The organism is Runella sp. SP2, from assembly GCF_003711225.1.
Lineage (GTDB): Bacteria > Bacteroidota > Bacteroidia > Cytophagales > Spirosomataceae > Runella.
In genome coordinates, this window is record NZ_CP031030.1 from 4,551,669 (window position 1) to 4,667,011 (window position 115,343).

At 44.3% G+C, this 115,343-nt stretch carries 106 protein-coding genes, 1 tRNA gene and 1 pseudogene (2 of these 108 cut by a window edge); 72 read left to right on the forward strand and 36 right to left on the reverse strand.

Annotated elements, in window-relative coordinates:
* Together DTQ70_RS18135 and DTQ70_RS18140 are read right to left on the reverse strand one after the other, a co-directional pair.
* Positions 1-50 carry the beginning of a sugar phosphate isomerase/epimerase gene (locus DTQ70_RS18135; protein WP_122932119.1) on the reverse strand. 880 nt of this gene lie to the left of the window's left edge, so only the first 50 of its 930 coding nucleotides appear in the window; its start codon is at positions 48-50; its stop codon lies off the left edge, out of view.
* 63 nt (positions 51-113) lie between these two features.
* Complete coding sequence (locus DTQ70_RS18140) at positions 114-974, reverse strand: sugar phosphate isomerase/epimerase (protein ID WP_122932120.1); 861 nt, start codon at positions 972-974, stop codon at positions 114-116.
* 100 nt (positions 975-1,074) lie between these two features.
* Here DTQ70_RS18140 and recG point away from each other — a divergent pair, with 100 nt between their 5' ends.
* Entirely contained in the window at positions 1,075-3,183 is a 2,109-nt protein-coding gene (gene recG, locus DTQ70_RS18145; protein WP_122932121.1) for an ATP-dependent DNA helicase RecG, read from the forward strand.
* Positions 3,184-3,397: 214 nt separating this feature from the next.
* The gene (locus DTQ70_RS18150; RefSeq protein WP_122932122.1) at positions 3,398-5,731 is read left to right on the forward strand and encodes an ATP-dependent helicase; all 2,334 of its coding nucleotides are present in this window, start codon (positions 3,398-3,400) and stop codon (positions 5,729-5,731) included.
* A gap of 63 nt (positions 5,732-5,794) precedes the next feature.
* Here the strand turns inward: DTQ70_RS18150 and hisIE are convergent, their stop codons facing one another.
* The 3 genes from hisIE to DTQ70_RS18165 form a co-directional block, all read right to left on the reverse strand.
* Complete coding sequence (gene hisIE, locus DTQ70_RS18155) at positions 5,795-6,400, reverse strand: bifunctional phosphoribosyl-AMP cyclohydrolase/phosphoribosyl-ATP diphosphatase HisIE (protein WP_122932123.1); 606 nt, start codon at positions 6,398-6,400, stop codon at positions 5,795-5,797.
* A 44-nt stretch (positions 6,401-6,444) separates the two neighbouring features.
* Entirely contained in the window at positions 6,445-7,608 is a 1,164-nt protein-coding gene (locus tag DTQ70_RS18160; protein WP_122932124.1) for a sigma-54 dependent transcriptional regulator, read from the reverse strand.
* Positions 7,609-7,946: 338 nt separating this feature from the next.
* The gene (locus DTQ70_RS18165; RefSeq protein ID WP_122932125.1) at positions 7,947-8,651 is read right to left on the reverse strand and encodes a peptidylprolyl isomerase; all 705 of its coding nucleotides are present in this window, start codon (positions 8,649-8,651) and stop codon (positions 7,947-7,949) included.
* Between the two features lie 66 nt (positions 8,652-8,717).
* Between DTQ70_RS18165 and DTQ70_RS18170 the strand changes: the two genes are divergently transcribed.
* The 5 genes from DTQ70_RS18170 to DTQ70_RS18190 all read left to right on the forward strand — a co-directional run bounded on the left by DTQ70_RS18170 (position 8,718) and on the right by DTQ70_RS18190 (position 14,155).
* Positions 8,718-9,950 carry an HD domain-containing protein gene (locus DTQ70_RS18170; RefSeq protein WP_229599965.1) on the forward strand — a complete coding sequence of 411 codons (1,233 nt, stop codon included), beginning with the start codon at positions 8,718-8,720 and terminating at the stop codon, positions 9,948-9,950.
* A gap of 10 nt (positions 9,951-9,960) precedes the next feature.
* Entirely contained in the window at positions 9,961-10,998 is a 1,038-nt protein-coding gene (lpxD, locus tag DTQ70_RS18175) for a UDP-3-O-(3-hydroxymyristoyl)glucosamine N-acyltransferase (RefSeq protein WP_122932127.1), read from the forward strand.
* Positions 10,999-11,003: 5 nt separating this feature from the next.
* Positions 11,004-12,395 carry a bifunctional UDP-3-O-[3-hydroxymyristoyl] N-acetylglucosamine deacetylase/3-hydroxyacyl-ACP dehydratase gene (locus DTQ70_RS18180; RefSeq protein WP_122934466.1) on the forward strand — a complete coding sequence of 464 codons (1,392 nt, stop codon included), beginning with the start codon at positions 11,004-11,006 and terminating at the stop codon, positions 12,393-12,395.
* A gap of 71 nt (positions 12,396-12,466) precedes the next feature.
* Positions 12,467-13,267, forward strand: a complete 801-nt coding sequence (lpxA, locus tag DTQ70_RS18185) for an acyl-ACP--UDP-N-acetylglucosamine O-acyltransferase (RefSeq protein ID WP_122932128.1) — start codon at positions 12,467-12,469, stop codon at positions 13,265-13,267.
* A 132-nt stretch (positions 13,268-13,399) separates the two neighbouring features.
* Positions 13,400-14,155, forward strand: a complete 756-nt coding sequence (locus tag DTQ70_RS18190) for a Fic family protein (protein ID WP_164490096.1) — start codon at positions 13,400-13,402, stop codon at positions 14,153-14,155.
* A gap of 124 nt (positions 14,156-14,279) precedes the next feature.
* Here the strand turns inward: DTQ70_RS18190 and DTQ70_RS18195 are convergent.
* Both DTQ70_RS18195 and DTQ70_RS18200 read right to left on the reverse strand, forming a co-directional pair.
* Positions 14,280-14,363, reverse strand: a tRNA-Leu gene (locus DTQ70_RS18195).
* A gap of 86 nt (positions 14,364-14,449) precedes the next feature.
* Positions 14,450-15,694, reverse strand: coding sequence for an ABC transporter permease (locus DTQ70_RS18200; protein ID WP_122932130.1), 1,245 nt, complete (start codon positions 15,692-15,694; stop codon positions 14,450-14,452).
* A gap of 80 nt (positions 15,695-15,774) precedes the next feature.
* Here DTQ70_RS18200 and DTQ70_RS18205 point away from each other — a divergent pair, with 80 nt between their 5' ends.
* Entirely contained in the window at positions 15,775-17,037 is a 1,263-nt protein-coding gene (locus DTQ70_RS18205; protein WP_028524307.1) for a hypothetical protein, read from the forward strand.
* Positions 17,038-17,139: 102 nt separating this feature from the next.
* On the opposite strand, the gene DTQ70_RS18210 is transcribed toward DTQ70_RS18205, so the two are convergent.
* Positions 17,140-17,955, reverse strand: coding sequence for a 3'-5' exonuclease (locus tag DTQ70_RS18210; protein ID WP_122932131.1), 816 nt, complete (start codon positions 17,953-17,955; stop codon positions 17,140-17,142).
* A gap of 122 nt (positions 17,956-18,077) precedes the next feature.
* Here DTQ70_RS18210 and DTQ70_RS18215 point away from each other — a divergent pair, with 122 nt between their 5' ends.
* A complete protein-coding gene (locus DTQ70_RS18215) occupies positions 18,078-19,409 on the forward strand; it encodes an MATE family efflux transporter (protein ID WP_122934467.1) in 1,332 nt (443 codons plus the stop codon).
* Between the two features lie 163 nt (positions 19,410-19,572).
* On the opposite strand, the gene DTQ70_RS18220 is transcribed toward DTQ70_RS18215, so the two are convergent.
* Positions 19,573-20,310 (reverse strand): response regulator, encoded by a 738-nt coding sequence (locus tag DTQ70_RS18220; protein ID WP_122932132.1) that lies wholly within the window; start codon positions 20,308-20,310, stop codon positions 19,573-19,575.
* Between the two features lie 50 nt (positions 20,311-20,360).
* The gene (locus DTQ70_RS18225; RefSeq protein ID WP_122932133.1) at positions 20,361-22,088 is read right to left on the reverse strand and encodes a sensor histidine kinase; all 1,728 of its coding nucleotides are present in this window, start codon (positions 22,086-22,088) and stop codon (positions 20,361-20,363) included.
* A gap of 435 nt (positions 22,089-22,523) precedes the next feature.
* Here DTQ70_RS18225 and DTQ70_RS18230 point away from each other — a divergent pair, with 435 nt between their 5' ends.
* The 4 genes from DTQ70_RS18230 (at position 22,524) to DTQ70_RS18245 (ending at position 26,602) form a co-directional block, all read left to right on the forward strand.
* Positions 22,524-22,934, forward strand: coding sequence for a hypothetical protein (locus DTQ70_RS18230; RefSeq protein WP_122932134.1), 411 nt, complete (start codon positions 22,524-22,526; stop codon positions 22,932-22,934).
* Between the two features lie 146 nt (positions 22,935-23,080).
* Positions 23,081-24,010 (forward strand): hypothetical protein, encoded by a 930-nt coding sequence (locus DTQ70_RS18235; RefSeq protein ID WP_122932135.1) that lies wholly within the window; start codon positions 23,081-23,083, stop codon positions 24,008-24,010.
* Between the two features lie 54 nt (positions 24,011-24,064).
* Positions 24,065-25,564, forward strand: a complete 1,500-nt coding sequence (locus tag DTQ70_RS18240) for a M48 family metallopeptidase (RefSeq protein WP_122932136.1) — start codon at positions 24,065-24,067, stop codon at positions 25,562-25,564.
* Positions 25,565-25,576: 12 nt separating this feature from the next.
* On the forward strand, positions 25,577-26,602 hold the full coding sequence (locus DTQ70_RS18245; RefSeq protein ID WP_164490097.1) for a hypothetical protein: 1,026 nt from the start codon (positions 25,577-25,579) through the stop codon (positions 26,600-26,602).
* 362 nt (positions 26,603-26,964) lie between these two features.
* Here DTQ70_RS18245 and DTQ70_RS18250 read toward each other — a convergent pair.
* Positions 26,965-27,311 (reverse strand): annotated as a pseudogene (locus tag DTQ70_RS18250) (TonB-dependent receptor); the annotation flags it as partial.
* A 418-nt stretch (positions 27,312-27,729) separates the two neighbouring features.
* Here DTQ70_RS18250 and DTQ70_RS18255 point away from each other — a divergent pair.
* The 6 genes from DTQ70_RS18255 (at position 27,730) to DTQ70_RS18280 (ending at position 39,913) form a co-directional block, all read left to right on the forward strand.
* Positions 27,730-29,259 carry a serine hydrolase gene (locus tag DTQ70_RS18255; RefSeq protein WP_164490098.1) on the forward strand — a complete coding sequence of 510 codons (1,530 nt, stop codon included), beginning with the start codon at positions 27,730-27,732 and terminating at the stop codon, positions 29,257-29,259.
* 118 nt (positions 29,260-29,377) lie between these two features.
* Positions 29,378-30,829 (forward strand): TolC family protein, encoded by a 1,452-nt coding sequence (locus DTQ70_RS18260; protein WP_122932139.1) that lies wholly within the window; start codon positions 29,378-29,380, stop codon positions 30,827-30,829.
* 69 nt (positions 30,830-30,898) lie between these two features.
* Entirely contained in the window at positions 30,899-32,296 is a 1,398-nt protein-coding gene (locus DTQ70_RS18265) for an efflux RND transporter periplasmic adaptor subunit (protein WP_122932140.1), read from the forward strand.
* Between the two features lie 180 nt (positions 32,297-32,476).
* The gene (locus DTQ70_RS18270; RefSeq protein ID WP_122932141.1) at positions 32,477-34,603 is read left to right on the forward strand and encodes an OmpA family protein; all 2,127 of its coding nucleotides are present in this window, start codon (positions 32,477-32,479) and stop codon (positions 34,601-34,603) included.
* A 280-nt stretch (positions 34,604-34,883) separates the two neighbouring features.
* Positions 34,884-38,117, forward strand: a complete 3,234-nt coding sequence (locus DTQ70_RS18275; protein ID WP_122932142.1) for a TonB-dependent receptor — start codon at positions 34,884-34,886, stop codon at positions 38,115-38,117.
* Between the two features lie 38 nt (positions 38,118-38,155).
* The gene (locus tag DTQ70_RS18280; RefSeq protein WP_122932143.1) at positions 38,156-39,913 is read left to right on the forward strand and encodes a RagB/SusD family nutrient uptake outer membrane protein; all 1,758 of its coding nucleotides are present in this window, start codon (positions 38,156-38,158) and stop codon (positions 39,911-39,913) included.
* 92 nt (positions 39,914-40,005) lie between these two features.
* Here DTQ70_RS18280 and cysM read toward each other — a convergent pair whose 3' ends face one another.
* The gene (gene cysM / locus DTQ70_RS18285; protein WP_122934468.1) at positions 40,006-40,878 is read right to left on the reverse strand and encodes a cysteine synthase CysM; all 873 of its coding nucleotides are present in this window, start codon (positions 40,876-40,878) and stop codon (positions 40,006-40,008) included.
* A gap of 62 nt (positions 40,879-40,940) precedes the next feature.
* Here cysM and DTQ70_RS18290 point away from each other — a divergent pair, with 62 nt between their 5' ends.
* From DTQ70_RS18290 to DTQ70_RS30785, 11 genes are all read left to right on the forward strand, one after another.
* Positions 40,941-41,153 carry a hypothetical protein gene (locus DTQ70_RS18290; protein ID WP_122932144.1) on the forward strand — a complete coding sequence of 71 codons (213 nt, stop codon included), beginning with the start codon at positions 40,941-40,943 and terminating at the stop codon, positions 41,151-41,153.
* A gap of 3 nt (positions 41,154-41,156) precedes the next feature.
* Positions 41,157-41,570: a PIN domain-containing protein gene (locus DTQ70_RS18295; protein WP_122932145.1), complete on the forward strand. Its 414-nt coding sequence runs from the start codon at positions 41,157-41,159 to the stop codon at positions 41,568-41,570.
* Between the two features lie 20 nt (positions 41,571-41,590).
* Positions 41,591-43,114, forward strand: a complete 1,524-nt coding sequence (locus DTQ70_RS18300; RefSeq protein ID WP_122932146.1) for a lipopolysaccharide biosynthesis protein — start codon at positions 41,591-41,593, stop codon at positions 43,112-43,114.
* Between the two features lie 12 nt (positions 43,115-43,126).
* Positions 43,127-43,627 carry a gliding motility lipoprotein GldH gene (locus DTQ70_RS18305; RefSeq protein WP_122932147.1) on the forward strand — a complete coding sequence of 167 codons (501 nt, stop codon included), beginning with the start codon at positions 43,127-43,129 and terminating at the stop codon, positions 43,625-43,627.
* Positions 43,628-43,697: 70 nt separating this feature from the next.
* Positions 43,698-46,352 carry a DNA mismatch repair protein MutS gene (gene mutS / locus DTQ70_RS18310; RefSeq protein ID WP_122932148.1) on the forward strand — a complete coding sequence of 885 codons (2,655 nt, stop codon included), beginning with the start codon at positions 43,698-43,700 and terminating at the stop codon, positions 46,350-46,352.
* 48 nt (positions 46,353-46,400) lie between these two features.
* Positions 46,401-46,703, forward strand: coding sequence for a hypothetical protein (locus tag DTQ70_RS18315; protein ID WP_122932149.1), 303 nt, complete (start codon positions 46,401-46,403; stop codon positions 46,701-46,703).
* Positions 46,685-46,849 (forward strand): type II toxin-antitoxin system VapC family toxin, encoded by a 165-nt coding sequence (locus DTQ70_RS30775; RefSeq protein WP_164490099.1) that lies wholly within the window; start codon positions 46,685-46,687, stop codon positions 46,847-46,849. Before DTQ70_RS18315 ends, DTQ70_RS30775 begins: the two co-directional genes overlap by 19 nt.
* Positions 46,850-46,891: 42 nt before the next feature.
* Positions 46,892-47,077 carry a type II toxin-antitoxin system VapC family toxin gene (locus DTQ70_RS30780; RefSeq protein WP_164490100.1) on the forward strand — a complete coding sequence of 62 codons (186 nt, stop codon included), beginning with the start codon at positions 46,892-46,894 and terminating at the stop codon, positions 47,075-47,077.
* A 109-nt stretch (positions 47,078-47,186) separates the two neighbouring features.
* The gene (locus DTQ70_RS18320) at positions 47,187-48,161 is read left to right on the forward strand and encodes an ATP/GTP-binding protein (RefSeq protein ID WP_122932150.1); all 975 of its coding nucleotides are present in this window, start codon (positions 47,187-47,189) and stop codon (positions 48,159-48,161) included.
* Positions 48,161-48,340, forward strand: a complete 180-nt coding sequence (locus tag DTQ70_RS18325) for a hypothetical protein (RefSeq protein WP_122932151.1) — start codon at positions 48,161-48,163, stop codon at positions 48,338-48,340. Before DTQ70_RS18320 ends, DTQ70_RS18325 begins: the two co-directional genes overlap by 1 nt.
* Positions 48,321-48,671: a hypothetical protein gene (locus DTQ70_RS30785; protein WP_164490101.1), complete on the forward strand. Its 351-nt coding sequence runs from the start codon at positions 48,321-48,323 to the stop codon at positions 48,669-48,671. The genes DTQ70_RS18325 and DTQ70_RS30785 overlap by 20 nt, the downstream gene beginning before the upstream one ends.
* 115 nt (positions 48,672-48,786) lie before the next feature.
* On the opposite strand, the gene DTQ70_RS18335 is transcribed toward DTQ70_RS30785, so the two are convergent.
* From DTQ70_RS18335 to DTQ70_RS18375, 9 genes are all read right to left on the reverse strand, one after another.
* Positions 48,787-48,972 (reverse strand): DUF5522 domain-containing protein, encoded by a 186-nt coding sequence (locus DTQ70_RS18335; RefSeq protein ID WP_122932153.1) that lies wholly within the window; start codon positions 48,970-48,972, stop codon positions 48,787-48,789.
* A 56-nt stretch (positions 48,973-49,028) separates the two neighbouring features.
* On the reverse strand, positions 49,029-50,279 hold the full coding sequence (locus tag DTQ70_RS18340) for an MFS transporter (protein ID WP_122932154.1): 1,251 nt from the start codon (positions 50,277-50,279) through the stop codon (positions 49,029-49,031).
* A gap of 129 nt (positions 50,280-50,408) precedes the next feature.
* Positions 50,409-51,152, reverse strand: a complete 744-nt coding sequence (gene cobA, locus DTQ70_RS18345; RefSeq protein ID WP_122932155.1) for a uroporphyrinogen-III C-methyltransferase — start codon at positions 51,150-51,152, stop codon at positions 50,409-50,411.
* A 4-nt stretch (positions 51,153-51,156) separates the two neighbouring features.
* Positions 51,157-53,328 (reverse strand): nitrite/sulfite reductase, encoded by a 2,172-nt coding sequence (locus DTQ70_RS18350; RefSeq protein WP_122932156.1) that lies wholly within the window; start codon positions 53,326-53,328, stop codon positions 51,157-51,159.
* Positions 53,329-53,505: 177 nt separating this feature from the next.
* On the reverse strand, positions 53,506-55,878 hold the full coding sequence (locus tag DTQ70_RS18355; protein ID WP_122932157.1) for a M43 family zinc metalloprotease: 2,373 nt from the start codon (positions 55,876-55,878) through the stop codon (positions 53,506-53,508).
* Positions 55,879-55,911: 33 nt separating this feature from the next.
* Entirely contained in the window at positions 55,912-56,400 is a 489-nt protein-coding gene (locus tag DTQ70_RS18360; RefSeq protein ID WP_122932158.1) for a hypothetical protein, read from the reverse strand.
* A 13-nt stretch (positions 56,401-56,413) separates the two neighbouring features.
* Positions 56,414-57,289, reverse strand: coding sequence for a hypothetical protein (locus DTQ70_RS18365; RefSeq protein WP_164490102.1), 876 nt, complete (start codon positions 57,287-57,289; stop codon positions 56,414-56,416).
* 146 nt (positions 57,290-57,435) lie between these two features.
* Complete coding sequence (locus DTQ70_RS18370; RefSeq protein ID WP_122932160.1) at positions 57,436-58,815, reverse strand: RagB/SusD family nutrient uptake outer membrane protein; 1,380 nt, start codon at positions 58,813-58,815, stop codon at positions 57,436-57,438.
* A gap of 23 nt (positions 58,816-58,838) precedes the next feature.
* Positions 58,839-61,901: a TonB-dependent receptor gene (locus DTQ70_RS18375; RefSeq protein WP_122932161.1), complete on the reverse strand. Its 3,063-nt coding sequence runs from the start codon at positions 61,899-61,901 to the stop codon at positions 58,839-58,841.
* 349 nt (positions 61,902-62,250) lie between these two features.
* Here DTQ70_RS18375 and DTQ70_RS18380 point away from each other — a divergent pair, with 349 nt between their 5' ends.
* From DTQ70_RS18380 to ruvA, 18 genes are all read left to right on the forward strand, one after another.
* The gene (locus tag DTQ70_RS18380; RefSeq protein WP_164490103.1) at positions 62,251-62,730 is read left to right on the forward strand and encodes a redoxin domain-containing protein; all 480 of its coding nucleotides are present in this window, start codon (positions 62,251-62,253) and stop codon (positions 62,728-62,730) included.
* A 79-nt stretch (positions 62,731-62,809) separates the two neighbouring features.
* Complete coding sequence (gene nadE / locus DTQ70_RS18385) at positions 62,810-64,834, forward strand: NAD(+) synthase (RefSeq protein ID WP_122932163.1); 2,025 nt, start codon at positions 62,810-62,812, stop codon at positions 64,832-64,834.
* A gap of 238 nt (positions 64,835-65,072) precedes the next feature.
* Positions 65,073-65,522 carry a methylglyoxal synthase gene (locus DTQ70_RS18390; RefSeq protein ID WP_122932164.1) on the forward strand — a complete coding sequence of 150 codons (450 nt, stop codon included), beginning with the start codon at positions 65,073-65,075 and terminating at the stop codon, positions 65,520-65,522.
* A gap of 44 nt (positions 65,523-65,566) precedes the next feature.
* On the forward strand, positions 65,567-66,133 hold the full coding sequence (locus tag DTQ70_RS18395) for an aminodeoxychorismate/anthranilate synthase component II (RefSeq protein ID WP_122932165.1): 567 nt from the start codon (positions 65,567-65,569) through the stop codon (positions 66,131-66,133).
* Positions 66,134-66,137: 4 nt separating this feature from the next.
* Positions 66,138-67,118 carry a bifunctional heptose 7-phosphate kinase/heptose 1-phosphate adenyltransferase gene (locus DTQ70_RS18400; RefSeq protein WP_122932166.1) on the forward strand — a complete coding sequence of 327 codons (981 nt, stop codon included), beginning with the start codon at positions 66,138-66,140 and terminating at the stop codon, positions 67,116-67,118.
* Between the two features lie 16 nt (positions 67,119-67,134).
* Complete coding sequence (locus DTQ70_RS18405; protein ID WP_122932167.1) at positions 67,135-67,554, forward strand: element excision factor XisH family protein; 420 nt, start codon at positions 67,135-67,137, stop codon at positions 67,552-67,554.
* Positions 67,542-67,880: a XisI protein gene (locus DTQ70_RS18410; protein WP_122932168.1), complete on the forward strand. Its 339-nt coding sequence runs from the start codon at positions 67,542-67,544 to the stop codon at positions 67,878-67,880. Before DTQ70_RS18405 ends, DTQ70_RS18410 begins: the two co-directional genes overlap by 13 nt.
* 49 nt (positions 67,881-67,929) lie before the next feature.
* Positions 67,930-68,853 carry a hydroxymethylbilane synthase gene (hemC, locus tag DTQ70_RS18415; RefSeq protein ID WP_122932169.1) on the forward strand — a complete coding sequence of 308 codons (924 nt, stop codon included), beginning with the start codon at positions 67,930-67,932 and terminating at the stop codon, positions 68,851-68,853.
* Between the two features lie 25 nt (positions 68,854-68,878).
* Positions 68,879-69,868, forward strand: a complete 990-nt coding sequence (gene trpD / locus DTQ70_RS18420; RefSeq protein ID WP_122932170.1) for an anthranilate phosphoribosyltransferase — start codon at positions 68,879-68,881, stop codon at positions 69,866-69,868.
* A 48-nt stretch (positions 69,869-69,916) separates the two neighbouring features.
* On the forward strand, positions 69,917-70,516 hold the full coding sequence (locus DTQ70_RS18425) for a Uma2 family endonuclease (RefSeq protein ID WP_122932171.1): 600 nt from the start codon (positions 69,917-69,919) through the stop codon (positions 70,514-70,516).
* A complete protein-coding gene (gene trpC, locus DTQ70_RS18430) occupies positions 70,516-71,322 on the forward strand; it encodes an indole-3-glycerol phosphate synthase TrpC (RefSeq protein ID WP_122932172.1) in 807 nt (268 codons plus the stop codon). Before DTQ70_RS18425 ends, trpC begins: the two co-directional genes overlap by 1 nt.
* A 54-nt stretch (positions 71,323-71,376) precedes the next feature.
* Positions 71,377-72,018 (forward strand): phosphoribosylanthranilate isomerase, encoded by a 642-nt coding sequence (locus tag DTQ70_RS18435; RefSeq protein ID WP_122932173.1) that lies wholly within the window; start codon positions 71,377-71,379, stop codon positions 72,016-72,018.
* A gap of 11 nt (positions 72,019-72,029) precedes the next feature.
* On the forward strand, positions 72,030-73,226 hold the full coding sequence (gene trpB, locus DTQ70_RS18440; RefSeq protein WP_122932174.1) for a tryptophan synthase subunit beta: 1,197 nt from the start codon (positions 72,030-72,032) through the stop codon (positions 73,224-73,226).
* A 21-nt stretch (positions 73,227-73,247) separates the two neighbouring features.
* The gene (locus DTQ70_RS18445; RefSeq protein WP_122932175.1) at positions 73,248-73,898 is read left to right on the forward strand and encodes a DUF2306 domain-containing protein; all 651 of its coding nucleotides are present in this window, start codon (positions 73,248-73,250) and stop codon (positions 73,896-73,898) included.
* Entirely contained in the window at positions 73,898-74,776 is an 879-nt protein-coding gene (locus tag DTQ70_RS18450) for a hypothetical protein (RefSeq protein ID WP_122932176.1), read from the forward strand. The genes DTQ70_RS18445 and DTQ70_RS18450 overlap by 1 nt, the downstream gene beginning before the upstream one ends.
* A 73-nt stretch (positions 74,777-74,849) precedes the next feature.
* Positions 74,850-75,050, forward strand: coding sequence for a hypothetical protein (locus DTQ70_RS18455; RefSeq protein ID WP_028524266.1), 201 nt, complete (start codon positions 74,850-74,852; stop codon positions 75,048-75,050).
* A 101-nt stretch (positions 75,051-75,151) separates the two neighbouring features.
* Complete coding sequence (locus DTQ70_RS18460; protein ID WP_409050431.1) at positions 75,152-75,478, forward strand: Dabb family protein; 327 nt, start codon at positions 75,152-75,154, stop codon at positions 75,476-75,478.
* 3 nt (positions 75,479-75,481) lie between these two features.
* Positions 75,482-76,072, forward strand: coding sequence for a Holliday junction branch migration protein RuvA (ruvA, locus tag DTQ70_RS18465; RefSeq protein WP_028524264.1), 591 nt, complete (start codon positions 75,482-75,484; stop codon positions 76,070-76,072).
* Positions 76,073-76,110: 38 nt separating this feature from the next.
* On the opposite strand, the gene DTQ70_RS18470 is transcribed toward ruvA, so the two are convergent.
* The 3 genes from DTQ70_RS18470 to DTQ70_RS18480 all read right to left on the reverse strand — a co-directional run bounded on the left by DTQ70_RS18470 (position 76,111) and on the right by DTQ70_RS18480 (position 78,647).
* On the reverse strand, positions 76,111-77,073 hold the full coding sequence (locus DTQ70_RS18470; protein WP_122932178.1) for an MlaD family protein: 963 nt from the start codon (positions 77,071-77,073) through the stop codon (positions 76,111-76,113).
* A gap of 28 nt (positions 77,074-77,101) precedes the next feature.
* Complete coding sequence (locus DTQ70_RS18475; protein ID WP_122932179.1) at positions 77,102-77,887, reverse strand: N-acetylmuramoyl-L-alanine amidase; 786 nt, start codon at positions 77,885-77,887, stop codon at positions 77,102-77,104.
* A 172-nt stretch (positions 77,888-78,059) separates the two neighbouring features.
* Positions 78,060-78,647 carry a NifU family protein gene (locus tag DTQ70_RS18480; protein WP_122934469.1) on the reverse strand — a complete coding sequence of 196 codons (588 nt, stop codon included), beginning with the start codon at positions 78,645-78,647 and terminating at the stop codon, positions 78,060-78,062.
* A 157-nt stretch (positions 78,648-78,804) separates the two neighbouring features.
* Between DTQ70_RS18480 and DTQ70_RS18485 the strand changes: the two genes are divergently transcribed.
* The 6 genes from DTQ70_RS18485 to DTQ70_RS18510 all read left to right on the forward strand — a co-directional run bounded on the left by DTQ70_RS18485 (position 78,805) and on the right by DTQ70_RS18510 (position 83,140).
* Positions 78,805-79,029 (forward strand): DUF2683 family protein, encoded by a 225-nt coding sequence (locus DTQ70_RS18485; protein WP_122932180.1) that lies wholly within the window; start codon positions 78,805-78,807, stop codon positions 79,027-79,029.
* The gene (locus DTQ70_RS18490; RefSeq protein ID WP_122932181.1) at positions 79,026-79,304 is read left to right on the forward strand and encodes a Txe/YoeB family addiction module toxin; all 279 of its coding nucleotides are present in this window, start codon (positions 79,026-79,028) and stop codon (positions 79,302-79,304) included. The genes DTQ70_RS18485 and DTQ70_RS18490 overlap by 4 nt, the downstream gene beginning before the upstream one ends.
* Before the next feature lie 73 nt (positions 79,305-79,377).
* On the forward strand, positions 79,378-80,526 hold the full coding sequence (locus DTQ70_RS18495) for an AraC family transcriptional regulator (protein ID WP_122932182.1): 1,149 nt from the start codon (positions 79,378-79,380) through the stop codon (positions 80,524-80,526).
* Positions 80,527-80,694: 168 nt separating this feature from the next.
* On the forward strand, positions 80,695-81,324 hold the full coding sequence (locus DTQ70_RS18500; protein ID WP_164490104.1) for a DUF2306 domain-containing protein: 630 nt from the start codon (positions 80,695-80,697) through the stop codon (positions 81,322-81,324).
* Between the two features lie 37 nt (positions 81,325-81,361).
* Entirely contained in the window at positions 81,362-81,961 is a 600-nt protein-coding gene (locus DTQ70_RS18505) for an outer membrane beta-barrel protein (protein WP_122932184.1), read from the forward strand.
* 15 nt (positions 81,962-81,976) lie between these two features.
* Positions 81,977-83,140: a serine hydrolase gene (locus tag DTQ70_RS18510; RefSeq protein ID WP_122932185.1), complete on the forward strand. Its 1,164-nt coding sequence runs from the start codon at positions 81,977-81,979 to the stop codon at positions 83,138-83,140.
* A 60-nt stretch (positions 83,141-83,200) separates the two neighbouring features.
* Here DTQ70_RS18510 and DTQ70_RS18515 read toward each other — a convergent pair whose 3' ends face one another.
* The 6 genes from DTQ70_RS18515 to DTQ70_RS18540 all read right to left on the reverse strand — a co-directional run bounded on the left by DTQ70_RS18515 (position 83,201) and on the right by DTQ70_RS18540 (position 92,163).
* Positions 83,201-84,310 carry a TlpA disulfide reductase family protein gene (locus tag DTQ70_RS18515; RefSeq protein ID WP_122932186.1) on the reverse strand — a complete coding sequence of 370 codons (1,110 nt, stop codon included), beginning with the start codon at positions 84,308-84,310 and terminating at the stop codon, positions 83,201-83,203.
* A 110-nt stretch (positions 84,311-84,420) separates the two neighbouring features.
* Positions 84,421-85,971: a TlpA disulfide reductase family protein gene (locus DTQ70_RS18520; protein ID WP_122932187.1), complete on the reverse strand. Its 1,551-nt coding sequence runs from the start codon at positions 85,969-85,971 to the stop codon at positions 84,421-84,423.
* A 209-nt stretch (positions 85,972-86,180) separates the two neighbouring features.
* Positions 86,181-87,671, reverse strand: coding sequence for a regulatory iron-sulfur-containing complex subunit RicT (locus DTQ70_RS18525; protein ID WP_229599966.1), 1,491 nt, complete (start codon positions 87,669-87,671; stop codon positions 86,181-86,183).
* Positions 87,672-87,748: 77 nt separating this feature from the next.
* Entirely contained in the window at positions 87,749-89,038 is a 1,290-nt protein-coding gene (gene purD, locus DTQ70_RS18530) for a phosphoribosylamine--glycine ligase (RefSeq protein WP_122932188.1), read from the reverse strand.
* 80 nt (positions 89,039-89,118) lie between these two features.
* On the reverse strand, positions 89,119-91,359 hold the full coding sequence (gene recQ / locus DTQ70_RS18535) for a DNA helicase RecQ (protein ID WP_122932189.1): 2,241 nt from the start codon (positions 91,357-91,359) through the stop codon (positions 89,119-89,121).
* Positions 91,360-91,689: 330 nt separating this feature from the next.
* Complete coding sequence (locus tag DTQ70_RS18540; protein ID WP_028524248.1) at positions 91,690-92,163, reverse strand: DUF4293 domain-containing protein; 474 nt, start codon at positions 92,161-92,163, stop codon at positions 91,690-91,692.
* Between the two features lie 289 nt (positions 92,164-92,452).
* On the opposite strand from DTQ70_RS18540, the gene DTQ70_RS18545 reads away from it, so the two are divergent.
* Together DTQ70_RS18545 and DTQ70_RS18550 are read left to right on the forward strand one after the other, a co-directional pair.
* Entirely contained in the window at positions 92,453-93,994 is a 1,542-nt protein-coding gene (locus DTQ70_RS18545) for a YifB family Mg chelatase-like AAA ATPase (RefSeq protein WP_122932190.1), read from the forward strand.
* A gap of 592 nt (positions 93,995-94,586) precedes the next feature.
* The gene (locus DTQ70_RS18550; RefSeq protein WP_122929371.1) at positions 94,587-95,315 is read left to right on the forward strand and encodes a hypothetical protein; all 729 of its coding nucleotides are present in this window, start codon (positions 94,587-94,589) and stop codon (positions 95,313-95,315) included.
* A 200-nt stretch (positions 95,316-95,515) separates the two neighbouring features.
* Here the strand turns inward: DTQ70_RS18550 and DTQ70_RS18555 are convergent, their stop codons facing one another.
* Positions 95,516-96,886 (reverse strand): NAD(P)/FAD-dependent oxidoreductase, encoded by a 1,371-nt coding sequence (locus DTQ70_RS18555; RefSeq protein WP_122932191.1) that lies wholly within the window; start codon positions 96,884-96,886, stop codon positions 95,516-95,518.
* 9 nt (positions 96,887-96,895) lie between these two features.
* Complete coding sequence (gene folK, locus DTQ70_RS18560; protein WP_310588001.1) at positions 96,896-97,501, reverse strand: 2-amino-4-hydroxy-6-hydroxymethyldihydropteridine diphosphokinase; 606 nt, start codon at positions 97,499-97,501, stop codon at positions 96,896-96,898.
* A 27-nt stretch (positions 97,502-97,528) separates the two neighbouring features.
* Here folK and DTQ70_RS18565 point away from each other — a divergent pair, with 27 nt between their 5' ends.
* From DTQ70_RS18565 to DTQ70_RS18630, 13 genes are all read left to right on the forward strand, one after another.
* A complete protein-coding gene (locus DTQ70_RS18565; protein WP_122932192.1) occupies positions 97,529-98,422 on the forward strand; it encodes an alpha/beta hydrolase in 894 nt (297 codons plus the stop codon).
* Between the two features lie 100 nt (positions 98,423-98,522).
* Entirely contained in the window at positions 98,523-99,032 is a 510-nt protein-coding gene (locus DTQ70_RS18570; protein WP_122932193.1) for an RNA polymerase sigma factor, read from the forward strand.
* Between the two features lie 13 nt (positions 99,033-99,045).
* Positions 99,046-99,609, forward strand: a complete 564-nt coding sequence (locus tag DTQ70_RS18575; RefSeq protein WP_122932194.1) for a hypothetical protein — start codon at positions 99,046-99,048, stop codon at positions 99,607-99,609.
* 337 nt (positions 99,610-99,946) lie between these two features.
* Complete coding sequence (locus DTQ70_RS18580) at positions 99,947-100,591, forward strand: DUF4097 family beta strand repeat-containing protein (RefSeq protein ID WP_206019536.1); 645 nt, start codon at positions 99,947-99,949, stop codon at positions 100,589-100,591.
* A gap of 4 nt (positions 100,592-100,595) precedes the next feature.
* Entirely contained in the window at positions 100,596-102,092 is a 1,497-nt protein-coding gene (locus DTQ70_RS18585) for a hypothetical protein (RefSeq protein ID WP_122932196.1), read from the forward strand.
* Between the two features lie 12 nt (positions 102,093-102,104).
* Positions 102,105-103,589: a hypothetical protein gene (locus DTQ70_RS18590; RefSeq protein ID WP_122932197.1), complete on the forward strand. Its 1,485-nt coding sequence runs from the start codon at positions 102,105-102,107 to the stop codon at positions 103,587-103,589.
* A 12-nt stretch (positions 103,590-103,601) separates the two neighbouring features.
* Complete coding sequence (locus DTQ70_RS18595) at positions 103,602-105,002, forward strand: hypothetical protein (RefSeq protein WP_122932198.1); 1,401 nt, start codon at positions 103,602-103,604, stop codon at positions 105,000-105,002.
* A gap of 12 nt (positions 105,003-105,014) precedes the next feature.
* Positions 105,015-106,499 (forward strand): hypothetical protein, encoded by a 1,485-nt coding sequence (locus DTQ70_RS18600; RefSeq protein ID WP_122932199.1) that lies wholly within the window; start codon positions 105,015-105,017, stop codon positions 106,497-106,499.
* Positions 106,500-106,614: 115 nt separating this feature from the next.
* Entirely contained in the window at positions 106,615-107,550 is a 936-nt protein-coding gene (locus tag DTQ70_RS18605; protein WP_122932200.1) for a homoserine kinase, read from the forward strand.
* Positions 107,551-107,584: 34 nt separating this feature from the next.
* On the forward strand, positions 107,585-109,069 hold the full coding sequence (locus DTQ70_RS18610) for a M28 family peptidase (protein ID WP_122932201.1): 1,485 nt from the start codon (positions 107,585-107,587) through the stop codon (positions 109,067-109,069).
* Between the two features lie 42 nt (positions 109,070-109,111).
* Entirely contained in the window at positions 109,112-109,339 is a 228-nt protein-coding gene (locus tag DTQ70_RS18615) for a hypothetical protein (protein WP_122932202.1), read from the forward strand.
* 439 nt (positions 109,340-109,778) lie between these two features.
* Positions 109,779-110,654: a UTP--glucose-1-phosphate uridylyltransferase GalU gene (gene galU / locus DTQ70_RS18625; RefSeq protein WP_122932203.1), complete on the forward strand. Its 876-nt coding sequence runs from the start codon at positions 109,779-109,781 to the stop codon at positions 110,652-110,654.
* A 47-nt stretch (positions 110,655-110,701) separates the two neighbouring features.
* Positions 110,702-112,036 carry a sigma-54 dependent transcriptional regulator gene (locus DTQ70_RS18630; RefSeq protein ID WP_122932204.1) on the forward strand — a complete coding sequence of 445 codons (1,335 nt, stop codon included), beginning with the start codon at positions 110,702-110,704 and terminating at the stop codon, positions 112,034-112,036.
* 34 nt (positions 112,037-112,070) lie between these two features.
* On the opposite strand, the gene DTQ70_RS18635 is transcribed toward DTQ70_RS18630, so the two are convergent.
* Together DTQ70_RS18635 and DTQ70_RS18640 are read right to left on the reverse strand one after the other, a co-directional pair.
* On the reverse strand, positions 112,071-112,445 hold the full coding sequence (locus DTQ70_RS18635) for a PIN domain-containing protein (protein ID WP_122932205.1): 375 nt from the start codon (positions 112,443-112,445) through the stop codon (positions 112,071-112,073).
* Between the two features lie 4 nt (positions 112,446-112,449).
* Entirely contained in the window at positions 112,450-112,683 is a 234-nt protein-coding gene (locus DTQ70_RS18640) for a hypothetical protein (RefSeq protein ID WP_122932206.1), read from the reverse strand.
* 152 nt (positions 112,684-112,835) lie between these two features.
* Here DTQ70_RS18640 and kdpF point away from each other — a divergent pair, with 152 nt between their 5' ends.
* Both kdpF and kdpA read left to right on the forward strand, forming a co-directional pair.
* Positions 112,836-112,916 carry a K(+)-transporting ATPase subunit F gene (gene kdpF, locus DTQ70_RS18645; protein ID WP_122932207.1) on the forward strand — a complete coding sequence of 27 codons (81 nt, stop codon included), beginning with the start codon at positions 112,836-112,838 and terminating at the stop codon, positions 112,914-112,916.
* Positions 112,917-112,926: 10 nt separating this feature from the next.
* Positions 112,927-114,660 carry a potassium-transporting ATPase subunit KdpA gene (kdpA, locus tag DTQ70_RS18650; RefSeq protein WP_122932208.1) on the forward strand — a complete coding sequence of 578 codons (1,734 nt, stop codon included), beginning with the start codon at positions 112,927-112,929 and terminating at the stop codon, positions 114,658-114,660.
* Here the strand turns inward: kdpA and DTQ70_RS18655 are convergent.
* Together DTQ70_RS18655 and DTQ70_RS18660 are read right to left on the reverse strand one after the other, a co-directional pair.
* A complete protein-coding gene (locus DTQ70_RS18655) occupies positions 114,647-115,003 on the reverse strand; it encodes a DUF6516 family protein (RefSeq protein ID WP_122932209.1) in 357 nt (118 codons plus the stop codon). The genes kdpA and DTQ70_RS18655 overlap by 14 nt on opposite strands.
* A 2-nt stretch (positions 115,004-115,005) precedes the next feature.
* Positions 115,006-115,302: a hypothetical protein gene (locus DTQ70_RS18660; RefSeq protein ID WP_122932210.1), complete on the reverse strand. Its 297-nt coding sequence runs from the start codon at positions 115,300-115,302 to the stop codon at positions 115,006-115,008.
* 35 nt (positions 115,303-115,337) lie between these two features.
* Here DTQ70_RS18660 and kdpB point away from each other — a divergent pair, with 35 nt between their 5' ends.
* Positions 115,338-115,343: the 5' portion of a potassium-transporting ATPase subunit KdpB gene (gene kdpB, locus DTQ70_RS18665; protein WP_122932211.1), read on the forward strand. The gene runs 2,037 nt beyond the window's last position; the window shows 6 of its 2,043 coding nt (coding positions 1-6); its start codon is at positions 115,338-115,340; its stop codon lies off the right edge, out of view.

Sequence of the window (115,343 nt, forward strand, 5' to 3'; positions counted from 1 at the left end):
GCAAGGGTACTTCCAACGAGCGTGGTTCCGATAAATTGACGACGATTCATGTTGATATTAGTAATGTTTTATGAACGATTATGGTCTATTTCATGGGTACAAAGAAAGAGGCTTTACCCAACAATCTTGCGCGCATACTGCACATTTTGGGGATAGGCTTCGTCCAACGTTTTACCTTGTGGCATCGCGCCCTCAATGTGCGCCCATCCTTTGAACCGAATCTGTCGGAGCAATTGACGAATCCTCGGCCAGTCAATCGAGCCTTGGCCGAGCAAATTGCCGTTTTCTTTGAGGTGGACTTCGCAAATGAGCTTTTGTTGACCCAGCAAAGGAATTTCAGTGTAAGGGTCGTGCCCTGCGTCGGCGGCGTTGCGCGGGTCGTAATACACTTTGAGATTAGGCGAACCCACGGCCTCAATGATATCGAGGTGCTCTTGCGCACTTAGGTAGGATTCAATCGCGAGCGTAATTCCCTGTTTTTCGGCTTTAGGAACAAGATTTTTTAGACGTTCGATGACGACCTTTTTTCCAGTCTCATCGTTTCGCAAATCACCCTGCGAAAAAAAAGCCAATAGTACCACCTTAACCTCTAGCGCTTTGGCAGCGTCGATACTTCCACTAATCCAGTCAACGGTACGTGCTTCGGACTTGAGTGGGACTCGATTTAGTTCGCCAATGGCTAAACTTGCCATCTTAACCCCTGCATTTTGGGAAGCCTCCCGCATGGCCTGTTGGTTCTCGGGGCGTAGAAGATAACTTTCGTCGGAGCGAGAATTATAGCTGAGTTGCACACCATCAAGTCCTATCTTTTTGGCATACGCAAAAACGGCTGGATTACAGGCCCGTTGCAAAGACCAATCGCAAGCACCTAACGGATAACCACGTCGAAGCGAGTCGGATAACGGGTCAAAAGGAGCCGTGAAACAAGTGGCACTTAGGAGCGCCGTTTGGCGGAGGGCATCGCGACGATTCATAGAAAACGGAGGAGCTTGGACGTTAGTACCAAAAGCGAAGAATTGTTGGAAAAATACTCTTTAAAGGTTATTTTTACTAAAAAAACGTGCGTTTGCACTTATGAGCCAACGAACCACAACCCAGTTTTTCGATACTAAAATTGAGTTTTTGAAGGGAGTCGGCCCCACTCGGGCGGCTACTCTCAACAAAGAACTGAAGCTATTTACCTTTGGTGATTTAGTCCAATATTACCCGTTTCGTCACGAAGACAGAACGTCGTTTCAGCGCATTAGCGAGCTGAATGACACGATGTCGGCAGCGCAGTTGAAAGGCCGCATCAGAAGCATGACCGTCATAGGCGAAGGCCACAAACGTCGGCTTACGGTGGAGTTTACCGATGGTACGGGCATCGTTGAGTTTGTCTTTTTCCAAAGCATTGATTGGCACCTCAAACACCTCAAAGAAGGCGGTGAATACATTGCGTACGGCAAACCCCAACGGTTTGGACAGCGCTTCAACTTTAGCCATCCCGACCTCGAAACCATCAACCCCGAAAATGAAGGAGGTGGCTATTTTCAACCCGTTTATAATCTAACGGAAACACTCCGTAAGAAATACCTCGACAGTCGGTTTTTGAGTAAAATCATGCGGAGTTTGTTGGAGCAAGCGACGCCGCATTTTCGAGAAACGCTGCCGCAAGAGTTGGTGCAAAAATACCGCCTTTTGCCCAAAGCCGAGGCCATGTGGGGCATTCACTTGCCTGACAGTCAATACGCCCTTACGCAAGCCCTGCGTCGATTGAAGTTTGAGGAGTTGTTTTATAACCAATTGCGGTTGCTCAAAAACAAGCTCCTGCAAAAACGCGAGTATCCTGGGCAAGTTTTTAGCAACCTTGATATGCTAAAAACGTTCTACCAACAACACTTGCCGTTTGGGCTTACCAATGCTCAAAAACGCGTTTTGCGCGAAATCCACGACGATTTTAAATCGGGCAAGCAGATGAACCGCCTCTTGCAGGGCGACGTAGGAAGTGGTAAAACGATTGTGGCATTTATCTCGATGTTGATGGCCATCGACAACGGCGCGCAAGCCTGTCTTATGGCGCCCACCGAAATTTTGGCCGACCAACACTACCGTGGTCTAAAGCCTTTTTGTGACGCCTTGGGAATAAATATCTCACTTCTGACGGGTTCTACCACCAAAAAAGGCCGTAAAATCGTGTTGCCAGGCCTGCAAGATGGCAGCATCCACATTGCTGTAGGCACGCACGCGCTATTGGAAGATACGGTGCAGTTCAAAAACTTAGGGCTCTGTATCATTGACGAGCAACACCGTTTTGGGGTGGCACAGCGGGCCAAAATGTGGGCCAAAAACGAAACTATTCACTCGCATATTTTGGTGATGACCGCCACGCCGATTCCGCGCACGTTGGCCATGACCCTCTACGGGGATTTGGATTTGAGTATCATCGACGAACTTCCCGCAGGCCGTAAGCCGATTGAGACGGTTCATTACTTCGAGACAAAACGCCTAGCGATGTTTGGGCGGGTAAAGGAGGAAATCCGCAAGGGTCGTCAAGTATATATTGTGTACCCGCTCATCGAAGAATCCGAAAAGCTGGATTACAACAACCTCATGGAAGGCTACGAAAGTATTCAGCGGACGTTTCCTGAGTACCACATTAGCATGGTACACGGCAAGCTGTTTCCCTACGAAAAAGACTTTGAAATGCAGCGATTTGTGAAAGGTGAAACGCAAATTATGGTGGCCACCACGGTGATTGAAGTAGGAGTAAACGTCCCGAATGCGTCGGTGATGGTCATCGAAAGTGCCGAGCGTTTTGGGTTGTCGCAGTTGCATCAGTTGCGTGGACGCGTGGGTCGTGGGGCTGAGCAGAGTTATTGTTATTTGATGACGGGCGTGAAACTCAGCAAAGATACCCGCATTCGGATTGATACACTCTGCGCGACCAACAACGGTTTTGACATTGCCGACGTGGACTTAAAATTACGCGGTCCAGGCGACCTGACGGGCACGCAACAAAGCGGTTTGATGGATTTGTTGTTGGCCGATTTGGCCAAAGACGGTGCTGTATTAAAAGCCGCCCGCGAAGCTGCCGACGAAATTTTACAAGAAGACCCCGATTTGGTACTCCCCAAAAACGAACCCATCCGCAGCCACATTGACTCACTTCGGAAGGAGGAAACTAACTGGAGTCGCATTAGTTGATGGCGCGAGCATCCTGCTCGTGGCTTTTATTTTCAGGCTTCAAGTCGTTTTTTGAATGATTAGGCTTGAAGCCTAAAAATGATTAGCACGAGTGTGACACTCGCGCTATCGAAACAACATCGTTTTTACACCCTTTACCCTGAGCTACTGCTGATTTGTAAGGGACTCCCAAACTTTTCCTCTAACTTTGTGGTAGTGTAAAAAAATGACGTAAATGATTGATTATTTAAGTGGCCTCAACGAACCCCAAGCCCAAGCCGTAACGCACGGCCCAGGGCCGTTGATGATTATTGCGGGTGCGGGTTCGGGCAAGACACGAGTGCTGACCTTCAGAATTGCCCATTTGATAGAAAATGGCGTGGATCCGTTTCGGATTTTGTCGCTGACGTTTACCAACAAAGCCGCAGGAGAGATGCGCGCGCGTATCGAGAAAGTGGTCGGGTACGAAGCGCGAAACATCTGGATGGGAACGTTTCACGCGGTGTTTGCCAAAATCCTTCGCATCGAAGCGCGTTTTTTGGGCTATACTTCCGATTTCTCCATTTATGATACCGACGATTCTAAATCGCTGATTAAGAGCATTGTCAAAGAGCTTAACCTCGACGACAAAACCTACAAAGCCAACGTGGTTTTTAACCGTATTTCGGGGGCAAAAAACAACCTTATTTCGGCCGATGACTACTTGGCAAATCCGTTGTTCAGAGCCGACGACGAAGCGGCAAAATTGCCCGAAATCGGCCGCTTGTACAAAGCTTATACGACGCGCTGTTTTCAGGCCAATGCGATGGATTTTGACGATTTGTTGTTCAATACCAACGTGCTTTTTCGCGATTTTCCTGAAATTTTGAACAAGTACCAGCACAAATTCCAATACGTGATGGTCGATGAGTTTCAGGATACCAACGTGGCACAGTACCTGATTACCAAAAAGTTATCGGCGGTACATCGGAACATTGCCGTGGTAGGCGACGATGCCCAAAGTATCTATGCCTTCCGTGGGGCTAACATTCAGAATATTCTCAATTTTGAGCGCGATTTCCCCGAAGTACGGGTGGTGAAGTTGGAGCAAAATTACCGCTCGACCCAAACCATCGTGAATGCAGCCAACTCGGTGATTGCTAGAAATAAAGCGCAGTTCAAAAAGAACGTGTTTACCACTAACGAGGAGGGAGGATTGATTGACGTGGTGAAGGCAAGTTCGGACAACGAAGAAGGGCGGCTGATTGCCACCGCGATTTTTGAAGAAAAAGTAAACAAAGGCTTACGCAACACCGATTTCGCGATTTTGTACCGTACCAATGCCCAATCGCGGGCGTTTGAAGAGGCCCTCCGCCGACTCAACATCAAGTACCGCATCATTGGGGGATTGTCGTTTTACCAACGCAAAGAAATCAAAGACTTGTTGGCGTACTTGCGTTTTATCGTGAACCAAAACGACGAGGAAGCTTTTAAGCGAATTATTAACTTGCCCAAACGTGGCATTGGTGACACCACTGTAGCCAAAATATCCGTATCGGCGGCCGAGCACCGCGTGCCAATTTGGGAAGTTGTTTCCAATATCTCTCGGTACGTGGCGGGGCGTGCGACCTTGCCCATTGAGGGTTTTGCCACTTTGATTAAAAGTTTCAAAATTTTGCTGGAAGAAGGCAAAGATGCCTACGCTGTAGCTTCTCACGTGGCCAAAGCCTCGGGAATTTTGCGGGAGTTGTACGAAGACAAAACCGTGGAGGGCTTGAGCCGCTACGAAAACGTGCAAGAATTGCTGAACGCCATCAAAGAGTTTGTGGATAACCCCGATAATGAGGACAAAACGTTGAGTTCGTTTTTGCAAACTGTTTCACTGTTAACTACCGCTGACGAAAGCGACGATGATGGCGACACCGACCGCGTAACTTTGATGACGATTCACGGCGCGAAGGGGCTTGAATTTAAAAATGTGTATGTTGTGGGGCTAGAAGAAGGATTATTCCCTAGCCAAATGATGCTCGAAAAGCGCGAGGATTTGGAAGAAGAGCGACGGCTGTTTTACGTGGCCATTACCCGTGCCGAAACCAAACTCACATTTTCGTACGCCGAAAGTCGCTACAACTGGGGTCGCCTCAATATGTGCGAACCTAGCCGATTTTTGTTTGAAGTTGACCAGCGTTTTTTGATGATGACCAAAGGGCGCCGTTCGGGAGGCATGGACGACTACCGAAACAATGCGGAGCCGTCGTCGATGAATTTTATTCGTCAGATAGCCAACCGCACTTCTCAACCTCAAAAAGGAACGAGCGAAACGGTTAAAAGTTCAACTGGGGTATCCAGTCCCAAGGTGCCGACTCCTCCCCCACCAACCAACAGCGCCAGTACGTCGAGCGAGCCTTTTGTGGCAAGTGATACCTCAAATCTGGAAGAAGGTAATCGCGTAGAACACCCAAAATTTGGGAAAGGTACGGTCAAGAAAATGGACGTCAACGGCACTGACCGCAAAGCCATTATTCATTTTGACACAACGGGCGAAAAAACCCTCTTATTGAGTTTTGCGAAGCTGAGAATTTTACGGTAGCAATACGTGATTTTTGTACATTTTGTACATCAGGGTATGAGTACCCTGATGCACAAAATGTTTTTATTTGTGTCTCGTTTTTAATACGTCCACAATATCGTCCAAATCCAACCCACGTTGTTCGAGAAGAATCAGGTAATGGAACAACAAATCGGCAGCTTCACCTTTAAACAAGTCATCGTTAGCGTCTTTGGCTTCAATCACCAACTCCACGGCTTCTTCACCGACTTTTTGGGCAATTTTATTAACACCACGGGCAAAAAGCTTACTTGTATATGACGCATCCGAGGGATTATTTTTGCGGTCGCGAATGATTTGCTTTTGTAAGTAATTCAAAAACGAAGCTTTGCCCTCATTTTTCTCAAAAAAACAGGTATCCGCCCCCGTGTGGCAAGTAGGGCCAATTGGATGCGCTTTTATCAAAATCGTGTCTTGGTCACAGTCCACCAAAACTGTTTTTACTTGTAAAAAATGACCCGAAGTTTCCCCTTTAGTCCAAAGTCTTTGCTTAGAACGGCTAAAAAATGTGACCACTTTTTCGGCTTCGGTTTTAGCCAATGCTTCCGCATTCATATACCCAACCATGAGTACTTTCCCCGTTTCTTCATCTTGAACAACGGCAGGAACCAAACCGTCGGGAGATTTTGAAAAATTGATTTCCATTATCATGTGTGCCAAAGCACCAGTTACTAAAAAACGTTTAATAAGTTAGACTAACTTCCAAAACTTGCATACAAACGGACGTCTTCGAGCAAGATTTCGTCGCCGCACATAATCACCAAACGCTCAATGACGTTGCGCAATTCACGGACGTTACCCGTCCATGGCAACGATTTTAGGTGCGTCATAGCATCCTCCGTAATTTCTTTGGGTACACCACTGTATTCTTGCGAAATATCGTACAAGAATTTTTCGGCTAACAACGGAATATCTTCGCGGCGTTCGGCCAACGGCGGTACGTGAATCGGTATAACGTTCAGGCGGTGGTACAAGTCTTCACGGAAACCTCCTTCTGCAATCTCACGTTTGAGGTCTTTGTTGGTCGCCGCAATCACCCGAACATTGATTTTGATTTCTTTATCTCCACCTACGCGGGTAATTTTACTCTCCTGCAACGCTCTCAACACTTTGGCTTGCGCCGACAAACTCATATCACCAATCTCGTCCAAAAAGAGTGTTCCACCATCGGCTTGCTCAAACTTCCCAATACGTTGTTTTACAGCCCCCGTAAACGCCCCTTTTTCGTAACCAAAAAGCTCACTTTCAATCAATTCGCTTGGAATTGCAGCACAGTTTACTTCAATCAAAGGCTTATTAGCGCGGTTACTGCGCTCGTGAATTTGCTTGGCGACCATTTCTTTACCCGAACCATTGGCTCCAGTAATGAGCACACGGGCTTCGGTAGGTGCCACGCGACTAATGGTTTCTTTGACCTTACGAATCGGGGCCGACTCACCCACGATTTCGTTGATTTTGAAAATACGTTTTCTGAGATCAACGGTTTCCGCGACCAATTTGGCTTTCTCAATGGCATTTCGAACCGAGACCAGCAAGCGGTTCAAATCAGGTGGTTTGGTGATAAAATCGTATGCACCACGCTTGGTAGCCTCCACGGCATTTTCGACACTACCAAAAGCCGAAATCATAATAAATTGCGTCGCTCGGCCTGCTTCACCAGCTTTTAGAAGTACCTCGAGGCCCTCCAATTTTGGCATTTTAATATCGCAGAGCGCCACATCATAATGATTATTGAGAATCATATAGAGACCTTCTTCTCCATCTTTGGCCTCTTCAACCTCATAATCTTCGTATTCTAAAATATCACGCAGGGCAGCACGGATACTTTTCTCGTCATCCACAATCAGGATTTTTGCCATCAGTCGTAGAAATAAGTTAATAGGCAAAGTTAGTAAACCCATCGGGAAAATAACGCGAAAGAAAGTTACTTTTCCAACAATTTAGAAAACTTCAAACGAATAAGTAATGGTTTGTTAATTGTTATCTGTTATCTGTTAATTGTAAGCCACAGATTATCAACCAGCTAAACCTAAGTAATCATGCAAAATCAAACTAGATGTTGTCAATAATCTGTGACTCCTTAAACCCCACGCCTTTAGGCTGGGGTCTAAGAAAAAGTACAACTTAGGGCTTTAGCCCTGATCAGAACGAGTAACGGATAACCGCTAACAGATAGCTGCACCCAAGTATGAAGTCCTTATTCAAACCGATAACCGTAGCGTTTGGCAATTTTTTTCTTTTTCATTTTCTCCACGCTCATACTCATCCGTACATCTTTTAATGGTCGGTCGGAGCCATCGCGGCGTTGATGAGCGATGCTATCGAGCACCGACAAGCCACTTATCACTTGCCCAAAAACGGTATAATTCCCGTCCAAATGCGGCGTACCACCTATTGTTTTATAGACTTCTCGTTGCGCAGGGGTTGCTTGTCGAGTCCCTACCGCCCGACGTAACTGTGCATCGAGTTCGGTGTCGTTATATACTTTTCCTTGTACGATGTAAAACTGGCAAGCCGACGATTTTTTTTCGGGGTTATTATCCCTTGCGGCTGCCAACGCCCCCTTTTTGTGAAACAAATCGGGGCGAAACTCCGCAGGAATTCGCTCCATATTGCCTCCGCCCCCACCCAAACGGTCGCCTGGTTTGGCGTTTTTGGAATTAGGATCTCCCCCCTGAATCATAAAATTTTCGATAATGCGGTGAAAAAGCAAGCTATCGTAAAAGTGTTCTTTGGCTAATTTTAAAAAATTGGCCTTGTGAAGCGGCGTCTGCTCGTGCAAAATGGCTGCCATGTCACCAAAGGAGGTGTGAATTGTGACCACTTCGGCTTTCTTGGTTTTTTTTTGAGCAAAAGCCACCGTACTCAAGACGACGAAAAAGGAAAGAGCAACGTGTTTCATTAGGTAATGGAGGTATTTTTTCACGAAATTGCACTCAAAAATTCCGTTTCCCAAATTTACTCAGGCGTGAACAAACGAAAGATTTTCAACGACCCCGTTTATGGATTCATCAGCATTCCGTCTGATTTGGTCTTTGACCTTATCCAACACCCTTTTTTCCAGCGGCTTCGACGCATTCGGCAACTAGGGATGGCCGAACTGGTCTATCCTGGTGCGCTGCATACCCGTTTTCACCATGCCCTTGGCGCCATGCACCTCATGGGGCAAGCCCTCTCCACCTTACGCACCAAAGGCCACCTGATTTGGGAAGCAGAATGGGAGGCCGCCCAAATCGCGATTTTGCTGCACGACGTCGGGCACGGGCCGTTTTCTCACGTATTAGAAAAAACGATTTTGAACGACGTCCACCACGAATATCTTTCGCTGGAAATTATGAAAGAGCTCAACCGCCAGCTGGACGGGCGGCTCGAAATGGCCATTCAGATGTTTGAGGGTAGCTATCCACGGCAGTTTTTTCACCAACTGATTTCCAGCCAACTAGACATGGATCGTATGGATTACCTCAACCGCGACTGTTTTTTTACGGGTGTAGCCGAGGGTGCCATCGGTACCGAGCGCATCATCAAGATGTTGGATGTAGTGGATGACCAACTTGTTGTAGAGTCCAAAGGAATATTAAGCATTGAAAATTTTCTAAATGCACGGCGTCTCATGTATTGGCAGGTGTATCTTCACAAGACATCCATTTGTGCCGAAACCATGTTGATTCAGGCCATCCGAAGAGCGCGCGAACTGGCCAGAAGCGGCGAAGACATCTTTGCTCCCAAGGATTTTGGGCTATTTCTTCGTCAGAACATCACCCTACAGCAATTTCAAGAAAACCCTCAGTGCTTGCAATCTTTTACCAACATCGACGATTACGACGTCTGGGGTTGTTTGAAAGTATGGGCTGCTCACGAAGACCACGTACTTTCCATGATTTGTCAACATTTGCTTGACCGAAAATTGTACAAAATACAGTTTTCAAGCACCCCATTTGACCAAAATCAGCTACAAGAAATCCACGAACAACTGCGCCAACAAGGCATTTCGGACAGTTGGCATGACTATTTTTTGGTGCTGGGCGAATCGAGCAATGCGGCTTATGTTTCGAGCAAAGAACGCATTCTTATCAAAATGAAAGATGGTAGCGTATGCGATATTGCTGATGCCTCTGATTTACCGACAATTAAGGCCCTGAGTAATATTGTCCGAAAGTATTATGTTTGTTGGATGAAACCCCTAACTTTGCAGTCTTAATTGTGACCGTATGGAATTTACCGTCAAGCAGATTGCTGGACTGCTCGGAGGAGAAATAGAAGGCGAAGAGAACCTAAAAATCAGTCAGTTATCAAAAATTGAGGAGGGCATCTCTGGTAGTATTTCTTTTTTATCCAATCCAAAATACGAGCCTTATTTATACACAACCGAGGCTTCGGCAGTAATTGTAGATAAAAGCTTTGAACCTAAAAAAGCGTTTAAAACTACCCTTATTCGGGTAGAAAGCTCCTATACAGCGTTTACTCAACTTCTACAACAATACGAACGAATCATCAAGGGCGACAAACGAGGAATTGAGCAACCTTCTTACCTTGGAGAAGGCACCGAACTGGGGGAGAACCCCTACTTAGGTGCTTTTGCTTACGTTGGAACAAATTGTAAGATTGGGAAAAATGTCAAAATTTATCCCCATGTTTACGTGGGCGATAACGTCAAAATTGGCGATGGTACGGTGATTCATTCGGGCGTCCGAATTTATAACAATACCATTATTGGTCAAAATTGTACCTTTTTTGCCAATGCGGTTATTGGAAGTGATGGATTTGGGTTTGCCCCACTTCCCGACGGAACCTACAAAACAATTCCTCAATTAGGCAACGTCGTCATCGAAGACAACGTAAGTATAGGTGCAGGAGCTACAATCGACTGCGCCACAATGGGCTCGACTGTTATTCGCCAAGGAGTAAAACTGGACAACTTAGTGCAAGTAGGGCACAATGTCGAAATTGGTAAAAATACCGTTATTGCTGCGCAAGCAGGCATAGCAGGCTCCACCAAAATCGGAGAAAATTGCGTCATAGGCGGACAAGCTGGTTTTAACGGGCATATCACGGTTCCAAAAGGGACTAAAGTGGGTGGCCAAGCGGGCGTTACTCGAACATGGGAAGAAGAAGGTCTTTCACTTAACGGAACTCCCGCCCTCGAACTCAAAGACAGTTTACGTTCGGCGGCGATTTTCCGTAAATTACCGCTCTTGGAAAAAAGAGTACACGAATTAGAGAAACAAAACAAAGAAGATAAACACTAGGAATGTTGAACATTAAACAACAAACCATCGAAAAATCGGTGTCGGTATCGGGTGTAGGGTTGCATACTGGTGTCTCGGCTACCATGACTTTTGTACCCGCCCCTATCAATCACGGTTATAAATTTCAACGTATTGATTTGGAAGGTCAGCCTATCGTTAATGCTGACGTGGACAATGTGGTAGATGTTTCACGAGGGACTACCCTCGAACAAAACGGAGCCCGTGTTTACACGGTTGAGCACACCCTCGCCGCACTTGTTGGGTTACAAATTGATAACGTACTGATTCAGCTTGATGGCCCTGAGCCTCCTATCATGGATGGCAGCTCTATCAAGTTTGTAGAAGCACTAAAAGAAGCTGGAATTATTGAACAAAATGCCTCGCGCAACTACTTCGAAATTTCAGAACCTGTACGCTACATAAACGCGGAAAAAGACATTGAGATGGTAGCTTTACCCCTCAACGACTACCGCCTCACGGTGATGGTAGATTACAACTCACAAGTAATCAGCAGCCAGCACGCTTCGCTCAACGACCTTACTACCTTCTCACGCGAGATCGCTTCTTGCCGAACTTTCTGTTTCTTGCACGAGCTTGAGGCGCTTTACAAAGCCAACCTCATCAAAGGCGGCGACCTAACCAATGCCATTGTGATTGTCGATCGCGATGTAGAGGAAGGCGAACTTGATTATCTTTCTCAGTTGCTCAACAAACCTACCATTGGAGTCAACAAAAAAGTAGGCATTCTGAACAACTTAGAGCTGCACTATCCCAATGAGATGGCTCGCCATAAATTGCTAGATGTCGTAGGAGACTTAGCACTCGTGGGACGCCCTATCAAAGGTCAAATTTTGGCAGCACGCCCAGGCCACGCCGCCAACGTTGCTTTGGCGAAAAAAATCAAAAAGCTGATGGAGTCGTCAAAGAGCCCTGTGCCTCACTTCGACCCAAAAATGCCCCCTGTGATGGACTTGAAGCGCATTTGTGAGCTTCTCCCCCACCGCTACCCCTTCTTGATGATTGACAAAATCGTTTATATGGATGAAAACAGCGTGGCAGGTCTCAAAAATGTAACGATGAACGAGCCCTTCTTTACAGGCCATTTTCCAAACAATCCTGTTATGCCAGGAGTTTTACAAATGGAAGCCATGGCGCAGACAGGAGCTATTCTTGCTTTAAGTTCTCAGTCAGACCCTGAAAACTATTGGCCTTTCTTAGCTGCCATCGAAAATTGCCGTTTTCGTCGCAACGTCGTTCCTGGAGATACCGTTATCTTCAAATGTGAGTTTACAGCGCCTATCAAACGAGGCATTGTCAAAATGCACGGTGCAGGATACGTGGCAGGACAACTTGTATGTGAAGCTGACATGACCGCAAGCCTAGTTAGAAAAAAGTAATGGTAAACAAAGCAAGCTTAGATGGAAGTACTTCTTTCTGAAAACGACGCTTTGGAAACTATCAACCCAACATGATTCAACCGTTAGCATATATACACCCTGAGGCCAAAATTGCCCCAAATGTTGTGATTGAGCCATTTGCAATGATCCATAAAGACGTCGAAATTGGCGAAGGAACTTGGATTGGCTCACATGCCATTATCAATGAAGGTGCGCGAATTGGAAAAAATTGCAAAATTTACTCTGGGGCAGTCATTTCCTCTACTCCCCAAGACCTCAAATTTAAAGGAGAGTACACACAGACATTCATCGGTGATGAAACCATCATTCGTGAATACGCTACAATCAGCCGCGGCACTGATGAGTACCTCAAAACCGAAATTGGCAGTCACTGCCTCATCATGGCTTACGCCCACGTAGCCCACGATTGTCGCATTGGCAACTATTGTATCATTGTTAACAACGTACAACTCGGGGGGCACGTCCACTTAGGTGACTGGGGAATCATTGGAGGTTCCAGTTCGGTACACCAATGGGTAAAAATTGGTGCCCATGCAATGATTTCGGGCGGGTCACTTGTGCGCAAAGATGTGCCACCTTTTACCAAAGCTGCCCGCGAACCGCTCTCGTACGCAGGGGTCAATTCCATCGGCCTTCGTCGTAGAGGTTTTACTAACGAACAAATAACCGAGATTCAGGAAGTGTATCGGTATGTTTATTTAAAAGGCTTCAATAACTCAGAAGCATTGGTACAGATTGAACTAGACTTACCAGCCTCGCCAGAGCGCGACCTTATTGTTAACTTTATTCGCAGTGCCGAGCGCGGGATTATCAAAGCGCCGAGTGCTTCCCACGTCGATAGCGAAGACTAAGGGTAGGCCTTGTTTTAGCTGGCTCATTTTTACGAAGGTATAAAATCAAAAAGAGGCTGTCCGAAAAGGGCCGCCTCTTTTTATTGAAAAGGCAAAAAAGATTCCGAACTTTGAAAAAAGTGAATTATGTCCATGAATACTATTGACAGCTTGATTAAAAAACACAAAGCATTATCAAAAGGCCAAATAGATTATCGAAAGTACGCCTATTATGCTTTAACTCACCATTCAACAAGTATTGAAGGAAGTACCCTTACCGAATCGCAGGTAATAAATTTGTTGGAGTATGGCAAACCCGCCGCCAATAAACCTTTTGAACATCACCAAATGGTATTTGACCATTTTAGGGCGTTGGTAGCGGTAGTTGAATGGGCCGAAGCGAAAGTGTCATTATCACCGCTTTTGATACAACAAATGGGCGCTAGAGTGATGAAAAACACGGGGAGTGTAGTTAATTCGATGGGAGGCAACTTTGATGTATCAGCAGGTGAGTTTCGTTTGTGCTCCGTTAGGGCAGGAACGAGAACATTTCCCAATTATCTGAAAGTACCGCAATTGATAAAACGATTTTGTGAAGAAATCAATGAAGGCATCAAAACATCAAAAACGCCTCAACAACAACTAGAACTTTCATTTAAAGCCCATTTTGACTTTGTAAGTATTCACCCATTTGGGGATGGCAACGGGCGAACTTCCCGACTGTTAATGAATTACATTCAGGCGTATTTTGGGTTGCCAATGGGGCTAGTGTTTAAACAAAACCGTATCGGCTATATCAACGCCTTAGAAGCCGCACGAAACGCTGAAGACATAGCTCCTTTCTACGACTTTATGTTTAAGCAATACGAGAAGTTCCTAAAACACGAAATTGAAGAAATGTCACGTTAATTTTTTCGTTGTTTTGTAGCTGCCTAATAAGACAACTTTTGGCTTTGACCCCCTCCCCAAGCACTCTTTTTGCAAAGGTATAAAAGCAAAAAACTCGAAGCTTTCGCTTCGAGTTTTACCCGAGTACCCAGAGCCGGAGTCGAACCGGCACGAGTGTAACCTCATTGGTGTTTGAGACCAACGCGTCTACCGATTCCGCCATCTGGGCAAGTCATTGTGTAAACGGGACTGCAAAGGTAGCAGTTGAGATTTTAATTCCAAATTTTCGCGCCAAAAAAAGTGTAAAAATTTTCCTTATTCATAGCGTAAAGCTTCGATAGGATCTAAGCGTGAGGCTTTTATCGCTGGATAAATTCCTGAAAGAATTCCGACCACAACGCACACTAATATCCCCATCATCATCCAAAACCAAGGCACAATAAAGCTGGCATTCTCGCTGATGACCTTGGCGATGATATTTCCAACGATAATTCCTAAGATAAGTCCACCGATTCCCCCCAAGATGCAAACCACAATGGCTTCCATCAAAAACTGCAAGCGAATCAGCCGTGGAGTTGCCCCTAGCGACTTTCGGATACCTATTTCGCGCGTTCTTTCTGTTACTGATACTAGCATGATATTCATTAATGCAATGGCCGCTCCCAATAACGTAATGATGCCAATTCCGAAGCCCCCCATACGCAAGTACCCCGATATTTCTTCAAAGTTTTTGGCCAGTGCATCGGCGCTTTCTATTTCAAACGAATCAGGTTTCCCAATGAGGTCTTTCCGAACGCGTCGCATGATTCCCCTGGCCTCTCCCATGATGAGTTCTTGGTCTTCCATGCTGTTGACAGATGTTGTAATATCAAAGGTTAATTCGCGGTTTGCAGCCAATGCTCGGCCATTTTCAAGAGGCACCAACAGCACACGGTCATCCCCTCCTCCCGTCAATGAGCCTTTTTTATCCAAAACACCTACTACTTTGTACTGATTTCCTCGAACGATAATTTCTTCATTGATTGGGTTTATTTTTCCCTCAAACAGTTTTTGAGCTATTTCTGAACCAATAATGATCACATTCAGACCATTGTCTAAGTCTGTTGGGGAGAAATTACGGCCATTGACAAGCTTATAGCCCTTAATGGCCATATAGTTATCATCAATACCAACTACGCGCGTATTGGGGTTGGTTTTGACAGATTTGTATTTGACTTGTACAGCGCCGCTAATATTTGACGAAATCGACACTTGGGCATTGTACGTGTCTTTGATTTCTCGTTTGTACTGATTGGCTTGACGGTACGTAATCGAAGGATAATCTTTAGAGCGCATTCCTCCACTTCTTCGACGAAAAGGCTGTGGCCCTCGGATGTCAAACGTATTAGCACCTAAATCGGCAAAACTATTATTCACCGAACTTTGCATTCCATCAATGGCCGTCAGAATCCCCACCAGCGATGTAATACCAATGGCAATAATCAGCGCCGTCAGGACGGTCCGAAGCATGTTTGATTGAATGGAACGCAGTCCTTCACGAAAGTTCTCAATAAGGTTCATGGCAATGGTTGATTCTGCACGATTTTTGCAATATATTCGTTATTACAAAAGTCATTCTGAAAATTTAAATCCACAAACCGATGAAGCGGTTCATCCTACCACTTATCATTTTTTTGGGCGTAGTACACGGGGCTTGGGCCTCTAAGATTCTGATTCCGATGGATGAATCCCAAAAAAACCACCTTAAATCGTACGGACTGGCGTACTGGGTCTTGCGCACCTACGATACTGAAATTGACTGGCTTCTCAACTACCGCGGAGGCAGTTTTATGATGGATTGGAACCAGCGAATCATCAATGAAATGGTTGTTCGTGGGATTTCATACGAAGTGATTTCTGACGCGCAAGGAAGCGGTATTTTAAGCGAAATTGCCCAACCTGACGCCAACATGGACAACGTAAAGCTCCACAAAGCCCCCAAAGTGGCCGTTTATTCGCCTAAAACCAAACAACCTTGGGACGACGCCGTAACTCTGGTGATGACCTACGCCGAAATCCCCTACGACATTGTCTATGACGACGACCTTATGGAAGGCAAACTGTCGGAATACGATTGGCTACACCTTCACCACGAAGATTTTACGGGACAGTACGGCAAGTTTTTCCACTTCCGCGACTACCCTTGGTACCGCGCCCAAAAGCGAGAAGCTGAGGACATAGCCGCTAAATGGGGTTTTTCTAAGGTATCTAAGCTAAAACTGGCCGTGGCTAAAAAAGTACAAGAGTACGTAGCTGGTGGCGGATATATGTTTGCCATGTGCAATGCTACCGACACGTACGATGTCGCGTTGGCTACTCAAAATACCGACATTGCAGACGTGATTTACGACGGTGACCCTACTGACCCCACTGCTCAAAAAAAGCTAGATTTTAGCCAGACATTTGCCTTCCAAAACTTTCAAGTCGTGACCAATCCTTACGAAATTGAGTTTTCTTCGGTCGATAGTCAACCCAACGAACGTGGCATGAACGAAGCCAACGACTATTTTACGTTGTTTCAGTTTTCGGCCAAATGGGATCCTGTTCCTACCATGTTGACACAAAACCACCAGCAAATTATCAAAGGGTTTATGGGTCAAACCACGGCTTTCAAAAAGCAGTACATCAAACCCGAGGTGATTATTTTGGCTGAAAATCGTGCGGCGGGTGAAGCACGTTACATTCACAGTACGTATGCCAAAGGCTTTTTTACTTTCTACGGTGGCCACGACCCCGAAGATTACCGCCACGAAATCAATGAAGAACCTACGGATTTAAACTTACACCCTAACTCAGCAGGATACCGTTTGATTTTGAACAACATTTTGTTTCCCGCGGCCAAGAAGAAGAAGTTGAAGACTTAGTTTTGGGTCGATAGTCCACAGTCGATAGTCAATTGTTTTGAGTACAATATCATTCTCTGTACACTATGGACTATCGACCACCGACCGTGGACTAACCACTGCCTACTTTTTCCCAAAAGCAGCTCGCATTTTTATCTCGGTCAATTTCCGTTTGGTGTCTAAAGTAAAGTCACCTTTCATCATCCAATCGTAGTAACTAGGCTCTTGCGCCAACACATCTACTACTCGTTTTCCATTGTGCTTTCCAAAGTTGATAACCTCTTCGCCTTTTGAGTTATAGGCCATTCGATTGGCAAAATCTACAATTTTTGCTGCCGTCAAGTTATGCAATGCCTCTACATCATTCTGAATAGGCTCGTACAACTCTCCCTTGTCGTTTTTGATTTTTACTCCCGCATATCTTTCCACTTGAGCGCACAACACCTCAAACGTAGCCATGGTATCAGCGTGCGCACTGTGGGCATTTTCGAGGTCTTTGCCACAATAAAACTTATAGGCTGCCGCTAAGTTTCGAGGTTCCATCATGTGAAAAATACGCTGTGCATCCACCAATCGACGGTTTTTAATGTCAAATTCGACGTCGGCACGCAAAAACTCTTCCACCAACATCGGCACGTCAAAACGATTGGAATTAAATCCTGCCAAATCACATCCCTGCAAAAATTGCGCAAGCGTTTTGGCAAAGTTTTTAAACGTTGGGCAGTCCTTCACGTCTTCGTCATAAATCCCGTGAATCAAGCTCGATTCCAGCGGAATAGGTATGCCAGGGTTCACCAGAAACGTCTTACTTTCTATCTCACCGTTGATGAGCGCTTTCACCACACTGATTTCAATAATGCGGTCTTTTTGAATATTTACCCCCGTTGTTTCTAAGTCGAAAAACGCCAAAGGTTTTCTGAGTTTGAGATTATGTGCCATTCAATCAGGATGGTTGATGCTCCAAAATTACTATTTAATTCAAACAATTCAGCTTGCATCTTCTACCTTTGCCGTCTTGTTTTGAAGATCATCAGCCAACGAATAGCCAAAATCAGAATAGAATGCGCAAGGAAATCAGTGAAACCATTAAGTTAAGTATCCCTATCATTATTGCCCAACTTGGAGTAACACTCATGGGAATGACCGACAACCTAATGGTGGGCCGCTATCTTGGCGCCGTACCACTTGGTGCGGCGGGCTTGGCCAATTCGTTATCATTTTTAATGTCAAGTATTGGCGTTGGTGGTCTGGGTGTAGTGGCGGCATTGATTTCTCAGGCCAAAGGTCAACACAACACCACCGAAATTGGCAAACTTTTTCGGGCAGGTTTGGCAGTTTCGGTTATTCTAGGTATAAGTTTAGGGCTTGCAGGGATACTCATGGGCGTCGAATTACACCTTTTTGGTCAAACCCCCGAAGTAACTCGCCTCGCTAAGCCTTTTTTGTACATTTTGAGCGCCTCTACACTTCCGTTGCTTGTATTTGTCGCTGCTCGTCAGTTGGCCGACGGGCTTTCGCTCACGCGGGTAGCCATGGCGGTTACAGTTTCTGCCCTGATTTTCAACGCTTTTTTCAACTGGATATTTATTAATGGCATTGGTTTTTTCCCAAAAATGGGGCTCAACGGCGCTGCTTTCGCAACGCTTTTGTCGCGTATTTACATGGCCGCCGCTATTTTGGTTTATATTTATAGAAGCAAAAACTTCACGCCATACCTCACGGCTTCCCATCAGCAGGCACTAGGAAAATTGATAAAAAAAGTTTTTCAACTGGGGATTCCCGTTGGGTTTCAGTTTTTCTTTGAAATTGCGGCTTTCTCGTTGGCAGTAGTCATTATCGGGTGGTTGGGAGAAAACCAACTTGCCGCCCACCAAATCGCCATTAACATGGCTTCTACAACTTACATGATGGCAACGGGAATTGCCTCCGCAGGCGCTATCCGCGTGGGGCGAGCGTATGGCGAAAAAAATCCGTTTAAGGTCAAACAAGCAGGTTCGGCGGCCCTGCTTCTTACCATCGCTTTTATGGGAGTTTGGTGCATTACGTTCCTTACTTGCAACGAGTTTTTAGTATCTCTGTATCTCAAAAACAATCCTGAGGTAACAACCATTGCGGCTACGTTGATGATTTACGCGGGCTTTTTCCAATTGTCTGACGGCGTACAGGTAACGGCTTTGGGGGCGCTGCGGGGGCTGACCGACGTCAACGTTCCAACGGTTATCACGCTCATCGCGTATTGGGTCATTTCATTGCCGTTGAGTTATTTTCTGGCGTTTACGTTCAAAATGGACGTAGAAGGGGTTTGGGTTTCGTTATCGGCGGGATTAACTTTCTCGGCGGTTTTCCTGACGATTCGTTTTTATCGAATGACAACAAAGGTTATGCCGCGCTGAGGCAATTATGGGACTATCCAACAGACTTCAATTTTAAGAAAAAAGAATTTGTACTCATATTTTTCACTGCTGTGTTCTTATGAATCGTTATCAATCCTTTTTTCCCAAAAAATCTTTTTGGATTTTTCCCTACTCTAGTAAGGAACGATTATGTTTATTTATTTTAATGAGGTGTTTTAATTACGGCTAATCGCTGCATTATCTCTTTGTATTGTGGTTCAGGAAAAGACAGCTTCAAATCTTGTCCTCTAAAAAAAAGCTGATTGCGCTCCACTCGTTCTACATAGTTAAAGTTGATTAGATATGACCTTGACAGACGATAGAAATTAGGTGTAGCGAAAAACTGCATTATGTAGCCCAAATTCATTGTAAAAAGACGATTTCTATCTGACTCAAAAACTCTCACATAAGCACCTTCTGCTTCTATGTATAGAACATCCTGCTTTGTAATACGCACATGGCCACCTTCAAAAGGCAAAAATAAGCTCTCCGCAGTAAACGGATTAATACCTGTTTCCTGACTTGCATGATAATTATAGTAAGCTAACTCTACCTGAATGGCAAGTTCTTTATGTCGAAATGGTTTGAGCAGATAAGCCGCTGGATAAGTTTCTGTTGCCCGTCGCACCGTAGGGATTTCTGAATTGGCCGTCAGATAAATAATAGGCATTTGTTGTTGAGCCAATAATGCTTTTGCGGTAGCAATACCATCAACAGAAGAGTCTTCTAAGATAATATCAATCAATGCTAAATCGGGTAGAGTATGTTTAAGCGACGAAAGTGCTTCCTTACAACTTTGGGCAATGGCTGTAATTTGATGGCCTGCTTTCTGCAAAGTTTCCTGAATATCATTGGCCGTAATGAGTTCATCTTCTATGATGAGGATTTTTAATGGATTCATCTTATAAATTAGTATTAACTAGAGACCAACATTCTTACTTATGAAACGCTTTAGACTTTACATTCCATTTCAAAAATACTTCCCTGCTCTTTTTTAAAACGATAGGTACCCTTCAATTGCTGTACTTGTATCTGAATCAGACGCATACCAAATGTTTGATTTTTTCGATTTTCTACCCCTTGAAACCCTGGGCCATTATCCGTAACTTTGAGGGTAAGTTGTTGATTTTGTAGAGTACATGCTATCCCAAAAATCGGATTCGGATTTTTGGGAAACGCATACTTGCAGGCATTAGCGACAAGCTCGTTAACAATCAAACCTATTCTCAAAGCAGGGTCGGCCGCAATTAGAAGAGAAAGTGCCATGTCATAATCTACTTTTGTTTGTTCATACCCAAAAGATTGTAGAGCTATCCCTACCAATTCCTTTATAAATTCTGACATATTTACCATAGCCAACTGATCGCCATCATAAAGTTTACGCTGCAATATCGCCATGACCTCAATTCGTAGCTGGCTCTCTTCCACGGCTGTTTTTGCTGCTTCATCAGTGAGGCGATTTGCCTGTAAACTTAACAAGCTTGATACCAATTGCAAATTGTTTTTCACACGGTGATTCTGCTCCCGTACCAATGTCGCGTTTTGTTGACTAAGCCGTTGGTTCTTGCGAAAAAGCTGATAGAAAACCGTCGTTGCTACAGTAGCTACCAAAAACAAAATAGACAAAGCTGCCAAGAAGCGACGTTGATTTTGCTGGATTTGCTTACTTAGCTCCAGCTCATTGTGCTGATTTTTAAGTTGTACTTCTTTTTTCTCGGTTTCGTATTCAACAGCGAGGCGCGAAACCGCTCCATCGCGATCAGCCAAAAGTTGATTACGCTCAATGTCAAATAATATTTTTAATTGTTTATGTGCGTTTTGCCAATCTTTTTTGCCCCTGTAGTATTCTTCAAAAAAAGCAGCAAACTCCTTTTCGGTTTGGGTCTCTCTAATACTTAGTTTATTATATATCGTTTCGGCTTCCTTAGCTGACTCATATGCCTTATCTGGCTGACTCATAGCCAAATGAGTAGTTGCCAATTTTTGCATTATAAGCGCTTCGTTGTGTTTGTGTCCCAATACTTGATAGCATTTTAAGGCTATTTGATAATAGTTGAGTGCCCTTCGGCTCTTCTGATATCTATAAAAATCCCCTAGTCTATCACTTGCATCAGCAATTGACATCGTGTCTTTTAGCTCATATGCCATTCTTTCGCCTCTTTTACAGTAATACAATACACTGTCATGTAAGGATTTTTTAAGATTATCATGCACATTGCTTTTATAAATTACTATATAAATTGCCGCCATACGATGGTATCCTGCTGCTATACGCTTTGGGGAACCCGATCGCTGAAAATAGCTAAATGCCAAACGTCCATACTTCAAAGCTTCTGTATTACGCGCCTGTAGAATTTCCAGCTCAGAAAGATAAAGATATAAACGACCTATTTTTTCTAAATCCCTGTGCTTTTCCATGATTCTAAGCGATTGCATGAAGTAATCTTTAGCTTTCAAGTAATCATGAGCTGCCACGTGTATTTTCCCGTACAAATAGTAAGCCTCCGCCATCAGTAATGTATCTTTTTTGGCCAATGCTTCGCTCTCTACCTCTTGGGCATATTTGAGTTTTTCGGGCTGGAGCGGGAGAAAAGTTGAGGTCTGAGCAATACTGATAGCACTCTTCATTATTAGAAGTAAGCCAACCAAGCCACTAATTTTATTGGGGAGTTTTCTCATTAAAAGTCGAGTAAAAATGTAAGTTTTGGCAAATAAGTGTTGGCAAATACACTTCGTACAAAAATAGTCTTTTTAGCCAGTTTAGCTTTTATTTCCTTTCAAAATTTTAAGCCGAAATAATTTCGTAAAGTATTTTTCAAGGTTCGTAAAGCGAAGTTGAGTATTTCGTTAAGTCGAGCAAAATAAATTCAAACATTCTCATTAAAATTGGGAGATAGTTTTTACAAGCTGCTAAATTTCTAAAACATAAGTTTAATTGAGTGCGGGTCTATAAAATGCTTGCAGGGCAGGTCCTTGGCGACAGATTGTGCGTGCCCGAGGTCAGAGTTTAGGTTTCTCGGGTTGTGTGCGACACATCAAATGCCCCGGTAGGGCCAGTTTGGGTTTCCATTTCGGATTCTCTAACAAGTTCAACTAAGTAATCAAATCAAACTCATGAAAAATAGTACGAAAGAGTTAAGAATAGCGCTGATTTGGATTTTGTTACTTATGGTGTTATCCTGTGGTCCTTCTGAGGAGCAACTAAGGTACGAACGTCAGCAAGCTGAACAACAGCGTATCGAACAAGAACAAGCGGAGCAAAGACAAAAAATTGCTTACATAAATGCCATTAATTCGGTTTTACAATTAGATGCTAAGACTTCTAACATTAGTAACTCTACAAGTCGAGCGTCTGCTATGAGGGACATAGATTTAACACAATGTCCACAAGATTTTGCCATCACTTACTTAAATCATCTTCATGCTTGGGAGGACATGGCTAAAATTGATAAAGCACAACAAGAGTTAAGGCTTGGGCAAGGCAAATTTTGGGCAAATCCAGTCAAGCAGTATTCGTATGCTTAAAGTGCTTTGAAAAAAATAGAATTTTCTTTAAACCTTATCAAACTAATTTTTTCTATATATTAAAGACTTAAAGATTGATAATTTGAATTGGCTTTGTTGCTAAGAGCCAATATATCTGTTGTTTTTGAACTAACTTCTACAACGCCATGCTAAATTTCTTGACTCCTCTTTCACTCTCGTTCATTGCACAAATCTACCTTGAGCTTAACACCATTTCAGGGTATAATTTTGGACATAGCAACATTGTGCAAACTGCAATAAAAGACACCAACTGCATTGTAATAAACGATCTAAAGTATTCAGGCCTCAAAGGTCGAGTGAAATCAGTAAAATTAAGTACTTATCAAGCACTTGAAAAGTTTGGAGAACTTACCGAAGGGAAGTTAGTAGATGATAGCCTTGAAAAAAATTCTTTTGCTCAATTTGATGCAGATGGTTATTATACAAAAATTGAAATTTATGATACACTATGCATTGTTAGAGAACGAACTGAATTCAAAAGGTATCCAAAAGGGTGCACAATCAGTTCTAAAACTTGGTATGCAGACACCTTAAATGAGGTAAATGAATTCACTTATAATTTTAAGGATTCAATCATTGAACAAAGGCAGTATGACAGTAAAAATAAATTATTATTTGTCGAAAAGTCAAAACTTGATAAAACTGGCAAACTTCTTGAAAGTGTGAAATATAATTCAGAAGGAAGAAAAACAGAATTTTACATGAAAGTTAGAGCGCAAGACGCTCCAACTACAACCACCTGGCATAAATACGATGAAGATGGAAATGTTATAAATACTCACATTTGGGTATACAACAAAAAAGACAGAACTCAGATATATTCCTTCATTAGGTACATAATAACGGATGCGGTTGAGGTTAGTTCAGTAGATAACTTTGGGACAATTGAAAAATTTAATGAACAAGAAGACCTGCTAAAATCCCGCTCGAGTAACTCTACTGTGATCACAACATATAAATACGACTATGATAAAAATAAGAACTGGACGAAAAGAATAGAATATTTAGATGGCAAACCTGAGAAAATTTTTAAAAGAGTTATTGAATATTATTGAAGACGAACCAATCTTCCGGGCATTTGTAAAAATTTGAATAACATGATCTAAGCCATGAAACGTATTACAACTCTAATCATGTTTTCGACAATCGCGTTGTCTGAAAACGTTGTCTATTCACAAGTACAAGACATTGGGATTGATTTTAAGAAGAAAGGCTTTCTTCGAGGAATCAACAAGTCTAATCGAGATGCCTTAATTGACTTTGTGGGCGAAAAAGAAATAACGACAGAGAGAATAAAATTGTCTGACAATATTCCTTTGGCAAATTTAAATGCCGGGGCTTCGGTTGAAGTTGAAGGAGAGTACTTTCGTAAAGCAAATTTGAATATTGCAAAAAAAATGGTATTAGGTAAAGATTATACTCAAAGAGTAAGAATTAAAAATGGTCGATTAGATTTTATTGTATCAGATTATGCGATTATAGATGGACATAAAGTTAAACTTGAGAAAGGGACAATCGTTAAAGGTAAAAATGGCTATAAGAAAGAGTTTGACGCTCTCAATAAACTACTTTTAGGGGACATTGTAAATTTAAGTGGAAAATGGCAACCAGATGGTTTTATTTATGCAGACTCATTCACTGTAGAACCGGATATTGAAACTCAAGACGACCAAGAGGTAAAAACATATATGGCTGGTGTTCACAGTGTCCTATATCCAATTTGGTCAAACAAAGCTAAACGCAAACCATATTTAGGTGCTAAATTTGACGGCTACCAAATCTGCGAGATAGATGCTTTACAAGAATTTGTAGGCCGAGTTGGATTACGGCTTATTCCAGATTACATAAAGTCTAAGATAAACTTTGTTTTTATAGTTATAAATGATGATAATTTTAATGCATGCGTTTTTCCTAATGGTCTTTCCTTTGTAAATACTGGTTTACTAAGACGTATTAATAATGAAGCTCAACTTGCTGCTGTACTTGGGCATGAAATAGCTCATGCACTTTATGAACACGGTGCGAAAAGAAATAAAGATATTGCAAGAGCTTTGAAGAAGAAAGAAGATTTATATCGTGCAAATAAAATCTTTGATTTAGTAGGAAAGATCAGCCCCGGTATTCCGGGTATAACTGACCAACGGGGAAGAACCACTACGGGAAATGTAAATTCTAATGTTCTACTTAGTGATTTGCCAACTTCCATAATTCGGAAAGAAATATCGGATTTTAGTGTTGAAGAAGAATTGCAAGCAGATAGAGTTGGTTTATATTTACTTGCTCGTGCTGGTTACGACCCGAGAGAAGCAAGTATTGTATGGAAAAATGTATTTAACGAATATGGTAACGGTAAGATAGAGAAAAACTCTTATTTCGATAGTATTCTCAATGATGTATCTAATAACCGTAGAGTGACAACGGAGAATATTGGAACTGAAATCATAAACAGTGTGGCTCGTACTAAAACAAAAAATAATATGCTCGAAGCCGAAAAAACACACCCATACCATGTATCAAGGTACGCGGACTTATTGGAAATGACTTACTTATTTTGGTCTTCGGACGATTTGTTGAAAAATAGTACGAGAGGAGTTATTCTTAGACAATAACTGTACATGATTATGGAACGGTATTCTATTCACCTCTTCTTATCTTCTACTTTTGTGATGCTATCCTTATGGGCTAATGCTCAAATTTTTGATAATAAAACATTTGTACAAGTAGTTGAAAAATCAAACGGTGAACTAAAAACATCTATAAAGAAACGTTTGCAAAATAGTGACCATATTTTTATTGCTGCCCCCGTTAGCGGAGAAGGACATAATTATCTATCGTTCAATTCTTTGGGCAAGTCACAATTTACTCCTAAACAAGTCATAAATGCAATCAAAACAGACCCTAACGACGCTTTCCCTTATTTTAGGGCTGACGGAGAATGCAGTCAAAAGATTAAGAAGGGTAACGTTTTCTCTTTAAATGTGGCTTTAGAAGGATATAGAGTTATTGAAAATCCGGTTCAAGTTACAGTCGTTAATAAATACTCCTTCACTTTTAGCACCTTACCCGGTCACACTTTACAGGGATCAGCAACTCATGGTATATGTAAAGATAGTAGCGGTGAGTTATGGTTATTTCAAGTTGGGACTGGAGTATTAGGGGAAGCGGAGTTAAAACAGAAGTTAAATTACACTATTGCAAAAAAAATGTGGTCTCAGATGGCAGAAAATGTTAAAGGGATGATAGAAAATATCAAATTTGACTCTCAAGAAAGCGAAGACAGCAATGACTACTTATATCGGGTCAATAGTTATGTAAATACTGAAATATCAGTTAAGAAGGGAGACCGTATTAGCATTAGTGCGAGTGGGACTGTTAAGTTTGGATTCTGGTTAGCTGGTTCAGGTGGCCCTGAAGGGATTTCATTCAATCCCGCTTACAATTATTTCACTGATTTACTGCATGGTTGTCTTATTGGAAGAATCAAAACCTTGAACTCAGGAACCCGGGATGACTGGTTTTACATTGGTATTGGGCGAGATATTATAGCTGCAAAGTCTGGAACTTTAGAGTTTGAGGTTAACGACAATCAACCCCAAGACAATGATGGAAAGTTCTGCGTTGAAGTTGTTATCAATTCTATGAAATAAAAACTTTTAAAGCCGTTGGTGGTGTTCTCACCGCCAACTTTTTTTTGCCGCTGGTAGGCGCGTACGTGGGAGCCTGCAGGCAAAGCTACGCATCACGAGGTTATGCTGGATGTGCGTTCTGTGGCGACGGCTTCGTGGGGCTGGAATGATAATGACCCTATTGTAAACGTGAATTGGCAGAATACCAAAGATTTTACCAATTGGTTCATGAGTTAAACGCTCCGCCAGTTGAGAATTAATAAAGCAGATGCCATGCATTTTGCCCACTTTATATAAACCACTTTCACATCCCGCAAAAAGTAGGTGACATCCTCCCTAATTTAAATTATCCAAAATTTGGAAGGACGTCACTTTAAAGATTACTAGAAGAAACGAGTCAAACTCAGCCGTGCAAAAAACGGCGTACCGGGCGTAAAGTGTATTTCTTCGACGGGTGCGACTTCTCCGCGCAGTCGGCTTTCAGTAGCAAATTGAGTTTCTTTCCAGCGGGGATTGAATAAGTTTTGCACTGATAAACCAAGCGTATAATTTTTCTTACTGTAATTGGCCTGCATATCGGTCACAAAATAGCCTTTGGTTATGATAGAATTCCCTTCATTGGCGGGCATGTAGCGATAGAACAGCGAGCCGCTGAATCCTTTCTGGTTTTGCAGCGAAAGCCCACCTAACGTTGTAAAGTAGGTGCTAGCAGTGGGTAATTTTGGCCTTTCAATTCACAGATAGTAAGAGGTTAGACTCTATTCAAATATATGTCTAAATCAATTAGTTGGCATAAAAAGTCGCCTTTGGTTCGCTAATATTTTCTGGTAATTTGATTGCCAGAATGGTAATGATTCACTTTCTAACCTTATAGCAAAAAATATCAGGCTTAGACTGCTCCGCTTGCTTGAGCAGAACTATAGTGTCAGAGCTTCGTCAGAAGGTAACTCAGTTTTTAAATGAGTATGGAGAAAAGCGGTACAAAACGGAGTCTTATATTGATCACCACATTAAAATAGAAAATATTCGCAGGGGTTTGAAAAAGATGAAAGGACATCCTAAAGTGATAGAGCCGAAAAATTATATAAAATAATAAAATGTTGGGTATATTTGACATCATCAACTCGTCATTCCTACCTCACCTAAGTATGACATTCCGCTCCCTGTTTTTGCTCTTGTTGGTTGTTACCAACGTTCTTTTTGCCCAAAAGAAAACGTCAAAAGTACCCGCGCCTACTCCGTTTGAAAGTTTCGACGGTTTTGTGAATCGGATGCTGACCGAATGGAGAGTACCAGGAGCCTCAGTGGCGATTGTGAAAGATGGTAAATTGCTGTATGCCAAAGGATACGGCCTCAAAGACATTAAAAACAACTTACCAGTTACTGAAAACACGCTCTTTCCCATTGCCTCGTGCAGCAAATCGTTCACTTCGGCGGCATTGGCGATTCTGGCCGATGAGGGAAAATTGGACTGGAACAAACCCATCAAAGAGTATTTACCCGATTTCCAACTGGCCGACGAATACGCCACCCGAACCATCACTGCCCGCGAATTGGTATCACATCGTACGGGATTGCCTCGCCACGATTGGACATGGTTGTACGCCAACCTCGACCGACAAGCGCTCTACCAACGTCTCAAGTTTTTACCTCTATCGAAACCCGTTTTTGCCCAATACCAATACAACAACCTCATGTACATGACGGCGGGTATTTTGGTGGAACGCCTTTCGGGGAAAAGCTGGGAAGATTTTGTCCGCGAAAAAATCCTGACGCCATTAGCAATGAATCAAACAGTATTGACCTACCCTGAGCTTTTTACAAGCAAAGACTATTCATTGTCGTACCGCGATAACAATGGGCAATGGGTTGAACAAGGTTTTGGCAGTAATATTGATGCGATTGGACCAGCGGGTTCTATCAAGTCGAGTGCTACAGAGATGGCTAACTGGCTTTTAATGCAATTAAACAAAGGGGGTTTTGGGCAAAAACAAATCGTATCCGCCGCCAATCTCAAAGAAAATCATACCCCCCAAACCATCGTTCCACCCGCCGAAGTTACGTTTAGCGAACTTGGATACGCAAGCTACGGCATGGGCTGGAGTATCAACACCTATCGCGGTCATTTGCGATTGGCTCACAACGGCTCCATCGAAGGGTATCGTTCACAAATGACCTTTTTTCCCAATAACAACCTCGGCGTGGTGGTCTTGACCAACACAGGATTTGCGGATTATTATTTTGTCAATGCCATTAGTAACTACGTTTCTGACCAATGGTTAGGGCTTTCGATTATCGACTGGTCGCCGCGTTTAAAAACAGCCCAAGCCGAAGCCAAGGCAAAAACCGATAAAGCCAAAGCCGACAACGCCGCTAAACGCAAAACCGACACCCGTCCTTCTCACCCTGCGGAAGCATACAGTGGCGTTTATACGCATCCTGCCTACGGTAGCATCACCCTCGAAGCCCGCGGAGAAAGCGACTACGTAGGGGCATTTCATGGATTATCGTTTCGTTTGCAACATTACCATTATGATGTTTTTGAAGGAACGGGCACGTTTGACCAAAGTAAGTTTGAGTTTAAAATCGACTCACAAGGTGCCATCGACCGCGTGGTTGTTGGGATAGCCAACGCGGGTGATATTGAGTTCAAAAAAGTATCTCCCCTCGCTAAGTAGCTCACTGCCTGTATCCTTTATATCCTCCTACTAATCCATTTATTTCACCGTTTATCCAATTTTCGTAGAGCGAGCAAACATTGTTTTGTAACCTTGAACTGAAAATCCCGATACAGCGATGAAAAAATGGTTACTCGCCTTTGCGCTGGGTTTTAGTGCATACACCCAGGCTCAACAAAAATATACCCTCCAACAGTGCGTTGGTATAGCGTTGGAAAACAACTTGCAACTGAAACAACAGGGACTTCAGGTGCAATCTGGCCAAAATACCCTCGACCAATCGAAGTGGCAGAAATTTCCTACCCTCAATTTAAGCGCCAACCAAGGTTTGCAATCGGGACGTAACATCGACCCTTTTACCAACCAATTTGTGGAGCAAACGGTCAACTTTTCAAGTTTTCAGTTAAATACTGGCGTCAATTTGTTTAACGGGTACCAACTTAAAAATACCATTAAGCAAAACCAACAGAACCTCCAGGCGCTGCAAAAAGACGTTGAAAGTAACCGCAACGCGCTTATTTTGAACGTGGCTACGTCGTATCTCAACGTTCTCAATAACCAAGAGCAGTTGGAGTTTGCCCGCCGCCAAGCCGAAACAACGCGGCTTCAGTTGGAGCGCACTGAGAAATTGGTAAAAGCAGGGTCATTACCCGAAATCAACCTTTACGATATTCGTTCGCAATTGGCCAATGATGAGTTGTCGATTGTCAATGCCCAAAACAGCATCGAAATTGCGAAATTGACCCTCAAGCAGTACCTCAATTTGCCTGCCAGCGACAATTTTGACCTTATCCCCATTAATTTACCCCTTCCCTCAACGTCAGCACCTTATGATGCGACGTTGGAGCAAGTCTATAACGCCGCCATCAAATACCTACCCGATATGGAAGCAGCCACGCTTCGGATTGAAAGTGCCAAAACAGGCATTGAGATTGCACGCGGTGCCAAACTGCCCTCGTTGTCGCTCGGTGGAGGTTTAAGTTCGTCTTTTTCAAGTGCCGCCCCTAAACAGCGTTTTGTAGGCGACGGTGGCGCTTCTAGGGTCGTGGACGTTCCTTCGACAACCAAGTACGTTTCTTATGGTGGCTTCACTGTTCCTTTGATTGAAAAAACAACGATTCCTAGCGGATCAATCCAAAACTTTGGATACCTCGACCAGTTGAATTTCAACCGCAATGCTTCGTTGTCGTTGTTGCTTCGTGTACCGATTTTTAACGCTTATCAAGTAAGATACCGCATTGCAAATGCTCAAATTCAGCAGAAAAATGCCGAATATCAATCTGAAATCGTTCGTAACCAAGTACGCCAAACAATAGAACAGGCATACTATACCATGCTCAACGCTGCCAAACGTTACGATGCTACGGCTAAGCAAATCGAATCGCTGGAGTTATCGTTCAAAGCTGCCGAGGCCCGCCTCAATGCGGGAGCCATCAACGCTGTTGAATACAACATTTCAAAAAATAACCTCGACCGCTCACGAGCAAGCCTTATTCAGGCCAAATACGAGTACATTTTCCGTACAAAGATTTTGGATTTCTACCAAAACAAGCCATTGTCGCTTGAGTAGTAAATCCCCTCTTTTCCTAACCGCATCAACCGAAACCGAACTGACTAAAATCAAAATTTATCGTAGGCCATGGCACAAAAATCTTCTTCAAAAATATGGTGGATACTCGGAGGCGTTGTAGTTGCCCTCGGTGCAGGACTGTTTATTGCCAAACAAGCTGGATGGATTGGCAAAGTGAAACCCACCGAAGTAGAATTTACCAAAGTAAAACGCTCTGACATCATTGAGCGCGTAAGTGCGTCGGGGAAAGTTCAGCCAGAAATAGAAGTAAAAATCAGCCCTGACGTTCCTGGAGAAATCATTGGCTTGTACGTAGAAGAAGGCGATTCAGTAGTAAAAGGCCAATTGTTAGCCAAAATTCGCCCCGACAACTACGAAGCGCTTTTGGCACGTTCGCAGGCGTCGGTCAACTCAAGTAAGGCCGAAGTAGAACGTTCAAAAGCATCGCTTGCTCAGTCGAATGCGCAGCTGATTCGTGCTAAAACAGAATATGAACGTAATCAGAAACTACTAGCTGACAAAGTGGTAGCAGAAGCTGATTTTCAGCGCAGTGAGGCCGACTATCGCGTGGCACAACAGAACGTAGAAGCGGCTAAAGCTGCCGTTGAAGCGTCAAAATTTAACGTACAAAGTGCCGAAGCAGCGCTCCGTGATGCGGCAGAAAACTTGCGCAAAACCACCATTTATGCGCCACAGAGCGGTACTATTTCAAAACTAAACGTAGAACTAGGCGACCGTGTCGTAGGAACTTCCCAAATGGCAGGGACTGAAATGATGCGTATTGCCAACCTCAACAACATGGAAGTTCGCGTGGACGTAAACGAAAACGACATCGTGCGGGTCAATTTGGGCGATACCGTCGAGATTGAAGTTGACTCCTACGCTGACCGTAAGTTTAAGGGGATGGTCACTGAAATTGCCAACACAGCCAACGGCGTTGGAACGGCAACAGCCGCTTCTAACTCTGCGGATGCCGTAACAGAGTTTGAAGTAAAAATCAAGATTCTGAACTCATCGTATCGTGATTTGATGGCCAAGCGTGCTAAAAAATCATACCCTTTCAAACCAGGAATGACTGCCGCCGTTGAAATCATTACTGAACGTAAGTTGGGCGTTTTATCAGTACCAATTTCAGCCGTCACAACCCGTGGGAAAGATGATGAAAATGGAGAGAAGAAAGAAGACGAGGAAGCTGCTGCTACTTCCAACAGCACCGAATCAAAAACAAAGAAAGAAGAGAAACTGAAAGAGCTAGTTTTCATCAACGACAAAGGCAAAGCGGCTACGCGTGAGGTAGTAACTGGCATCAGCGATTTTGAAAACATTGAAGTTATCTCAGGGCTTAAAGAAGGCGAAGAAATCATTTCTGGGCCGTTTATCGAAGTCTCAAAGCGCCTTAAAGTAGGTACGTTGGTAGGCAAAAAGGTTGAAAAGAAAAAAGACGCAAAAGACACGAAGCAAGAGTAAGTTTACGTCGTTTAGGTACATTATTTTAAAGGTTTCCATCCAATGGAATGTTCTTCAAAAGAGCATTCCATTTTTTATTACAAGGGCATTCTCCATTAAAAACATAGGGTTTTGCGGTGGCTTTATCATTTTTTAAGGGAAAGTACTTAAATTTGCCCATTCTCCTATTTCCCCTAACCTATGCGTCTTACAGTCAGTTTTTTAGTTTTTTTGGCAAGTTTGTATTCGTCTGTCCTCTGGGGACAAACCGAATTCCGTCTTGGCGTCGAAGTTCGAGACAAATACACCAAACGTCCGCTTGTGCCGATTGTTTCGGTTTTGGCCGTGAATACCGAATCCGAATTACCAGGCCAAATGGTGAACGATGCCTACGTCGTAAAAGTAAACCCAGGCACCCAATATCAAGTATTTGTTGCTTTTCAAGAGTACAAAACCTACCGCCAAACGCACACCTTTGAGGCGGGTACCCCTTCCGCCACAGGCTATTTCCCTTTTGTGATTGACCTCGAACCTCTCAATCCACCCAAAACATTTGCGGTGGCCAATAGCGCAAACGCTGGGCATACCATTTTAGTGATTGACAAAGCCCAACGTTCGATTGTGGCCAAGGCGGTCGTCACCATCAAAGACGACCGAAGTGGGCAATTTATTACCGCCAAAAAGAATCCTAACGTTGGAGGTAGCTGGCTGGCTGAGTTAAAAGATACTGAGCAATATACCCTCGAAGTCAGTGCTCCCGAGTACGAAACTTACAAGAGCTCGCTCAAAATCAAACCAGGGGAAGCCACAGAAGTAGTGCTAAACAGAATCCCCAAACAAGAGCTAAAATTTGTTGCCATTGACGCCCTCACCAACAAACCCGTAGCGGCTCAATTTAAGCTTTCGGACGAAATAAAAGAAAGCTATACAGGTACCACAAACGCAGAAGGAAGCATATTTAACCCTACCGTGGTCGTTCAAAAACAACCTTATAACCTGTCCGTTATCGCCAGTGGTTACCGCCGTTACGAATCAAAACTTTCGATTACGGCTACCTCCTCTGCGCCTGCCACACCACAAATAATTAAGCTCTCAAAAGTAGATGTTATCCTAAAAATTAGAATCATTGAAGAGCAATCTGGCCAGCCAATCGTCGCCAACTTGCGGGTGATTGACCAAGCCGATAAACGTGCCATTCTCAACATTAAAGGAACCCCTGAAGGGCAAGCTGTCACACCCATTAGCCCTGGTCATCAATACATTATTGAAGCAGAAGCCAAGGGTTTCATGTCGTACCAACAACCGCTGGACAAAGTACTCCCACTCCTGACTGAAACGAGCGACTTGACCGTCAAACTTACCAAAATCGACGACACTTACCTTAGCCTCACCGCAACCGACGCCAACACAGGACAACGTATCCCAGCCATTTTTAAAATTACGGCTTCTGCCACCGAACAAACAACGGAAGTAAGGGGCACAACCTCAAGCATTGCCAAACATAAAATAAAAGAACCTGATATTTATAAAATTGAAGTCATTTCAAATGGCTATCAATCGGTTACACACGACCTTGATGCCGAAGAGATGAAGGTGGGGCAAGTGTTTTCGTACGAAGCCAAACTTGCACCCAACGCGGCCAAACCCGCTATCTCACCTTCGCATGTATTCACGTTTAAAGTACTAGATGCCCAATCGCGAAGAAGTATCCCTAATCTCCGTTTTCGCATCACCAGTATTGCCACCCAAAAAGCGATTCCGACCAAAGTAAGATACGCCTATGTGACCACCCAACTTTTCCTCGACCAAGCCTATCTGGTGGAAGCCGAGGCCAACGGCTACGAAATGTACTCAATGCGCATCAACGCGGGTGATTGGGCAAAAAGAGGCGAATACCTGACCAATATTTCGTTGATTTCTCAAAAAAAAGCCGCTGCTAAAGGCAAGCCCGTTGTAAACGAAAAAATCTTTGACAATATCAAAGCAGGCCAAACATTGACGATTGAAGATAATGTTTATTTTGACCAAAGTAGTTATATCTTACGGCCAGAAGCTTACGGCCAACTAAACCGCCTAGCGGTGATTATGGCAAAAAATGCTGACATTAAAATCGAAATCGTAGGCCATACGGATAACATAGGCGATCCTAGGCTCAATCAAACCCTTTCGGAGCAGCGTGCTAAAGTAATCGCCAACTACCTTATCAATCAAGGCGCGACTGAAGCCAACATTGCCCACCGTGGCGAAGGCCAAAGCAAACCCATTGCTCCCAATGATTCGGAAGAGAATCGCCAGCGCAACCGTCGGGTACAGTTCCTGATTAAATAACAGCCTTCAAGTATGTCTTGAGCAAGGGAGCCTATCTTTAAAATGGATAGGCTCCCTTGCTGTTTCTACCCTTCATGCTATTTTTTATACCAAAATCTGCTATCCCCACCTTATTTATCGACATACAGGTTACTAATTTCGACCAAACCATATTTTTCCGAAAAATATTTTTTTTTAAATTTTTAAAGTAAAAATGACATTTTTCCTAGTTTTACAATAAGAACGGTTTTACTGTTCTTTGTTATTGCTCATTCTATCTATCTAACTTTTTTTTTAACACATGAAAAAACAGCTCTACCTAGCTGCGTTGTTGTGGCTTGTCGTACTGACAACATGGGCACAAAGCCGCCTCACTGGCCGCGTCACTGACTCAAATGATGGTAATCCCTTACCTGGTGTTAGTGTACTCATCAAAGGGACCAACACAGGTGTTACCACCGACGGCGAAGGCCGCTTCACACTCACCCCTCCATCTGCTGGCGCAACACTTGTGGTATCGTACATTGGCTACATTACACAAGAGATTGCGATTGGAAACCGTACGACAATTGATGTCTCTTTGGCCGTCGATGTAAAGTCGCTTTCGGAAGTAGTTGTAACAGGCTATGCCTCACAGCGTAAAAAAGACATTACTGGAGCCGTCACTGTGGTAAGTGCCAAAGAACTTACGGCAACCCCTGCGGCCAGCGTTACCCAAATGCTCCAAGGACGTGCCTCAGGGGTAGTTGTCGGAAACGATAACTCACCAGGTGGCGGTACCATGGTGCGTATTCGCGGGTTTGGCTCAATCAACAACAACAGCCCCCTTTACGTAATCGACGGTGTTCCTACCCAAGGTACGTTGAACCAATTGAATCCCAACGACATCGAGTCGATGCAGGTGTTGAAAGATGCCTCAGCGGCTTCTATTTACGGAGCGCGGGCTGCCAACGGGGTCGTCATCATAACGACAAAAAAAGGTAAAACAGGTGAGCCAAACATCACATTTGACTTCTACAGCGGTACACAACGCCCAGGCAGAATGCTCCCACTTCTCAACACCCAAGAACTTGGACAGTACCTCTACGAATCTGAGCTTGGTGCTGGAAAAAACCCTTCGGCAACATCACCTTCGGCACAGTATAAATTTGGCCCTAACGGTGAGCAAACGATTGCTGACTATATTTATCCAAACGTATATGGCGCATTGCCTTCTAACTATACCTATACCAACGACATCGCCGATCCAAATTTAGGTAGAACGGCTTTCAACATTACGAAAGCCAACAAAGAAGGTACTGACTGGCAAGATGTGATTTTTGACCCTGCCCCTATCGCTAACTTCCAAGTAGGAGCTACGGGCGGTATGAAGTCAGGTAAGTATGCGATTTCGGCCAACTACTTCAAACAAGACGGTATCTTACGCTATACCAAGTACGACAGATACTCTGTCCGTGCCAACACGGAGTTTACCAAAGGAAAACTTACCATCGGAGAAAACTTTACGTTCTCTTACGACGAAAGACAAGGGATTACGAACAACGATGAGTCAAACCCTATCATGTTTGCCATTCGTGTTCACCCGATTATTCCTGTGTTTGACATCACTGGTGGTCCTGCCGAATTGGGTGGAACAAACACTTCTCCTTACAACGGTTTTGCGGGAAGTAGAGGTAGTAACCTCGGGAATGCCCCTAACCCATTGGCACGTTTGTACCGTGAAAAAGACAACATTACCAAAGGTTCGCACGTGTTCGGAAACGTATTTGCTGAGTTAGACATCCTTCCTGGGTTGAAAGCACGTACAAGCCTTGGTTTGGAATATAACCAATACAACCGCTCAGAGTACTTCCACCGCGACATTGAAGCAGCCGAAGCACGTAACGCCAACAGTTTGAACGTGATTAATCAATTCGACCGTTCATTGACGTGGTTTAACACCTTAAACTACAGCAAAACAATAGGCGTTCACAATTTCAACGTACTCGTAGGTACAGAAGCCGTTAAAACGTATGCGTTTGCTTTCCAAGCCAGTCGTAGTGCTTTTGCATTCGATGACTTGGATTACCGCTACCTTGATGCAGGTTCGGCCTCAGGTTTGAGCAACGCAGGTGGTGGCGCAACGCTCAGTGCATTGTTCTCACAGTTTGGAAAAATCAACTACGCGTACAAAGACTTCATTCTTGCTGACTTCACCCTTCGTCGCGACGGTTCTTCACGTTTCTCAGCAGCCAACCGCTACGCCATCTTCCCTGCATTCTCGGTGGGTATGCGTATGACCGAGCTTGGTTTTATGAAAGAAGTGAAGTTTATCAACGACTTGAAAGTACGGGCAGGCTGGGGTAAAACAGGAAACCAGTTGATTCCTAACGTTTACAACGCTTACACGCTTTACGCAGCAGACCCATCTAACAATGCCTACGACATCAACGGTACAGGAACGTCCATCGTTGGAGGTTTTGACCTTGTGCAATTTGGTAACCCACAAGGTAAATGGGAAACCAACACCTCTACTAACATCGGTATTGACGCGGTGTTGTTGAACAACAAAGTGGAATTGGTGGTGGACTGGTACAACCGTCTGACAAGCAACATGCTTACCCAAATTGCGATTCCACGTACGGCAGGAACGGGTACGATTCCATTCACAAACATTGGTTCGGTACAGAACCGTGGGATTGACCTTGGTATCAACTTCCGTGACAAAAAAGGAGACTTCCGCTACCAAGTAGGTGTAAACTTTGGCCACTACAAAAACGAAGTAAAGAAATTGAACGACGACCCGAACGCGACGGTATTTGGTTTTACAACTCGTCTTCCAGCAATTTCTGCCACCAAAGCTGGTTTGCCAATTGCTAGTTACTATGGTTATATCGTAGATGGTATCATCAAAGACGACGCAGAAGCTGCTGCTGCTCCTAAGTTTGGAACATATACCAGAGCGGGGGTATTCAAATTCCGTGATATTAACGGGGATGGCGTAATCACTGCCGCTGACCGTACCATTATGGGTAACCCTCACCCTGACTTTACCTATGGTATCAACGTCAATGTGGGTTACAAAAACTGGGATTTGACCATGTTTGGTCAAGGTGTTCAGGGCAATCAAATCTTCAACTACGTTCGTTACTGGACAGACTTCAACGTATTCCAAGGCAACCGCTCGAAAGACATGTTGTACAGCTCTTGGAGAAAACCAGGCGACGATGCGAAACTTCCTCGCTTGAATTCTGGGGATGCTACCAGCCAACAAGTTTCGTCTTACTTCTTGGAAGATGGCTCGTACTTGCGTTTGAAAAACATCCAGTTGACTTACACTTTGCCTAGTAACTTGTTGAAAAAACTAGGAATGAGTTCTGCGCAGGTTTATATCCAAGGCCAGAATATTCTTACACTTACCAAATATTCGGGTCTTGACCCAGATATCAACTTGAGAAGATCAGGTAACGACAACCAAGACATCCACATGGGTGTTGACGAAGGCGCGTATCCTGTTGCCAAGTCGTATCTTGTAGGTTTACGCTTTGGTTTCTAATCTTAGTCAACAACAAGCAAAACATTTTTGAAACAACAATGAAAAAAGTAATCATACTAACGCTTTTGGTCGGCCTAAGCTTCTCTTGTTCTGAGAGCTTCTTTGACCTCAAACCCCAAGGACGCGCGTCTTTGGATCAATTATCTACTAAAAACGGTATCAACGCCCTTTTGATTGGTGCTTATTCGTTGCTCGACGGAGTTGGTGCGGGTAACACAGGCCGTCAATCAACGATTTCAAACTACGTTTTCGGTGGCATCAGTAGCGACGACGCCGTAAAAGGCACTGATGCAGGTGACCAACCTGAGCAGTCGTTTATCGAACAATACAACTGGTTGTCAGATAATACGTATTTCTTAGGAAAATGGTGGCACTCGTACGACGGCGTGGCTCGTTGTAACGAAGTAATCCAAATCGTAGCCAATGTAAAAGACATGACCGATGCTGAAAAAACACAGGCCATCGCCGAAGCTCGCTTTTTGAGAGGCCACTACCACTTTGAAGCAAAGAAAATGTGGAACAACGTACCGTTTATCGACGAAAAAGTCTATAATCGCGATGATCCAAACTCTACAAAGATTCCTAACGACAAAGACATTTGGCCAAACATCGAAGCTGATTTTGACTTTGCGGCCAAAAACCTTCCTGCGGTTCAGGCTCAAAAAGGAAGAGCTACCCAGTGGGCTGCGAAGTCTTACTTAGCAAAGGCTTACATTTTCCAAAAGAAATGGGCAGCGGCAAAAACGTTATTAGAAGATGTAGTGAAAAACTCAGGCAAGAAATTAGTAGCCAACTACCACGACAACTACCGTACCGTAACTAACAACAACTCGGAGTCTATCTTTGAAGTACAGTTCTCAGTAAACGACGGTACAACGGGTAACAACGGTAACGCTGGTGACAACCTTAACTGGCCTTACTCGGCAACTGCCCCAGGTCGTGGCTGCTGCGGATTTTACCAACCTTCGCATAACCTCGTTAATGCGTTCAAAACAGAGGATGGTTTGCCAATGATTGGCGCCGCCGCTGACGGCACGCTCGATACATACAACAAAGTAGATTTACCTAGTGACCAAGGTATCACTGCAGCAACTGCTTTTACCCTTGACAAAACAATCCCTGTTGACCCTCGTTTGGACTGGACGGTAGGCCGCCGTGGCGTAAATTTCCTTGATTGGGGGCCAATGCCAGGTTCTACTTGGATTCGCGACCAAGCGTATGCAGGACCATTTACGGGTAAAAAATGGATGTACTACTTGGCCGAAGAAAACAGCACGACTCACTCAACTAGCCGCCGAAACGTAAACAACAACTATCGTCTTATCAAACTTTCGCACGTATTGTTGTGGTTGGCAGAATGTGAAGTAGAGCTTGGTAACTTAGCGGCAGCAGAAGGTTACGTAAATCAAATTCGTGTACGGGCAAAAACAGGTTCGGTACAAGATCCAACAGTTACTTACAAAGTGGAACCGTATCCAACAGGTACTTTTGCAGGCAAAGGCGCTGACTATGCGCGTAACGCCGTTCGGATGGAACAACGCCTTGAGTTTGCGATGGAAGGCCACCGTTTCTTTGATTTGGTACGCTGGGGCATCGCCGAAAAAGTATTGAACAAATACGCTGCCGAAGAATCAGTACAAGGAACTGAGCCATCAGGACGTAAGTTCAACAAGCGTTCGTACATGGCAGGAAAGGTGTTTGCCGCGAAAAACTTGTACTTCCCACTTCCACAAGACGAAATCTTGAATAGCCAAAAAGGAGGTCAACCAACGTTAAAACAAAACCCTGGTTACTAAGCGTTTCCGATACTATAAATTCCAACCAACCTCCCGAAAGTTTTAAACTTTCGGGAGGTTTCTTTTTTTAAACTTCCAGGAGGTTTTTATTTTTATCCAAACAAATCACTTGATAAATAGCGGTCACCACGGTCGCACACGATAAAGACAATCACGCCTTCTTCGAGTTCATTGGCCAACTGAATCGCCGCGTGCGCCGCTCCTCCGCTACTCATTCCCGAAAAAATACCTTCTATTTTAGCCAAATCACGCGCCCGCTGCGTGGCATCGTCCTGCGATACCTCCATCACTCTATCAACGCGAGCAGGTTCAAAAATCTTTGGTAAGTATTCTTGTGGCCATTTCCGAATCCCTGGAATGCTCGACCCATCGGTGGGTTGGCAGCCTACAATCTGCACGTTAGGGTTTTGCTCTTTCAAATAGCGCGACGTTCCCATAATTGTGCCCGTCGTTCCCATGGACGACACAAAATGCGTCACTTTCCCTTCGGTATCTCGCCAAATCTCGGGGCCAGTACTCCGATAATGCGCTAGATAATTATCAGGATTGGCAAACTGATTCAACATCAAATACCCGCCTTCGGCCACTTTGGCATCGGCATAGTCTCTGGCCGACTCAATGGTATCCGTCAGAATTACTTTTGCCCCAAACGCCTCCATCGTAAGCACCCGCTCACGGGTAGAGTTTTTGGGCATGGTTAGCTCAATTTCAATGTCGTATAAACGGGCTATCATCGCCAACGCAATGCCCGTGTTCCCGCTTGTGGCTTCGATGAGTTTCATCCCAGGTTTGATTTCCCCCCGCTCTACCGCTCCTTTTATCATGCTATAGGCAGCGCGGTCTTTGACACTTCCTCCTGGGTTGTGGCCTTCGAGTTTAGCCAAAAGGGTTACTTTTGGGTTGGGATTTATCATTTTCAACTCCACCAACGGAGTATTTCCTACAAAATCTAAAAGAGTGGGCATGACAACGAGATACGTTTGTGTTAAGAAAAAAATACGGTAAATTTGTTCAAAAAGTTTCAATTATGAGTGCTCTACAAATTGAAAATACAGATAGATATCTAAAAATCACACTCGACAAAGAAGCCTTTGACGAAGCACAAATTATGGATTTACTAGATTACTTACGCACAGAGGATCTCGTAAAAAAAGCACAATTTGACGACTCCATTTTAGAACTAAGCAAGTCTATCAAGAAAAGCTGGTGGTCAAAGCATAAAGACACTCTCTTAAAGTAGCTTATGGAGAAAATTGTCATCGATGCAAACGTACTATTTGCAACGCTCATTTCAAATAACCGAAAGACTAGACTACTTTTAAGTGAAGGCCAGTACCAATTTTTTGCTCCCAAATTCTTATTTGTTGAGCTTTTTGAGCATAAAGACATTATCATTCAAAAATCAAAGCTTGCAGAAGTTGAAGTATATGAGCTGCTAGATAACCTTCTTCAGCATATTCATTTTGTTAGTAATGACTTTATTTCAACGTCTCAATACTGGCAAGCATATCGACTTTGTAAGGATGTTGACGAAAATGACACACCTTTTGTGGCCCTAACCTTAGCACTTGGTGCTCGTTACTGGACGCGTGATGACACCTTAAAAAGGCATTTACGTCAACAAGGCTTCAATCTTCTCTTTGAGCCATTTATTTAACACTATTCGACATAAAATACATGAGTGTCCTCAAAAAATTAGCTGGTGAAACCGCCTTGTACGGAGTGAGTAGCATTTTAGGCAGGGTAATTTACTGGTTTTTAGTTCCTCTTCATACCCACGTTTTTCTTCGTCCTGGCGAGCTTTCTTCCAACACCGAATTATACAGCTGGGTAGCGTTGTTCAATGTCATTTTTACGTTTGGGATGGAAACGGCCTTTTTTCGTTTTGCCAACCGCAATCCCGAACGTCGTCAAGAATATTTTAATCAGGCACAGACCGCAATTACGGTCGTTAGCCTTATTTTTTCGGGCTTGCTCATCGTTATGGCACCCACGTTAAGTCGATTGCTCAATTACCCTGGTGAATCGTCCAACATCGTTTTTCTTGCGCTCATTGTCGCCATTGACGCTATCGTAGCGATTCCTTTTGCGCGCCTTCGTTTGGAGAAAAAAGCCAAGAAGTTTGTGGCCGTGAAAATCATCAACATTGCCATCAACGTCATTCTCAACGTCTTTTTCTTGGTACTTTGCCGCGATATTGCTTTGGGTAAGTATCTGACTTCGCTGCAACCAATTGGCGCATACTTGTACCGTCCTGAAATCGGCCCAGGGTATATTTTTATTGCCAACCTGATTGCCAATGCCTGCTTTTTACTTTTGCTTCGCGAGGCGTTTAAAGGTTTTCAATTTACGTGGAAAGGGCCTGTTTTTAGTGAAATGTGGGTGTATGCCTACCCCATTTTGATTTTGGGCTTGGCAGGAACCGTCAACCAAATGGCCGACCGCTGGTTTTTACGCCACCTGCTTCCCGAAGGGTTTTACCCCAAACTTACCTCAGAAGACGCCCTAGGAATCTACGGAAGTTGTTACAAATTATCGGTCTTTATGTCGTTGGCGATTCAGTCGTTTAAGTACGCCGCCGACCCGTTTTTTTTCTCCAAAGCCGAAGACAAAAACGCTCCCGAGCTGTTGGCACTTGTCATGAAATGGTTTGTGATTGTGTGCGTTGTACTTTGGGTGGGGGTTAGTTTAAACATTGATATTTTAGGGCATTTTATGCTTTCCAAAGCCTACCGCGTTGGGCTAGAAGTAGTTCCTATTTTGTTGTTAGCCAACCTTTTCCTTGGCGTTTACTACAATCTTGCTTTCTGGTTTAAATTGACCGACAAAACCCACTTTGGCACGCTTATTACGTTCATTGGCGCTGCTCTAACCGTCGGGCTAAACGTATGGCTCATTCCTCAAATGGGCTATTTAGGCTGCGCTTACGCCTTTTTGGTATCAAGCGTTGCAATGTGTGTGGTATGTTATTTGTTGGGGGAAAAATACTATTCCGTTCCCTACAATGTAGGGTCGGCACTGGGGTATATTTTCAGCGCAGGGCTATTGATTTATTTTTCAGCCTTCGTAAAAATCTCCAACTTTTGGGTATCGGTTCCGTACCATCTGGCGTTATGTGTGCTGTATGGATTGGGCATTTTGCTCGTTGAGCGAGAATCAATACCTTTGAAAATCCGTCGAAAAATACCGTTTTTGAGCTAAACCAATTTTGCCATGTTTTTTACCACTTACGCAAGAAAAATTACTCAATTTGGGCTGCTTTTAGCCATTACTAGCTTACTTTCTTGCGACTCAAACGCTGTTTTCAAAGATCACGAAGACATCGATGATGGCATGTGGTATGTCAAAAACGAGCCCTCGTTTACCTTCGAAATCACCGACATTTCACAGCCTTACAACGTGTATTATTTGGTACGTAACAGCATTGGTTACCCGTATTACAACTTATTCGTAAAACGTTTTTTGTTGAATGACAAAAATAAAGTTGTCAACGAAGCCCTCAACGAATTGATTTTGATGGACGAACGTACGGGCAAACCCATGGGCGACGGGCTCGGCGATTTATTTGACCATAAAATCGTGGCACTCAAAAACTACCGTTTCCCAAAAGCAGGAAAGTATTCCTTCAAAGTGCGTCAATACATGCGCCAAGACCCCCTGCCTGGCATCATGAGCATGGGCGTAAGTGTGGAGCCTACAGTTGTCAAACAATAAAAAAGGAGCGTCTTTCCTCTTGATATTTTGACTATTTTTGCGGCCAATCCTTACAAATTACGAACTAGGCATGGCCCGCACTGCAAAAAACGCAACCGAACCCGTTAAAGTCAAAGAAACACCCCTCAATCGTCAGTACAACCAAATAAAGTCGAAATACCCAGGCGCCATGCTCCTCTTTCGAGTAGGCGACTTTTACGAGACGTTTGGGGAAGATGCCGTACGCGCTAGTCGGATTTTAGGGATTGTCTTGACGCGCCGCAACAACGGTGGTTCGCAGGAAGAACTTGCGGGTTTCCCTCACCATTCATTGGACAACTACCTGCCCAAGCTGGTTCGTGCGGGTGAACGCGTAGCCATTTGCGACCAGCTTGAAGACCCCGCCGTTGCCAAAGGAATCGTCCGAAGAGGCGTAACAGAATTGGTCACACCAGGAGTTTCGTTCAACGACAACGTGTTGGACGTTCGGCGCAACAATTACCTTGCCTCGGTTCATTTTGGCAAAAACAACGTCTTCGGCATTGCCTTTTTAGACGTATCAACGGGTGAATTTTTGACCACCCAAGGCACCAAAGATTACATCGAAAAACTTCTCCAAAGCTTTGCGCCGTCGGAGGTTTTGTACTGTAAAAAACACCGCCAAGAGTTTACCGAATTCTTTGGCGACAAGTTTCATACCTTTTCGTTTGAGGACTGGGCCTACACCCACGATTTTGCCTACGAACTCCTTACTAAGCACTTCAACACGGCTTCCTTGAAGGGATTTGGAGTGGAAGCCCTGACCGAAGGCGTCGTAGCTGCTGGGGTGATTTTGAGGTACTTAGCCGACACTGAGCACCGCGAAATCCAGCACATTACGCGCCTTACCCGCCTCGACGAAGAAAAATACGTGTGGCTCGACCGCTTTACGATTCGTAACCTTGAGTTGGTCTATCCTCAGCAAGAAGGGGGCGTGCCTCTTATCCAAATTTTAGATCAAACCGTCACCCCCATGGGTGCGCGCTTGCTTCGCAAATGGCTGGTGTTGCCTCTCAAAGACAAAGCGCCGATTGAAGAGCGACTACAAACCGTTGAGCATTTTCTCAAACACGAAGAAATGCTGGAAACGCTCACCCAGCACCTCAAGCAAATTGGTGATTTAGAGCGACTTATTTCTAAGGTGGCCGTTCGTCGTATCAATCCTCGGGAGATGGTTCAACTCAAAAAATCACTGAGTCACATTGCACCCGTCAAGGAGTTGTTGCAAGCGGCCTGGAACGAAACCGAAAACGCTCCTTCCGCATTAGGGCCACTTCGCAAATACGCCGACCAGTTGAACGCCTGCGAGTTTTTGCTCGAAAAAATTGAGACCGAGCTCCGCGACGATCCTCCGACGGTGACCAACCAAGGGGGCATGATTAAAGCGGGTATTGATGCGGAGTTGGACCGTTTGCAAGAACTGGCTTTTTCTGGTAAAGATTATTTGATTCAAGTTCAAAACCGTGAGATTGAACGTACGGGAATTACGTCGCTAAAAATTGCGTACAACAAGGTGTTTGGGTATTACCTCGAAGTGACCAACTCCCACAAAAACCGCGTTCCGTCCGACTGGATTCGCAAACAAACCCTTGTCAACGCCGAGCGCTACATCACGCCCGAGCTTAAAGAATACGAGGATAAAATTTTGAGTGCCGAAGAAAAACTGTTTGTGATAGAGCAGCGCATCTTCAACGATTTGGTCATGACGGCCAACGATTACGTGACTGCCGTTCAGCAAAACGCTCGGATTATTTCGGTGTTGGATGCGCTGTCGTCGTTTGCGGTGATTGCCAAGAAAAACAACTATTACAAACCCGTCATCACCGACGATAAAGCGCTCAAAATCAAGGAAGGACGCCACCCCGTGATTGAGCAGCAGTTGCCGTTGGGCGAAAGTTACGTACCCAACGATTTATACTTGGACGACACCACCCAACAAATCATCATCATTACGGGACCGAATATGGCGGGTAAATCCGCTTTACTGCGTCAAACGGCCTTGATTGTGTTGATGGCACAAATGGGCAGTTTTGTCCCCGCACTGGAAGCCGAAATTGGGTTGGTGGACAAGATTTTTACCCGTGTAGGCGCTTCCGACAACCTCAGTCGCGGCGAAAGTACCTTCATGGTCGAGATGACCGAAACCGCCAGCATCCTCAACAACCTGAGCGAGCGCAGTTTGGTACTTATGGACGAAATCGGGCGCGGAACGAGCACCTACGATGGGGTAAGTATTGCGTGGAGCATTGCCGAATTTTTGCACAACCACCCGCGCCACCGCGCCAAAACGCTTTTTGCGACCCACTACCACGAGTTGAATCAGTTGGCGGAAGATTTTCCTCGCGTCAAAAACTTCAATGTGGCCGTGAAAGAGATGGGGAATAAAGTCATTTTCTTGCGCAAACTCAAAGAAGGTGGCAGCGAGCACAGCTTCGGGATTCACGTGGCACAAATGGCAGGAATGCCGCAAGAAGTGGTACTGCGCGCCAACGATATTTTGCACAGCCTCGAAAAGAGCCACCGCAAGCAAGAAACCACCAAGGCTGTAAAGGAAATGCCAAAAGTGAACTACCAAATGACGCTTTTTGAACCCCAAGACCCTAAAATTGAAGAACTTAAATCGAAGCTCAAAACCCTCGACATCAACACCCTATCCCCCATCGAAGCCCTGCTCAAACTCAATGAGTTACGGCGGTTGGTGGAGTAAGGTTTATTCGATTTTGTATTATATTTGTCAAAATTGACATAAAAAGCCATGCTTATCCTCGAAATTAACGATGCCTCACTAGAACAGAAAATCGTTGAAAAGGCGCGCAAGGTTGGTAAGTCTGTACAAGAGATGCTCAAAGACATTGTTGTCGAAAAAATTCAAGAAGAAGTAAGTCTTGAAACCCTTCCTTTTGAAGTACCTAAATTGGACTATCGACAGTACATAAAAATCATTGATGAACCTCTTGGTGATGAGGCTATTGACGATGCCCCTATTTTTAAGAACGATATTGACACCGTTGAGTTTGCCAAACAATTAAGAAAACAAGCATGGAAAAGGAAATCTTGATGCTTGATACTAATATTGTCGTAGATTACCTTCGCCAAAAGCCCCAAGTACTTACTTTTATTGAAACCTATGGCAAAACTAACTTGGCTATATCACCTATTGTTTCGATGGAAGTGTACCAAGGGGTTTTAGACAAAAAAGACTGACTCCGAACTCGCAAAAAACTCAATGGATTTGCATCTTTACCATTGAATCAAGAAATAATTCAGTTAGCTATGCAGTTACAGCAACAATATATTCTTTCTCACCATGTAGGTATTCCAGATACTCTTATTGCTGCTACTGCCCTTGTGTATGACCTTGAGTTGAAAACCTATAATCTAAAGGATTTCCAATTTATCCCTACCCTGAAAGTGAACAATAGCTTAGAATAGTTTAACATTAATGCTACCCCCACCCATCAAATATTTACTAAAAATCAATGAGTTGCAGCAGATAGTGAAGTAGAAAAGATCTTTTATCTTTGACATAAAGCATCAAATTATGCTACAAAGTATCGAAATAGAAAATTTCCGTTGTTTTGAGAAAGCCAGCATCAGCGGTTTTGAGCAAATCAACCTCATTACGGGCAAAAACAACTCAGGAAAAACGGCGTTGTTGGAGGCGATATATCTCTTATTGAGTTGTGATTATAAGGGGTTGACTAGCACAACCCGCCAATCGGAAAAGGATGTAGAAAAGGAGAAAAATCTTTTTTACAATCAATTGACTCATAAGCCGATTCAAATTATTTCATACGTCGGAACAGAATCTGGAATCCACTTTCAACTTTCAAGTACTAGTCCCAAACAGCACTTTTTTAATGAGATAGATACTCTTAAAAACGGTCAAAAGCAGTATATTAATAACAGTTTTCATATTGGTATTGCTCACACCTTTGTTTTTGATAAGTACAATCAATTACCTGTCAGTGGAAGCTTAACTTCTTTACTTGATTATTGGGATAAGAAGGGCGAAAAATTTAGAGTGCTGGAAGCCCTTAAAATTATTGATAGTTCTCTTATGGATATTCGCACGTTTGCTACGTTCCCAGATGTCTTATATCTTCAAAAACAGGGTAGCTCTGAATACCAGCCGATTTATTATTTGGGAGACGCAGTACAAAAAATAGTTCGATATGTTATTAATATTTTGAATAACTATCCCAACAAAGATGTTTTAAATGTACTTCTCCTCGACGAAATTGAGAACGGAATTCACTACACGGCACAGGCAGAAGTATGGCGAATGCTGATGAAGTTATGTAAGCATTATAATATTCAACTTTTTGCAACAACACACAGCTTAGAAATGATAAAAGCGTTTCAGTCAGTGTGTGCAGAAAAAGAATTTGTGGGAATGGGTGGGTATTTTGAATTGGGCAGAAGCCCCAAAAACCAACAAATCATCGGCGTAAAGCATGATTTAGAAACCCTTGAATATGAATTAGCTTCGGGAGATACCATACGAGGAGAGTAATGAGAAAAGTTATCATCGTTGAAGGAAAAGAAGACGCAGCTTTTGTAAAAGCCCTTGCTCCTGATGTCGAAACACGAGAAATTGAGATTCAGGAATTAGGTGGTGCTGGAAAAGGTGCCGTTAAAGAGCTAAAAAAAGCATTGGATAGTATAAAAAACGATGCATTACTTACTTTCTAATCCCATTGAGAAAATTGGCATCCTACTTGATTTAGACCCCGCAGACTTCAATGAAGCAAGTAAATTAGCATTTGTTAATGCCGCCATTGCATCCGTCTTTGGAGTAGAGGTAAAAGCCGTAGATAGTTTTTACCAAGTTCCTGAAATAGAGGCCCAAATTGCTTGCCATTTTATTTCCCCAAATCTCGATGTTTTACTAAAATCAATTGCTTCTAAACCTTCCCCTAAAGCGGATTGCCTTTTTGCTTGCTTCGAATCTAAAGGAGAAAGACAAAGCTTGGCTACTTTATTACATGCGTTGGGACATTTGTACAGAAGCAGAACGACGTAACGGAGCTAATAATGTGAGTTTCAAGCACACTGCCACAAAAGGTGCATGGCAGTTGGATTCAGAAAAACTCAGTGAGATAAAGAATTTTCTAGCACTTTTTTAGAAAAGCCTAAGCCTATTTCTCGCGTTTAAACCCATAAGGGCAGTGGCGGCAGCCGTTTTTGCAGCAGTAGCCTCGCTTGAGATGATACGCCGCCGTGAATACAATGAAACCGTTTTCGTCGGTATAATAATCTTCTTTCTCTAAACCATGACGGCCAGAGGTAACTGTTGATTTTTGTGAAGAGGAAGGTTCGCGCACTTTTATAGATTTTTGGGCACAGTAGGTATCTAACCAATTGTGCCCAAAAATGTTTTTTACATTAATTCAACTTTAAACAATTCCTTGGATTTAATCCACACCCAGATGACGATAACCATCGTCAGGCTACCACCCAAAAGCACCGACGGGACTGTTCCCATCACTTTGGCAAGCACGCCTGACTCAAACGCCCCAATCTCGTTGGACGAACTCACAAAGACACTATTGACCGAAATAACGCGTCCTCGCATGTGATCGGGTGGGACAACTTGCAAAATTGTTTGGCGAATGACGACGCTAATGGCATCAAACGCTCCCGTGAAAAATAACATCACGACCGACAACCAAAAGTGGGTTGAAACTGCAAAAACAAGCGTAGCTACCCCAAAACCTGCTACCGAAATAAGCATATTGCGCCATGCGTGCCGAGCGGGAGGAAAGTAGGCCGTCATAAAAATCGTCAAAACCGCCCCTACCGACGGTGCGGCGCGTAAGATTCCCAGTCCTTCGGCACCTACTTTTAAAATATCTTCGGCAAAAACGGGCAATATCGCAATTACTCCCCCAAATAGCACGGCTGCCAAATCGAGCGAAATGGAGTAGAGGAGAATTTTTTGTTCATATACAAATTGAATTCCTTCTTTGATGCTTTGCCACAAACTGACCGTTTCTTCTTCGGCAGCGTGCGGAATGGGTTTCTTAGAAATCAACAGCAACATCCCTTGCGTGACGGCTAAAATCACGACCACAACCCACAATGTATTTATCAATCCCAAATAAGCGTATAAAAATCCAGCTACACCTGGGCCTGCAATGGCGCCTACCTGCCAAAAAGTCCCGCTCCACGTAGCAGCGTTGGAATATACTTCGCGAGGGGTTAAAAAAGCTTTCATCGACGATACGGCGGGTGAATAAAACCCTTTGGCAAAACCAATAACGGCCAAAATACCATAAACTGTCAGTAACAACGACGTCTGCGAAAGGTGGTTGCGGTTTTCGGGGTTCATCAAAGCAATCAATCCCAAAGAACAAACCAAAATCACCGATTGGCTGATTTGCATGATGGTGCGTTTGTCTTTGCGGTCGGCATAATGGCCCCCAAATAAGGCCAACGAAATGTACGGAATGGCTTCGGCCAGCCCAATAAAACCTAATGAGAGTGGATCGTGGGTAATTTTGTACAATTCATACCCAATCACCACTTCCTGAATCAAAAGCGCCGCCGTAATGAGGCTATTGGTGGTTATCAGGTTGACAAACTCTGGATAACGCAGCGCGGCGTAGGGATCGGTGGAGATAGTTTTCAACTTAAATTTTTGGTTGATTAAGAAACGTACTCAAAAACTCAACCCAATTTGAGCGGGTAAAGTTGCTTGAGGTACTAAAAAAAAGCCCCCATGTATGATGGGGGACTTGTCAAATAAATGAAGGGTGGGCTAATAATCAGCTAATTGAGAAATTTCTTTTACTTTGTCAGCGAGTTGTGCTACTTTGCCAATCACAATGATGGCGGGCGAGCCAATTCCCTCGGCTTGGGCTAGTTGAAGTATATTCCCGACTTTCCCCGTGACAATTTTTTCATCGGGACGACTGCCATTTTGGATGATGGCGACGGGCAAATTTATCTTTCCTAACTGCGCAAACGTCTCAACGATTTCGGGAAGTTTGTGCATTCCCATCAATACCACCACCGTTGCCGACGAACGCGCCGCCAACGACAGGTCGTTAGATAAGCTGTGGTCTTTGGTCGTGCCAGTAATCACCCAAAAACTCTCGCTCATGCCTCGGGTCGTAAGGGGGATCCCCGCCAAAGCAGGCACTGCATAGCTACTCGAAATCCCTGGCACTACCTCTACAGTAATGCCATGACGCTCAGCATATTCGAGTTCTTCGTAGCCACGACCAAAAATGAACGGATCACCACCTTTGAGGCGCACCACGTGGCCGTATTGTTGGGCGTATTCGACAATCAAGTGGTTGATAACGTCTTGGTTACAGCTGTGTTGAGCAAAACGCTTTCCAACGTTGACTATCACGCAATTGGGTTTACAATACTCCAGCAATTCCGTACTTGCTAACGCATCGTGTAAAACTACGTCAGCGCTTTTGAGGGCTTTGATACCTTTCAAGGTGATTAATTCGGGATCACCTGGGCCTGCTCCAATGAGGGTGACTTTCATAAAACTAGCTGTCTTTTCCAAATTCTACCAACGATAACGCTGGCTCTTCTACTTCTTCCAATTGTGCTTGACGCAATTCGTTTACTTTGCTCAAAAACTGACCAGCAGCTTCCACAAACTGACGAGCAAAGGCTTCGCTTGGTTCGTTTTTGTTGATGCTAAATACTAACTCTTTGAAACCACCTTCGGTCAAATGACCAAATTCTGCGCCGAAGTGCTCGTCAAAGTCACGGATGATGCCATACTGTGTATTGGTAGGCACGCCTTTGCTCACAAGCATGGCTTTTGCCCCAGTTACAAACACATTGTATGAATGATAAATAGCGTCGGCCCAAACAGCTTTTTCAAGGTTTTCCAAGGCCCAGCCAAGTTTTTCTTGGGCTTCAATAAGCGTCGTACCCACCAAGTCAACCAATACACTGGCACATTCTCCTACTCCGACTTCCGTTTGGAAAGGCTCTTCGTGGTCCCAGTCAATGTAGTCGCTTGGCGTAGCGGTTGTCAAATCGGCCAACGGCTTCAACATCGCGTAGAAATATTTGTTTCCTTGGCGGAGGTAGTAATCGTTGTAATATTCACCTTCAAACGAATTGGCTTCATAGTCTTGCAACAACAAACGCAGTGCCGCAGGGCCACGCTTGGTCGGCACTTTCACCACTTTATCGCCAATCATGCCTTCGTTCAATCCGTTGAATCCGCCGCCCAACAACACTTGCAAGGCTGGCAATACGAGTTTACCATTTTTGATGGAACTTCCGTGAAAACCGATATTGGCGGCACTGTGTTGACCGCAGCCGTTCATACAACCGCTGATTTTGATTTTGATGTCGTTGTTGTAAATGATGTCAGGGAATTCTTCTTTCATCATAATTTCGAGCGCACGAGTGATGCCATAGCTGCTCGAAATCGCCAAGTTACAGGTATCCGTTCCTGGGCAAGTGGTGATGTCGGCGGTGGTATCAAAACCTGGCTCGGCCAATCCTAAATCACTCAATTGTTGATAAACCGTGGCCAAATCTTCTGCTTTTACAAAACGAAGCAAATAGCCTTGATTGACGGTAACGCGAATATCGTCGGCGGCGTATTGGCGCACAATGTCGGCCAATTTACGCGCCGTTGACGAGTGCATATCACCCAACAAAACGCGGAGCTGCACGGCATACCAGCCTTTTTGTTTTTGTTCAAAAACGTTGGTTTGAAGCCATTTTGTATAGGTATCATCGGTCGAAGCCGCGATTAGTTCTTCTTTTGTCACTCCACCTTCACGCGTCGAAGTGTATAAGTCCGAACTCGCAAAGTCGAGTCCTTCTGGAAGGTATTCTTTGTTTTTGATGGATGTCCACTCTTCATTTACGCGCTTCAAGAACTCCTCTAAACCAATGTCAGCCAAAAGGAATTTCATACGCGCTTTGTGACGACGCACGCGCTCCCCGTAACGGTCAAATACGCGAATAACAGCCTCAATAAACGGTATAACGAACTTTTCTTCCAAAAACTCGTGCGCAGGTTTTGCCAAAAGCGGCTGTGCGCCAAGGCCACCACCAATCAACACCCGAAAACCTTTGACTTCCTCGCCTTGCTCATTGAGACGGACGAGTGGAATCAAACCCACATCGTGCATAAAAGCATAAGCCGAGTCTTTTTCTGAAGATGACACCGCAATTTTAAACTTACGCCCCATGTCTTGGCAAATTGGGTTGCGCAAGAAATACTCAAAAATACCGTGGGTAATGGTAGTTACATCAAAAGGCTCCAATGGATCCACCCCAGCGCGGGCAGAAGCCGTAACATTGCGAACGGTGTTTCCGCAAGCTTCGCGTAGGGTTATTTGCGCATCTTCCAAATCGGCCCATAAAGCAGGCGAGTCGGCCAACTTTACAAAGTGCAACTGAATATCTTGACGCGTAGTGGCGTGGAGATTTCCTGTGGCATATTTGTCAGAACAATCGGCAATTCGCACCAACTGATCGGCAGTAATACGGCCATACGGAAGTTTGATACGAATCATTTGTACCCCCGCTTGGCGTTGGCCATACACCCCTCTTGCAAGGCGGAATTTACGAAAAGCTTCTTCGGGCACGTTTCCGTCGCTAAAAAAGCTGATTTTGCTTTCTAACTCAAGAATATCGCGGCGCGCGGCTTCGCTTATGTTTGATGTGAATTGGATGTTTGACATATCTATTAACACTTAAACTCTATCGAATTGATATTTTATTTTATAAATTTTTAAAGGGATTTTGCTCCCTTTAAAATGAGGTTGTCCTCTATTGCTGGTACAAAGTACGGTCTTGCCGTGCTAATTTCCTAATAATAAGCCCAAAAACAACGAATAGGCAATAACCAAAGGTTATTATCAAAACTTCACGAGGCGTTTTCGATCGGCGTATTCTCCCAATTGCAAATCAATGAAATAATCGCCCGCGGGGTAAGTTCGAACGTTGATTGGTTGCACAAACGCATCGGTGTTCTTTTCAAACTCAGCTCGCCACACTTCCGCCCCCGTAATGCTTCGCAAGCGAAGAAGCACTTTTCCGCGCAATGAATTGGTAAATTTCACTTCCACCATGCCATCGGTTGGATTAGGACTCAGTGTTAGTTCTTTGTCTGGCAATGTTTCACTGCCCAAAATTTGAACATTACGAACATAAATCGTGGCACTTGCCGAATCGCGACACACATCTGAGCCAGAGCCATTCACTAAATACGTCAATGTCCGAGTTGGACGGGCGGTTACTTGGGGCCCTAGCGTTGAGCTAAGTCCTTCCGACGGCGACCAATTAATCACCCCTGCTCCCCGTGCTTGTAAGATAACGGCTTCGCCAGGGTTAATAAATTGTGCCGATGCTTGAATCTGCACCGAAGGTTTCATCCCTACATCGGCAGTGATGGCATGGGCAATGTTTAAACCTGTACGCACAATATAACGATCCCAACTACCACTTGAATTTCGTTCCCAAGAGGTAGCATTGAGCGATTCGCCGTCGCGGGTAGTGACAAGGGCTACGGTATCACCTGCTACGTAATCAAACTCGACTCCAATCAAGAATGCGAGGTTATTTTGGCTTAAAAGGTTGATATTTTGGTCAAAAACAACTTTGGTTTCTCGGTTGTTTTTCACGTCGTCCAAAATTTTACGCAACGGAATTTCTTTGACTGTCAATTCCGAACCTGGCCCCCCTTGGAAACCGCGGGCATTCCATACTTTAACCCGTACGACGCTTTCAGTTTCGGTACTTCTTGCGGCCTTGGCCACGCCAAATTTCAGGGTTGCTCCCCGTAAATTGGTGTATCCAAGCGGGTTTGAATAAAGCTCTGCAACTGCTTGGGTTCGACGACTATTTTGTCCTGCAATATACCCCGTACCACCCGTTTGACGTAAGACCGTTCCCGTACCAGAAAAGCTAGTGATGGTGGCGCATAATCCCGCGTTTATTACTTCAACATATTCTGTTCTTACAAGCGGGGCCGACGTTCCTGCCGTGTTTGACACCGTGAGCGTCACCTTAAACTTACCCGCAGTCGTGTAAGTTACAGTCGGATTTTGGCTCGTCGAAGTAGCAGGATCACCTCCTTCAAATTCCCATCTCCACGCGGTTGGAAAATTGGTAGAAAGATCCGTGAAACGTACTTGGCCTCCCAGCAATACGGTGCGATTTTCTGCCTCAAAATTAGGAATTGGGTTCCCTGATATAAGTTGACCACACACATTTGAGGTAAGCAAGCTTGCCCGCCGTGGACTTATCTCCATGACCGTTCGCATTCGTGTTTTTTGGTCTCTGGTAAAAATATTAAAACAGGCATCGTCCGAATAGTCCATGTAATTTTCAACCATGTTTGCCCCTCCACAACTAATACGCCCTTTTTGACAGCCACGGCTTTCTGACGCTTGGGTTGGGGTGTCGGCACAAAAATCATCTCCACAAGCAGCATCTCCCCAAATGTGGCGAAGGCCAAGCCAGTGGCCTGTTTCGTGCGTAAGTGTTCTTCCAAGATTATAAGGTGCTCTCAACAGAGAAAAGCTTCCTTTTTGAGAATTTCCAAAATTGGCGTAGTTAATCACAACCCCGTCAGTACTAGCCGCCCCACCACCCGATGGAATCCCCGACAGCCCCGAACTACTTGGAAACTGAGCATATCCCAATAGGTTATCGTCTTGTGCGGCAAAATCAAGCACCCAGATATTGTAATATTTGTTGGGATCCCATGACGTAGTTGGCTTTAGCGAACCTTCAATGTCAGTACGTGCCCAACTTGTACGATTTCCATTGACCCGATCAATACCTGCCTCCGTCATTCGTTGGCCGTTGGGATTAAATTGGGCCATACAAAACTCTATTTCGATGTCAGCTCCTCGGGCGTCATTATTAAAACCGTTGGTATTCACTCTTCGTCGAAAGTCTTCGTTAAGCGTCTCTATCTGCGACTGAATTTGCGCCTGACTGATATTTCGCCCAACACCTACTGCTTCTCCGTTGTGAATCACGTGTACAACAACGGGAATGGTGATAATATCTGCCGCTCCTCTGCTAGACGCCATTTTAGACTTGAGCTCGACCATTTTGCGCTGTAAATCACGCTCAAAATCATCAAGGCTACCTTCGCTAGGAAATCGAAGTCGGCGTAGGCTGTCCATTTCCATGGTGGCACAGGGTTCTGGGCGCCGCTGTGCGTGGGCAGCAAAATTCGTTAGAATAGAAATGGCAAAAATGTATAGTAACTGGCGCATAGTATTTGTACAAAATTGAGACGAGGCACTAAATTATTTCCCTGTGGATGTAAATTTAAAACGGTAGCTCGCATCAACATCTCCGAAATAATACTCAAGAACCATCGTGTTTTCGGTCAATGTCTTTACGATAAACGGCAGCTTAAAGCCTCCAAACAACCGAGGAATACCCATTTCAAGCGTTGCATTGGCGCTCGTCAATTGCCACACATCTGTAATGAGAATATCTGGCTCCGTGGTACGGCATTTGGTTGCCCCGTTGGTGTATTCCATTTTCTTTTCTGCATTTGCATAAAACACAAACTGATCGTCGAGTTGGCACGCCTCAAGGACATCGCTTCCTGCCAAATCAAACGGGTCTTTTTCATCAACAATCGTAACCCCACTCAGCACCCACGTTTTCTTTTCAGTACCAGTGAGTAACTGAGAGTAAGTCAACGGCTTAGGGTCTAATTTTTCGGTACACCCACTTAGCGCACCTATGATTATACCTATTAAGGCAATAAGCATACTTTTTTTCATCTCTGTAAGGCGGTTATTGTGGGACGTAATTTAGTGGAACAATGACGTTGGTATCTTTTCTAGTAGCATAACTATATACCTTCATTCTAATATTCAGCGAGATTCGTTTATTGACAGGATTCCAAACCCCCGTTCCTGACAAAGTATCATATCCACTGGCAAACTGAGGAATCACTTGCTGAGGAATCGTCAGGGTATTATTTCCGTTGTCAATAAAATCGAGGGTTGGTTTTTCGGCTTGGAAACCTACGGGTGCCTCCCAGTTAAAAAACTGTTGAAAACCTATCAATCCAACGTTAATGTTGGAGATAGTATAACGTTTGCAATCCGTACTTGAAATTTCAATATCAGCCAATTGATACGATTGGGTAGCATTGACGGGCAATTGCCCCGTATAAAGCCCATCCATCAAGCAAGCATCCCGAATGGTGAACACCATTTTATTGCCCATTCCACCTTTTCCAAAACCCACTTGTACTTTGTCAGCAGGTCTCACTGCTGTCAGGGCAAACTCAATAGTACTCGATTCGAGTATGTTATTGGCATTATTGAGCAGGTACAAAGTAATTTCGCCAAAACTCTGGCCTACAGGAATAATCACTGTTCCTTTCGTACCCTCGATGCGGTAATCTCTGCCTTCACGGGCAGTACCACCTACGGTATAACTGATGTTGATTGACTCATTGAGTACAGCCCCGCCGTTGTGAACTCTGATTTTGATGGCTTTGGAATAACTTTCCTTGAAACTGAGCGCAGTATCATTAAAAACCACAAAATTTCCTCCTTGGTAGATAATACGTTGTTCTTCACAGCCCGCCAGCCATAACCCCGCTGACACCATCAGAAAAACAAAAACGACTGATTTTATGATTGAATAGTTAGATTTCATTTTCAGATTTTTAATTTACTTTTTCAGTTTTACAGTTTCGGGTTTAACGTTTACTGTTTCGGGTTTACAGTTTGCTGTTTCGGGTTTACGGTTAATATTCTAACCTCAAACAGGAAACCCCAAACCCCAAACAGTAAAGAGAAAACCTAATAACCAGGATTCTGCTGTCCAACCAAAGAGGGGTTTCGTTGAATTTCAGTTTGTGGTATTGGCCAAAGCTCATACTTAACGTTCCAGTTGGTTGAAAAAGCGGACATCACTGCCTGCGCCCGCCCTGTACGCACAAGGTCGTACCAACGATGTCCTTCAAATGCCAACTCATAGACCCGTTCACGTTCGATAATACTAAGCATTTCGCTTTGAGTGGCTGTTGTAATCAACGGAGGCTGTTCAGCTGCTACCAACCCATCACCTGCGCGCGTACGTAACCTATTAATATCTGCGATAGCCCCCGTTGTACCCGTAATTTTTCCCTGCTGCGCCCGTGCTTCCGCCCGAATCAAGTACATTTCTCCCAAACGAAAAACCACAAAATTGCGGTTACTTTCATCCGCCGTTCCATACTTACGGAGTGTCCAACCATTGTCATTACCTTTTTGTTTGGTAAAATCAAACTCAAGGGTTTGGCTACGATTTCCTGACTCTCTCGACAACAACGACACCACCACTTGATTGGAAGGAACCACCTCTCTACGACCTACAAAATAATTATTAATATCTCCCGAGTAATCGTTGAGGGTATATCCAAACTCAAAAATTGATTCTTGGGTAAAATCTCTGGTTACCACGTCATTATAAGAAACCAGTGAATAATTGGTTGAATTGATGAGAAGTGTGGCATAGGCTTCAGCCTGCGCCCAGTTTTTTTGGTAGAGATAATAGCGCGCTAGTGCAGCACGAGCGGCGTTTTTGGTGGCATATCCTGCAAATACGTTACGGTCTTGCGGGTCGCCATCAGGCAAATCAGCAAGTGCCGCTTGAAAATCTTCCAGTGCCCAAGTCAAAATCTCCTCTTTGGAAGCGCGTGGGATGGTACGGTTGGTAGCTAATGTCGTTGAAGTAACTTTGGGAATACCTCCAAAGGTATGCGCACCGATAAAATTGGCATACCCGCGTAAGAATTTGGCTTCTGCTGTCAGCACCTTCGCATCAGCCGCCCGCACACTCGCGATGGTTGGAAGGCGCTCTAGCACAAAATTGGCCAAATAAATCGAGCGAAACACACTCCCCCACAAAGCCCCAACGACTCCGTTGGAAGGGGTAATTTGTTTGGTACCCAATTCTCGGTAATCCGTAAAAGTTCCTAGGTGAATAATGTTATCGGCCGTAAAATCGCCCGCTTGCACCGTAGGACTTCCAATGCTCCGTGCCGCCGAATACAACCCAATTCGTACCGAAGGCAAATCGCTGGCAGTGGTAAATACAATGTCATCAATCAGCAAATCAACGGCAGGTGGGTCAAGAACCACCGTGTTACACGCCGACATGAAAGCTGTTAGAAGTAATGCGTATGATAAACGTTTCATAAAATTCGGAAGATTAAAGCTGGTTAGAAATTTACGGTTACCCCACCCACAATCGTTTTTACTTGCGGTAACGTAAAGAAATCGATGCCTTGCGCGGCCGTCGAGCCGTCGAGCGTACTTACTTCTGGATCAGCGCCTGTATAGCGCGTCAACGTCCAGAGATTCGTACCTGTAGCGTACAAGCGTACTGTACCAAGTTTTACTCTGCTTGTCCACTTGGCTGGAATTGTATAACCAATAGCTACGTTTTTAAGACGCAAATACGAGCCATCTTCCACAAGGCGGCTGCTTGAGTAGCTGTTGTAAGTATTGTTATACTCATAACGAGGGACGTCCGTAATGTCACCCGCTTTTTGCCAACGTCGCAGTGCTGCCCTAGTTTGGTTTACCCGTAAATCTGTACCTGGGTTAAGCAAGAAAGAATTACCGTAATTCATGACACTATTTCCGTAAGAGAATTGCAGAAAAGCACTGACATCAAAACCATTCCAAGAGAATGTGTTTGTCAAACCACCTATCAATTTGGGCTGGGCGTTTCCAATCACTTGAGCATCGTCAGTTGTAATTCGGCCATCGCCATTGAAATCTTCATACAAGGCATCGCCAGTAGCCACGTTCACTCCTAAGTACTTGAGTCCCCAGAAAGTTCCGAGGGGTTGACCTACTTGGATGACGTTGGTAGCCCCTACGCCTGCCGCTGAAAAACCACGGAACAGAGGTTGTTCTGAAGCCAATGACACCACCTTGTTATCATTTCGCGAAACGTTCAAATCAGTCGTCCAACGGAATGCGCCGTCAAAATTGACCGAACGTAAGGTAAACTCAAACCCTCGGTTTGAGATGCTACCGATATTTCCTTGAAGCGAGCCAAAGCCCGTAGTCGCAGGCAGTGGTTCGGCAAACAAAAGCGCATCAGTGAGGTTGTCATACACTTCGGCAGTGAAGCTCAAGCGGCCTTTCCAGAACGCGACGTCCAAACCAATGTTTGCCTCCCGCGTTCGTTCCCATTGCAAGTTTGGGTTGCTAAGGCTGATTGGCCCCACGCCCGACGAACCGTTGTAGGTCGTAGCTCCCCATGTTCCTAAAAATTGAAAGTTTCCGATGCGTTCGTTTCCTGTATATCCATAGCTCGCCCGAAGTTTAAGGTCTTCGATAAAGCCCACATCTTTCAAGAAGCTTTCCTCTTTCAAACGCCACCCTACCGAAGCCGATGGGAAGAAACCAAATTTGCGGTCTTGTCCAAAACGAGACGAACCGTCGTAGCGAGCAGTAGCGCTAAACAAATATTTGTCTTTGTAGTCGTATTTTATTTCTCCAAAACCAGATACTAAACCATTTTGAGCAAAAAATGAACTACCAGCATCGACAACCCCAGCGGATGCAATGTAAGTAAACTCATCGCGAGGAAAAATACGCCCCTGAACACCCGAAGAAAGCCCCTGAGAATGAAGAAGCTCCCCTCCCACCAATCCACTAATATGATGATCCTCCGAAATGCTGGTGTTGTAGGTCAAAATGGTTGAATTCAAGAAGGTTGCCAACGAAGACGTCCCGTACGCCCCGTATCCTTGTCCCCCAATCGAAGGTAAACTTCCATAAAAAGTGCCCGTCGGGTTGTAGGTATCTTCTTGCGAACCGTTGTAATCCATGCTAAACTTGGTACGAAGGCGGAGGTTTGACATGAAGGCATATTCGGCATTCAGACCGCCCAAAAACTTAATCCCGTACGTCAACTGACGCGGCAACAATGCCTCGGCGACGGGATTACCGTTGGGGAAGCCTTGGTAGTTGGGATCGTTGGGGGTGTAAAGTTTTGATTGCTCGTTGAAAGGTGCATAAAACGGTAAGCTACGAAGTGCCGAACCATAGACGCCATCCACGGCATTGTCGCTAAACACACGGCGGTTTTTGGTACTACCGATACTTAGGTTTAGTCCAAACGAAAGTTTAGGAGACGCCTTATGATCGAGGTTAAAAGAACCCGTGTAGCGCGCAAAGCGGTTGTTGAGCTGCACCCCTTCTTCGTCACGATAGCTACCACTCAAATAAAAGCGCGTACGATCATTCCCCCCCGAAGTAGAAAGTTGGTATTGTTGATAAATCCCTTTACGAAGTACTTCATCTACCCAATTGGTATTAACCGCATCCGTTACACCAGGAATCAAGCCGAGGGCATCGGGATCAACCATGTCCTGAAAACGCGTTTGTTTGGCGTTGAAATTGGCGACAGCTTCACGTTGAAGGGTCAAAATTTCGCTTGAGCTTAACAAATCGAGGCGCTTAACCACGTCCGATACCCCGCGCTGTACATCAAATGTAATATTGGTTTTTTGGTTGGCTTTGCCGCGTTTTGTCGTAATTAGTACTACGCCATTAGCTCCTCTTGCGCCATAAATTGCTTTCGCCGAAGCATCTTTGAGAACTTGAATGGACTCAACATCGCTGGTGTTAAAAGCCGCAATCGCATTGTCTTGCTGGCCTCCGTAGCTAAATTGTGATACGGCTCCGTCATACACTGGAATGCCATCAACAATCATCAACGGGCGGTTGGAAGCATTAATTGAGGTATTCCCACGGATGACAACCTTGACCCCGCCCCCAGGTGTTCCAGATGCGGCCGATACACGAACCCCTGCCGCCTGTCCTTGTAAGGCTTGGTCAATCCCTGAAACGGGCAAGTTTTTGAGGCGATCCCCTTTTACAGTGGTCATGGCACTAATGACATCCTTTTGCTGGGTGGTTGTGTAACCTGTCACCACGACTTCGTTAAGTTGGGTAGGGCTTTCGAGAAGCTCGACGTTGATGACCGTTCGGTTAGTGACCACTACCTCTTGACTGAGCATTCCGACAAACGAAAAAGCCAACGTTACTTTTCCGTCGGGCACCACAATCCGATAACTACCCTCGGCATCGGTCGAAACCCCCGTCGTAGCGCCTTTGAGGGTAACGTTTACGCCTGGCAAAGGCTGCGCGTCGGTAGCAGAAGTGACCTTACCCGTTATCGTACGATTTTGGGCCCAGAGTGCTCCATAGAAGCCCAAGGTCATGCTTAAAATGAAGAAAGACTTGCGTAACAATTGATTCATGTAAACGTATTTTATAAATCAGGCGTTTCGGAAAAAAATTAGCTATTAGGTTAGAAAAAATATACGAATTGGGCTAATTGTCAGCGTTTTTTCGACTAGGTAAACGAAGCCACTTTTAGTAAACAACTGATAATCAACAAAGTTTATCTAAAAACAAGCCTTATCTCTACGACAGGGCTTAGTTGTTGGCGAAAAGTTAGACAAAAAAGTCAGGCAAAAACAGGCTTATCCAAATTATTTGTACTTTTAAGAACGAAAGATTCTACTGAATGTTTTGCAAAGTACTGTATCTAATTTTGGGATAATTAACGACGACTTTAAGATGGTTTGGTCAAAGTTGGTTTTATTCATGTCGTTCTATCTTTGTGGGTTAGCGGCTCATTCTCAGGGACGTTTGTTCGTTTTTTATGATACCGAGTGTCCAATTTGCCAAAAAACCACCAAACGATTACAAGAAATGTACGATAAATATGGCCAAAACGTTGCGTTTACGGCTGTTTTTTCAACCAAGTCCCTTAAAAAGTCGGAAATAAAAGCTTTTGCCAAAGAATACCAATTTACATTGCCCTACGTAATAGACCGAAAACATAAGCTGGTCAAACGGTATGACGCACGCACGACCCCCGAGGTTGTACTGCTTAATGCCCAAGACCAAGAAGTGTATCGCGGGGCGGTTGACAACCAATTTTTTGGACTTGGGAAATACCGTCCCAAAACCACTGAGTTTTATCTTCAAAATGCTTTAGAGGCACTTACCAGCGGGAAGGCAATCTCACCCACACGTACTGAACCTGTCGGTTGTTTGATCAACCGTAGAAAAAGTGATTAAAAGTTTTAGTGGTTAAGACGCTGATAAAAAGGGACAACTTTGCACCTTTGCAGGGATTTTATAAACCATTCTTTCTGCTATGTCTATCATTAAAGTAGCCGCAGGCACCATCAACACCACTCCTTTAGCGTGGGAGTCGAATCGTAAACATATCGTAAGTGCGATTGAAGACGCTCGCCGACAAGAGATTAGCTTGCTTTGCTTGCCCGAATTATGTATTACAGGCTACGGTTGCGACGATGCTTTTTACAGCGCCAATACCCTTACTCAGGCCATCGAAAGTTTGCACGAAATCGTTGCGCATACGGCAGGTATTGCCGTGGCAGTGGGGCTTCCTTTGCGGTTTAATAACAAATTATATAACACGGCCTGTTTGATTGTAAACAAACGTATTCTTGGGTTTGCGGCAAAACAACACTTGCCCAACTACGGGCTTTTTTACGAAGACCGTTGGTTTCACCGTTGGCCTGCGGGCTTACGCGACGAGGTCAAAGTAGGTGATTTTTCGTATCCTATTGGCGACTTGATTTTTGATGTATCAGGTATCAGAATTGGATTTGAAATTTGTGAAGATGCGTGGGTGGCTCAGCGCCCAGGCCGTTTGCACTTTGACCGAGGCGTTGACATCATCCTCAACCCTAGTGCCAGCCCGTTTGCTTTCCAAAAATTCATAACCCGCGAACGGCTGGTGATTGACGGCTCTCGTTCGTTTTCGTGTAGTTATGTATATACCAATCTACTTGGCAACGAAGCTGGCCGCCTTCTTTTTGACGGCGATGCCATGATTGCCAGCGATGGTACGTTGTTGGCATCAAGCCCACGGTTTGGCTATGCCGATTACTACATTACTTCGGCGGTCATTGATACTGATGTCACCCGACTTTCTCATTCGCAAATAAAGTCACCCGTTGCTGGCGGTAATTGGAAAGTAACGGATACCTTCCAGTGGCACGAAGTAGCGCCCGCGTATCAAACAGCGGAGTTAGAGCCATTTGAACGTGGCGGGTATTTAAAGGAAGAGGAGTTTGCGCGGGCAGTATGCTTGGCGCTGTTCGATTACCTGCGCAAATCCCGTTCGTATGGTTTTACGGTATCGCTTTCGGGTGGTGCCGATTCTTGTGTTTGCGTGGCATTGTGCGGTTTGATGATTCGACTGGCGGATGAAAGTATTGGACTCGAAGCGTTCAAACAAAAATTGGGGCATATCAAAAAAATTCAACAAGAAACGACTGTAGAGGGTATCGCGAAGCAGTTGATTCATAGTATTTATCAAGGGACAGAAAACAGTTCTACGGATACCTACGAATCAGCGGCAAGTTTGGCACAGTCGATAGGCGCGACCTTCCACCATATCAATATCAATGGACTTGTAGAAACTTACAAAGGGCTTATTGAGGAACAAATAGGTCGTGACCTTACGTGGGAGCAAGACGATATTCCGTTGCAAAATATCCAAGCGAGGGTACGTGCCCCGAGTGTGTGGCTGTTGGCTAACTTGTACGGACATTTGCTGTTAGCAACTTCCAACCGTTCCGAAGTTGCAGTCGGTTATTGTACCATGGACGGAGATACAGCGGGAAGTATCAGTCCAATTGCGGGGATTGATAAATACTGGTTGCGGCAGTGGTTGGTGTGGCTCGAAACCATTGGTTGCCACGTCAAAGGGCATCATATCAAAGTGGAAGGTTTGCAAAAAGTAAACAGCTTGCAACCCACCGCCGAATTACGTCCGAAAGAACGAATGCAAACCGACGAGAAAGACCTGATGCCTTACGAGGTGTTAGATGCAATTGAGGAAGTAGCGATTCGAGACAAGAAGTCACCCGTTGACTGTTTCCGTAGCATGGAGGTTCGTTTTGCCGAAAAGTATTCTCGCGAAACGTTGTATGCGTCGGTGGATCGTTTCTTCAAATTATGGAGTCGTAATCAATGGAAGCGAGAACGCTATGCCCCAGGTTTCCACTTGGACGATTACAGCCTCGACCCGCGCGCTTGGTGCCGTTTTCCGATTCTCTCGGGAGGGTTTGAGAAAGAACTCGAAGAGCTTAAAACCTATTTTGAGGGGAAGAATGCTAAAGCTCGTAAGGGGAAAATTGGGTTTTAGAAGAGGAGGATACAACATGAAGCCGCAGTGATTTTATAAACACATAGAAAATAGTAGGCGGTCTTTTGTGTGCTATGTAAAAATTCTATCTGGACTATGTGTTTACCTTTTCCTTGTCACCTAAAAAGTTGCGTATCCCCCTTTTTAAACACATAGAACATATGAGAATAAACACATAGAAAATAAAGAATTTAACCGAATGGGCCTTTAACTCTGTAACGAATACTGATACGACAATATGCAAACCCGCCTTACTCCAGCCCGAAAGCGAATTGCGCTTGTGGCACACGATAACAAAAAAGCCGAACTCATTGAATGGGCGGTGTACAACAAAGCCACGCTGGGACGCCATCAGTTGTTTGGCACAGGCACTACGGGCCGCTTGCTCGAAGATGCCCTTGATGTCCACGTAACGCGCCTGCTTAGTGGCCCGCTTGGAGGTGACCAGCAGATTGGGGCAATGATTGCCGAGGGGCGCCTTGATGTATTGATTTTTTTCTGGGATCCTATGTCGGCGCAGCCGCACGACCCCGACATCAAAGCGCTTTTGCGTTTGGGGGTACTTTGGAACATTCCCATGGCTTGTGACCGTATCACTGCCGACTATGTTCTCACGTCCCCATTGATGTACCAAGAATATGAAACCATCTTGCCCGACTACGACTCCTATCTTAAACGGAAGGTTTGAGGTACGGACGGAATTGGGTACTTTTGCCACAAATAGCTATTACTATGAAAATTTTGGTTCTTGATAATTACGACTCTTTCACCTACAACTTGGTGTATATTCTTCGTGAGTTGCACGATGATGTGGAAGTACACCGCAACGATAAAATTGCGCTAGAAGAGGTCGCCAACTATGATAAAATTTTGCTTTCACCTGGCCCAGGCATTCCGTCAGAAGCAGGAATTTTGCAAGATTTAGTACGCACTTATGCACCCACAAAGAGCATCATGGGGGTATGTCTAGGGCATCAAGGCATTGGGGAGGTATTCGGCGCTAGTCTCAATAATATGTCGGATGTGCTTCACGGAATCAGTGATAAAGCCATTGTGACAGATACCAATGAGCCTTTGTTCAAGGGACTTCCTTCGTCGTTTCAAGTAGGACGATACCACTCGTGGACCGTTGTAGGAGAAACCGTACCTGATACCATGACCATCACGGCCGTGGATGAAAATGGCCAAGTAATGGCACTTCGTCACAATACGTACGATGTGCGTGGGGTACAATTTCACCCTGAGTCGGTGCTAACGGAGCACGGAAAACAAATGCTACAAAATTGGCTTGCTATTTAATCGTATGACTATTGACCAACTGTTTGATTCTTTTAACCAACTGCGCGTACTGATTGTAGGAGATGTGATGTTGGATGCCTACGTGTGGGGAAAGGTGGAGCGAATCTCTCCCGAAGCACCTGTTCCTGTGGTAGTGGCTCAACGCCGCGAATACCGCTTGGGAGGGGCAGGGAATGTAATTTTGAACATACACGCGCTCGGCGCTGAGCCCATTATTTGCTCAGTAGTGGGACAAGATACGGAAGGCCAAAATTTACTGGGTGAATTGACAAAACGTCATTTGCGTACGGATGGAATCTTACAAAGCCCCGACCGTATTACAACCATCAAAGAACGTATCATTGCGGGTTCGCAGCAGGTGGTTCGGGTGGACACCGAAACCGATAAAGTAATTACGTTGGAAGAACAAGCGCAACTGATTGAGAAAGCCAAAATGCTCTTGCCCGAATGTCACGTAGTGCTTTTTGAAGATTACGACAAAGGCGTTTTGTGTCCTAATGTCATCAAAGAAATTACGGATGCGGCCAATTTACTAGGCATTCCGACGGTGGTTGACCCCAAAAAACGCAATTTCTTGGCTTACCAAAATGTCACTTTGTTCAAACCCAATCTAAAAGAGTTGAAAGAAGGACTGAAAGTAGAGTTTGATGTACGCAACGAGGACGAACTGAAAGCTGTCGTGAAAAAACTACGCTATGAACTCAACGCCAAAGGAGCATTTATAACACTCTCGGAGCGAGGCGTGTATATTGATTATTTGGAACAACAACACCGCGTCCCAGCGCACCAACGCGAAATTTCAGACGTGTCAGGAGCGGGAGATACTGTAATTAGTATTGCGGCTTGCGCGGTGGCATTGGGGGTTGCCCCAACGACGGTGGCTGAGCTTTCCAACCTAGGCGGTGGACTCGTTTGCGAACACGTGGGGGTAGTGCCGATTGATAAAGAAATCCTGAAAGCGGAGGCGAAGAAGAGTTTAGGGTAGAAGGAGGGGGTTAACAATGGCAAAGGATATATTTCATCAGGCTGTAAGAGTGGCCCTTGAAAAAGAGGGGTGGAGCATTACACATGATCCTTATACAATCAATATACCTGAATTTCGCCCAAAACAAGATATTGATTTGGGCGCAGAAAAAATGTTTGCGGCAGAGCGAGGGATTCATAAAATTGCTGTTGAAGTTAAAAGTTTTTTGAACCCTTCATTGGTCTATGATTTTCATACTGCGCTAGGACAGTATATGAATTATTTGATTGGGCTACGTAAACAAGAACCAGAACGAATCCTGTACTTGGCGATTCCTTCCCATGCGAATCGAGCCTTTGAAAGTTTAGGAATGATAATAGAAGCGATAGAAACCTATCACATTAGGCTTATTGTTTATGATGCAAGCGAAAAAATGATAGTATCATGGAAAAACTAACGCAGTATAGAGAGGCCATCGTGGGTTTGCTAAAACAGTACGTTCATAGTCAACCACAAAATAATATTGAGGAACACCTCCTTACCGATTTTGAACACGGCCATTTTCAAGTATTACGTTCTGGATGGGCTGATAAAGATACATTTCGTCTAGGTATTTTAATTCATATTCAATTAAAACCGACTGGAAAAGTGTGGATTTTAGCCAATTGGACAGAAGATGATATTGCAAATGCCTTAGTAGAACAGGGAGTTGAACGCAATGATATTGTGTTAGGATTTCAACCTGAATTTATACGCTCCTACTCGGGTTATGCTATAGCATAAATTTTACATTCAGTAATAAATACTTATTTACTCAGAACGGAAGTTATTCATGCACATAAAAATCGGAACACGTGGAAGCCGTTTGGCCCTTTGGCAAGCGTATTACGTCGAAAAATCACTCCAACAGGGAGGGCTTTCGACGGAGATCGTCATCATTGAAACCAAAGGAGACCAAATCCTCGACCGCTCGCTTTCTAAAATTGGAAGTAAAGGGGTTTTTACCCAAGAACTTGAAGACCAGCTTCGCGACGGTCGCATTGATATTGCCGTTCATAGTGCCAAAGACTTGCAGTCGGAGCTGGACGAAGACCTTGAGCTGATTGCTTTTACCGAGCGTGAACGCGTAAACGATGTGCTTGTAAGCCACAACACAACGCTTTCATTAAAAAGCGGAGAGGCATTTGTGGTGGGCACTTCTTCGACCCGTCGAGTGGCGATGTTGAAACATTTTTATCCCCACATCAAAACGGTGGATATGCGTGGAAACCTCCAAACGCGCCTTCGTAAGTTAGAAGAAGGGCAGTGCGATGCGATTTTGCTGGCCTATGCAGGCGTACACCGTATGGAATACGATTCGCTGATTTGTGAACACTTACAGCTTGATGAATTTACGCCTGCGGTGGGGCAAGGAAGTGTGGCGATTGAATGTAGTTCTACCATTGCCCCAGAAAAAAAAGAAAAGTTACGAGAGCTCCTTAATCACCCTGCTACTGAAGCGTGCCTGTTGGTCGAACGTGCCTTTTTGAGACGTTTGCAAGGCGGCTGTAGTGTGCCTGTATTTGGACTAGCAACGCACCAAGCAGATGGGTTGAGCATCACAGGTGGTGTTGTAAGCCTTGATGGGCAAACGTTGTTGAAACATACCGTAACGGGAGATACTTCAGCGCCAGAATCGATAGGCGGCGAATTGGCCGAAAAGCTATTGGCCGAAGGGGCGGCCGAGATTCTAGCCCAAATAAAACAGAATTTGTAAACAGAAAATGAGGTGCCAGACCGATATGAAAGCAACCCTTAACCACCTACTGAACTACCAAACGCTCGACGAACCAACCGCTTATCAGACGCTTTTGGGCATTGGCCGTGGAGAATATAATGCTTCTCAAATCGCTAGTTTTCTGACCGTTTTTGCGCTTAGAGGCATTACAGTAGAAGAGCTAACTGGCTTTCGTAAAGCGATGCTCGATTTACTTCTTCCCGTCGATTTCTCGGAGTTTGATGCGATGGACGTATGCGGTACGGGTGGGGATGGTAAGGATACGTTCAATGTATCAACCCTTTCGGCATTTGTTGTCGCAGGGACAGGGCAAAAGGTAGCCAAACAGGGCAACCATGGTGTATCATCGGCCGTAGGGTCATCGACGGTACTGGAGTATTTGGGAATTAAATTTACCAACGACATTGATTATCTCCGTCGGAAAATGGAAACGGCAGGCATTTGCTATTTACACGCGCCGCTCTTTCACCCTGCCATGAAAAACGTCGCTCCCATTCGTAAAGAGCTGGGAATAAAGACATTTTTCAATATGCTGGGGCCGATGATTAACCCTAGTTTTACACCTAAACAAATGGTGGGGGTATTTAGCCTTGAACTAGCTCGTCTTTATGCGTATCTTTATCAGCAGTCGGACATGAAGTACCTTATTGTTCATTCGTTGGATGGCTACGATGAAGTATCATTGACGGGCGATTTTAAGATTATTACGGCACAAAATGAGCAGATTCTCGTACCAGCCGACTTAGGACTAAAGACACTCAAACCTGAAGACCTGTTTGGAGGGGAAACATTAGCAGATTCGGCGGCGATATTTCTCAATGTATTGAATAATGAAGCAACAGCCGCCCAAAAAGAGGCCGTGTTGGCCAATGCAGGTTTGGCTCTTTTTGCCGCTGATTCTACTTTGTCGTTAACTGATGCGGTAGCCATGGCCCGAGAATCGTTGGAAAGCAAGCGAGCGCTGGCGGCGTTCAAAACGTTGATTGAAGACTAAGTAGCGTACTTTGGGTTACTTATAACCCAAAGAAAACTTGTATTTCTTATGAGTGTGATGACATTTGAAGAATTAGACCTTAATGGTACTTACTCCTACGCCGATTATTTAAAATGGACGTTTGAGGAACGTTTGGAGCTTATCAAAGGCAAGATTTTTAACATGTCGCCTACACCCGCGCGGCGGCATCAAAAAATTTCTCGGCAGTTATTTACTCCTATAAGCAATGTCCTTGATGGAAAAAGGTGTGAAGTATATTCGGCTCCTTTTGACGTGCGACTTACACCGCTAAAAGGTAAAAAACGCGCGGATAATCAAATTTACACCGTTGTTCAGCCTGATATTTGTGTGATTTGTGACATTGATAAACTCGACGACCGTGGTTGTATTGGTGCTCCTGATTTAATCATTGAGATTTTATCGCCAGGAAATACCAAAAAAGAAATGCGCGACAAATACGAAGTTTATGAAGAAAATGGCGTGAAAGAATACTGGTTGGTAGAACCCAACGATAACGCTATCTTTGTGTATGTACTCAATGACGAAGGAAAATACATTGGCTTACGGCCTTTTACAGAAGACGACGTGATAACGACAAGTATCTTACCTGAGCTTGAAATATCGGTCGCCAAAATTTTTGAACCCTAATGAATATTCTTGACAAAATAGTAGCCCACAAACGTACCGAAGTTGCCGACGCGAAAAGTCGGGTGACTCTTGCCCAACTGGAACAAGCTCCGCTTTTTGGTCGCCCCACGCTCTCGCTCAAAAACGCCCTCACCGCCGACGGCGCTTCAGGAATTATCTCCGAGTTTAAGCGCAAATCTCCTTCTAAAGGTATCATCAATGACCGCGTTCAGCCCGAAATCGTGACCCAAGGGTACGTGGCAGCGGGTGCGAATGGGTTGTCAGTACTGACCGATACCGATTTTTTCGGTGGAACGTTTGAGGATTTTGGCAAAGCACGCGCTGCCAATCCAACGACGCCCATGCTTCGCAAAGATTTTATGATTGACGAATATCAGTTATGGGAAGCCAAAGCCATCGGCGCCGATGTGATTTTGCTCATTGCGGCTTGTTTGACTCCTGACGAAATTAGCTATTTAGGACAAAAAGCCCACAGCCTCGGTTTGGAAGTACTGCTAGAGGTACACGACCGCGAGGAATTGGAGCAGAGCTTATGCGAGCACGTGGACATGGTGGGAGTAAATAACCGAAATCTTAAAACATTTGTCACATCAGTTGAAACATCGTTGGAATTAGCGCAACTTATTCCCGATGATTTCGTCAAAATATCCGAAAGTAGTCTCAAAGATGCCGATACAATCTTGCAGTTGCGAGCGGCTGGTTATCAAGGCTTTCTCATTGGAGAAACGTTTATGAAAACCGAAGACCCTGCCGCTGCCTTGCGCGGTTTGGTCGCTGAGATTACGTCAAAAACACAATTTGCTTAATAGCCGACGTAATAGTTAACCTTTTAATGGTGCCTGCGCACTTTTTGCCTTATGATGAAAATTAAAGTTTGTGGAATGCGTGACACGGCTAATTTGGCCGAATTGCTGGAGTTGAAACCTGATTTTATCGGATTTATTTTTTATGACAAATCACCTCGTTTCGTAGGGGAAAGCCTCGATGAGGAATTTATCAAAAATATCCCCAAGACCAGTAAAAAGGTAGGAGTTTTTGTCAACGCCAACCCTGACTTTATCCTTAGACAAGTAAAACGCTACGATTTACAATTTGTGCAGCTCCACGGAAACGAAACCCCCGACGCTTGCCGAACCCTCAAAAGCAGAGGTATCAACATCATCAAAGCATTTTCGATTGACGAATCGTTTAACTTCAACAGCCTCAATAATTACACCCCGCATTGTGAGTATTTCTTGTTCGATGCGAAGGGAGCACAACCAGGCGGAAACGGGGTAACGTTTGACTGGAATACGTTGAAACGTTACCAAAACGATAAACCTTTCTTCCTAAGCGGTGGTTTATCTTTAGAAAATATACAGCAAGTCGCAGAACTGGGCATCAAAATTTTTGGATTGGATGTCAATAGTAAATTTGAAATTGAACCTGCGTTTAAGGATATTGAAAAACTAAGACAACTCTTCGAGCTGGTTCGACCCGCCGAAGAAGAAATCGAACTTTAATAGCACGACAAATGGCAACAACGTCAGTAAGCTCACCCTTCCAAGTCAACGAACGCGGTTATTATGGCCAGTTTGGAGGGGCATACATTCCCGAAATGCTTTATCCAAACGTGGAAGAGCTTCGCGAAAACTACCTTCATATCATCGCTCAACCCGATTTTCAAGAAGAGTTTCAGGCACTTCTTCGCGATTACGTGGGGCGTCCTACTCCGCTGTATTTGGCCCAACGCCTTTCTGAAAAATACAACACAACTATTTATCTCAAACGGGAAGATTTATGCCACACAGGAGCGCACAAAGTAAATAATACGATTGGGCAAATTTTGTTGGCGCGTCGCTTGGGTAAGAAAAAGATTGTGGCCGAAACGGGTGCGGGGCAGCACGGCGTGGCAACGGCCACAGTCTGTGCATTGATGGGTATGGAGTGCATTGTGTATATGGGGGAAATTGACATTCAACGCCAAGCCCCAAACGTGGCTCGGATGAAAATGCTCGGCGCCGAAGTACGCCCAGCAACGAGTGGCTCTAAAACCCTCAAAGACGCGACCAACGAAGCCATGCGCCACTGGATTAACAATCCTACCGATACGCACTACATCATTGGTTCGGTCGTGGGGCCACACCCATATCCCGACATGGTAGCGCGTTTTCAATCGGTGATTTCGGAAGAAATTAAAAAACAGTTGCTAGAAAAAACGGGCAGCGAACTCCCCGACTACGTCATTGCTTGCGTAGGTGGAGGTTCCAACGCCGCAGGAGCATTTTATCATTTCTTAGACGATACTTCGGTACAATTGGTGGCGGCAGAAGCTGGCGGCCACGGTATTCAGTCGGGCTTGTCGGCCGCAACCACGTTTTTGGGTAAAATTGGGGTATTGCACGGTAGTAAAAGCATTCTGATGCAAACCGAAGACGGCCAAGTAGTTGAGCCTCATTCTATTTCAGCAGGTTTGGATTACCCAGGGATTGGGCCATTGCACGCGCATTTGCACGACAGCAAACGGGCGCAGTTCTACGCCATCACCGACGACGAATCAATTGTGTCGGCCATGGAACTTGCCAAATTAGAAGGTATTATTCCTGCCCTCGAAAGCTCACACGCTTTAGCGGTGCTTCCCTACCTAAAAGCAGCTTCCAACGAAACAGTAGTGATTAATCTCTCAGGTCGTGGCGACAAGGATTTGGCTACGTACATGAAGTATTTATAGAAAATGAAAGGGTAGTTGAATATGCGTTTTTCTCGATTTTCTCCTACCCTTTTCTTCCTCTCCGTTGCGGCATTTACCATCCTAATGCTCACGAAGGTAATTCCCTACCTAAGTTTTGAACCAGAAATAGACTTCTTGACGACCAAAACCGACCGAGTTTTGGCAAAAAAAGATTTCCAAGTGGGGTTCTACGTCCATATCCTAAGTAGTTGGTGGGTGATGGGAATCGGCCTGTTGCAATTCATTCCAAGTTTTGTAAAAAAATATCGCCGTTTGCACCAAACCCTTGGAAAAGTTTACGTATTTTCGATACTGTTTTTGGCCGCCCCATCGGGTTTTGTACTGGCACTGTACGCCAACGGCGGCTTGCCTGCCAAAGTAGGATTTTCGTTGCAATGCCTTGTATGGTGGCTAACTACCCTCGTCGCTTGGTATGAAATTCGTAAAAACCAGTGGCAAAGGCACGTAGAATGGATGATGCGCAGCTATGCCGTAACACTGGCCGCGATGAGTTTGAGGGTAGGAAGCTACGTAATGGTGTATTTTTTAAGTACCAAACCCATTGAAACATACCTGACGGTCACGTGGGCATCGTGGGTCGTTAATTTGATAATTGCAGAAGTTTTGATTTATAATAACCTTGGTAAGTACCTAATCCATAAAATTCGTTGATGCGCTTCTTTTTAAACAAAGCTTTTTTCCTGGGCTTCGCTGCTCTTACTTGGTATGGGTGTGCCCGCAATACCAACGAGAACTCAAAACCTACGGCCGTACCCGTCAAACTCGTGACGCACAAAGAAGCCGTGGATTCACTGCGAAAAGACACGACCGCCCCATTGAAAGCATTGATTGTTAGCCCACTTTCGGAGAAACAATTGGCAAGTTTTTTTGGAGAACATGATATTACGCCGTTGTTATTTATGACTGATGCCGAAGGCGGATATGCCAACCGTTTTGACGGTTTCTATGGTGCGGATCACTATCGAATTGAGTTTTATTTCTCTGAAGTTCGCCGCGATTCGTTGAACCCAACGGTCTATTATGTAAAAGGAAAAAATCGCTATAAAAAGAATATTACGCCTTTTGAAGGAACGCTGACGTTTGATAAGCTTGCGACCTTCAAAGACCCCAACCATAACGAAGAGCACTACGAAAGCGATGATTTTGCATTACGAGAAGCTTATTCGGCCCAAGCGACGTTTGAGTTAAAAGAAAATTCAATTTTTAAGGGTTCTGGTGTGTTTTCTGGAAAACTGTTTTTGGATTTTTATGAACACAAAAACGGTGGTATCGATTTATGGTACTATTCTCAAAATGCGCCCGCACAAGGGAGTGGCTTTAAGTTTGAAGGGAATTGGCGCAACTACAAAACCAATCAGACCAAGCCTGTCGTCTGGGCAAAGGATCTGTTCATCTTTGCCAACGATATTTTAACCGATTTTTCTATTGGTGAACGCGACGTCGAAATCAATAAAAAATACCGCCACCTCGGCTGGGACAATTACTGGGAAAACGACGAATGGTGGCACGATACCCCCACAATTCAATAAAGTCATCGAACTTTTTCCGCCTGATTCGGATTGACATTTAACCACATTATCCATTTATACTCCTACTATTACCATGGCAACATTAACCCTAATGGAAGTTTCAGAAATGAGACTCAAGCTCAAAAACCTTGAAAATCAAGTTGCTTCGGGCGAATTATCGCTGTTTGACCGTTGCGAAATTGAGGACGAGATTTTGGAATTGAAAGAACAACTTGGCGATTTTGAACGTAGTGTTTTTGATAACACAGGCGAGTGTATCAACTGCTCTGGGTAGATTTTGAGGTTTTGCAACTTCCCTACTAAACACAGAACAGATATTTACACATGAAAAAAACATTCTTAGCCCTATTTTTAGCATTATTTACTTTTGGCGCTATGGCACAATCTTCTTCCGACAAGGTACTTCGTCACGTCGTTTTATTTAAATTTAAAGACGGCACCACGGCCGAGCAAGTAAAAAAAGTAGAAGATGCTTTTCGTAAACTTCCTACCCAAATCAAAGAAATCAAAGGATTTGAGTGGGGAACTAACAATAGCCCCGAAGGTCACGACCAAGGTTTTACGCATTGCTTCTTCTTGACGTTTGCGTCGGAAGCCGACCGTGCGGTCTATTTGCCTCACCCCGACCACAAAGCTTTTGGGAAAGTCTTAGGACCTTACCTCGACAAAGTATTGGTGGTTGATTATTGGACTCAAAAATAAACCATGATAGCTTACTTACACGGTAAACTTGCTCATAAAGACCCCGCCTACGTCATCATCGACGTAGGCGGCGTTGGTTATGAAGTAAAAGTATCTCTCCAAACCTTCGGGGCACTGCCCAATGTAGGAGATGCCTGCAAAATTTATACTTACCAACAAATCCGCGAAGACGCCCACACGCTGTATGGCTTTGCCGAACCTACTGAAAAGACCTTGTTTTTGGACTTGGTGAGCGTATCGGGCGTAGGGTCAGCAACGGCGTTGATTATGCTTTCGTCATTGTCGGCACCCGAAATCAAGCAGGCGATTGTCAACGAAGACGTGAAGTTGATTCAGACCATCAAAGGAATTGGTGGAAAAACGGCTCAACGCGTCATTATTGACTTGAAGGATAAAATCAAAAAAGAGGGTTTAATAGCTCCTCAGCCCAATGTCTTTATGGCAGCCAACAGCCAAGTGCGCAGCGAAGCGCTGGCGGCTTTGGTCATGTTGGGGATTCCAAAGCCTACCGCCGAGAAGAGTGTCGATACCATTCTAAAACGCGAAGGCGACCAAATCACCGTCGAACAACTCATCAAATTGGCGCTTCGCTAGTGCCTAGCAATACGTCTTTTATACACCAAAAGGCTCCGCTAGTACTTCAACGTCGTATCGGCGGGGCTGTCGGCGGGGCCTTTGTCTTTTTTACCAAAGACCGACACATTCACGTAGCGTTTAGGATATTGACGGAAGTTGGTCATCAGTTTGTTTACACTCACAATCGTACGATTGATATTATCGTACAATGTTTGGTCTTTCAACAACTTCCCTGCCGTTCCTTGGCCTTGCTCAAGCGCAGTAAGTGATTTTTGAAGCGTAGCTACGGCCGAATTGGCTTGTGCGATTGTTTCACCCAAACGAAGCGCTTTCAACGAATCAGTCGTTGTTTTTAGATTCCCCAAAATTGGCTTAAAACTCTTTTCCGTCTCAATCAAAGAGGCCGAAAGTGCATTGACATTGGCCAAAGTAGCCGCAATGGCTTGACGATTTTGCGCAATCGTAGCATTAATCCCCGAAGCTGTTTGGTCGGTCGTCGTAAGTAGTTTATTCAATACATACCCCGTTTGGTCAAACTGCTTTACGATACGGTTCAAATTGATGATGAGCGAATCGGCATTCTTTACCACGGGCAAGGCTTGTTCTTGGAGCAACGCCTGAATCCCCTTTTCTGAATCAGCCATTAGCGTATCTCCTTGCTGAAGTTGTTTGCCGCCCGTCGCAATTTGAAGCATCAAGGCACTTCCACCCAACAACTCCGACGTCAGCATTACTTTAGAACCTTGGGTCAGCAATACATTTTTCTGAATTTCCAGGGTTACCAATACTTTATTACCACGGTCGGTCATTAGTTCAGTACTTTTTACCTGCCCTACTTGTACTCCGTTGAGTTTGATGGGGTTCGATGGCTGAAGTGAGCCCACGTTGTCATATACTACAAAATATCTGTATTTGCTCGAAAAGAAATCAGCACCTTTTAAAAAATTAAACCCAAAATAGAGCATCGACAACGCAACAATTGCCATCAACCCTACTTTTGCTTCCTTAGAAATTTTCATGAATGTGAATCGTTGATTGTTTTTATGACTACCGATCTTCTACTTCTTGCTTGTATTGCTTAAACGCCCGAAAAATAGCTTCCGCTATTTCGTCTTGGCCGTCGTCTGAATTGAGGTATTTTTCTTCCTGTGCGTGGCTAATAAACCCTGCTTCCACCAACACACTCGGCATGGCTGTTTGCCAAAGTACCATAAAACCCGCTTGTTTTACGCCACGGCTGTTGCGATCGGCATATTTTTGAAATTGGCGTTCAATTTTTCCCGCAAAACTCAGGCTACTCGCGATGTAAGCATTTTGGCGATTGGCCAACATAATATACGCCAGTGGAGAATTGGGGTTAAAACCTTTATAGCGCTCTTCGTAATTTTGCTCTAATAAGATACTGGAGTTTTCGCGTTTTGCGACTTCCAAGTTTTCATCCGACTTGTGCAGCCCCATCACGAAGGTCTCCGTTCCAGCTGGACTCTTTTTGTTTTTGGGCAAAGAGTTACAGTGAATTGAAATAAACAAATCAGCTTTACGACGATTGGCGATATTGGAACGTTCGCTCAAATCAACAAACTTATCCGAAGCGCGCGTCAGAATTATTTTCACTTCTGGCATTTCAAGTTTTATTTTTCGCGCCAGCCGCATTGTTATGTCCAAAACAATGTCTTTTTCTTTGGATATTTTTCCTTTGGCTCCCGTATCCTTTCCCCCATGCCCCGCATCCAACACGATAACATCGATACTCCCATCGGAGTCCGATTTGAAAGTAAAACTACAAAAAGTGATCCAACCAAGCAGTAATCCTATTTTGAACGTGTTCAACATGAGTGGTTCTTTAAGTTTATGGCTTATTGTGAATGAGTAAGAGAGGGTATTCGACCATAAATAAACGCTCCAAAACCTTCTAAATTTTTGTCTAATTGACAAACTTAGAAGGTTTTGGAGGATATTTTGCACAAAGAAACTCAAAAATACGGTAAATCGCACACGGAAGCGCCTATACTCCTTCCGCAACCACCTCTTTGACGGTCGGAACCATCTGCGTCAACAGGTTTTGGATACCTGCTTTGAGGGTCAGGGTTGAAGACGGGCAGCCACTGCACGAACCTTGTAAAAGTACTTTTACGACGCCCGTTTCTTCTTCAAACGAATGAAACGAAATAGCGCCCCCATCTGACTCTACCGCTGGACGCACGTAATCGTCCAACACAGTTTTGATTTGACGCACCGTTGGGCTGTCAGTATCCACAATCGTAGTGTTGCGTTCAACCGTTTTTTGCTCAAAAACAGGGTGGTTTTCTTCAAAATAAATCTTCAAAAACTGCTTGGTATCCAAAATAACCTCACCCCAGTCGGTGGTGTCATCTTTGGTAAGAGTCACGAAGTTAGACGCCAAAAATACGCGCTGCACGAAAGGAAATTGGAACAAATCTCCCGCCAAAGGTGACGACTTTCCTTCGGCCTGCGTAGCGGCTAAATCGGGATAGTCGAACGATAAGCCTTGGGGAACAAGTTCAAAATTAAAGACAAACTTCATCGAGTTTGGATTGGGGCTTGCCTCAGTATAAATAAATACGGGTTGCATAGAAAAAGTATGACTCGTTGTTTGATTCATCAAAGTAAATAGACAATCCTAAAAAGACCGTCCCCTTTGCAACAAAACTTTCGGCATTTTGGTTTGCTTGTTCGCTGTTAGCTATTTTGTGGTAACTTTGTTAGTATAGAACTTTAAACCTACAAAAATGGAAAGTATCATTGTTTATCCCAAAAATGAACAACAAACGTCTTTACTCAAATCACTCTTGAAAGAGATGAAAGTGCGTTTTGAGATAGGAAATGACGACCCAACAACTGCTTTATCCGAATCAGAGTTTATTGCTAAAATAGATAAATCGATACAGCAAGCTGAAGCTGGAAAAACAAAACATATTTCTAAGGATGAACAGAAAAAGTTTTTGGGCTTATGAGTTATTCCATAGAATTTACCGAAGAAGCCATTGATGACATTGAGAAACACAAAAGGGCTGGAGATAAAAAAGTATTAATAAAAATCGACAAACTCTTGGACGAGCTTCGAGCCCACCCAACTACAGGAACAGGAAAACCAGAAAAACTAAAGCATTACTCTGTCCCGACCTGGTCAAGAAGAATCACCGATAAGCACAGACTGATTTACAGGGTTCAAGAAGAAAAAATTATTGTGCTAGTTTTGGCCTCTTGGGGGCATTATGGCGAAAAATAACGCACAGCATTTCTTTCGTATAGGGTAATTCTCATTTGAGTTGTCATAGAAGAAAACCCTCGCTACCGCCTCTATGATTTACCTCGTCGGAACATTCATTGCGCTGTTTCTTGCCGCCATAGCCCTCACGAAAAAAGGTCGCACCACCGCCGACCTCCTCTTAGGAATCTGGATGATTGTTGTTGGTTTACACGTATTTTCGTATTACAGCTACCTCACTCAGCTCATTTATAGCTACCCCGCCTTTTTGGGTTCCAACTTTCCCTTGCCCTTTCTGCACGGCCCATTGCTGTTTTTATATACCCTCGCCCTTACTCGTCCCGAACAATTTCAGTCAAAAAGATGGCTACTCCACGGAATTTTGCCACTCAGCATCATTGCCCTCTACGCCCCTTTTTGGAGTTTATCGGCAGAGCAGAAAGTAGTAGTTTTTAAACAAGAAGGCAGAGGGTACGAAGGTGTCATGGAAATTAGTAGCCTACTACTGACGAGTTCGGGGATTTTTTACGTGGTGGCGACTCATTACCTCCTTCAAAAGCACCGCAAACGGATTTTAAACCAGTTTTCTAACCAAGAAAAAATCAATCTCAACTGGCTAAGATTTCTTTTTTATGCCATGGGGCTAATTTGGTTTTTTATCATTTTCTTACATAACGACCCCCTCATTTTCTCAAGCAGTAGCGTGTTTGTGGTACTTATCGGCTACTTTGGCATCAAGCAAACGGGAATTTTTACCCATCTCCCCATTCCCCTTGAATCGCCTTCCTCCACCCCCGAATTGGCTTTACAACTTGCCGAAGTAGAGGTCGAAGAGACTAACTCAGACCTCCAACGAAAAAAATACGCAAAATCGGGCTTAAACGAAGAACGCGCCAACGAACTTCGAGAGCGCTTGGAAGAACTGATGCTCGTTGAACGATTATTTATCGAACCCGAGTTGACACTGACCGATTTGGCCAACCGTTTAGATACGCATCCTAATTATTTATCACAGGTAATCAACGAAATAGAAGGTATTAATTTCTATGACTACATCAATCACCTGCGAGTAGAGGAATTTAAACGCCTACTGTTACTCCCCGAAAATCAACGTTTTACACTCCTTGCCATCGCTTACGGCTGCGGGTTTAACTCCAAATCGGCCTTCAACCGTTGTTTCAAGAAAACCACGGGGCTCTCCCCTTCTGAGTATGTGAAGCAATTGAAAGCGGTGTACAAATAGGTTATGGTAGCATTCTTTTTAAAACACATAGAAAACAGTAGAATAAGCACATAGCAAACATAGACAGTCTTTTGTGTGCTATGTGAAAAGAGATTCACCTTACAAGCAAGGGCGCTATGAATGTGGGAAGTGGTCATTTTTGTGACGTCATTTTTAACCACTATCACCATGAAAAAAATAGCTTGGATTCTCGTCGTTGTGCTGGCCTTTCTTGTCGGAATGATTCCGATTTCGTACCTAACCGATGTCAAACAGGGGTATTTAGAACTAAAATCTCCCGAAACACTCCGCAATACGTTTTGGCAAATCGGCTTTGTCACACACATTGCGTTTGGGTCGGTAGCCATTACAATCGGCTGGCTACAATTCAGCCATAAACTGTTGACCAACTTCCCCAAATGGCATCGGCTCATTGGCAAAATCTATGTCATCACGGGTTTACTCTGCTCAGGAGCGGGCATTTTTATTGGTTTTTATGCCCACGGCGGTCCCATCGCAATGGCGGGTTTTGTCTGCGGAGGCTGCGTTTATTTTTACACAACCCTTCAAGGTTATGTATTGATTCGAGCCAAAAACGTAGTCAAGCATCAAGCGATGATGACCTACAGCTATGCGGCCTGTCTGGGCGCGGTAAGCTTGAGAATTCTTATACCGCTCTCGGTTTTGCTCCCTTATGAATACACATCGGTGTACAACGTGGTGGCGTGGTTGAGTTGGCTATTTAATTTAGGAATTGCCTTTTGGGTCAACAAAAAAAGAGACTCACCTTACAAGCAAGGGCGCACAGCAGCGATTTGAAGGGGATGTTTGTGCCGAAATCAAACTTTTAGCACACATGTCTCTCTTCAACACAAAAACACTCCGCTATGCCTGCTTGCTCGCGGCGGGGTTTATCGCTTACGGCGCCAACGCCCAGACGTCCCTTAAAACGCTGCGGTTCTCACTCTACAACGAAACCTTGGGCGTACCTTCCGCCAAGCTCACCAAACTTCCTATTCACCCTGCAGTGAGTATTGGCACCGACCTACGGGTACGCTCGGGCAAGCATTGGCAAAAAGCCTTTGGCGTTGACTTGTATTATTATTACCAACAGTCGTTGGAGCACGCCCTCATGCTCGACGCGTCGTATCGGTTTGGGTATCGGTTCAATTTTGGATTGCAAACCAACCTACACACCGCGCTTGGCTACAAACACGCGATTTTGGCAGGCCAAAAGTATGCCCTAAAAAACGGCGAATACCAACCTACCTTGCATTTTGGCAAAGCCCAAGTCAACCTCAAACTCGGACTAGGGCTAGAATACCCGCTTTCGAAGCGTTATTCTGTCGCAGTTGATTACAAAACAATGGTCGCAGCACCCTTTGGCGACCGCATTATCCCTTTTACTATTCATACCTTCTTAGGGGCAGGTCTCAACATTCATTTACAACCATAAACTTCACAACAGTCCATGAAACGTATCTCATTCATACTCGTCATTGCGCTCTTTTCGCTTGGTTCATGCCGCGAAGAACTTGGCTCGGCGCAACCTTTGCCCAATTGTCCATTGACCAACACCCCCCCCCCCAAAGCCGCTAATTACCAAAAAATTATCGACAAGTTTATGGCAGCGGGCGCGGTGGGAGTGAGCGTCACCGTTCGGACGCCCGAAGGCACCTGGAGTGCTACCGCTGGCAAAGCCGACCTTGCCAACCACATCGACCTTAGCCCTTGCCATACGCTTGGCATTGGAAGTATTTCAAAGACATTTACGGCTGCCACGGTTTTAAAATTGCAAGAAGAAGGCAAACTCAATATCAATGACTTAGCAAGCAAATACCTTCCCGACGAATACGTTAAAAACATCCACAACCTCAACAAAGCCACCATCAAGCAACTGCTTCAGCACACCTCGGGCATTCGCGATTACTTGGGGCTTGTAGGTTTGCTCAACATCCACAATCAATCGGTCAAAGCCCAATCGGCTCAAGAAAATTTAAAAACTATTTTTGGAAAAAAAGCCCTGTTTGAAGTGGGTACCGACTGGAGTTACTCCAACTCTAATTACCTGATTTTGGCCTTAATCATCGAGAAAGTTGGCAACAAAAGCGCCTTTGAAACGGTAACGGAAAAAGTGCTACAGCCCCTCAAACTCCAAAACACTTACGCCTCCACCACCCGACCCGCAAGTTTGTCGAGGGGCTACTACGATTCGTTTAACAACGGCATGATGCGTGACTTGACCAAATTTGACGGCTTCGCCGTGGGAGGACAAGACATTCTGGACGGCGGAATGGTTTCAAATTCCTACGATTTGGCCCTTTTTATGGAAGCGCTCAAAACGGGCAAACTCCTTTCGGCGGCCTCAATTGCCCTGATGGAATCTCCCACCAACATCCAAGTCAAAGGCATTCCCGAAAACCTTTCGTACATCAAGGATTACGGACTAGGGCTTTTTTTGCTTGATATTGAGGGAAAGAAGGGAGTTGGGCACGGGGGCAATGTGCATTGTTTCAACGCAGTTACTTATTATTTCCCCGAACAAAAAGTCAGTATCGCTATTGCGCTCAATAGCTATTCCAGCAAATTAGACGAAGCTTTATACGACCGCGAAACGATTAAATTGGCCTTGTAAAAATAGTTTGCCCCCTGCGTTTTTCCACCTGTTTGGAGAAACGCAGGGATTTTGAAATTACTACTTCGTGTCGTTAAGGCGATTTTTTATCAAATGTTCAAATTTCTCTAAACTGTTATCATCGTACCCCACAAACTTTTCCACAATTTGCCCTTTGTTATCCACAAACAAAGTGGTTGGAATACTACCGTCAAACTGAAACAATTCATTAGCATATATTCGCGTCTTATCCGTCATTACTAGTTGTTTCCAAGGCATTTGTTCCTTGTCAAGAGCTTTGAGCCAATTTTGTTTATCTTCATCCAGTGATACTGATACCATGCTAAAACGAGGGTTACTAGAAAATTGGCTACTAATTTTCTTCAATTGTGGAATTTCTTTTCGGCAAGGACCACACCAAGAAGCCCATAAAATAATCATATTCAAGGAAGAATTTTTGGTCAACACAGGGGAACTTTCACCATTTCTTGTCTCAAAAACTGTATTAAAATCCAATTTTTGAGTATTTCGCTTTACAACATACTCCTTTAAGCCTCGCCAAGTGTCACTTTTTTTTACCTCCTCATCAAATTGGTTTAAAAGGCCAATCATCTGGTCATTACTAAAACTAGAAACTCGCTTTTTTAAATGATTCAAATAATAGTATGAGTAGGGATGTATTTTAATCAGTCGCATCAATTCGCTTATCTTTTTTATTGATGAAAAACCCACAGAATCCTCAAACATAACTTTGGTTTGTTTTCCAACATTAATAGGTGCTAAGATGAATTTAATCTTGTTAGGAAGGTTAATGAGTGTAGGCTTCGTTTCATCTATTTCACCCTCTAATTCTACCCCTTCTTCTAAATAAAAATTGGACAAATGCACTTCCCCATTATTGAATTTCTGTTTAGTTTTATACGTAAATAATCGTTTATAACCTGCGGAATCAATGTGCTGAAACTCAATCAACATAGGTGAGTCATTTTCTCTGACAGGCAACAAAAATTCAAAGTGACCGCTTTTAGATTTAGAAGAAGCCACGACTTTGTCAACGTCGGTGATTGCATTGACTGTACCATCGGGTAAATTTTTTAAATTACCAGTGATACGGACTGTGTTGCTTGACTTAGGTTCAGCACAGCTTATTATCAGTGAAAGCAATAATGAATAGCAAAATATTTTTTTCATAAAGTCAATAATTGATTAAATCCATTACTACAAATACAAAGGAGAATGGGCAGTACATAGGCAAGCATATTTTTAACTATTTATTGGTGAGGTTTATATAAAACATCTTATTATTTCGACAGCTCTGTCAAAAGTTGCGTGAGTTCTTTACTTTCTACTCTAGGCGCATTTGGATACACCAGCTTACCGCGTTTGTCAACAATCATGTAACGAGGTATCGAATCGATTTTTTGTTGCTTTAAGAAATCAGCATTTTGAGCGTTTAAAACCAAGAAACTGTTTGGATAACTGTTCAATTGCTCTTTTTCTGAGGCTTTTAACCAAGCTTCCATAGATTTATCAATCGACAAATAAACAAATACAATATTTTTATCTTTTAATGATTCTCTTAGCTTTACAGAATGTGGAAAAGCAGCCCTGCAAGGCCCACACCAGCTCGCCCAAAAATCTACATAAATCACTTTGCCTTGCGATTGTTTAATAATTGCATCAAGTGAGGTTTTCGTTTTATTATTATCCATCAACGTAAGTGATGTAGGCACGTAGCGCGTTGTATCAAGTTCTAGGACATACTTTACTTTAAGTTTTTCAATGAGGGAAGAATCTTTTACATCTTTCTCTAACTTGTTAAAGTAGCTCAAAAAGTCATTTTTTGAAAGTGACTCCGAAATTCTGCCAATATTTTTTATCAGCAAATAATTTTTGATTGTTTCTGAAAAATTAAATTCTGTATTTATTTTATCATAAATCACCTTATAATTCCTATTAATTCCATCTTTTAAATCCAAATAAGGTGCTTTATCAACAATAAATCTATACTCTACTATATCAACAAAATCTTTAAAATAGATTCCTTCATAATTTTCTAGGGTGTTTTCTTGGGAATTGCACCAATGATATACGTCATCAATCGAGAGTCGTTCTGTTTCAACCTCTATTAACTTTTTTAAATTTTCGATTTTATTTTTTTGAAATTTATACACATTTTCAGATATAAGACCTTGTTTACTAAGTGAATCAATAATCTTTTTGTTTATATCAAGATACATCATGCACTTTGGATATAATTCATTTTTCATTAACAAAATCCCTTTTTTATTTCTATTCATTACTTGCTCTCCTGTCATATTTTTTGACTGAGAAAGTGCACTTTTATCATTCAATATCTTTTTTCCATGCAAGCTAACGGCGCCAAAATATTCACCCATTGGAGAATAGTTCACAAACTCACACTGGCTCCTTACTAGGTCATCTACCTGATAATCATTTTTAGAAGTATTTCTATTTATAACCGTTACGATGGGAATATTTTTATTATATTCAATGACCACAGAGTCTCCCTTTTGCAAAATGTATTCGTTATAATCAAAGTAGTTAATCCAGTGCCGAAGAACACAATGGTTATTTTTCATTTTTAGTCGAATATCTTTATTTTTAATGTTACTTTCAACTTCAATCCATTTCATCTCATCATCGTACATAAACCGCAACAAGTGCTTATTTTGAGTCCATGCTGTTTTTGTATAATAAAAATAATTATCAATCTTTTGAGTGTTTTTAAAGGAAACATAAACAATACCTTCTGTATCGTTTGAAAACGCATTTATATGACACAAAAATGCCATTTTTAACATTAATAAGCGAAGTAGTGTTATTTTCATAATTTTAATTAAAAAAAATACTTACATAACTCACTATATATTGACTATAACAAAAGTGTTATTTACTAATGATTTGATAAAAATATTTAAAAACCTAGTAAAAACAAATAGTTTTGGATTTTTTTTAGAAAAAATAGTTTTTTGTTTTTGAGCCACAAAAAAAGGGAATCACCTCCCGATGATTCCCTCCTATGCACCTTTAGTGCTTGCTATTGCTTTTTCTCGTTTCCGCCGCCGCTGTTGCCACTATTGCCACCGCCACCTTTGGGTTGATTATTATTTCCTCGACGGTGATGATTTCCTCGGTTGGCGTGCTGTTTGGCAGGCTTTGTTGCGTCGTTGTTGTTATTATTGGCATTGTTGTTTCCTTTCTGTGCAGGATTTCCCGCTGGGGCACTGGGCACTTTCGCGGGAGCCTGATTAGTAGGAGCTTTGGGAGCAGGAGTCTGTGGCTTCGGCGCAGGAGCTGAAGGCGTAGTGGCTGCCGCTGGCTGTGCCGTTTCTTTGGCGGCATTTGCGCTATTATTGCTATTTCCGCTTCCCTTTTTCTTTTTATTTCTGCGATTGCTGCTTCCTCCCCCGTTTTGTTGGTCGCGGTGGCTAAACTTCTTATCCATTTTAGCCAAGTCGCTATTGATACCTGCCGCAGGCAATGCCAACACAGCCTCTTCGATATCCAACACATCCAACGACACAGGTTTTTCGCCTCTTGCGTTCATTTGCAAGATTTTGCTCACCTGCTCCATCGTGATTGGGTGCCAGGTCGTGCTATCGTTTTCGTAGCCAAACCACATGATTTTCTTGAAAATATCGGTTTTCTGCAAGTGCGCCTTCCCTTTTTGGGTTTGAAGGGGTGCATCCACGTGCGGAATGTCCTTGAGGGCGTCGATGTAGGTTTCCAACTCGTAGTTGAGGCAGCACTTCAAACGTCCACATTGACCCGAAAGCTTCGTTGGATTCAACGATAGGTTCTGGTAGCGAGCAGCAGAAGTCGTGATGTTTTTAAAGTCGCTCAACCAAGTTGAACAGCATAATTCACGGCCACACGCGCCCAAACCACCCAAACGCCCTGCTTCTTGGCGTAGGCTGATTTGGCGCATTTCGATGCGCACCTTAAACTCACCCGCCAATACCTTGATCAGTTCACGGAAATCAACCCGTTCGTCGGCCGAGTAGTAAAACGTCGCTTTGGTATTATCGGACTGAAACTCCACATCCGACAATTTCATGTTCAGTTTTAGCTCTTTGACCAGTTCGCGAGCGCGGTACATCGTTGGCAGGTCACGCGCAACACTCTGCTCGTGTTTTTCCATATCGCGTGGATTCCCCACCCGATAAATGCTCTTGATGTTTTCGTCGTCGGCTACTTTCTTCTTGGTCATTTGCAAACGCACCAAGTCGCCCTGCAACGATACCGCTCCAATATGATAGCCCGAAGCCATCTCGCACACGACGTAGTCGCCCGTGAGGAGTTCAAGCTGGTTGATATTGCGAAAATATTCTTTCCGCCCTCCTTTAAACTTCACTTCTACCACGTCAAAACGTTTTGCGATGGGCACATCCATATCACTGAGCCAATCGAAAACATTCATTTTATTGCAACCACCTGTGTTGCACGCACCATTATTTTGACAACCAGCGGTTTTTCCGTTGCTTCCTTTCGTTCCGCATCCGCCCGTTGAACATGATTTACAACTCATTTCTGTTTAGTTTACAGCCTGACGTTTATACGAGCGCGTTACGGTTTCAACTACGTTACGACCCGCTTTGCGTCAAACTAATCCGTATAACGAATCAAATCTAAACCAATGTCTTTGCGGTAGTATTTCCCTTCAAACTGCACTGCTGTCGCTGCTTTTTGCGACTTATTTACAGCCCCTTCGAGGGAGTTTGCGAGTGCTGTCAGTGCCAGTACTCGTCCGCCATTGGTTACGACTTCTCCTTTGTCATTGGTGGTAGTTCCTGCATGAAACACCGTAATGTCTTCCATTTTTTCTAATTCAGCAATTACCTTGCCTTTTTCGTAGGCATCTGGGTACCCACCCGACACAATCACCGTTGTGACGGCCGTTTGGGGCGAAATAACGAAATCACTGTCGGCCAATTTTTGATCGGCGGCGGCCAGCAAAAGCGTCACTAAGTCCGACTGAATACGTGGCAAAACAACCTCCGTTTCGGGGTCGCCCATGCGTGCATTGTACTCAATCACGTACGGTTCGCCTTTCACGTTCATCAATCCAATAAAAATAAAACCAACGTACGTAATTCCTTCGGCCTGCAAGCCCGCGAGGGTTGGTTTCACAATTTTCTGTTCTACTTTTCTCAGAAAGTTTTCGTCCGCAAAAATCACGGGCGACACTGCGCCCATTCCTCCCGTGTTGGGGCCTGTATCTTTTTCACCAATGCGTTTGTAGTCTTTGGCCTCGGGAAGGATTTTGTAATTGACACCATCCGAAAGCACAAATACCGACAACTCAATACCGCGCAAAAACTGCTCTACCACCACTTTATTGCCCGCTTCGCCAAATTTAGCCCCCACAAGCATGTCTGTCATGGCCGCTTTGGCTGTATCGAGTGTTTCGGCAATGATTACTCCCTTGCCCGCTGCCAGTCCGTCGGCTTTCAACACGATTGGGAGTGCGTGTGTGCTCAAGTAGTTCAGCCCTTGGTCTAGTGTTTCAGACGTAAATGTCTGTGACGCTGCCGTAGGGATTCCGTACTTAGCCATGAAGTTTTTGGAAAAATCTTTGCTTCCTTCCAGCTGCGCCCCCAGGCGATCAGGGCCCACAATTTTGACCCTTGCCAGCTCTGGTTGAGCTTTTAAGTAATCAACAACTCCGTTGACCAGTGGTTCTTCGGGGCCGACAATCACTAATTTAATTTTAAAATCAACAATAGCTTTTGCAATGCCTTCAAAGTCATTGAACCCAACGGGCAAGTTGGTAGCCACTTGTGCGGTTCCCGCATTTCCAGGCGCTACATACAACTCGTCGCAATGTGGGCTTTGGGCTATTTTCCAAGCAAACGCGTGTTCGCGTCCGCCCGAACCCAGAATTAAAATATTCATTTTTTGAGGTTAAAGTGTATAGAGTAAGGCGCGAAATCCCTTTCATTTGTTTCGCGCCTTACTAGGAGTTTTTCACTTACTTAGTTAGCCACTTCGGACATAAACTTGATACGCATCAAACGAAGCTCATCTTCGGTGACGTCATCTTTGGCCAATTCATCTAACGCAACTTTGATACTATCGGTTTCAGCCGCCATAAAGTAATCGTAAATATCGTACTGGCGGTCTTTGTCCATGATCTGGTTGATATAATAATCCAAGTTAAGCTTCGTACCCGAATAGCAAATGTGTTCAATCTCCTCAATCAACTCGTCCATTGCTAATCCTTTGGCTTCGGCTATTTCATCCAAATCTACTTTTCGGTCGATTTGTTGGATGATAAAAATCTTCACTTTCGACTTATTAGCCGCCGATTTTACCACCACATCTTTGGCCGTTTCGATTTCGTTTTCCTCCACATAACGCGTGATGAGGTCAATGAACGGACGACCAAACTTTTGCACTTTCCCCATTCCAACCCCGTTGATTTGGGCCATTTCTTGGGAAGTAGTGGGGTAAGTCGTCGCCATTTCTTCTAACGACGGGTCTTGGAAAATAACATACGGAGGGAGGTTTTTCTCTTTCGCTATTTTTTTGCGGAGTGCCTTCAAAAGCCCCAAAAGCGCTTCATCGTAGGCATTTCCACCGCCCGACGGGGCCAAATCCGTTACATCTTCGTCATCGCTAGACTTAGGCGTATCGTTTTCGTCGAAAGTATGGTCTTTTGAAATCGTAATCGGATACGGGTCGTTGATGTATTTAGCACCTTTTTCAGTGATTTTTAGTACACCGTAATTTTCGGCATCTTTACCCAAATACCCTAAAATCACTAACTGACGAATCATCGAACGCCAATATTCTACGCCATACTCTTCGCCTTCCTCTTCGTCTTTAAACTTACCAGCACCATATACCTCAAGCTTGTTATGTTCGTAGCTCGTCACGTACATATTGTCGGTGGCAGTAATCAAATCCGCAATGTGATCACCGTCAAAACGCTGATCGGTCAGTTGAATCGCTTTCAAAACGATAACTGCTTCTTCTTGGACTTTGAATTTTGGCGTTGGCTTGATACAGTTGTCGCAGAAACCGCAGTCCTTCTCCATGTATTCGCCAAAATAACTCAGCAACTGACGACGGCGGCACGCGCCAAGATTGGCATACGCCACCATTTCGTTCAATAAATGGCGGGCATTGTCACGCTCCGTTACCGACTTATCTTTGTTAAATTTCTCTAGCTTTTGGATATCATCCAAGCTGTAAAACATCACGCAATTCCCCTCCAAGCCATCACGACCCGCACGACCTGTTTCTTGGTAATAACCTTCCAACGACTTAGGCGCATCGTAGTGAATGACAAAACGAACGTCGGGTTTATCGATTCCCATTCCAAATGCAATGGTCGCGACAATGACATCGGCTTCTTCATTCAAAAACGCATCTTGGTTGTTCATCCGCGTTTGTCCGTCCAATCCAGCATGGTAAGGAAGCGCTTTTATATCATTTACTGTCAATAAATTAGCTACTTCTTCTACGGTCTTGCGGCTCAAGCAATAGATAATACCCGACTTGCCTTTGTTGTTTTTGATGTACTTAATCAGCTGCTTATTGACATCTCCCAATTTCGGGCGCACTTCGTAGTACAAGTTTTTGCGGTTAAACGACGACTTATACAAAGCAGCCTCTTCCATCCGCAAGTTTTTCGCAATGTCTTGCTGCACTTTGGGCGTGGCAGTAGCAGTCAGCGCAATGAGTGGCAGGTTGGGATTGATGTTGTCAATAATTCCTCGAATACGGCGGTATTCTGGGCGGAAATCGTGCCCCCACTCCGAAATACAGTGTGCCTCGTCAACTGCCACAAAAGAAATGTTAGCCCGCTGTAAAAAGTCAAGGTTTTCTTCTTTTGTTAGCGATTCTGGCGCAATGTACAATAGTTTCAAAGTGCCATCGAGGGCATCTTTTTTAACCTTCGTGATTTCAGCCTTGTTGAGAGTAGAATTCAAAAACTGCGCATTAATGCCGAAAGCGTTCAGTTGATCTACTTGATTTTTCATCAAGGCAATCAACGGAGAAATAACGATGGCAACGCCTTCAGTGGTAATAGCAGGCAACTGATAGCAAAGCGATTTCCCCGCACCTGTAGGCATAATAACGAAGGTGTTATTGCCTCCCATGATGCTATGAATAATCGACTCTTGTTCGCCTCTAAACTGACTGTAACCAAAAATTTCTTTGAGTCGCTCCTTTAGCGTATGCTGTACGCTCGTATCTACCTGAATCATCCTCTTTCGTTGTATTTTTTTGCCTTTATACCCTTGGTTAACAGGTACTTAAACAGCTTTTTTAGTGAGTTAATTGGAAATCAATGGGAAGTTACTGAAGATTGCTCCTGCTGAGAAGTGGCAAAGTGGGCAAAGTCACTAACTACGTTTGAAATTAGTAAAAATAATCAAATTTGACGCAACAAATTTTTGAAAGCAAGAGGTTGACTTTTTTTCAAAATAGGCTTACTTGCTCATACAAATCAACTTATAATCAACAACTTAACCCAGCAAGAGCATTTCAAAAAAGGCACTTTTTTACCCTAAAATTAGCATAATACACGCTTGATTTTAGCGCATACGGTCTTGTGAACGAACCAGTTTTTCGTCGCGGCGGATAAAACGGTTGGCCAAAACATTCGCCAGCATTGACGTCACAAGCGCGTAGAAGCCAAAACCAAAGCTACCTGTGACGTTGGGCTCGAACAAATCTTTGGCTTTCCCAAAAATAAAATACATGATTAACCCCATAATGATGGTCATCAGGATAGAGTTTGCGGCACACAGCCCCGACTGAAGCAAGCGGTTTTTGTACTGAGAAATGGCAAAAATTGCCACTCCTGCCACAATCCCGCCGACAAGCGCGATGTACCAAACAGGGGTAATGAACGAACTTGTTCCTTGTTCGTGCACCAATCGAAGGGCAGTAAGGTGAACCGATTGAGTGCCATCAACGGCAGTCTTGTCCCAAACAGGCAATGCCAATAGCCCGACGATACCAACGGCCACCACGGCTAAAAAGAGTGTTTGAATACGTTGTAACATAATGGTACGAAAAATTATAAGTTGACGAGTCGAAGTAAGTTACCAAACTTCATTTTTTTCGTCTTTTGGGTGTATAGAAAAATAAGTTCTGCCAAAAATGGACGGCAAAGGTAATCATTTGATGATGATTTTGGAACAGAGTTTTCAGAGAATGACCTACCTAAGGCAATTACTCGTCTTGAGACGCTATTTTGGGTAAGAACCTGTAATTTTACAGTTTTTACGAGACGTAAACAATTTTCGATTAGTCACCCAATCGCCATTCATTCATTTGTAACTCAAAAATAGTATGCTTTCTAAAACGTTCGGTAGTGCGGTCTATGGTGTCAATGCCACAATGATAACCATTGAAGTAACAGTGGGGCAAGGAATGCGCTTTTTTATGGTAGGCTTGCCCGACAGCGCCGTAAAAGAAAGTGAGCAGCGCGTAGAAGCCTCTCTCAAGTTTTTTGACTACCGAATGCCGCGTCAAAAAGTAGTAGTAAACCTTGCCCCCGCCGACATCCGAAAGGAGGGTTCGGCCTACGATTTGCCCATTGCCCTGTGTGTGTTGCAGGCGTCGGACCAAATCGTAACCAAGAAAAACCTCGAAGACTACATTATCATGGGTGAACTGTCGTTGGATGGCAAACTCCGTCCCATCAAAGGCGTCCTTCCCATCGCTGTGGAAGCTCGGAAGCTTGGCTACAAAGGGTTTATTTTGCCTGCGGCCAATGCCCACGAAGCCGCCATCGTCAATAGCCTCGACGTTATTCCTGTAGAAACGCTACAAGATGCCATCGGCTTTTTTGAGGAAACCAAAGAAATCACCCCGTTGAAGGTGGACACGCGCGATTTATTCTTCAATACCCTAAACGACTACGACGCTGATTTTGAACACGTTCAAGGCCAAGAAAACATCAAACGGGCCCTCGAAATCGCCGCTTCGGGCGGGCACAATGTGATTATGATTGGGCCTCCAGGGGCGGGTAAAACGATGCTTGCCAAGCGCCTACCTTCGATTTTACCCCCGTTGACCCTGCACGAGTCTCTCGAAACGACCAAAATCCATTCCGTAGCGGGGAAGCTGGGATCTAAAGCATCACTCATTGCAAGACGCCCTTTTCGCGCACCTCACCATACCATCAGCGACGCCGCGTTGGTCGGAGGCGGGACATTTCCGCAGCCTGGAGAAATCTCGTTGGCGCACAACGGCGTGTTGTTTTTAGACGAATTGCCCGAATTTAAGCGAACAGTACTTGAAGTGATGCGCCAACCGCTCGAAGAACGCCGCGTAACGATTTCTCGTACGAAATGGGCGATTGAATTTCCTGCCAACTTTATGCTTATTGCCAGCATGAACCCCTGCCCGTGTGGCTACTACAATCACCCCGAAAAGGAATGTGTTTGCCCTCCAGGAACAGTTCAACGCTATCTGAACAAAATTAGCGGGCCACTCCTCGACCGCATCGACTTGCACGTAGAAGTCACGCCCGTGTCGTTCGACCAAATTTCTTCGAACCGCAAAGCCGAAAAAAGTGAAGACATTCGTCAGCGTGTGATTACTGCTCGCGAAATTCAGACGGAGCGTTTCAAAGACAAAGAAGGAATTTATTGTAACGCCATGATGCCCTCTCCGATGGTGAAAGAAGTGTGTGAAATCAACCCCGCAGGTAAAGCCTTGCTCAAGTCTGCGATGGAACGGCTTGGATTATCGGCTCGGGCGTACGACCGTATTTTGAAAGTAGCGCGCACTATTGCTGACCTTTCCGCAAGTCCCGAAATTAAAATTGAACACTTGGCCGAAGCTATTCAGTACCGAAGTCTAGACCGCGAGAATTGGGCGGGATAGGCGTTTCACCTTCCCGAAAGTTGCTGTACGTCTTAAAGTTAAGTATTTATAGCGGCAAGAAGTTAAGTACTTTTGTTTTTTGATATACGCTCATACAAGCAACAACCGATGGGACAAGCGACCAATACAGCGATACGGCAGTCATTACTGGAGTTAAAAGCCTCAGGTAAAACACTAAAATATATTAGTGAACACTTAGGTGTTCCCTATGCTACCCTGCGAAACTTATGGCATAAACACCAAAAAACTCCCCAATCAAATTTACGAACAGCATATGAGAACTGTGGCAAAAAGCCGCCCAGTAGATCCGATGTGATTTATCGAGGAGCTCTTTGGCTAAAACGTTTACATCCAAATTGGGGAAGCCCCTTGATTCATATGCACCTGGTCAATCGCTATGGTTGCTCTCAGGTGGTTCATGTACGCACGATTCAACGTTGGTTTTTGTCAGCTCATATGAGCAAACCACGTTCCTAAAAATTAGAACCCAAAATTGGGCAATCAACACAGGTTCATAACATCTGGCAGGTAGATGCCAAAGAACGATTAAGCTTAGAAAATGGTCAATCAGCTTGTTATTTGACCATTGTGGATGAAAAAAGTGGAGCTTGTCTGGAAGCACCCGTTTTCCCCCTATGCCCGAATCAATCAAGTGCCCATTGACCAAATACGGCAAAAACTTATTGAGGTTTTCAACAAATGGGGAAAAGCAGGTTGTTTTAGAGTAGATAATGGCGAGCCATTCGGAAGTCCTGCTGGGGCACCTACTCCGCCTTTAGCGCTGTGGCTTATCGCTCACGATATTGATTTGACTTGGAATAAACCTTATTGTCCACAGATGAATAATCGCGTTGAGAAAATGCAAGATACCACTCAACGCTGGGCAGAAGTGCAAGCTTGCCGTTGTTTACAAGAATTACAAGCCAAGCTAGATGCCCAAATTCATATTCAACGACAGCTGTATCCAGTAACTCGGCTGGAGGGAAAAACCAGGGCGATGGCTTTCCCTGAGTTAATTACTAAACAACGCGTATTTTCAAGTAAAGACTTTGATTCAAAGAGAGTTCATGAATTTATTGCAAAAAAAATCTACACTCGAAAAGTATCATCAGTAGGACAAATTACGCATTTCGGACAAACGATTAGGGTAGGAAAAGAATTTGCTCACCAATTTGTCCAACTTAAATTCAAGCCAGATACCTTGAAGTGGCAAATCTCGAACTCCACTCAAATTATCAAAAATATTGCCGATAACTGTCTTACTGATGATAGAATCAAAAATATGACCGTATTTTCAAAACAAAAAAACCAATCAAACTAAATGTCTGTTTGAGCGTACCTAACTTTAAAGCGTACAACAAAGTTCTAAAACTTTCGGGAAGATCTCTGTTAGCCGAAGCTATTCAGTACCGAAGTTTAAACCGCGAGAATTGGGCGGGGTAAACGTTTCACCTTCCCGAAAGTTTAAAACTTTCGGGAAGGTGTCTGTGAGTCGGGTTGCTCACAACCCGACCGTTGCCACTACACCACATCCCTCAGCAACTCCTCCACCGCGCGACGGCCCGACTCCATGGCACCGTGTACTGTTCCGCTGTGCCCGCCGTAGTGGGTAGCTTCTCCCGCAAAATAGACTTTGCGCTGAATAGGCTGCGACAACGTTTGGCGTGTGAGTAAGCCACCGCCGTTGGGAATTGGAAAAGAGTACGCGCCTTTGATAAAAGGTTCTTTGCCCCAATCCATCACTTTGGCGTTGGTTAAGGAAGCCGTAGCTGTTCCTTTTCCGTAAATGGTATCCAATTCTTTTAGCAAATTTTGAATAATGACTGTAGAAGTCTGTCCACTGAGTGCTTCGGCTCGTTCGCCCGTCACAAACCCAGACAGCACAAAGGATGAGGTACTTCGTCCTGCGGAACTTACCCAATATTCTGGCACTGAGCCAGATGTATAAATAGAACCCGTATTGGCTTCCCAAAACCGACGATTAAAGACCAAAGCCACCTTGATGCCCGCGCCCATGCCGATGTTACGAATAGCCGTGAGCTTGGTTTCTGGCAATGAAGGGGTAAATTGAATGTCGTTAGCTTGTAAAATCGACAGTGGTACCGTCACAATCACCTTATCCGCAAAACGCCGCTGGGCTTGCGCATCTTCCAAGACAATCGGACTATTGGTAAAATCAATGCGTTTGATTTGTTTATTGAGCACTACTTTTGGAATAACACTTTTGCATTTTTCCTCAAGTACCGAAAGCAACGAACGATTACCCAACAAATAATTGTCCCTTCCCGCACTCCAAATTGCTTCGGTCTCGGCTACGCCCAAAAGCCCCAAACGGTTGGCCGAGGTGCCATAATTGTTGGCAATGAGCGCATCAGGAATATGTCGAACTCTCGAAACCAGTTTTGTGCTTTCCATCAATTGCGCCAGGGTTGTTTCGTTGCCCGAATATGACCGTGCCTGCTGAGAAAGTAACATGGCCAAACGAAAATCAAGGTCGGTATTCCATTGTGCTTCAGTGCGAAGCAACGTTCCTATTTGATAATAATCGGTGCCAGAAGTAGGCAACAACGACGCCCCTGATTCTTTGGCCCAATCGTACAATGTCGATCTACTGCCACGAATTTTTTCAGCGCCCAATTCCACGTCAAAATCAGCCAGACCTTTCAACGGACGAATGCGCCCCCCAATTTGTTCGGCCGCTTCGTAGATGGTATAGTTCGCGCCCTGTTGTTCTAGCAAATAGCCCGCGTACAATCCCGCCGCTCCTGCTCCAATAATGGCGATTTGGCCTTCGTATTTGCGGGGGGCATAGGGGTCTTTGGGTTGGCAATTTTCCAACGCTACGGCTCCCGTGGCGAGCAAAGTATGTTTGATAAAATCGCGACGTTGCATAGTGACAAATCAATTGGTTTTAAAACGTTTAAACAAGCTCACAATCCCCTCGTCCGTACATTCATTGAGCAGTTGTTGGATTGTTTTTTTAAATAAAGGATGAACAAACTCGGGGACAATTTCGGCCAAGGGAACCAGCGTAAATTTACGCTGATGCAGCCGTGGGTGGGGTACTTCCAATTCCTCTGATGTCAGTATCTTATTCCCATAAAACAACACATCGATGTCGATAACCCGTGCACCCCAGCGCAGTCTCCGCTCTCGTCCCAGTTCTTTTTCAATCGCAAGAGCCGCTTGCAATACAACATGAGCCGTTTTTTCAGTTTGCAACTCGATTACTTGGTTTAAGTAGGCGGGCTGCTCTTCAACGCCCCAAGGAGCGGTTTCGTACAAAGACGATGCTGAAATGACAGGAGCAATCCGCTCCGAAATCAGCGTAATCGCCTTTGAGAGTGTTGCTTCGCGGTCGCCCAAATTGGCCCCCAACAACAAAAAAACAGGGTACTGATTCATGCTACAAAGGTAGGTAAGGAAAGGAATAATAATACGCCCAAAAATGTAAAATGTCAGACTCAGCAGAAAAGGACTGCTTTTGTCTTTATAGAAAAGCGACATTGATCCTCCATTTTAAACCTAATCACCATGCTACGCTTCGTTTTTCTGTCTCTGTTTTTTTGTATTTCGACCTTTGTAAGCATTGCCCAACAAGAAATACCGTTGTATGCTGGTGCCATTCCCAATGCCAAAGAGGCCACTAACGAAGAAAAACGCACCGCGTCGCAAATCGTTTCTAATGTTTCGGTGCCAACGTTAAGCGTGTTTCTTCCCCCAAAAGACAAAGCAACGGGCACGGCAGTGGTTATTTGTCCAGGCGGCGGGTACGGCGTATTGGTCACCAAACGCGAAGGCTACGATGTAGCCGAGGAATTTACCAAACGTGGCATTGCGGCTTTTGTGTTGAAGTACCGACTTCCAAACGAACGCACCATGATTGACCCATCCATTGGCCCCCTCCAAGACGCCCAACAGGCGATTAAAACCGTGCGCGAACGGGCTGCCGAATGGAGCATTAACCCCCAAAAAATCGGAATCATGGGCTTTTCGGCAGGGGGGCACTTGGCCTCAACGGCAGGTACTCATTTTGAACGCACCGTTTTACCTAACCCTCAGGGCACTAGCCTGCGTCCTGATTTTTTGGTACTGGTTTATCCCGTCATTAGTTTTGCTGATGGAGTCGGGCACAAGGGTTCGGGGGTGAATCTTTTGGGCAAAAATACCTCTGCTGAGCAGTTGACACGTTACTCTAACGACCTCCAAGTAACCCAAAATACGCCTCCTGCTTTTATCACCCACGCCAGCGATGATACCGTGGTGCCCGTCAAAAACAGCCTACTTTTTTACGAAGCCTTGCAGAAAAACCGCATCTTGAGCGACCTCCATATTTACGCCAAAGGCGAACATGGCTACCTCAAAACACCGTCGTTCGACGAGTGGTTTGGTCGCTGTTTACACTGGCTCAACACCTCAGGTTTTTAACCCTCTCATCCCTTATCGCTCAACGTTTCTCTTTTATTTTTTTCTCTCATTCCAACCTTCTGGGTTGTTCGGTTCCTCTTTGTAGTTGAACGTGCCACTCATGACTGAAAACGAACTGATTCAACGCTGCCTCCAACACGACCGCTCTGCGCAAAGGTTGCTTTATGACCGCTACAAAACGGCCATGTACACCCTCGCGTATCGGATGACGGGCGACTTTGACCAAGCCAATAGTGTATTGCAAGACACGTTTTTGGCCGTTTTTCAGAACTTGAGCCAGTACCGTAGTGAAGCGACGTTGGGAGCGTGGATAAAAGCGATTTTGGTTCGTAAAGCGCACCGAAGTTCGCAGCAAACGCCTGCTTATTTATTGATGGAAACGCTCCCTTCCGATACTTCGTCGGTCGATTGGGGCAACGATGCCATTGACGCTGCCCACCTCGAAAAAGCCATTTTGAGCCTACCCGAAGGCGCGCGGGCGGTATTTGTGCTCATTGAGGTGGAAGGCTACACCCATCGAGAAGTAGCGGAGTTGTTGGGCGTTTCGGAAGGGACGTCGAAATCGCAGTTAAACTATGCCAAAAAGCGGCTGAGGGAATTGTTAAAATAATAACAAGCGCATTATGTCAGACCTACTCAAACATAAACTTCCTACCTACACCCCACCCGAATCGGTTTGGGAGGCGGTGGAGGAGGGCCTAAATGAGGCTCCGTTGAAAGAAGCGCTCCAGCACTTGCCCGCGCACGAACCTCCCGCACAGGTATGGTTAGAGCTGGAGGAAACACTCCCCACTGTCCGTCCGCAACAGTGGTGGCGATACGCGGCAGCAGCGGCAATAACGGGCTTGTTGTGTTTTGTTGGGTATATTTTTCTGACCTCCCAATCGGAAGATGTTAAACTTAGCTATTCCCAAGAAAAAGCCCCCCCAACTACCCTGCCAGCTCAAAATGAGGCCCTCGACCAACAATACGAGAAATTACAGGCGTTCTGCGAAACAAAAACACCTGTGTGCGAAAAACCAGAATTTAAGGACTTAAAACACCAACTCGACGAACTCACCATCGCCAGCCGACAACTCAAAGAAGCCTTGGGCGAGTACAACACGGACGCTTCACTTTCGTCACAACTCTCTGATATTGAGCACGAACGAGCGGAACTATTAAAAAAACTGTCGGAACGGATTTGATCATATTACACCAAAAATAGCCATGAAGAATATTTTGCACTTTATCCACAACTTTTCCCCACCTGTTTTTATTCGTTTGGGGTTTCGAGTTTACTGTTTCGGGTTTACTGTTTCGGGTTTATGGTTTTGGGTTTACGGTTTCGGGTTTATGGTTTTGGGTTTTGCCCTTTGCCTTTTGCCCCTTGCCCCTTGCCCTTTACCTATTTCAATTTTGCGGTTTTTCAGTTTTCCATTTAACATTTTGCGGTTTGCCCCTTGCCCCTCGCCCCTTGCCCTTTGCTCTTTACCCCTCGCCCTTTGCCTCTTGCCTTTTGTTTCCTCTGCTCAAACGTTGCAGGTGATTACCAAAACGATAGAGAAAACCTTTGAAGTGCCCCAATACGCAAAGGTGCAGGTGTGGGGCGAGCGGAGCGATATAGAGATAATGACTTGGAATAAAAATGAGATAAAAGCGACCATTGAGCTTACCGCAAAACACCCCACACGCAGCACGGCTGAGAAAGATTTGGAAACCTTGCATTATACCACCGACCAAAAAGGGAAAACGGTGAGTCTGCATAATTTTGTAGTACTGGCCAAAAACGGAAGTAAACCCCAATCCAACCTCAAAGCACGTTTTACGTTGTTTGTACCTGCCAATTGCGCCGTAGAAATTCAAAACAGTTTTGGGAAAATTTCCATCAAAGGGCTACAAACTCAAACCATGCAATTGCAAACAGAATTTTGCACCATCGAACTCCACGATTTGCGTGGAACATTGACGGCCAGAACACAGTTTGGGGCTTTACGAACGGAAAATTTCAATGGGTTATTGAGCATTTTTTCCGAACGAACCGACCTGATTTTACAGCAAATCAAAGGCGAATGTCGCGTACGCGCCCAATATGGAAGCCTTGACATTCAGACGGATAAAGCACAAGTAAAACTCGACGTAGAAACCAAAAACACCGAACTCCGCAACGGCACCGTTGCCAAACAATAAAGCCATGAAAAAAGCATTCCCCCTCCTCTATTCGACACGCTGCCTTCTGCACTCGACACTCCTCTTTGTCATTCTGACCTTAGGAGGAATCTCCACCGCATTTGCCCAAGGGGGCACCGACTCCGTACGCCTCTCCCACTCCGAAGAAACGGGAACACTCGAAAAACAGCGTTTTATCGACCGCTACGATTATGTGTTTATGACTAAAGAGCCGACGAAGTGGATGCTGAAAGGATACGGAAACATCAATAATTTGCTTGCTTATAATCTCTTCCAGAAAGGCTATGTGAAGCGAGTAGTTGATTTTCGACTAGGTGCTGAATACAAGATAAGTCCTTCTTTTTCAATAGGTATTGACGTAACTGGTCTCCCTAGTCGCCCTTTGCTGCCAATAGGGCTCATTGACTACTCGGACTTTTATTCAAGTAGGGCTAATAGTATTGACAGAATTTGGGGAACATCGGCGGAAATACGGTGGTACTACGACATGGCTTCTCGTATCAAAGAAGGCAAAAGCAGCAATAATTTTTCAGGAAACTATATTTCCTTTAACATAGAGAAAGCGTGGCAAAAAGAACTATTACCCTCAAATGGGCTTTCTAGTTCTAACAACAAATGGGACACTGATTATTTTAAACAACAATACCAATCCCAACTAAGTCTGAGTTATGGGATACAACGGCGCTTTTTTAGGTACGGGCTCATTGACATGTCTTTGTCCTTGAACCGACGAACTGACGAACAAATCCACCGAAAATTGACCTTCTTGGACGGAGATAACTCTGTAAAACAACCCGTTGATTGGAACAACATTCAAGAAAGTATTACTTCTGGTTCTCAACACAATTGGTCTATTTCCACCAACTTCAAAGTAGGGGTCGCCCTCGCTGATTTCAAAAAAACGGCACAAGTACCCGCCTGTGACGTATTTCAGTGCCTTGAAAACGAAAGCAGTCTATGGAAATTTAGCTGGCCACAAATCCACCTAAGCCCATCCACGCAAATAGTTATAAGCAGCATTGGGTATGAACAAAAAATCGCCCAATCGCCCTTCTCAATCAACACGTACCTGAACCTGTATGCTTCCAATCGCTCCCAAGAAAATGTAGCACAGTATGACCTTTCAACAGAAACGCATTTTACAAGTAATATCCAAAGCTTGAGTTTAGCCGCGCAGTTACATATTCAACCGCGATGGTACGTGTTCATGAATCGTCAAATGCGCATAGGAAAAGCTGGCAATAATCTATCAGGGCTTTACACTGGGTTGAATAATGTTTTTTTGAGCTCATACGGATACACCAAAAACGACCGATACAAAAACTCATTCGGCAACAGTGCTTTTTTCGTAAACACAGGATTGATGCTAGGCTATCAACGAAAATTATTTAAGAATGGCTTTGTTGACCTAAACCTTACAAAAGGACTATTGGAAAGAACTCCCTATATACTGGGACGAAACAATTTTATTCTTGATTTCAAACTCGGCTTCGCCCTCTAACCTTCCACAGCCATGAAAAAAGCATTCACCCTCCTCTATTCGACACTCGGCCTTCTGCACTCGACACTCCTATTTGTCATTCTGACCCTCTTTTTTGTCATTCCGACCTTAGGAGGAATCTCCACCGCCTTTGCCCAAGAAAGCGCTGACTCCGTACGCATTTCCCACTCCGAAGAAACAGGTACGCTCGAAAAACAGCGTTTTATCGACCGCTACGATTATGTGTTTATGACGAAGGTGCCTACAAAGTGGATGGGAAAAATATTTACAAATTTGAGTGCATTTGAAGTACCAAAATCCATTGACAAAGACTACTTTAGAAATAACACCGACTTGCGTGTAGGGATAGAACACAAAGTAACGCCTTCTTTTTCAATAGGTTTAGACATTGCTAGAAACCAATTTTCGCCCTTTCGAAAAGCTTATTTTTATGATAAAAATCCATCTAAGGCATACATCTATTTATTCGGCCTTAACCCACCTGTGGCTCGTTGGGTTACGTCAGTCGATTTAAAATGGTACTACAACATGGCATTGCGTATTCGGCAAGGTAAGAGTGTGAATAATTTTTCTGGCAATTATTTCTCACTTAAATTTGAAAAGGCGTGGAATGAGGAAAATTTTAGAACCCTTTTAACGATAAACAACGCTACTGATTATTATGCCCAATATTATTCTCATCAGTTTAGTGTATCTTATGGAATACAACGTCGTTTTTTCCAATTTGGACTTGCCGACTTTTCCATTTCTTTAAATAGGAACACAGACCAAATTGTTCACCGTAAGTTAAGTTCGCTAGACGGCAATACTCCCGTTCAATTCCCCCTTCAATGGAGTACTATCAAGCAAGATGTTTTCTACAATCCAGACAATAATTGGTCTATTACCACCAATTTCAAAGTCGGCATTGCATTCGCAGATATTGTTCAGGGTTTACACACCCCTCACTGTGAAGCCTTTCACTGCTTGGTAAACGAACAGTCTTTATGGAAAATTAGCTGGCCGCAACTACGTTTAAGTCCTGTTTCTCAAACTATTGATGGTAGCCTCGGTTTCGAACAAAAAATCTTCCACTCTTCTTTTTCGCTAAATACATACTGGAACTATTCGCTAAACCACCTCAGGCAAGATAGTTTTTTCGAAACAACCCCTACGCTACCATTCACTTATAACATTGTCAACTACATCAACCTCCAACCACGATGGTACTTTCTAATGCGCACACTCAATAAAGCTGGTAAAGCAGGGAATAACCTCTCGGGGCCTTACGCTGGTTTCAACATACTCACTGCTGGCGCATATGACAAATACAAAACACTCCGACTACCATTTCGCTACTGCTATACAGGGATATTGTTAGGTTTTCAACAAAAAATATTTGACCGTGGCTTTATTGACATTAGCCTTACTAAGCCCTTTCATGAATCAACTCAAAGTGTGACCGCGTTGTACAACAAAAAACCAGTTTTTGATTTCAAACTCGGCTTTGCCCTCTAACCTCTCAGCGCCATGAAAAAAGCATTCGCCCTCCTCTATTCGACCCGCTGCCTTCTGTATCTGCACTCGACACTCCTATTTATCATTCCGACCTTAGGAGGAATCTCCACCGCATTTGCCCAAGAAAGCGCTGACTCCGTACGCATTTCCCACTCCGAAGAAACGGGAACGCTCGAAAAACAACGTTTTATTGACCGTTACGATTACGTGTTTATGACCAAAGAGCCGACGAAATGGATGCTGAAAGGATACTTATCAGCTAGTCCTATACCCAGTTTGCAATTAAGAGGGCCAAGCAATGAAATCTCAGGAGGTTTACCTAGTTCATTGTCCTATGCATTCGGGTATGAACATAAAATCGGTTCATCGTTCTCCATTGATGTAGGTTTAAGTGGGGGCTATGTTTATGATTTCCAATGGTCATCTCATTTTGCGAGTGCCGAAGTCCGCTGGTTTTACGACATGAAAAAACGCTTACAAAAAGGTTTGCAAGCCAACAACCTGACAGGTTCGTATGTAGGCTTTAGGTACGGACAAAGTTTTGACATCCCCTCTATTAAAATTGTAAGCAAGCTGGTCGAATTACCATTCATCGGAAACCAACCCAATGGATGGTACAAGAATTCTCAAATTTTTGTTTTGAAATTAGGTACTCAAAAAAGGTTTTTCGAGCGAGGATTTGCGGACTTCTCGCTCAATATCGGACGCACTACCTACGATTTGGCCTTGCCCAATCAATCTAGTATCAATATTCCCGCTCCTAAAGATGAGTGGTTTCTATTTTCGGATGTAAAATTCGGTTTGGGATTTACTGCGGCCAAAAAAACAGCAAATCTCAAGGCCAGCGATTGCAACATTTGGAAGTGCTTCAAAGAAGAAAATCAACTTTTTAAAATCAATATCGCCGCACCTTTCACCCTTACTAATCGCCAATTGAACTTTTCCTTACCCGTTTCGTATGAAAGAAAAATTGCAAAATCAGCGTGGTCAATCAACACTGAGTTAAATCTCTCTCTTTCGTATTTGAGCCGCAAGGCACTCCAATCATTTGGATCACAGTTTTTCGTCGCTGGCAGTGCCATTTTAGTACAGCCTAGGTACTACTACAACCTCAAAAAGCGAATAAGAGAAGGGAAATCAGCCAATAACCTTTCAGGCAACTACTTTGCTATTATGGGCAGTCAATTGTTGTCATTTAGCGACATGGATTATAACCCTATTTTTCAAGTAAAACGAGAAACACGCTGGTATAACACCAGAGCCGCCTACGCCACTTGGGGAATGCAAAGAAGGATATTTGAGAAAGGTTTTTTTGATTTTCAGCTCGGATTAGTTTACAAGGAGCGCTCCACCACCAGGCATCAACCCATTTTTGAACCTTATAGCAGTTTCAAACTCGGCTTCGCCCTCTAACCTTCCACAGCCATGAAAAAAACATTCTCCCTCCTCTATTCGACACTCGGCCTTCTGCACTCGACACTCCTCTTTGTCATTCTGACCTTAGGAGGAATCTCAACCGTATTTGCCCAAGAAAGCGCTGACTCCGTACGCATTTCCCACTCCGAAGAAACAGGTACGTTCGAAAAACAGCGTTTTATTGACCGTTACGATTACGTGTTTATGACTAAAGAGCCGACGAAGTGGATGTTGAAAGGCTATGGAGACATCAATAACTTACTTGCTTCTCACCCCTTTAAAAGAAGCTACGTAAATCATGTCGTTGACTTTAGATTAGGCGCCGAATACAAGATAAGTCATTCTCTTTCGATTGGTGTTGACGTAACTCGCCTTTCCAATCGTCCTGTAACTCCCGACGGACTTACCGATTACTCTGACTTGTATTCATCTGGCTCTAACAAAAACTGGGCAACATCAGCAGAAGCGCGGTGGTACTATAATATGGTTTCTCGCATTAGAGAAGGCAAAAGCAGCAACAACTTCTCTGGCAATTATGTATCTTTTAAATATGAAAAGGTTTGGCAAAATAACGAATCTATTAGAACTACTCTCTCTGGATTCAATGGAAAATGGGATACCGATTATTTCAGTAACTATTACAATTCCCAACTAAGCCTGAGTTACGGGATACAACGACGTTTATTTAAATATGGACTCATTGACATGTCTCTGTCATTGAACCGAAGAACTGACCAACAAGTCCACCGACAACTGACCTTTTTGGATGGAGATAATTCTGTGAAACAGCCCGTTGATTGGAACAATATTCGCCAAAGTATTACTTCAGCCCCTCAGCACAATTGGTCTATCACCACCCGCTTCAAAATAGGGATAGCACTAGCTGATTTTAAAAAGACGGCAAAAGTGCCCCGTGACGTGTTTAAGTGCCTTGAAAACGAACGTAGTTTGTGGAAGTTCAACTGGCCCATAATCCACCTAAGTGCCTCTACCCAACTATTTCATGGAAGCATCGGGTATGAACACAAAATCGCCCAATCGCCGCTATCCATCAGCTCGTATTTGGACTTATCAGCATCCAATGCTTTCCAACAAAACGTATCATTCTATAACCCTGAAACAGGAACGTCTTTCAGAGGAAATAGTCAAGGAGTGATTTTGACGGCGAAGTTGGCTATTCAACCGCGTTGGTATTTGCTCATGAATCGCCAAATGCGTTTGGGTAAATCTGGTAATAACCTGTCAGGGCTTTATGCGGGGCTGAATACCATTTTTTTCGGTTCACATAGCTCTGCCAAAACCGAGCTTTACAAAAATTCATTCACCTTTACTCCTGCGTTCATCAATACAGGGTTACTGCTAGGCTACCAACGAAAATTATTCAAAAATGGCTTTGTTGACCTCAACCTTACAAAGGGATTATTGGACAGAAAACCCTACGTTTTGGGTATTAGTAACTTCCTTCTTGACCTCAAACTCGGCTTTGCCCTCTGATTAACATTTTCTTCTGTTTTACTCCTCACGGCACGGCTTTTGAAGTCGTGCTGTTTTTTTAGGTTTTTATGTACTTTTGTCAAATTATCATTCCGCCTTATCATCTGATTGACACATGGATTACATTAAAGCATTTGCCCCAGCTACTGTTGCCAACGTAGCCTGCGGGTTTGATATTTTTGGATTTGCTCTCGACCAACCTGGCGACATCGTCGAACTTCGCAAACGCGATGAACCAGGGGTGGTTATCAAAGATATTATCGGCGACAACGGCCGCCTCCCCCGCAACCCCGAACGCAACGCCGTGACGGTGGTCATGCTCAAGTTTTTACAACACATCGGATCTAACCAAGGTATAGAGGTAGTTTTACATAAAAATATGCCATTGGGCAGCGGAATGGGCTCAAGTTCTGCAAGTTCGGTCGTGGGTGTATTTGCCATCAATGAACTGCTGGGAAGCCCACTTTCTCGCCAAGAACTCCTGCCGTTCGCCATGGAAGGGGAGCGCATTGCTTGCGGAGCCGCCCACGCCGACAATGTCGGGCCTTCGCTTTTGGGAGGTTTTGTTGTCATTCGTAGCTATGCACCCCTCGACGTTTTTAAGGTAAAAGTTCCCAACGAGCTTTACTGCACCCTCGTCCATCCCGATGTGGAGGTTAACACCAAAGACGCGCGCTACATCCTCCGCAACGAGGTTTCGCTCAAAAATACCATTTCACAAATGGGCAACGTAGCGGGACTAATTGCGGGCTTGATGCAAGAAGATTACGACTTGGTCAGTCGCTCCATGGTCGATGTCATCATCGAGCCTGTACGTTCGATTTTGATTCCTGAGTTTGACCACGTAAAACAAGCCGCCCTCGACAACGGCGCTTTGGGTTGCAGTATTTCGGGAGCTGGGCCTTCGATGTTTGCCTTGAGCCGTGGCCGCGAAACCGCCGACCGCGTCGCCAAAGCGATGAGCGAAGCCTTTGGCAGTGTGGGTATTACCACCAAAAGCTATGTTTCACAAATCAACCAAGACGGCCCCAAGATTTTGGAGAGTGCTTAATCCCAGTCACTATAAACCAATCATCAACATTTTCATGCGTTCTATCGTCCAAAAAACAGCCATTGCTTTCGTCCTCGCATCGCAATTTGCGATAGGGCAAGCCCCTAAAAAACTACCCGAAACCCAACATCCTCGTGCCGAAGTAGAAATGCACATGCGTTTTTTAGCATCGGACGAATTGCAGGGACGCCGCACGGGCGAACAGGGGAATTTGGTGGCTTCACGCTACATCGCCGAGCAATTTCGCGTATTAGGCATTAAGCCCGCACCTGGCCAAACTGACTACTTACAGTTGGTTCCTTTTGTTAATCAAAAGTCGGCCAAAGAAGGCGTACTTATCGCTAACAACGACACGTTACGGGTCAACAAAGAATTTGTGATTTTGGGAAGTGGTGCCGCCAACCTCACCGCCGACATCGTCTTTGTAGGGTATGGATTGGCAGATGATTATAAAACCGACGTAAAGGGTAAAATAGTGGTGGCTCAAATTGGCACTTCCGAATCCAAAACGCCCCAAGAGCTATTTACCGCCTCCAACGAAAAGCGTAAACTTGCCACGCAAAAAGGAGCGGCGTTATTGATAGAACTGTTTACCGCCCAAATCCCGTGGTCGTTTGCTTCTCGCTATTTTGGCGGGGAAAAAACAAGCATAGACAACGGCTTGGGCGATGCCGTGGCGCACGTGTGGGTCAATGGACAACAAAAGAAATACGCCGATTTGTTTAAAAGTGGCGCTACGCAGGCTACCTTCAAAACCACTGGCCGCGAGCAAACTGCTGTCAAATCGCACAATGTAGTGGGAGTAATTGAGGGCACCGACCCTGTCCTTAAAAATGAGTACGTGGTCGTAACCGCGCACTTCGACCATGTAGGGATGGGCAAAAAAGGCGGCAATACCTACACGGCTGCCGATAGTATTTTCAACGGTGCGCGCGACAACGCCTTCGGAACGGTAGCGATGCTTACAGCGGCCAAAACCCTTTCGCTCAAACCCACCAAACGTTCGGTTTTGCTCATCGCTTATACGGGCGAAGAAATAGGTTTGTTGGGCAGTAAATACTACGCCGACCATCCGCTTGTGCCGCTCAATCAGTGCGTTTTTAACCTCAACAGCGACGGTGCAGGCTACGCCGACAAAACCCTCGTATCGGTCATTGGGCTTGACCGTACCAACTGCAAAGCCGAAATCGAAGCAGGTTGCAAAGCATTCGGACTAGGCGTTTTTGGCGACCCATCGCCCGAACAAGGGCTGTTTGACCGCTCAGATAATGTAAGCTTGGCGGCGAAAGGCATTCCAGCCCCCGATTTCGCCCCAGGTTTTAAGAGTTTTGACGGAGAAATTGCCAAGTATTACCACCAAGCCGCCGACAATCCTGACTCGGTCGATTTCGATTATTTATTGAAATTCTGCCAATCGTTTGCCTACACGGCTCGCCTCATTGGCAACAAACCCGTAAAGCCTTACTGGATCGCAGGCGACAAATACGAACCAGCCGCTAAAGCATTGTATGGAAAGTAAGTAGTTGTTTTTTGTTAATTTTGTTAAAAACTATGTTCATTCATGAAAACAGTTGACCAATTGCCACTTAATGAAGTGCAACTTAGCTTACTTAGGATGTTTGCACGCCCCATGTCAGAGGATCAAACATTAAAAATAAAGCGAGCACTTGTTCAGTTCTTATCTGATGAATTAGACAACGAAATTGAGAAAGTCGTCAAACAAAAAAATATCACAGACAACGACTTTGAGAAGCTTCGTAAACAACACCAACGTACTCCTAAAAAATGAGAGTTGTTATTGATACGAATGTTCTGCGCACTACCATTAAAAAGGGCAATTTTGAACGATTTATCTATGATGCTTTCAAAGCAGAGGTCTTTGAATGAGTAGTAAGTACGGAGATTTTAAATGAATATCACGAAAAATTAACTGAATTTTATTCATCAGAAACAGCAGATTTGGTTCTAAATATCCTCATGGCTGCACCAAATGTACTTTTTTCAGAACCTGCCTTTCGCTGGAATCTTATTGCTGATGACCCTGATGATAATCGCAACGGCGCACCGTAAGTTTTCCGACTTAGCTATTTCAACAAATGCCTTCTGTTTAGTCAGTTTCGACCGCCACTTTAATGTCTTCAACGAACTTACTTTTCCAAAACTTAAAGTTGTTAAACCAAAAGAATTTAAAAAAATAATCAATTGGCCTTAGTGCTCTCCCCCCCACAATGATTCGTAAAGCCGTTATACCCGCCGCAGGTCTAGGTACTCGATTCTTACCTGCTACCAAGTCTCAACCCAAGGAAATGCTTCCTATCATCGACACGCCTACCATTCAGTACGTAGTGCAAGAAGCCGTCGATTCGGGAATTGAAGATATTCTTATCATCACAGGCCGTGGCAAACGCGCCATCGAAGACCACTTTGACCGCAACGTAGAGTTGGAAGCGAAGTTGGAAGAAAAACAAGATGAGCTACTTTGGAACGAAATGCGCCGCTTGTCCGACATGGCCAATATCCATTACGTTCGTCAACGCGAAACCAATGGCCTCGGAGATGCCATTTATTACGCCAAACAACACGTTGGTAACGAGCCATTTGCGGTACTTTTGGGCGACACCATCATGGATTCGGTGATTCCTGTTACGCAACAGCTTATCGATACCTACGAGCAGTACCAAAGCACAGTCATCGCCGTAGAAACCGTTCCTCGCGAAAAAGTAAACCGTTACGGGATTGTAGGCGGCGACGCTTTGAGCGAAACCATTATGAAACTCGACAGCCTCGTCGAAAAACCTTCCATCGAAGCAGCGCCGTCGAACCTTGCGATTGCGGGGCGTTATATTCTTTCTCCCGAAATCTTTACGGCGATTGAGCAAACGGGCAAAGGAAAAGGTGGCGAAATTCAGTTGACCGATTCGTTCCAAATCTTGCTCCGTCGTGAAAACATCTACGCCCACCGCATCGAAGGCGAGCGCCACGACATTGGCAACAAACTTGATTTCTTGAAAACAACCGTCAAATTTGCCCTCAAACGCAAAGAGTTCTCAGCTCCTTTCTTGAAGTTCTTACGTGAGACGTTGGCAGAGTACGAGGGTCAATAAAATGTTAATTGTTATCCGTTAACTGTTAACGGATAACATTCCTACCTATGGCAAACCTTCTCCTCATCGACGACGAAGTCAAACTACGCGGGTTGCTCAAGCGAATCTTGGAATTGGAAGGCTACCACGTCAGCGAGGCTGGTGATGCAAAATCGGCCAGACAATTACTTGAAAAACAAGACATTCAGGTAGTTGTCTGCGACGTAAAACTACCCGACGCCCACGGGGTAGAATTGACAAAACAACTCAAAGCAAGTTTCCCACTCGTCGAGTTTATTCTGCTCACTGCTTATGGCACTATTGCCGACGGCGTGCAGGCTGTTAAAAATGGCGCTTTTGACTACCTCACCAAAGGCGACGACAACGACCGCATCGTTCCGCTAGTGGCACGAGCGGTAGAAAAAGCCGAACTTCAACAGAAAGTAAAACGCCTCGAAGAGAAGGTTCGCCAAAAAGTAGGGTTTGAAAGTATTATAGGCACATCGTCCGTAGTGCAACAAGCCATTTTGCTTGCTAAAAAAGTAGCCCAAACCGACACAACTGTTTTGCTTTTGGGAGAAACAGGAACGGGAAAAGAAGTATTTTCCCAAGCTATTCACCACGAAAGTCCACGGCGAGACAAGCCCTTTGTCGCGCTCAATTGCAGCGCCTTCAGCCGAGAAATCCTCGAAAGTGAGCTTTTTGGACACCGAGCGGGGGCATTTACGGGCGCTTTGAAAGACAAAAAAGGATTGCTCGAAGAAGCCCACGGTGGGACGCTATTTTTGGACGAAATCGGCGAAATGAGCCTTGACCTGCAAGCAAAACTTCTACGCGTACTCGAAACCAGCTCGTTTTATAAAGTGGGCGATACCAAACCTACGAACGTCAATGTTCGTTTTGTAGCCGCTACCAACCGCAACCTACGCCAAGAAGCCGAGCAGCAGCACTTCCGCCTTGATTTGTACTTTCGGTTATCCGTATTTGAAATTCCCCTACCCGCGCTTCGCGAGCGTCCGAGTGATATTCCGCTTCTGGCTGCTTATTTTGTGCAGTTATATGCCAAAAAAATGAACCGTTCGGCTCCATCAATTTCTCCCGAATTTCTTCAAAAGCTGGCTCAACATTCGTGGAAAGGCAACATCCGTGAATTGAAAAACGTGATTGAACGAGCCATTATCCTGTTGCCTCCTCAGTCAGAGTTGACACCTAATGAACTGCCTTATGATATTCAGGGGGGCAATGATTCTTCGTTTCAGGGCATAATAACCCTCGCCGAACTCGAAAAACAGCACATCCGCCGCATTCTTCAACATACCCAACACCAAAAACCCGAAGCAGCCCGCTTGTTAGGCATCGGACTTACTACGCTTTATCGTAAAATTGAAGAGTATGGGTTGTAGGAGAACTACATCTTTCTTTGAACATTTAGACGTGTTACTCCAAATTAGGGAGCAAAATCACATTGAGCAAGTTATCTAGGCTAGCAAAAGCTAAATCATTAGTAATAAGATTAAATCCCATATTTATTGCCGTAGCGCCAACGATAGCATCTACCAGTTTCAATCTAGTACTCAATCTTATCTTTATAGCTTTTTGCTTTATTTCTGGAGAAAATGGAACTATCACACAATCATCCAGTAATGAACGAATAATTCGGCGCTGTTCTTTATTAATATTAGGCTTACAAAGCATTTCCATCTCAGTCATCTCCGAGATGAACACTAGCTTGTTATCTGTTAATTCTGCCACCATTGTATCTCCGCCCAAGAGTCTAATAAGTGCATTGGTATCTGCAAACACAGCATCCATAAAATTACTCCCTCCTCAATTCCTGTTGATAAACAAGAGGGTCTTGGCCCCAGTCTAGTTTCCCAAGGTATTTTTTTGCATTAAACCTCTTTTTATCCTTCAGTTTTTGAAGCTGGTTTTCAATATCCGCTTTGGTAGCATTCGCTTTAATTGTTACTGTCATAATCCACCATTTTACACAAATATACATTTTAAATTCTTTTTTCGCCTTTTTCAAAATGAAAAACTCTTTTTTCATTTTGAAAAACTCCCCTTTCTCCTTTCATCGCCCCTAAACAGACAACTCCCTAATTACAAACCATTTACACAAACACCCAAAGCTATGGCACAGCTTTGGCATCTATGGCTATGTCCGCATAAGCGGTTTTGACTTAGCAAAACGATAGCCTCATGTTCCTTCTATTATTCATCCTCGCTTTGGCCGTCTTTGGCTACTTAGTGTACGTCTTACTCAAGCCCGAAAAATTTTAATCTTACTCCTATGTTGTACGAACTTCTCGGTATCACACTTATTTTTGGTTTGACTGTCCTGCTAGCATTGCCCCTCGGGCGCTACATTGCCAAGGTATATTTAGGTCAACCCACTTGGTTGGACTTTCTGTCTCCGCTCGAAGAATGGGTTTATAAAATCTGCCGCATCAATCCCAAAAAGGAAATGACGTGGCAAGAACACCTTGTCGCGCTGCTTACCATCAACTTTATTTGGTTTTTCTGGATGATGTTCATTTTAATGAACCAAGGCTGGTTGCCACTGAACCCTGATGGGAACCCCTCCATGAGCCCAGATTTAGCTTTTAACACCGCAGTTTCATTCTTGGTCAACTGTAATTTACAGCACTATTCAGGCGAAACGGGAGTTACGTATCTTTCGCAACTCGCTGGGTTGATGTTTATGCAATTTGTGACGGCTGGAACGGGCATGGCCGCGGGCGCCATCGTGTTTAAAGCGATGAAACCCAGCCCCCTAACCCCCAATGGGGGAATAACTGTCCCCCCATTGGGGGTTAGGGGGCTGGGGAATTTCTACGTGTATTTCCTAAAATCTTGTACCCGTATTCTACTACCATTATCCTTAGTTTCAGCACTTTTGTTGGTGTTCAACGGTGTTCCTATGAATTGGGAAGGGAAAGCCTCGATTGTCACAATGCAAGGTGATTCCGTACAAGTATCGCGCGGGCCTGCCGCCGCCATGATTGCCATCAAGCAAGTCGGAACCAATGGAGGTGGCTGGTTTGGGGTAAATTCAGCTCACCCCTTAGAAAACCCCAGCTACTTCACCAATGCCGTCGAAAATATTCTTATCCTACTCATTCCCATTGCGTTTGTGTTTGCGTTAGGCTTCTACCTCAACCGCAAGAGACTAGCTTGGATGATTTTTGGCGTGATGACCTTTGGCTTTTTATTGATGGCGGGAGCTTCGGTTTACGTCGAAATGCAAGGAAATCCCGCTATTTCAGCATTGGGAATTGACCAATCACACGGGAGCATGGAAGGAAAAGAGACACGTTTTGGAGCGGCCGCTTCAGCGTTTTGGGGAATGGCTACGACTGCGACTTCCAACGGTTCAGTCAATGCCATGCACGACAGCATGACCCCACTGTCGGGCGCTTTGCAGATGCTCGATATGATGATCAACGCTCTTTACGGCGGGGTTGGGGTTGGCTTTCTCAATTTCTACATTTTCATCATCATTGCCGTATTTATTTCGGGGCTGATGGTAGGCCGCACACCCGAGTTTTTGGGTAAAAAAATTGAGGCAAAAGAAATGAAAATTGCCACGTTAGTCGCGCTGCTTCATACGTTCTTGATTTTGGCATTCACAGCTTTGTCTAGCTTTGTTTTTGTTCAAAACCCCAACATTGGATGGCACAACAACCCTAGCTTTCACGGTTTTTCAGAAATGCTGTACGAATACACCTCGTCTTCGGCCAACAATGGTTCAGGCTTTGAAGGGCTTGCCGACAACAACCCTTTTTGGAACATTACGTGTGGAATTGTATTACTTCTAAGTCGCTATTTGCCCATCATCGGCCCAGTAGCAATAGCGGGTATTTTAGCCAACAAAAAATACATTCCCGAATCCTCAGGAACGCTCCAAACCGACACCGCGACCTTTGGTTTTATGGTATTGGCCGTCATCTTTATTGTTGCTGCGTTGTCGTTTTTCCCAGCGTTGGCACTTGGGCCACTGGCAGAGTATTTTACGTTGCGCTAAGTTGATTGGAAATATAAATCAGTACTTTTTGAATGGTCATCGGCTCGGAGGATAACACATTGGTTTCAGCACCGACATGTTTATGAAAAGGGGAGGTGGAAAGGTTGGGGTACTCATGTGCATTGTCCCAACGCACAATTAGAGAAGCATCAGGTCTTTGCCATTGGTAACCATAATCGATTTTATTTTCTTCAAAGACAGTAACTTCTTTAACGTAAAGTGTGCTACCATCTATCAAATTAAGCTTGTATTTCAAAATGTAAATGCGCGGAGTTAACAGTTCTTTGATTAGAGTGGAGTTTGTAAGAACAGCCTCAAAAGCAGCTAAATCGGGTAACGGCATTGTTATTCCAAAGTTTTCAATTTGCGCTCTACCAATTCAATTGCTTTTAAACATGCCCTCCACTCCATTTCGTCATCTTCTTTCTCAAACAAACCAACCTGGCTGATTGAGTCAAATTTTTCTAAAAATGACTGAAAATCCATTCCGTACTTATGTTCAAACTCAGTTACTTCCTGCTGATATATTGCCATTTCGGCACACAAAACTTCCTTGGCTTTCTCCAAGGCAAACATTTCTACAGAATCATACCCCAATTCATTTACTGTGGCCACTAATGCTTCGGTCTGCTGAATAGACATAGCTAAATAATTTTTTATTCAAAATTACAAAAAATATGAAA

Bases quoted from the DNA above. Each gene is read 5' to 3' on its own strand.
- DTQ70_RS18140 (WP_122932120.1), bottom strand. From the start codon at position 974: ATGAATCGTCGCGATGCCCTCCGCCAAACGGCGCTCCTAAGTGCCACT.
- recG (WP_122932121.1), top strand. From the start codon at position 1,075: ATGAGCCAACGAACCACAACCCAGTTTTTCGATACTAAAATTGAGTTT.
- DTQ70_RS18150 (WP_122932122.1), top strand. From the start codon at position 3,398: ATGATTGATTATTTAAGTGGCCTCAACGAACCCCAAGCCCAAGCCGTA.
- hisIE (WP_122932123.1), bottom strand. From the start codon at position 6,400: ATGATAATGGAAATCAATTTTTCAAAATCTCCCGACGGTTTGGTTCCT.
- DTQ70_RS18160 (WP_122932124.1), bottom strand. From the start codon at position 7,608: ATGGCAAAAATCCTGATTGTGGATGACGAGAAAAGTATCCGTGCTGCC.
- DTQ70_RS18165 (WP_122932125.1), bottom strand. From the start codon at position 8,651: ATGAAACACGTTGCTCTTTCCTTTTTCGTCGTCTTGAGTACGGTGGCT.
- lpxD (WP_122932127.1), top strand. From the start codon at position 9,961: ATGGAATTTACCGTCAAGCAGATTGCTGGACTGCTCGGAGGAGAAATA.
- lpxA (WP_122932128.1), top strand. From the start codon at position 12,467: ATGATTCAACCGTTAGCATATATACACCCTGAGGCCAAAATTGCCCCA.
- DTQ70_RS18190 (WP_164490096.1), top strand. From the start codon at position 13,400: ATGAATACTATTGACAGCTTGATTAAAAAACACAAAGCATTATCAAAA.
- DTQ70_RS18200 (WP_122932130.1), bottom strand. From the start codon at position 15,694: ATGAACCTTATTGAGAACTTTCGTGAAGGACTGCGTTCCATTCAATCA.
- DTQ70_RS18205 (WP_028524307.1), top strand. From the start codon at position 15,775: ATGAAGCGGTTCATCCTACCACTTATCATTTTTTTGGGCGTAGTACAC.
- DTQ70_RS18210 (WP_122932131.1), bottom strand. From the start codon at position 17,955: ATGGCACATAATCTCAAACTCAGAAAACCTTTGGCGTTTTTCGACTTA.
- DTQ70_RS18215 (WP_122934467.1), top strand. From the start codon at position 18,078: ATGCGCAAGGAAATCAGTGAAACCATTAAGTTAAGTATCCCTATCATT.
- DTQ70_RS18220 (WP_122932132.1), bottom strand. From the start codon at position 20,310: ATGAATCCATTAAAAATCCTCATCATAGAAGATGAACTCATTACGGCC.
- DTQ70_RS18225 (WP_122932133.1), bottom strand. From the start codon at position 22,088: ATGAGAAAACTCCCCAATAAAATTAGTGGCTTGGTTGGCTTACTTCTA.
- DTQ70_RS18230 (WP_122932134.1), top strand. From the start codon at position 22,524: ATGAAAAATAGTACGAAAGAGTTAAGAATAGCGCTGATTTGGATTTTG.
- DTQ70_RS18235 (WP_122932135.1), top strand. From the start codon at position 23,081: ATGCTAAATTTCTTGACTCCTCTTTCACTCTCGTTCATTGCACAAATC.
- DTQ70_RS18240 (WP_122932136.1), top strand. From the start codon at position 24,065: ATGAAACGTATTACAACTCTAATCATGTTTTCGACAATCGCGTTGTCT.
- DTQ70_RS18245 (WP_164490097.1), top strand. From the start codon at position 25,577: ATGGAACGGTATTCTATTCACCTCTTCTTATCTTCTACTTTTGTGATG.
- DTQ70_RS18255 (WP_164490098.1), top strand. From the start codon at position 27,730: ATGACATTCCGCTCCCTGTTTTTGCTCTTGTTGGTTGTTACCAACGTT.
- DTQ70_RS18260 (WP_122932139.1), top strand. From the start codon at position 29,378: ATGAAAAAATGGTTACTCGCCTTTGCGCTGGGTTTTAGTGCATACACC.
- DTQ70_RS18265 (WP_122932140.1), top strand. From the start codon at position 30,899: ATGGCACAAAAATCTTCTTCAAAAATATGGTGGATACTCGGAGGCGTT.
- DTQ70_RS18270 (WP_122932141.1), top strand. From the start codon at position 32,477: ATGCGTCTTACAGTCAGTTTTTTAGTTTTTTTGGCAAGTTTGTATTCG.
- DTQ70_RS18275 (WP_122932142.1), top strand. From the start codon at position 34,884: ATGAAAAAACAGCTCTACCTAGCTGCGTTGTTGTGGCTTGTCGTACTG.
- DTQ70_RS18280 (WP_122932143.1), top strand. From the start codon at position 38,156: ATGAAAAAAGTAATCATACTAACGCTTTTGGTCGGCCTAAGCTTCTCT.
- cysM (WP_122934468.1), bottom strand. From the start codon at position 40,878: ATGCCCACTCTTTTAGATTTTGTAGGAAATACTCCGTTGGTGGAGTTG.
- DTQ70_RS18290 (WP_122932144.1), top strand. From the start codon at position 40,941: ATGAGTGCTCTACAAATTGAAAATACAGATAGATATCTAAAAATCACA.
- DTQ70_RS18295 (WP_122932145.1), top strand. From the start codon at position 41,157: ATGGAGAAAATTGTCATCGATGCAAACGTACTATTTGCAACGCTCATT.
- DTQ70_RS18300 (WP_122932146.1), top strand. From the start codon at position 41,591: ATGAGTGTCCTCAAAAAATTAGCTGGTGAAACCGCCTTGTACGGAGTG.
- DTQ70_RS18305 (WP_122932147.1), top strand. From the start codon at position 43,127: ATGTTTTTTACCACTTACGCAAGAAAAATTACTCAATTTGGGCTGCTT.
- mutS (WP_122932148.1), top strand. From the start codon at position 43,698: ATGGCCCGCACTGCAAAAAACGCAACCGAACCCGTTAAAGTCAAAGAA.
- DTQ70_RS18315 (WP_122932149.1), top strand. From the start codon at position 46,401: ATGCTTATCCTCGAAATTAACGATGCCTCACTAGAACAGAAAATCGTT.
- DTQ70_RS30775 (WP_164490099.1), top strand. From the start codon at position 46,685: ATGGAAAAGGAAATCTTGATGCTTGATACTAATATTGTCGTAGATTAC.
- DTQ70_RS18320 (WP_122932150.1), top strand. From the start codon at position 47,187: ATGCTACAAAGTATCGAAATAGAAAATTTCCGTTGTTTTGAGAAAGCC.
- DTQ70_RS18325 (WP_122932151.1), top strand. From the start codon at position 48,161: ATGAGAAAAGTTATCATCGTTGAAGGAAAAGAAGACGCAGCTTTTGTA.
- DTQ70_RS30785 (WP_164490101.1), top strand. From the start codon at position 48,321: ATGCATTACTTACTTTCTAATCCCATTGAGAAAATTGGCATCCTACTT.
- cobA (WP_122932155.1), bottom strand. From the start codon at position 51,152: ATGAAAGTCACCCTCATTGGAGCAGGCCCAGGTGATCCCGAATTAATC.
- DTQ70_RS18350 (WP_122932156.1), bottom strand. From the start codon at position 53,328: ATGTCAAACATCCAATTCACATCAAACATAAGCGAAGCCGCGCGCCGC.
- DTQ70_RS18355 (WP_122932157.1), bottom strand. From the start codon at position 55,878: ATGCGCCAGTTACTATACATTTTTGCCATTTCTATTCTAACGAATTTT.
- DTQ70_RS18360 (WP_122932158.1), bottom strand. From the start codon at position 56,400: ATGAAAAAAAGTATGCTTATTGCCTTAATAGGTATAATCATAGGTGCG.
- DTQ70_RS18365 (WP_164490102.1), bottom strand. From the start codon at position 57,289: ATGAAATCTAACTATTCAATCATAAAATCAGTCGTTTTTGTTTTTCTG.
- DTQ70_RS18370 (WP_122932160.1), bottom strand. From the start codon at position 58,815: ATGAAACGTTTATCATACGCATTACTTCTAACAGCTTTCATGTCGGCG.
- DTQ70_RS18375 (WP_122932161.1), bottom strand. From the start codon at position 61,901: ATGAATCAATTGTTACGCAAGTCTTTCTTCATTTTAAGCATGACCTTG.
- DTQ70_RS18380 (WP_164490103.1), top strand. From the start codon at position 62,251: ATGTCGTTCTATCTTTGTGGGTTAGCGGCTCATTCTCAGGGACGTTTG.
- nadE (WP_122932163.1), top strand. From the start codon at position 62,810: ATGTCTATCATTAAAGTAGCCGCAGGCACCATCAACACCACTCCTTTA.
- DTQ70_RS18390 (WP_122932164.1), top strand. From the start codon at position 65,073: ATGCAAACCCGCCTTACTCCAGCCCGAAAGCGAATTGCGCTTGTGGCA.
- DTQ70_RS18395 (WP_122932165.1), top strand. From the start codon at position 65,567: ATGAAAATTTTGGTTCTTGATAATTACGACTCTTTCACCTACAACTTG.
- DTQ70_RS18400 (WP_122932166.1), top strand. From the start codon at position 66,138: ATGACTATTGACCAACTGTTTGATTCTTTTAACCAACTGCGCGTACTG.
- DTQ70_RS18405 (WP_122932167.1), top strand. From the start codon at position 67,135: ATGGCAAAGGATATATTTCATCAGGCTGTAAGAGTGGCCCTTGAAAAA.
- DTQ70_RS18410 (WP_122932168.1), top strand. From the start codon at position 67,542: ATGGAAAAACTAACGCAGTATAGAGAGGCCATCGTGGGTTTGCTAAAA.
- hemC (WP_122932169.1), top strand. From the start codon at position 67,930: ATGCACATAAAAATCGGAACACGTGGAAGCCGTTTGGCCCTTTGGCAA.
- trpD (WP_122932170.1), top strand. From the start codon at position 68,879: ATGAAAGCAACCCTTAACCACCTACTGAACTACCAAACGCTCGACGAA.
- DTQ70_RS18425 (WP_122932171.1), top strand. From the start codon at position 69,917: ATGAGTGTGATGACATTTGAAGAATTAGACCTTAATGGTACTTACTCC.
- trpC (WP_122932172.1), top strand. From the start codon at position 70,516: ATGAATATTCTTGACAAAATAGTAGCCCACAAACGTACCGAAGTTGCC.
- DTQ70_RS18435 (WP_122932173.1), top strand. From the start codon at position 71,377: ATGAAAATTAAAGTTTGTGGAATGCGTGACACGGCTAATTTGGCCGAA.
- trpB (WP_122932174.1), top strand. From the start codon at position 72,030: ATGGCAACAACGTCAGTAAGCTCACCCTTCCAAGTCAACGAACGCGGT.
- DTQ70_RS18445 (WP_122932175.1), top strand. From the start codon at position 73,248: ATGCGTTTTTCTCGATTTTCTCCTACCCTTTTCTTCCTCTCCGTTGCG.
- DTQ70_RS18450 (WP_122932176.1), top strand. From the start codon at position 73,898: ATGCGCTTCTTTTTAAACAAAGCTTTTTTCCTGGGCTTCGCTGCTCTT.
- DTQ70_RS18455 (WP_028524266.1), top strand. From the start codon at position 74,850: ATGGCAACATTAACCCTAATGGAAGTTTCAGAAATGAGACTCAAGCTC.
- DTQ70_RS18460 (WP_409050431.1), top strand. From the start codon at position 75,152: ATGGCACAATCTTCTTCCGACAAGGTACTTCGTCACGTCGTTTTATTT.
- ruvA (WP_028524264.1), top strand. From the start codon at position 75,482: ATGATAGCTTACTTACACGGTAAACTTGCTCATAAAGACCCCGCCTAC.
- DTQ70_RS18470 (WP_122932178.1), bottom strand. From the start codon at position 77,073: ATGAAAATTTCTAAGGAAGCAAAAGTAGGGTTGATGGCAATTGTTGCG.
- DTQ70_RS18475 (WP_122932179.1), bottom strand. From the start codon at position 77,887: ATGTTGAACACGTTCAAAATAGGATTACTGCTTGGTTGGATCACTTTT.
- DTQ70_RS18480 (WP_122934469.1), bottom strand. From the start codon at position 78,647: ATGCAACCCGTATTTATTTATACTGAGGCAAGCCCCAATCCAAACTCG.
- DTQ70_RS18485 (WP_122932180.1), top strand. From the start codon at position 78,805: ATGGAAAGTATCATTGTTTATCCCAAAAATGAACAACAAACGTCTTTA.
- DTQ70_RS18490 (WP_122932181.1), top strand. From the start codon at position 79,026: ATGAGTTATTCCATAGAATTTACCGAAGAAGCCATTGATGACATTGAG.
- DTQ70_RS18495 (WP_122932182.1), top strand. From the start codon at position 79,378: ATGATTTACCTCGTCGGAACATTCATTGCGCTGTTTCTTGCCGCCATA.
- DTQ70_RS18500 (WP_164490104.1), top strand. From the start codon at position 80,695: ATGAAAAAAATAGCTTGGATTCTCGTCGTTGTGCTGGCCTTTCTTGTC.
- DTQ70_RS18505 (WP_122932184.1), top strand. From the start codon at position 81,362: ATGTCTCTCTTCAACACAAAAACACTCCGCTATGCCTGCTTGCTCGCG.
- DTQ70_RS18510 (WP_122932185.1), top strand. From the start codon at position 81,977: ATGAAACGTATCTCATTCATACTCGTCATTGCGCTCTTTTCGCTTGGT.
- DTQ70_RS18515 (WP_122932186.1), bottom strand. From the start codon at position 84,310: ATGAAAAAAATATTTTGCTATTCATTATTGCTTTCACTGATAATAAGC.
- DTQ70_RS18520 (WP_122932187.1), bottom strand. From the start codon at position 85,971: ATGAAAATAACACTACTTCGCTTATTAATGTTAAAAATGGCATTTTTG.
- DTQ70_RS18525 (WP_229599966.1), bottom strand. From the start codon at position 87,671: ATGAGTTGTAAATCATGTTCAACGGGCGGATGCGGAACGAAAGGAAGC.
- purD (WP_122932188.1), bottom strand. From the start codon at position 89,038: ATGAATATTTTAATTCTGGGTTCGGGCGGACGCGAACACGCGTTTGCT.
- recQ (WP_122932189.1), bottom strand. From the start codon at position 91,359: ATGATTCAGGTAGATACGAGCGTACAGCATACGCTAAAGGAGCGACTC.
- DTQ70_RS18540 (WP_028524248.1), bottom strand. From the start codon at position 92,163: ATGTTACAACGTATTCAAACACTCTTTTTAGCCGTGGTGGCCGTTGGT.
- DTQ70_RS18545 (WP_122932190.1), top strand. From the start codon at position 92,453: ATGCTTTCTAAAACGTTCGGTAGTGCGGTCTATGGTGTCAATGCCACA.
- DTQ70_RS18550 (WP_122929371.1), top strand. From the start codon at position 94,587: ATGAAAAAAGTGGAGCTTGTCTGGAAGCACCCGTTTTCCCCCTATGCC.
- DTQ70_RS18555 (WP_122932191.1), bottom strand. From the start codon at position 96,886: ATGCAACGTCGCGATTTTATCAAACATACTTTGCTCGCCACGGGAGCC.
- folK (WP_310588001.1), bottom strand. From the start codon at position 97,501: ATGTCGCTTTTCTATAAAGACAAAAGCAGTCCTTTTCTGCTGAGTCTG.
- DTQ70_RS18565 (WP_122932192.1), top strand. From the start codon at position 97,529: ATGCTACGCTTCGTTTTTCTGTCTCTGTTTTTTTGTATTTCGACCTTT.
- DTQ70_RS18570 (WP_122932193.1), top strand. From the start codon at position 98,523: ATGACTGAAAACGAACTGATTCAACGCTGCCTCCAACACGACCGCTCT.
- DTQ70_RS18575 (WP_122932194.1), top strand. From the start codon at position 99,046: ATGTCAGACCTACTCAAACATAAACTTCCTACCTACACCCCACCCGAA.
- DTQ70_RS18585 (WP_122932196.1), top strand. From the start codon at position 100,596: ATGAAAAAAGCATTCCCCCTCCTCTATTCGACACGCTGCCTTCTGCAC.
- DTQ70_RS18590 (WP_122932197.1), top strand. From the start codon at position 102,105: ATGAAAAAAGCATTCACCCTCCTCTATTCGACACTCGGCCTTCTGCAC.
- DTQ70_RS18595 (WP_122932198.1), top strand. From the start codon at position 103,602: ATGAAAAAAGCATTCGCCCTCCTCTATTCGACCCGCTGCCTTCTGTAT.
- DTQ70_RS18600 (WP_122932199.1), top strand. From the start codon at position 105,015: ATGAAAAAAACATTCTCCCTCCTCTATTCGACACTCGGCCTTCTGCAC.
- DTQ70_RS18605 (WP_122932200.1), top strand. From the start codon at position 106,615: ATGGATTACATTAAAGCATTTGCCCCAGCTACTGTTGCCAACGTAGCC.
- DTQ70_RS18610 (WP_122932201.1), top strand. From the start codon at position 107,585: ATGCGTTCTATCGTCCAAAAAACAGCCATTGCTTTCGTCCTCGCATCG.
- DTQ70_RS18615 (WP_122932202.1), top strand. From the start codon at position 109,112: ATGAAAACAGTTGACCAATTGCCACTTAATGAAGTGCAACTTAGCTTA.
- galU (WP_122932203.1), top strand. From the start codon at position 109,779: ATGATTCGTAAAGCCGTTATACCCGCCGCAGGTCTAGGTACTCGATTC.
- DTQ70_RS18630 (WP_122932204.1), top strand. From the start codon at position 110,702: ATGGCAAACCTTCTCCTCATCGACGACGAAGTCAAACTACGCGGGTTG.
- DTQ70_RS18635 (WP_122932205.1), bottom strand. From the start codon at position 112,445: ATGGATGCTGTGTTTGCAGATACCAATGCACTTATTAGACTCTTGGGC.
- DTQ70_RS18640 (WP_122932206.1), bottom strand. From the start codon at position 112,683: ATGAAAAAAGAGTTTTTCATTTTGAAAAAGGCGAAAAAAGAATTTAAA.
- kdpF (WP_122932207.1), top strand. From the start codon at position 112,836: ATGTTCCTTCTATTATTCATCCTCGCTTTGGCCGTCTTTGGCTACTTA.
- kdpA (WP_122932208.1), top strand. From the start codon at position 112,927: ATGTTGTACGAACTTCTCGGTATCACACTTATTTTTGGTTTGACTGTC.
- DTQ70_RS18655 (WP_122932209.1), bottom strand. From the start codon at position 115,003: ATGCCGTTACCCGATTTAGCTGCTTTTGAGGCTGTTCTTACAAACTCC.
- DTQ70_RS18660 (WP_122932210.1), bottom strand. From the start codon at position 115,302: ATGTCTATTCAGCAGACCGAAGCATTAGTGGCCACAGTAAATGAATTG.